Source organism: Saccharicrinis carchari, assembly GCF_900182605.1.
Lineage (GTDB): Bacteria > Bacteroidota > Bacteroidia > Bacteroidales > Marinilabiliaceae > Saccharicrinis > Saccharicrinis carchari.
The window spans coordinates 1-115,343 of record NZ_FXTB01000009.1; the positions used below are offsets into that span (position 1 = coordinate 1).

At 41.9% G+C, this 115,343-nt stretch carries 86 protein-coding genes, 1 tRNA gene and 1 pseudogene (1 of these 88 running past the window's edge); 52 read left to right on the top strand and 36 right to left on the bottom strand.

The genetic code is table 11. The features are described 5' to 3' along the window. Positions 1 to 351 precede the first annotated feature (351 nt). The 6 genes from FN809_RS14240 (at position 352) to pheS (ending at position 5,631) form a co-directional block, all read left to right on the top strand. Positions 352 to 948, top strand: coding sequence for a class I SAM-dependent methyltransferase (locus tag FN809_RS14240; protein ID WP_142534208.1), 597 nt, complete (start codon positions 352 to 354; stop codon positions 946 to 948). 48 nt (positions 949 to 996) lie between these two features. Next, positions 997 to 1,329 (top strand): hypothetical protein, encoded by a 333-nt coding sequence (locus tag FN809_RS14245; RefSeq protein WP_142534209.1) that lies wholly within the window; start codon positions 997 to 999, stop codon positions 1,327 to 1,329. Between the two features lie 71 nt (positions 1,330 to 1,400). Next, positions 1,401 to 2,270, top strand: coding sequence for a peptidylprolyl isomerase (locus tag FN809_RS14250; protein WP_142534210.1), 870 nt, complete (start codon positions 1,401 to 1,403; stop codon positions 2,268 to 2,270). A 13-nt stretch (positions 2,271 to 2,283) separates the two neighbouring features. Further along, complete coding sequence (locus tag FN809_RS14255) at positions 2,284 to 3,078, top strand: peptidylprolyl isomerase (protein WP_142534211.1); 795 nt, start codon at positions 2,284 to 2,286, stop codon at positions 3,076 to 3,078. Positions 3,079 to 3,087: 9 nt separating this feature from the next. Continuing rightward, positions 3,088 to 4,386 carry a peptidylprolyl isomerase gene (locus FN809_RS14260; RefSeq protein WP_142534212.1) on the top strand — a complete coding sequence of 433 codons (1,299 nt, stop codon included), beginning with the start codon at positions 3,088 to 3,090 and terminating at the stop codon, positions 4,384 to 4,386. Between the two features lie 225 nt (positions 4,387 to 4,611). Next, entirely contained in the window at positions 4,612 to 5,631 is a 1,020-nt protein-coding gene (pheS, locus tag FN809_RS14265) for a phenylalanine--tRNA ligase subunit alpha (RefSeq protein ID WP_142534213.1), read from the top strand. A 50-nt stretch (positions 5,632 to 5,681) separates the two neighbouring features. On the opposite strand, the gene pdxH is transcribed toward pheS, so the two are convergent. The 4 genes from pdxH to FN809_RS14285 all read right to left on the bottom strand — a co-directional run bounded on the left by pdxH (position 5,682) and on the right by FN809_RS14285 (position 10,376). Beyond that, positions 5,682 to 6,314, bottom strand: a complete 633-nt coding sequence (pdxH, locus tag FN809_RS14270; RefSeq protein ID WP_142534214.1) for a pyridoxamine 5'-phosphate oxidase — start codon at positions 6,312 to 6,314, stop codon at positions 5,682 to 5,684. Positions 6,315 to 6,463: 149 nt separating this feature from the next. Then, complete coding sequence (locus tag FN809_RS14275; RefSeq protein WP_142534215.1) at positions 6,464 to 8,737, bottom strand: patatin-like phospholipase family protein; 2,274 nt, start codon at positions 8,735 to 8,737, stop codon at positions 6,464 to 6,466. A 9-nt stretch (positions 8,738 to 8,746) separates the two neighbouring features. Further along, positions 8,747 to 9,484, bottom strand: a complete 738-nt coding sequence (locus tag FN809_RS14280; protein WP_142534216.1) for a TylF/MycF/NovP-related O-methyltransferase — start codon at positions 9,482 to 9,484, stop codon at positions 8,747 to 8,749. Between the two features lie 79 nt (positions 9,485 to 9,563). Then, positions 9,564 to 10,376 (bottom strand): hypothetical protein, encoded by an 813-nt coding sequence (locus FN809_RS14285; protein WP_142534217.1) that lies wholly within the window; start codon positions 10,374 to 10,376, stop codon positions 9,564 to 9,566. 37 nt (positions 10,377 to 10,413) lie between these two features. Between FN809_RS14285 and FN809_RS17900 the strand changes: the two genes are divergently transcribed. Further along, positions 10,414 to 11,484 carry a cupin domain-containing protein gene (locus tag FN809_RS17900; protein ID WP_221929441.1) on the top strand — a complete coding sequence of 357 codons (1,071 nt, stop codon included), beginning with the start codon at positions 10,414 to 10,416 and terminating at the stop codon, positions 11,482 to 11,484. A gap of 580 nt (positions 11,485 to 12,064) precedes the next feature. Then, positions 12,065 to 14,575 carry a YfhO family protein gene (locus tag FN809_RS14295; RefSeq protein ID WP_142534218.1) on the top strand — a complete coding sequence of 837 codons (2,511 nt, stop codon included), beginning with the start codon at positions 12,065 to 12,067 and terminating at the stop codon, positions 14,573 to 14,575. Between the two features lie 54 nt (positions 14,576 to 14,629). On the opposite strand, the gene FN809_RS14300 is transcribed toward FN809_RS14295, so the two are convergent. Beyond that, a complete protein-coding gene (locus FN809_RS14300; protein ID WP_246095610.1) occupies positions 14,630 to 15,814 on the bottom strand; it encodes a SpoIIE family protein phosphatase in 1,185 nt (394 codons plus the stop codon). A gap of 253 nt (positions 15,815 to 16,067) precedes the next feature. Further along, complete coding sequence (gene efp / locus FN809_RS14305) at positions 16,068 to 16,637, bottom strand: elongation factor P (protein WP_142534220.1); 570 nt, start codon at positions 16,635 to 16,637, stop codon at positions 16,068 to 16,070. 231 nt (positions 16,638 to 16,868) lie between these two features. On the opposite strand from efp, the gene FN809_RS14310 reads away from it, so the two are divergent. From FN809_RS14310 to FN809_RS14335, 6 genes and pseudogenes are all read left to right on the top strand, one after another. After that, positions 16,869 to 17,420 carry a helix-turn-helix domain-containing protein gene (locus tag FN809_RS14310; RefSeq protein WP_142534221.1) on the top strand — a complete coding sequence of 184 codons (552 nt, stop codon included), beginning with the start codon at positions 16,869 to 16,871 and terminating at the stop codon, positions 17,418 to 17,420. Between the two features lie 128 nt (positions 17,421 to 17,548). Further along, the gene (locus tag FN809_RS14315; protein WP_142534222.1) at positions 17,549 to 19,510 is read left to right on the top strand and encodes a DUF4914 family protein; all 1,962 of its coding nucleotides are present in this window, start codon (positions 17,549 to 17,551) and stop codon (positions 19,508 to 19,510) included. Then, positions 19,494 to 19,939 (top strand): annotated as a pseudogene (locus tag FN809_RS18140) (AIR carboxylase family protein). Before FN809_RS14315 ends, FN809_RS18140 begins: the two are co-directional and overlap by 17 nt. 7 nt (positions 19,940 to 19,946) lie before the next feature. Then, entirely contained in the window at positions 19,947 to 20,261 is a 315-nt protein-coding gene (locus tag FN809_RS14325; RefSeq protein ID WP_142534223.1) for an MFS transporter, read from the top strand. Positions 20,262 to 20,656: 395 nt separating this feature from the next. Further along, complete coding sequence (gene ltrA / locus FN809_RS14330) at positions 20,657 to 22,063, top strand: group II intron reverse transcriptase/maturase (protein ID WP_221929444.1); 1,407 nt, start codon at positions 20,657 to 20,659, stop codon at positions 22,061 to 22,063. Between the two features lie 42 nt (positions 22,064 to 22,105). Then, positions 22,106 to 23,041: an MFS transporter gene (locus FN809_RS14335; RefSeq protein WP_394348170.1), complete on the top strand. Its 936-nt coding sequence runs from the start codon at positions 22,106 to 22,108 to the stop codon at positions 23,039 to 23,041. Positions 23,042 to 23,091: 50 nt separating this feature from the next. On the opposite strand, the gene tsaB is transcribed toward FN809_RS14335, so the two are convergent. From tsaB to FN809_RS14380, 9 genes are all read right to left on the bottom strand, one after another. Further along, on the bottom strand, positions 23,092 to 23,799 hold the full coding sequence (gene tsaB, locus FN809_RS14340; RefSeq protein WP_142534225.1) for a tRNA (adenosine(37)-N6)-threonylcarbamoyltransferase complex dimerization subunit type 1 TsaB: 708 nt from the start codon (positions 23,797 to 23,799) through the stop codon (positions 23,092 to 23,094). A 193-nt stretch (positions 23,800 to 23,992) separates the two neighbouring features. Next, positions 23,993 to 25,195, bottom strand: a complete 1,203-nt coding sequence (locus FN809_RS14345) for a thioredoxin family protein (protein WP_142534226.1) — start codon at positions 25,193 to 25,195, stop codon at positions 23,993 to 23,995. Between the two features lie 234 nt (positions 25,196 to 25,429). Beyond that, complete coding sequence (locus FN809_RS14350) at positions 25,430 to 26,740, bottom strand: thioredoxin family protein (protein WP_142534227.1); 1,311 nt, start codon at positions 26,738 to 26,740, stop codon at positions 25,430 to 25,432. A 212-nt stretch (positions 26,741 to 26,952) separates the two neighbouring features. Then, the gene (locus tag FN809_RS14355) at positions 26,953 to 28,095 is read right to left on the bottom strand and encodes a TlpA disulfide reductase family protein (protein WP_142534228.1); all 1,143 of its coding nucleotides are present in this window, start codon (positions 28,093 to 28,095) and stop codon (positions 26,953 to 26,955) included. Positions 28,096 to 28,131: 36 nt separating this feature from the next. Then, positions 28,132 to 29,562, bottom strand: coding sequence for a RagB/SusD family nutrient uptake outer membrane protein (locus FN809_RS14360; RefSeq protein WP_142534229.1), 1,431 nt, complete (start codon positions 29,560 to 29,562; stop codon positions 28,132 to 28,134). Positions 29,563 to 29,585: 23 nt separating this feature from the next. After that, complete coding sequence (locus FN809_RS14365; protein ID WP_185957569.1) at positions 29,586 to 32,774, bottom strand: SusC/RagA family TonB-linked outer membrane protein; 3,189 nt, start codon at positions 32,772 to 32,774, stop codon at positions 29,586 to 29,588. A gap of 130 nt (positions 32,775 to 32,904) precedes the next feature. Beyond that, the gene (locus FN809_RS14370; protein ID WP_142534231.1) at positions 32,905 to 34,374 is read right to left on the bottom strand and encodes a DUF6242 domain-containing protein; all 1,470 of its coding nucleotides are present in this window, start codon (positions 34,372 to 34,374) and stop codon (positions 32,905 to 32,907) included. Between the two features lie 145 nt (positions 34,375 to 34,519). Beyond that, on the bottom strand, positions 34,520 to 35,578 hold the full coding sequence (locus FN809_RS14375) for a FecR family protein (RefSeq protein WP_142534232.1): 1,059 nt from the start codon (positions 35,576 to 35,578) through the stop codon (positions 34,520 to 34,522). A gap of 114 nt (positions 35,579 to 35,692) precedes the next feature. After that, a complete protein-coding gene (locus tag FN809_RS14380) occupies positions 35,693 to 36,277 on the bottom strand; it encodes an RNA polymerase sigma factor (RefSeq protein WP_142534233.1) in 585 nt (194 codons plus the stop codon). Between the two features lie 327 nt (positions 36,278 to 36,604). On the opposite strand from FN809_RS14380, the gene FN809_RS14385 reads away from it, so the two are divergent. Together FN809_RS14385 and FN809_RS14390 are read left to right on the top strand one after the other, a co-directional pair. Beyond that, complete coding sequence (locus tag FN809_RS14385) at positions 36,605 to 36,898, top strand: LysO family transporter (protein WP_142534234.1); 294 nt, start codon at positions 36,605 to 36,607, stop codon at positions 36,896 to 36,898. Next, complete coding sequence (locus tag FN809_RS14390; RefSeq protein WP_142534235.1) at positions 36,895 to 37,500, top strand: lysine exporter LysO family protein; 606 nt, start codon at positions 36,895 to 36,897, stop codon at positions 37,498 to 37,500. The genes FN809_RS14385 and FN809_RS14390 overlap by 4 nt, the downstream gene beginning before the upstream one ends. A 52-nt stretch (positions 37,501 to 37,552) precedes the next feature. Here FN809_RS14390 and arsC read toward each other — a convergent pair whose 3' ends face one another. The 4 genes from arsC to FN809_RS14410 form a co-directional block, all read right to left on the bottom strand. Next, positions 37,553 to 37,894, bottom strand: coding sequence for an arsenate reductase (glutaredoxin) (gene arsC / locus FN809_RS14395; RefSeq protein ID WP_142534236.1), 342 nt, complete (start codon positions 37,892 to 37,894; stop codon positions 37,553 to 37,555). Positions 37,895 to 37,969: 75 nt separating this feature from the next. Further along, positions 37,970 to 39,065 (bottom strand): peptide chain release factor 2 gene (prfB, locus tag FN809_RS14400; protein ID WP_142534237.1). Its coding sequence is split into 2 segments (ribosomal slippage): positions 37,970 to 39,001 and positions 39,003 to 39,065, totalling 1,095 coding nucleotides; the frame shifts between segments, so codons are not numbered across the junction. 50 nt (positions 39,066 to 39,115) lie between these two features. Next, the gene (locus FN809_RS14405) at positions 39,116 to 40,585 is read right to left on the bottom strand and encodes a trypsin-like peptidase domain-containing protein (RefSeq protein WP_142534238.1); all 1,470 of its coding nucleotides are present in this window, start codon (positions 40,583 to 40,585) and stop codon (positions 39,116 to 39,118) included. 146 nt (positions 40,586 to 40,731) lie between these two features. Continuing rightward, positions 40,732 to 40,807, bottom strand: a tRNA-His gene (locus FN809_RS14410). 134 nt (positions 40,808 to 40,941) lie between these two features. Between FN809_RS14410 and FN809_RS14415 the strand changes: the two genes are divergently transcribed. The 20 genes from FN809_RS14415 (at position 40,942) to FN809_RS14510 (ending at position 74,962) form a co-directional block, all read left to right on the top strand. Beyond that, positions 40,942 to 41,628: a DNA alkylation repair protein gene (locus tag FN809_RS14415; RefSeq protein ID WP_142534239.1), complete on the top strand. Its 687-nt coding sequence runs from the start codon at positions 40,942 to 40,944 to the stop codon at positions 41,626 to 41,628. A 71-nt stretch (positions 41,629 to 41,699) separates the two neighbouring features. Then, positions 41,700 to 43,169, top strand: a complete 1,470-nt coding sequence (locus FN809_RS14420) for an aminotransferase class V-fold PLP-dependent enzyme (RefSeq protein ID WP_142534240.1) — start codon at positions 41,700 to 41,702, stop codon at positions 43,167 to 43,169. A 196-nt stretch (positions 43,170 to 43,365) separates the two neighbouring features. Then, positions 43,366 to 44,595, top strand: coding sequence for a GNAT family N-acetyltransferase (locus FN809_RS14425; RefSeq protein WP_142534241.1), 1,230 nt, complete (start codon positions 43,366 to 43,368; stop codon positions 44,593 to 44,595). Positions 44,596 to 44,732: 137 nt separating this feature from the next. Beyond that, complete coding sequence (locus tag FN809_RS14430; RefSeq protein WP_142534242.1) at positions 44,733 to 44,996, top strand: type B 50S ribosomal protein L31; 264 nt, start codon at positions 44,733 to 44,735, stop codon at positions 44,994 to 44,996. 169 nt (positions 44,997 to 45,165) lie between these two features. After that, on the top strand, positions 45,166 to 47,586 hold the full coding sequence (gene lon, locus FN809_RS14435) for an endopeptidase La (RefSeq protein ID WP_142534243.1): 2,421 nt from the start codon (positions 45,166 to 45,168) through the stop codon (positions 47,584 to 47,586). A 214-nt stretch (positions 47,587 to 47,800) separates the two neighbouring features. After that, positions 47,801 to 48,919, top strand: a complete 1,119-nt coding sequence (locus tag FN809_RS14440) for an AI-2E family transporter (RefSeq protein WP_142534244.1) — start codon at positions 47,801 to 47,803, stop codon at positions 48,917 to 48,919. Positions 48,920 to 49,211: 292 nt separating this feature from the next. Then, positions 49,212 to 51,908, top strand: coding sequence for a LuxR C-terminal-related transcriptional regulator (locus tag FN809_RS14445; protein WP_185957570.1), 2,697 nt, complete (start codon positions 49,212 to 49,214; stop codon positions 51,906 to 51,908). A gap of 187 nt (positions 51,909 to 52,095) precedes the next feature. Then, positions 52,096 to 55,230: a SusC/RagA family TonB-linked outer membrane protein gene (locus FN809_RS14450; RefSeq protein ID WP_142534246.1), complete on the top strand. Its 3,135-nt coding sequence runs from the start codon at positions 52,096 to 52,098 to the stop codon at positions 55,228 to 55,230. 11 nt (positions 55,231 to 55,241) lie between these two features. After that, a complete protein-coding gene (locus tag FN809_RS14455) occupies positions 55,242 to 57,167 on the top strand; it encodes a RagB/SusD family nutrient uptake outer membrane protein (protein WP_142534247.1) in 1,926 nt (641 codons plus the stop codon). Between the two features lie 243 nt (positions 57,168 to 57,410). Further along, positions 57,411 to 58,598: a DUF4959 domain-containing protein gene (locus FN809_RS14460; RefSeq protein WP_142534248.1), complete on the top strand. Its 1,188-nt coding sequence runs from the start codon at positions 57,411 to 57,413 to the stop codon at positions 58,596 to 58,598. Positions 58,599 to 58,610: 12 nt separating this feature from the next. Beyond that, on the top strand, positions 58,611 to 58,982 hold the full coding sequence (locus tag FN809_RS14465; RefSeq protein WP_142534249.1) for a DUF4998 domain-containing protein: 372 nt from the start codon (positions 58,611 to 58,613) through the stop codon (positions 58,980 to 58,982). A 25-nt stretch (positions 58,983 to 59,007) separates the two neighbouring features. Next, positions 59,008 to 61,044, top strand: coding sequence for a cellulase family glycosylhydrolase (locus FN809_RS14470; protein WP_142534250.1), 2,037 nt, complete (start codon positions 59,008 to 59,010; stop codon positions 61,042 to 61,044). A 16-nt stretch (positions 61,045 to 61,060) separates the two neighbouring features. Continuing rightward, a complete protein-coding gene (locus FN809_RS14475) occupies positions 61,061 to 63,364 on the top strand; it encodes a glycoside hydrolase family 3 N-terminal domain-containing protein (protein WP_142534251.1) in 2,304 nt (767 codons plus the stop codon). Between the two features lie 26 nt (positions 63,365 to 63,390). Further along, a complete protein-coding gene (locus tag FN809_RS14480; protein ID WP_142534252.1) occupies positions 63,391 to 66,612 on the top strand; it encodes a T9SS type A sorting domain-containing protein in 3,222 nt (1,073 codons plus the stop codon). A 399-nt stretch (positions 66,613 to 67,011) separates the two neighbouring features. Beyond that, positions 67,012 to 68,151 carry a cytochrome c3 family protein gene (locus FN809_RS14485; protein WP_142534253.1) on the top strand — a complete coding sequence of 380 codons (1,140 nt, stop codon included), beginning with the start codon at positions 67,012 to 67,014 and terminating at the stop codon, positions 68,149 to 68,151. A 157-nt stretch (positions 68,152 to 68,308) separates the two neighbouring features. After that, positions 68,309 to 71,293: a Fe-S-cluster-containing hydrogenase gene (locus FN809_RS14490; protein ID WP_142534254.1), complete on the top strand. Its 2,985-nt coding sequence runs from the start codon at positions 68,309 to 68,311 to the stop codon at positions 71,291 to 71,293. A gap of 3 nt (positions 71,294 to 71,296) precedes the next feature. Next, on the top strand, positions 71,297 to 72,679 hold the full coding sequence (nrfD, locus tag FN809_RS14495; RefSeq protein WP_142534255.1) for an NrfD/PsrC family molybdoenzyme membrane anchor subunit: 1,383 nt from the start codon (positions 71,297 to 71,299) through the stop codon (positions 72,677 to 72,679). Continuing rightward, complete coding sequence (locus FN809_RS14500) at positions 72,666 to 73,205, top strand: DUF3341 domain-containing protein (protein WP_142534256.1); 540 nt, start codon at positions 72,666 to 72,668, stop codon at positions 73,203 to 73,205. The genes nrfD and FN809_RS14500 overlap by 14 nt, the downstream gene beginning before the upstream one ends. Then, entirely contained in the window at positions 73,171 to 74,394 is a 1,224-nt protein-coding gene (locus tag FN809_RS14505; protein WP_142534257.1) for a quinol:cytochrome C oxidoreductase, read from the top strand. The genes FN809_RS14500 and FN809_RS14505 overlap by 35 nt, the downstream gene beginning before the upstream one ends. Then, positions 74,378 to 74,962, top strand: coding sequence for a c-type cytochrome (locus FN809_RS14510; protein ID WP_185957571.1), 585 nt, complete (start codon positions 74,378 to 74,380; stop codon positions 74,960 to 74,962). The genes FN809_RS14505 and FN809_RS14510 overlap by 17 nt, the downstream gene beginning before the upstream one ends. Before the next feature lie 45 nt (positions 74,963 to 75,007). Here FN809_RS14510 and FN809_RS14515 read toward each other — a convergent pair whose 3' ends face one another. Continuing rightward, a complete protein-coding gene (locus FN809_RS14515) occupies positions 75,008 to 77,428 on the bottom strand; it encodes an alpha-ketoacid dehydrogenase subunit alpha/beta (protein ID WP_142534259.1) in 2,421 nt (806 codons plus the stop codon). Between the two features lie 289 nt (positions 77,429 to 77,717). Here FN809_RS14515 and FN809_RS14520 point away from each other — a divergent pair, with 289 nt between their 5' ends. Beyond that, on the top strand, positions 77,718 to 77,963 hold the full coding sequence (locus FN809_RS14520; RefSeq protein WP_221929445.1) for a hypothetical protein: 246 nt from the start codon (positions 77,718 to 77,720) through the stop codon (positions 77,961 to 77,963). A 204-nt stretch (positions 77,964 to 78,167) separates the two neighbouring features. On the opposite strand, the gene FN809_RS14525 is transcribed toward FN809_RS14520, so the two are convergent. Then, positions 78,168 to 79,172: an FAD:protein FMN transferase gene (locus FN809_RS14525; protein WP_142534260.1), complete on the bottom strand. Its 1,005-nt coding sequence runs from the start codon at positions 79,170 to 79,172 to the stop codon at positions 78,168 to 78,170. A gap of 14 nt (positions 79,173 to 79,186) precedes the next feature. Further along, complete coding sequence (pyrH, locus tag FN809_RS14530) at positions 79,187 to 79,891, bottom strand: UMP kinase (RefSeq protein ID WP_142534261.1); 705 nt, start codon at positions 79,889 to 79,891, stop codon at positions 79,187 to 79,189. Positions 79,892 to 80,168: 277 nt separating this feature from the next. On the opposite strand from pyrH, the gene FN809_RS14535 reads away from it, so the two are divergent. From FN809_RS14535 to FN809_RS14550, 4 genes are all read left to right on the top strand, one after another. Beyond that, positions 80,169 to 82,304, top strand: a complete 2,136-nt coding sequence (locus tag FN809_RS14535; protein ID WP_142534262.1) for a TonB-dependent receptor — start codon at positions 80,169 to 80,171, stop codon at positions 82,302 to 82,304. Positions 82,305 to 82,493: 189 nt separating this feature from the next. Beyond that, positions 82,494 to 83,138, top strand: coding sequence for a hypothetical protein (locus tag FN809_RS14540; protein WP_142534263.1), 645 nt, complete (start codon positions 82,494 to 82,496; stop codon positions 83,136 to 83,138). Positions 83,139 to 83,143: 5 nt separating this feature from the next. Beyond that, positions 83,144 to 84,202 carry a sensor histidine kinase gene (locus tag FN809_RS14545; protein WP_142534264.1) on the top strand — a complete coding sequence of 353 codons (1,059 nt, stop codon included), beginning with the start codon at positions 83,144 to 83,146 and terminating at the stop codon, positions 84,200 to 84,202. Continuing rightward, positions 84,199 to 84,981 (top strand): LytR/AlgR family response regulator transcription factor, encoded by a 783-nt coding sequence (locus FN809_RS14550; RefSeq protein WP_142534265.1) that lies wholly within the window; start codon positions 84,199 to 84,201, stop codon positions 84,979 to 84,981. Before FN809_RS14545 ends, FN809_RS14550 begins: the two co-directional genes overlap by 4 nt. A 65-nt stretch (positions 84,982 to 85,046) precedes the next feature. Here FN809_RS14550 and FN809_RS14555 read toward each other — a convergent pair whose 3' ends face one another. Beyond that, positions 85,047 to 86,444 carry a NupC/NupG family nucleoside CNT transporter gene (locus FN809_RS14555; RefSeq protein WP_142534266.1) on the bottom strand — a complete coding sequence of 466 codons (1,398 nt, stop codon included), beginning with the start codon at positions 86,442 to 86,444 and terminating at the stop codon, positions 85,047 to 85,049. Positions 86,445 to 86,578: 134 nt separating this feature from the next. Then, positions 86,579 to 87,175, bottom strand: a complete 597-nt coding sequence (locus FN809_RS14560; protein WP_142534267.1) for a bifunctional nuclease family protein — start codon at positions 87,173 to 87,175, stop codon at positions 86,579 to 86,581. 327 nt (positions 87,176 to 87,502) lie between these two features. Here FN809_RS14560 and rplU point away from each other — a divergent pair, with 327 nt between their 5' ends. The 6 genes from rplU (at position 87,503) to ruvC (ending at position 90,906) form a co-directional block, all read left to right on the top strand. Next, positions 87,503 to 87,817, top strand: coding sequence for a 50S ribosomal protein L21 (gene rplU, locus FN809_RS14565; protein WP_142534268.1), 315 nt, complete (start codon positions 87,503 to 87,505; stop codon positions 87,815 to 87,817). 17 nt (positions 87,818 to 87,834) lie between these two features. Next, positions 87,835 to 88,098: a 50S ribosomal protein L27 gene (gene rpmA / locus FN809_RS14570; protein ID WP_142534269.1), complete on the top strand. Its 264-nt coding sequence runs from the start codon at positions 87,835 to 87,837 to the stop codon at positions 88,096 to 88,098. A gap of 135 nt (positions 88,099 to 88,233) precedes the next feature. Beyond that, entirely contained in the window at positions 88,234 to 89,508 is a 1,275-nt protein-coding gene (gene serS, locus FN809_RS14575; protein WP_142534270.1) for a serine--tRNA ligase, read from the top strand. A gap of 73 nt (positions 89,509 to 89,581) precedes the next feature. Then, positions 89,582 to 89,848, top strand: a complete 267-nt coding sequence (locus FN809_RS14580; protein ID WP_142534271.1) for a hypothetical protein — start codon at positions 89,582 to 89,584, stop codon at positions 89,846 to 89,848. A gap of 198 nt (positions 89,849 to 90,046) precedes the next feature. After that, positions 90,047 to 90,346: a DUF4286 family protein gene (locus FN809_RS14585; protein WP_142534272.1), complete on the top strand. Its 300-nt coding sequence runs from the start codon at positions 90,047 to 90,049 to the stop codon at positions 90,344 to 90,346. Between the two features lie 8 nt (positions 90,347 to 90,354). After that, the gene (gene ruvC / locus FN809_RS14590) at positions 90,355 to 90,906 is read left to right on the top strand and encodes a crossover junction endodeoxyribonuclease RuvC (protein WP_142534273.1); all 552 of its coding nucleotides are present in this window, start codon (positions 90,355 to 90,357) and stop codon (positions 90,904 to 90,906) included. A 9-nt stretch (positions 90,907 to 90,915) separates the two neighbouring features. On the opposite strand, the gene FN809_RS14595 is transcribed toward ruvC, so the two are convergent. From FN809_RS14595 to FN809_RS14605, 3 genes are all read right to left on the bottom strand, one after another. After that, on the bottom strand, positions 90,916 to 91,344 hold the full coding sequence (locus FN809_RS14595) for an acyl-CoA thioesterase (protein ID WP_142534274.1): 429 nt from the start codon (positions 91,342 to 91,344) through the stop codon (positions 90,916 to 90,918). 2 nt (positions 91,345 to 91,346) lie between these two features. Then, positions 91,347 to 91,910 carry an L-threonylcarbamoyladenylate synthase gene (locus FN809_RS14600; RefSeq protein ID WP_142534275.1) on the bottom strand — a complete coding sequence of 188 codons (564 nt, stop codon included), beginning with the start codon at positions 91,908 to 91,910 and terminating at the stop codon, positions 91,347 to 91,349. Positions 91,911 to 92,073: 163 nt separating this feature from the next. Continuing rightward, positions 92,074 to 92,892, bottom strand: coding sequence for a 2,3,4,5-tetrahydropyridine-2,6-dicarboxylate N-succinyltransferase (locus tag FN809_RS14605; RefSeq protein ID WP_142534276.1), 819 nt, complete (start codon positions 92,890 to 92,892; stop codon positions 92,074 to 92,076). 229 nt (positions 92,893 to 93,121) lie between these two features. On the opposite strand from FN809_RS14605, the gene FN809_RS14610 reads away from it, so the two are divergent. The 3 genes from FN809_RS14610 (at position 93,122) to FN809_RS14620 (ending at position 97,240) form a co-directional block, all read left to right on the top strand. Then, the gene (locus FN809_RS14610; protein WP_142534277.1) at positions 93,122 to 93,946 is read left to right on the top strand and encodes a hypothetical protein; all 825 of its coding nucleotides are present in this window, start codon (positions 93,122 to 93,124) and stop codon (positions 93,944 to 93,946) included. A gap of 107 nt (positions 93,947 to 94,053) precedes the next feature. After that, the gene (locus FN809_RS14615; RefSeq protein WP_185957572.1) at positions 94,054 to 96,282 is read left to right on the top strand and encodes a helix-turn-helix domain-containing protein; all 2,229 of its coding nucleotides are present in this window, start codon (positions 94,054 to 94,056) and stop codon (positions 96,280 to 96,282) included. A gap of 64 nt (positions 96,283 to 96,346) precedes the next feature. Next, positions 96,347 to 97,240, top strand: a complete 894-nt coding sequence (locus tag FN809_RS14620) for a helix-turn-helix transcriptional regulator (protein WP_142534279.1) — start codon at positions 96,347 to 96,349, stop codon at positions 97,238 to 97,240. 118 nt (positions 97,241 to 97,358) lie between these two features. Here the strand turns inward: FN809_RS14620 and FN809_RS14625 are convergent, their stop codons facing one another. Beyond that, entirely contained in the window at positions 97,359 to 100,331 is a 2,973-nt protein-coding gene (locus FN809_RS14625) for a PEP/pyruvate-binding domain-containing protein (protein WP_142534280.1), read from the bottom strand. Between the two features lie 222 nt (positions 100,332 to 100,553). Further along, positions 100,554 to 101,948: an aminopeptidase P family protein gene (locus tag FN809_RS14630; RefSeq protein WP_142534281.1), complete on the bottom strand. Its 1,395-nt coding sequence runs from the start codon at positions 101,946 to 101,948 to the stop codon at positions 100,554 to 100,556. 134 nt (positions 101,949 to 102,082) lie between these two features. Between FN809_RS14630 and FN809_RS14635 the strand changes: the two genes are divergently transcribed. Continuing rightward, positions 102,083 to 102,868 carry a carboxylesterase family protein gene (locus FN809_RS14635; protein ID WP_142534282.1) on the top strand — a complete coding sequence of 262 codons (786 nt, stop codon included), beginning with the start codon at positions 102,083 to 102,085 and terminating at the stop codon, positions 102,866 to 102,868. Between the two features lie 175 nt (positions 102,869 to 103,043). Here the strand turns inward: FN809_RS14635 and FN809_RS14640 are convergent, their stop codons facing one another. Together FN809_RS14640 and fabD are read right to left on the bottom strand one after the other, a co-directional pair. Further along, positions 103,044 to 105,365 (bottom strand): tetratricopeptide repeat protein, encoded by a 2,322-nt coding sequence (locus tag FN809_RS14640; protein ID WP_185957573.1) that lies wholly within the window; start codon positions 105,363 to 105,365, stop codon positions 103,044 to 103,046. Positions 105,366 to 106,041: 676 nt separating this feature from the next. Then, on the bottom strand, positions 106,042 to 106,929 hold the full coding sequence (fabD, locus tag FN809_RS14645; protein ID WP_142534284.1) for an ACP S-malonyltransferase: 888 nt from the start codon (positions 106,927 to 106,929) through the stop codon (positions 106,042 to 106,044). A gap of 507 nt (positions 106,930 to 107,436) precedes the next feature. Between fabD and FN809_RS14650 the strand changes: the two genes are divergently transcribed. Beyond that, the gene (locus tag FN809_RS14650) at positions 107,437 to 108,990 is read left to right on the top strand and encodes a M81 family metallopeptidase (RefSeq protein ID WP_142534285.1); all 1,554 of its coding nucleotides are present in this window, start codon (positions 107,437 to 107,439) and stop codon (positions 108,988 to 108,990) included. An 11-nt stretch (positions 108,991 to 109,001) separates the two neighbouring features. Here the strand turns inward: FN809_RS14650 and FN809_RS14655 are convergent, their stop codons facing one another. From FN809_RS14655 to FN809_RS14675, 5 genes are all read right to left on the bottom strand, one after another. Continuing rightward, positions 109,002 to 109,457 carry an SPOR domain-containing protein gene (locus FN809_RS14655; RefSeq protein WP_142534286.1) on the bottom strand — a complete coding sequence of 152 codons (456 nt, stop codon included), beginning with the start codon at positions 109,455 to 109,457 and terminating at the stop codon, positions 109,002 to 109,004. Between the two features lie 8 nt (positions 109,458 to 109,465). Next, positions 109,466 to 110,326 (bottom strand): universal stress protein, encoded by an 861-nt coding sequence (locus tag FN809_RS14660; protein ID WP_142534287.1) that lies wholly within the window; start codon positions 110,324 to 110,326, stop codon positions 109,466 to 109,468. A 95-nt stretch (positions 110,327 to 110,421) separates the two neighbouring features. Further along, entirely contained in the window at positions 110,422 to 113,118 is a 2,697-nt protein-coding gene (locus FN809_RS14665; protein ID WP_142534288.1) for an MGH1-like glycoside hydrolase domain-containing protein, read from the bottom strand. 153 nt (positions 113,119 to 113,271) lie between these two features. Further along, positions 113,272 to 114,603, bottom strand: a complete 1,332-nt coding sequence (locus FN809_RS14670; RefSeq protein ID WP_142534289.1) for a DEAD/DEAH box helicase — start codon at positions 114,601 to 114,603, stop codon at positions 113,272 to 113,274. A gap of 378 nt (positions 114,604 to 114,981) precedes the next feature. Next, on the bottom strand, positions 114,982 to 115,343 hold the 3' portion of the coding sequence (locus tag FN809_RS14675) for a nucleoside deaminase (RefSeq protein WP_142534290.1). It continues 85 nt past the right edge of the window; only the last 362 of its 447 coding nucleotides appear in the window; the start codon falls outside the window, past its right edge; it ends in the stop codon at positions 114,982 to 114,984.

Below are 115,343 nucleotides of genomic sequence, written 5' to 3' on the forward strand. Positions count from 1 at the left end.
CCGTGATTTTTCATCACGGGAGGTTCCCAGGTTCAAGTCCTGGAAGAGGAGCCATAAAAAAGAGATTGGATTTTTGTCCGGTCTCTTTTTTTGTGGTAAAGATCAAAAAACAGCATGTTGTAACCCGAAGGTGGCAACTAAAATGTTAAAACTTTGTTAAAAATAAAAAAATAAATCCTATATTAGCGCCGGAAAAAAAATAAATCCTTTTCCCTTAAATCTGAAAAAAATCCTTCATAAGAAAGACCCGATAACCCTGGGTCTTTTTTGTGTTTATTACTATCGCTTTATTACCGAATGAACCATTTAAGTAGCCTACTGGTTTATCTGCCTAACTAATTATCCAGTTTTATGAAATCATTTTGGAACGAGCGCTATGCCTCAGAAGAGTATATATATGGCACACAGCCCAATCCTCAGGTTAAATCATTTATAGATAGTATCCCTGCCGGAAGAATTCTGTTTCCGGGCGAGGGTGAGGGTCGAAATGCAATTTATGCCGCTATGCGAAATTGGGATGTGGTGGCCTTGGATCAAAGCAGCGTAGCTAAAAATAAAGCAAAAAAATTGGCCGCTAAGTATGGCGTAAGCTTTGAATATCTTTTAGGAGATATAACTGAAACCAACCTTCAGCCCCAATCTTTTGATGCTGTTGCACTCTCATTTTTTCATCTTCCCCCCCAGCTTAGAAAAGAAATACATACTTTTTTGGCCTCACTTGTAAAAGCCGGAGGGAGGTTGTTTGTTGTAGGTTTTTCAAAAGAACAAATACACTACAACAGTGGCGGACCGGGTAATATCGACATGCTTTATTCAACAAGTATGTTGGCTAATGATTTTGTTGATTTTAAAATTATACGTAATGTTGAGTTTATTTCACAATTAAATGAAGGAGATGGACATTATGGACCGGCATCGTTAATTGAATTTGAAGCGATAAAAATATAGGGCTTGGCAGAAAATGAAATATTAGTAATTTTGAATTAAATTATAATAATGGAATATAAAGACGAGAGTTGGGAAGAAATGCTTTTAAAGGTAAGCAAAAAGTTTAAGGTGTTGGCCGATTTTGATTTTCTGCTTTTCCTGATTGGGATACAGGAGAGAGGTACAGGATATATAAAATACTCGAAAGAGGAAAAAATGGATCTGATAAATCTGGGGCGCTGTGTTTTATTTCGGCACAAAGGGTTTTATGCCTCAAATGGTACTGACGAGGAAGGGTGGCCTACTTTTACCGTGCTTAAGCAATTAGAAGAATTAGCCCCTTCGGAAAGGGAAAGAATACTTAAACAGGCGATGATCGAATATTTCGACGATAAATTATAAGTATCCTTTAAGTTTAGTGTCGTCTCGTTTCTTAATCTTGATATACATAATCTTGACTTTAGTTTATACTTATGAAAAAAACCACCTCGTTCATATGGGCTTTTCTTTTTATGGCCATTGTTGCCTGTTCGTCTAAGTCGGGCGAGCCCATTGTGCGTATAAAAACCAATTACGGAAACCTGAAGCTAAAGCTTTACAACGAAACCCCTGTACATCGTGATAATTTTTTAAAGCTGGCGAAAGAAGGTTATTTTAACGGAACGCTGTTTCACCGAGTCATCAAAAATTTTATGATTCAGGGAGGCGACCCGGATTCTAAAAATGCGCAAGGTGGTGTGGCACTCGGTCAAGGCGGACCCGGCTATACTTTACCTGCAGAAATAGATTACCCAAAGTTTTTTCATAAGAAAGGGGCGCTGGCTGCAGCCCGCGAAGGAGATAGGCAAAATCCGGAAAGACGATCTTCGGGCTCGCAGTTTTACATTGTGCAGGGCGAGATAAGTAACGATTCCAAGTTAACCAAACTTGAGAACAAATTTAGGGAGGATAAAAAACGAGAAATATTTAACCAAGTGCTTGCACAATACGAAGATTCATTAAATACGCTTCAACAATTAGGCGACCAGGATAGCATGATGGATATGCAAAAGTTTGTGATGGGCGAGGTGCAGAAACAATACGCCGCACAGCCCGAATTTACTATGCCCGAAAGGGTAAAAGAAATATATAAAACGCGCGGTGGCACGCCGCATTTGGATGGTGGTTATACCGTTTTTGGTGAGGTAATAGAGGATAAAACCTTATTTGAACAAATAGCTTCATTGTTTGGCCGCCGTTATGGCCTGGAGGTGATAGAGCGGATTGCACAGGAACAAACTGATGGCCGCAACAGACCGTTGAAAGATGTGGTGATATTGGATGTAAAGGTAATCAGGGAGTAAAGTAGATTAGAGAATGAAAAAGTGCTTTGTTACAGCGATATTTGTATTTTGGACTTGCCTTGGCTATGCACAAAGTAAAAACGTAATTTTATCTACCACCTTGGGCGATATTAAAATTATGCTTTACGATGATACGCCTAAGCATAGAGATAGCTTTTTAAAGTTGGCCAAGGAAGGTCATTACGATGGTACCTTATTTTATCGGGTGGTAAAAGACTTTGTGATTCAGGGTGGATCGTCCGATTCTAAAAATGCAGCCCCCGGTAAACACATCGGTTACGGCAGTTCAAAATTAACCATCGATTCGGAGTTTCGCGAAAATAGGTTTCATAAAAAAGGAGCCATTTGTGCTCCACGCCAGCCCGAGGATATCAATCATTTTTTAATGTCGGACATTAGCCAGTTCTATATTGTGCAAGGCAGGGTTTATACCAATAAAGAGCTGGATTTGCTGGAGAAGGCTACCAATAATCCTATTATGATTAAATTAAAAAAAGAGTTTTACCTGCCGCATAAAGAAAAACTTAAAAAGCTAAAAGCGGACGACCCACACGAGTTTAACCGGCTACTGCGTGAGATAAAGGAAAAGATTGCCTTTGAGTACGCCTTATCTAACAAGTTGGAGTTTAGCCCGGAGCAACGTGAGGTTTATACTTCAATTGGTGGACTGCCCGAGCTCGACGGCGAGTACACTGTTTTTGGCGAGGTGATAAGCGGATTTAATGTAATGGAACAAATAGCAGCTTTAAAAACCGATAAAAACAACCGTCCTTTAAAAGATGTTAAGCTGGTGCTTAGGTTGCTGTAGCTTTGCCATATGAATAAATTAGGAATAATATTGTTAGTGAGCCTTATATTGGTTGGATGTAAATCCGGCCAGGAAAGAAAGGGTAGTACCAAGCCGGAGAATATCCGACCCAAAGGATCGTATCAGCGCAATATCAAAGGCATTGTACGCATTCAAACCTACGATCACTACAACCGCACGCTAAAAAAGGGATATGGATTTTACATTACCGCTAACCTACTGGTTACCCATCTCGATTTAATAAAAGGTGCTTTTAAAGCCAAAGCGGCCATTATCGGATCCGATAATTATAACGATGTGGCAGGCTATACCGCGTACAGTATTGATCAAAACTTAGTGATATTAAAAACGTGGAAGAAAAATCTAAATTATCTGGATATTGATAAGGCTATTAGAAGTATCCCCGACACAGTGGCAGGACTCTACCGCAAGCAAAAAAAAATGTATGCTCCAAAGGCAGCGGTAAAAAGGCTGGAGCAGGACTCTATTACCCATTACCTCCTGAGTCGGGAAATTTATAACGGTTTGCCTGCTTTTAATTATCTGCACCATCTGGTTGGTCTGGTACAAAGCATGGATACCGACACAGGTCGTGTTTCCGTTTTGATTCCTTCAGCTAACATTGCCGCACTGGCAAAAAATCAATTGGAGCAGCCGGCATCTATCTACGAACTTCGTAATAAATCCAATAAAGTTTATCCATCCTACAAAAGTATTGAGGCATTTAGGATAGTGACCAGCATGGGCAACATCACCATAAAACTGGATAATCGAACCCCCGTTTTCCGTGATAACTTTATAAAATTGGTGAGCGATCAGTTTTACGATAGCCTGCTGGTGCACAGGGTTATACACAATTTTTTGATTCAAACCGGTGCGGCCGACAGTAAATATGCGGATAAAGATGACATAGTTGGCTGGCAGGGGCCCGGTTACGATTTAAAAACAAATGTGGTGCCCGGATTATATCATAAGCGAGGTGCTGTAGCCGCATCAAAAATGCCGGCAGAGCGCAACCCCAGGAACCGATCCGATGGTTCGCAGTTTTATATTGTTTCCGGAAGACTTTTCACCTTGGACGAATTAAAAGATCTTGAAAAAGATAAAGGAATAAAGTTTACCCAACAACAAATAAACACTTATACCACGCTTGGGGGTGCACCACATCTCGACGGAGATTATACCGTATTTGGAGAGGTGATCGGAGGAATGGATGTGGTAGATAAAATTGCCGCCGCTAAAACCTATGCTGTTGATAGGCCGGTTGATGATATCAGAATATTAAAAATTGAGATGTTAAGAAAATAGGTTTTTAAAATTTTGGGCGGTCAATAGGGTATGCTTAAAAACCCCAAAGGAGTTGGCTGTGCATAAGCCCTGTATTTATCCGGGGCTTATGTAAAGGTTATCTCGTAGGGATCAAAGATTCTTACTCTGCACGGAAAAACTTATTTCATAAGTTAAATCCTACCAATCTTTTGATCCTTTTGATTAAATTTGCAGATTCTGGATAACGATAAAAAAAAGCTGATTATGCTCGATAAAATAAAAGCACTGCGCGAAGAGATACAACAATTGACCGCCCAAACAGCGGATGAGGCCGAACATCTGCGGATAAAATACCTCAGTAAAAAAGGCATCATACCCCAATTGTTTAACGATTTTAAAACAGTGCCCAACGAGCAGAAACGGGAAGTGGGTCAATTAATTAACGTGCTTAAAACGGAAGCCCACGATTTTATTGGGGCATTAAAGGAGCAGTTCGCCCATACCGATGTACGAGGTGCAGGATCCGACCTAACCCTTCCCGGAACCCTCATGAAGCTGGGCAGTCGTCATCCTTTATCGCTAGTGCGTAACGAGATAGTGGATATTTTTGCACGCTTGGGTTTCAATATTGCCGAAGGCCCCGAAATAGAGGATGATTTTCATGTTTTTACGGCACTCAACTTTCCCGAGGAACACCCGGCACGTGATATGCAAGACACCTTTTTTATCGAAAAAGATCCTGATGTGCTGTTACGAACGCATACCTCGTCGGTTCAGGTGCGGGTGATGGAAAATACACAACCCCCCATCCGCTCTATTTTTCCGGGTCGTGTGTTCCGCAACGAGGCTATATCCGCGCGTGCTCATTGTATATTTCATCAGGTAGAAGGTTTGTATATCGATGAAAATGTATCTTTTGCTGACCTAAGGCAGACCTTGCTTTATTTTGCTAAAGAAATGTTTGGTGAAAAAACGCAGATACGATTACGACCATCTTATTTCCCTTTTACCGAGCCATCCGCCGAAATGGATATTTCGTGCAGCTTATGCGGGGGTAAGGGTTGTAACGTTTGTAAATACACGGGATGGGTCGAGATTTTGGGTTGCGGCATGGTAGATCCACATGTTTTGGACTACTCCAATATAGACAGTGAAAAATATACCGGCTTTGCATTTGGCATGGGCATTGAACGGATTACCATGCTTAAATATCAGATAAAGGACATTAGATTATTTTTTGAAAACGATGTGCGTTTTCTGGAACAGTTTAAAGCAAATATTTAATTTAAGACTACCGAGGGTTATACTGCAAGCGAAACCCTCGGCTTTGGAATTTAAGGTGCCAATCGTTCCCGTACCCAATCTTTCCCGCTTAATCTGTACCTGATTCTATCGTGCAAGCGGCTGGCTCGTCCTTGCCAAAACTCTATTTCGTTGGGCAACAATGCATATCCACCCCAATGTTTAGGTCGTTGGATAAGCCCTTTTTTGGCTTCCTCCAACAGTTCCTTTAATTCATCCCTACTTTCAATTACCTGGCTTTGTGGCGAAGCGATGGCCCCGATACGGCTATCCAGCGGACGCGAATCAAAATAGGCGTTGCTATCGGAGATGGATACTTTAGATACCGTGCCCGTTATACGTACCTGCCGCTCTAATAAAGGCCAAAAAAAATTGAGCGTAGCATGATGATTATGCGCCAAGTCCTTTCCTTTATGGCTGTCGTAATTGGTGTAAAACCAAAAGCCGGTGTTATCGTCCAGTTTTTTTAGTAGTACGATTCGTGCAGAGGGTATGGCATCGGGCGAAACTGTGCAGAGAGTCATGGCGGTTGGTTCGGGCTGTTCGCTTTCGATGGCCTCATTGAGCCATAGCCTAAACTGATGCACGGGATTCTCAACAACTGTGTCCTCGCTTAGTTCCTTTTGGGTAAAATCTTTTCTGATATTTGATAAGTCTTTATTCATTTTAAAAAATAGTGAGACAGTTTTATAATAGAGCTTTTAATACAGTGCCGGGTAGACGCAATCAAGCCTCCACATTTTATGATGTTTTGCTATAGCTATTTTTCAATAACGGTTTGCATACGTAATGAACATGGAATCCATCCAAAAGTTTAAAACGGAAAGCCTGCCGTAAAAAACCATCGGCCTTTGTGATGTAAGTTCGATCTGCCATATCCGAATTCGATAGGGCCTACAATAGAATTGTGCGTAAGCAACAGGTTACCTCCAAAAACCACTTGGTTGGCAGCAATTCCTCTTCCGGGAGCAAAACTCAGGTGTTCAAATTTAGTTTCGTAGTCCATGGCGCCACCCGAGAGATGAATAAATAGTTTGTTGAATACCTGATAACGTAAATGCAACTGTGCCATCACAAACTGTTGAGCACTTACTTCTTTGGGTATCATTCCTGGGAAAGGGATGTCTAATGTACGGGCTGTAGATTTTAAACCCCCAATGTTAAAATACTGGGCGTTGCCCAGGTTTTCCGTTGCACCACCAGCCGAAAGAAAGTAGGATAAACTAATTTTTGAATGAGCCGGTAGATAATGCTCCCACGTGAGTTTGGCTTTTAAATATTTTTCGCGTGGTATGTTTACAAGGTCGTTTAACAATACCAAGGCACTATCCGATCCGGTATAAATGGTGCCAAAGCCCAAGGGGTATGCCAGGTCAATGTCGAGCTCGCTACCGCTGTTAATAAAAAACGGTTTGTCGAAGGAATTTTTATTGTAATTAAAGTTAAGTCCCCACCAATGGTTGCCAATCCGGCTGACATCGTCGGTTAATAAATCCAATAGGCCACGGCCCGAATTACCTATCTGCCGTTTATAAAACACACCTCCTTGCACAATCTGTTTGGTATTGGGCGTGTAGAGTATACCTGCTTCCGAAATTAAGTTATTTTGATTAAAACCACCCAGGCTGCTGCCGTCGTTGCCAAAAAGAGGAATTGAATTAAATTCCCAGGTTGTTTTAAGGTAATTACCCACCAGCTGATTATTGCCCCGGTAATCGATAAACTCACCCTTAAAAATGGGGTACTCTGATAGGTTAAGACTCAGGGATAAGTTGGATCCTTTGATAATTGTATTTCGGAAGGCTACATTAAAAATGGCAGCTACTTTATAGCTGTTATCGTAATGAACCGCAAAATTATATTTACTTCTGTATGATTCTGTGGGTAATAGCGTAAGCACATATCCGCGTTCGCCCTGGCTGAGCAAATAACTGACATTCTGGAAGTATCGCGTACCCACTAAACGGTGCAGTGCCTCGTTTATTTGTGCTTTAGTATATAGCTTTCCGGCTTCCAATCCCGATTTACCCAATACAAAACTTTTATCTAAGTGTTTTAACTCCCCCACATGAATATCTTCAATGTAAACTTCTTTTAAAAACTTGGTTTCAACTTTCTTTTTTTGAGGATAGAGCGATAGGAATTCTGATAGGGAGGCCAGTTCATCGTATCTTTCGCGTGCGGCTATTTCGCCTTGATCTATGATAGCAGCACCATCGTAAAAGCTGGCCGAACTGTACTTGCTTAGGTCGGGCGCAATAAGTATATCTGTGTCGTCTAACGCTTTCTGCGATTCGTAGTTGCTCCTAATCATGGCCGAACCCATTAAAATATCACTTATTGACTGAAAGTCGTCGATGCTGGGTTTATGTCGAAAGCCCACATTAACTGTAATAACAATATCGGCACCCATGTCGCGACAGGCCTGCACGGGTATATTATTTAACACTCCGCCATCTACCAAAAGCATGGAATTGAACCTAACAGGCGAAAAGATGGTTGGTATGGCCATGCTGGCCCTCATGGCGGTTACTAAGCTACCGGAGGAAAACACGTAGGGTTGGCCGGTAACTAAGTCAGAAGCTACACAACGGAACGGTATTTCAAAATCGTCGAAATTATCTTTCCCCACTACATGCCAGGTGAGCCAATTCATTTCCTCCATAATCCCTTGTCCTACCACCATGGCCTCGGGAAGTAAGGGGCCGTTTTTCGTTAGATCGAACTGAAAGAGGAAGCGGTTATATTTGTGCTTCTCCTCGGGTACTACTTTCGATAGCGGTATCCTGTCGCTCAGCATGCTGCTCCAATCCATCTGGCGTAATATCGAATCTAATTGAGCCGCAGAATACCCCACGGCATATAATCCGCCCATAATACTTCCCATGCTGGTACCCGCAATGTAATCGGGTCTGATGTTTAATTCTTCCAACACTTTAAGAACACCAATGTGTGCCATGCCTTTGGCACCCCCGCCACTAAGTACTAAACCAATTTTCGGACGGTGTTCGTTGCTGCTTGGTGATTGTGCCACACCTTTAGTATAGGCAAACAGCAGTAGTAGAACAAAAGCATAAGTTTTAATCATGGTGTTGTGTTATGTTTTATTTTTAGTTAACAGCACCGATCCATACATGTCGATGAGCTCTACAAACTGCTCAGGTACCGTTAATTCAAATTCGTTTACAGCCTTACGCACGCCTTCCCAGTTGTGGTTGTAATCGTGCACCAAAATGGAACCACCGGGTGCCAGACGAGGATAAAAAAACTGCAGGCCATCCAGCGTTGATTGATACAAGTCGGCATCCAGGTGCACAAAGGCAAATTTTTCGTTCCCGATACCTTTTGCCGTTTCGGGAAAAATACCTTTAAAAATTTTAACCTTGTGGTTACCTTTTATATAGTTCTCTACCTGCTTTTGGCTTGTGTGCTCAAAATTAACCGTATGCGGACGCACAGTGCCGTCGCAGTCTTCGCGTATGACCTGTGCAGGTAGCCCTGAAAAACTGTCAAATAGGTAAAGCACTCGTTCGGGCAGCATATGATGCACAAGTTTGGCAGTATGACCTTTATATACGCCCACCTCGGCCAACTGTCCGGGAATGTTTTTGTTAATAATGCCCTGTAATACAAACCAGATACTATAAAAACGGTTCCGGTCTTTAAATTTTCGTTCCATCCGCTTTATTGTGGTAGGCACCTTTTTCTTTTTGCACATCTCTAACCATTGGTATGGTTTAAAAACCTTAAATGTCCAGAAGCTCCAGAAATAGCTGATAGCCAGCCATGCCACAATATTAACAAGGAGGAGGTTGATATATAGAATAATATTCATGAAGCGGTATTATTAAAGGATGAATTTACAATATTAAGACGCAATGGTCAATAGAGAAATAATTTTGGAATCAATATTATTAAAACAATTTATCCGATTTACCCTGGTACTTTTCGAGAATAGTTTGGTTTTCCTTTTTCCGCATTTTGTTTGCTTTTTGTTCCGGCGTATGCTTTAGTCCAAATTCGAGGGCTACCCCTAAAAGCAGCGTGCCGGAAGTATAGTTGTTGTTTCTAACTTTACTTAACCGTTGATGGGTATGGGCCGACAAAAAGTAAGGGACTGTATTTGCGCCAACAAAAACTCTGGCTCCTGTATTGTCCCCCAAAAAATCTCCATAAAAATTAAAACCCAACTTCCACTCCACATACATCTTACCATCGCTAAGTGTTTGCGAAGTGATGCGCTCATTCGCATTGCTGTATTGGTTCAAATCGCTTGTGTTACGGGCATAGCCTGCTTCAAATGAGGTATACATAGCGGTGTGACTGTTAACTTTATTGAGGGCCAAGGAACTATTAATGGCCAGAAAAACCTGAGCCCCCGAAAACCTGCTGTATTTGTAACTTATGTCGTTCATCTCAAAATTAAAATCATCATTGTCTAATGAAGCCAAGTAATACTTAAATCCGGCATCTATGTCGAAACGGTAAAATGGTTTATACTTTACATAGGCTCCTAATGTAAAGTTTTTATCGTTGGACATTTCGCCCATAAGCCCCTGGATATTAAGTCCCCAACGTATATCAGGCATTGTCATTTCGTAAGTTTCAAAATCGTTCTGTTTTGGCTCAAGTGTTTTTTTTATGGATTCAACATTGGCCTCCTGCGCATACATGGTAAGTGAGATAAGCATGCCGGCCAAAAGGAGTCGTAATTTGTATAGGTTCATCTGTTTTTATCGCTATTTTTGTTCAAAAATAATAAATATGCTCAATGTTTTAATTGTTTACGCAGTTCAGGAAGAAAGGGTGCAGCTTACCATGCCCCGATGTAAATTTCATTATTGCCGTACGGGAGTAGGTAAGGTGGCGGCAGCTATCGCTGTAGAGCAGGCCATTGCCACTCATCAGCCCGATGTGGTTATTAATATTGGCACGGCCGGGGCTATTCATTACAAAATAGGTTCGGTGCATTTATGTCAGAAATTTGTGGATAGGGACATGGAGAAACTGAATAATTTTGGGGTTCCGTTTGAAGAGGATTTTACCGATGAAGTGCGTAAGTGTGGTTTTTTTAAAAATTGGGTGTTCGAGAGCGTTTGCAATACCGGCGACACCTTTTTAACCACTGCCGATGGTACCGGCGATGTATTCGACATGGAATCTTTTGCGGTGGCAAGAGTGTGCCGTATGAACAATGTACCGTTTGTGGGTGTAAAATGCGTTACCGATATCATAGGGCAAAATTCCATTCAGCATTGGGAAGAAAAACTGGCCGAAGCACAAGCCATTCTGCAACAGTTTGTAAATGATAATCCGCTTCTGGTGCCCGACGATCATATTACCCGGGAGGCCAGACAAATCATCCATCAGCTAAAAATGAACAAACATCCTGAAGGAGGATGGTTTAAAGAAGTATATAAATCGGATATCGTTTTAAAAAAGGAAGGCTTACCCGGGACTTTCGATTCGGATAGAAGTGCCTTAACTTCTATCTATTATCTCCTGGCAGGGGAAAGGTTCTCGGCCTTTCATAAAATTAAATCACCCGAAGTATGGTATTTTCACCGCGGTATGCCTTTGATTATTCATATGATTGATCCTAAAGGGTGTTATAGCCATGTGGAACTCTCGGAGCGTATTAACGGCCATTTGCAATATACTGTTGAACCCCATACCTGGTTTGCTGCCGAGGTTAAAGAAGGCTTGGGTTATTCGTTGGTAAGCTGTGCTGTGGCGCCCGGCTTCGATTTTGCCGACTTTGAACTGGGGCAGACCAAGAAGCTGCTTGCGCTATTCCCTATGCACAAAGAACTTATTTCAAGGTTTAGTATTTAAATTCCTAAGATTTTAAAAGTGAATGATTGGGGTGTATTGGCAGATGTGTTTTAAATTAAAGCATGGTAGTGTGCTTTGATAATCCTTTAAAATGGGGAATAAATTGTACGTTCAAAGATAATATTGGGATGGCTTTAATGTTATCTTATTAGATGTAGTGTTTAAGGACTGTATATTTGTTAGGAGCAAGTCCATTTCTCATCGTTTTTTTTCTTCTACTTTACTTACACTAAAAAAGGAGCGCCCCCATTGGAAACACTCCTTTAAACTTAACTCTAATCTATGAAAAAAAACTCAAAACCTTTCTTTTTTTTTAGGTTAAAATAATCGGAGTACCAGATGATACCCCGATTATTCAACTTAAACCCTAACCTAATCTATGAAAAAAAAACTTAAACGTTCTTTGGCAAAAGAAATGCAATGTCTGTGCCATAAAATCCTATTGCCAGTGGATTAACAAAGATTAACACCCAATACCTTTTTATCTATTCGGATTAGCCGCTACGTTCATCTTGTATTTTACTCTTTTGCAAGGTATCCCCTTTTTGTCTATTTTTAGCCCGCAAAAAAACGTAACACCATGATTGACAAAATAAAATCATCCTTGCCCTATATCGGAACCGTTTTATTATTTGTTGTATTGAGTTTCGCCTATTTTAGCCCTGTGCTAAAAAACAAAACACTGCTTCAAATGGACAACAGTCATGCCATTGGCATGGCACAGGAGCTGGAATCTTTTGAGAAAGAAACAGGCGAAACCTCGCAATGGACCAATAGTGCCTTTAGTGGCATGCCTGCGTACCAGATAAAAGGCGACAGTTCAAAAAATATTTTTTCGTATATCAATAGAGTGATGCGTCTGGCCTTGCCTTATCATACCGTGGCCATTCTGTTTTTGTATTTGCTGGGTTTCTATATCTTTTTACTGAGCCTTAAGATGGACTGGCGTTTTGCCCTTATTGGTGCCCTGGCCTTTGGCTTTGGCTCCTATAATTTGATAATTATTGTGGCCGGCCACATTACCAAAGCCTATACCATAGCATTGATGGCACCTGTTATTGGCGGCATACTTTATACCTACAACCGTAATGTGTGGATGGGAGGGATATTTACAACCGTAGCGGTGGGTTTACAGATTGCCTATAATCACGTTCAGGTTACCTATTATTTAGCCTTGTTGATATTGGTGCTGATAACTTCCAGATTTGTTTACGCCATTCTACACAAAACCATACAGCACTTCATTAAGGCTTCGTTGGTGCTTCTGGGGGCAGCATTGTTGGCCGTTCTACCAAATATAACCAACCTATGGACAACCTACGAATACGGTAAATACAGTATTCGCGGTAAATCAGAATTAAGCAATTACGAAGGTGCAGCCGAACACAGTGGTTTAGATAAAGATTATGCCCTTGCCTGGAGCCTGGAGCCACAAGGTTCCTGGACCTTGTTGATTCCCAATGCAGTTGGCGGCGCATCCGAGGCAATTGCCAACAATCCTTCAGCATTAGCCGAAGTTGAGGACAGGTTTAAAGAAACGGTGGGTGGACAAAGCCAATACTGGGGAGGACGCCCGTTTACCTCAGGGCCCGTTTATGCTGGGGCAGTGGTCTGTTTTTTATTTATGCTGGGCATGTTTTTTTATGGTGGACCGGATAAATGGTGGCTTGTGGCTGGAACGGTATTATCGCTATTGCTGTCTTGGGGAAAGCATTTTATGCCGTTCACCGATTTTATGTTTTACAATTTCCCGCTCTACAACAAGTTTCGTACGGTTGAAATGGCCATGCTAATCGCATCCTTTACTATCCCAACCCTGGGTTTATTGGGGCTTCGAGAAGTGTACAAAAAACCGCAGCTGATACGTGAAGCCAGCTGGAAATTTTTTGCGGCCTTTGGGCTGACAGGTGGCATAAGTTTACTATTTTACCTTTTCCCTGCTGTTTTCTTTAACTTTATTAGCGACATGGAACTGAGTTCCATTTTGCAGCAAAAACAGCAAGCCATGCAAGAGAACGCTGCCCAGGCAGGGCAAATTTCCTCCTATTTTGATGGGATTGTATACAACTTAAAAGTAGCCAGAGCTACTTTGTTTAAAATGGATGCTTTCAGATCTTTTGCATTTATACTCATCGCATCGGCATCGGTTTGGTTTTTCGCTACTAACAAACTCTCAGGCAAGTACCTTATTTGGGGATTGGGTTTGTTAATATTGGTTGACCATTGGGGGGTGGATAAAAGATATTTAAATAACGAACATTTCGAAAGTAAAAGAAATGTGGGTCGTGAATTTGCATTAAGTGAGTCGGATAAGGCGATCAATTCATTAAAGCAGGATGGCGACCGCGTATTTACTATTTATCGCGATCCGTTTAAGGAAGTAAGCACATCCTACCATCACGAATCTATTGGTGGATACCATGGTGCCAAGCTGCGCCGTTACCAGGATTTGATTGATAAATATTTAATGAATGATTTGCAAATCCTGATCGGGACATTACAAAGCCAGAGCAGCGAGCAGGAACTGCAAAACAGCTTAGCAAACATGAGCGTGTTAAATATGCTTAACGCCCGCTTTGTAGTATACAGCCCCAAGGCTGCACCTATAATAAACCATAGTGCTTTTGGCGACGCGTGGTTTGTAAAAGGCATATACCCTGTTGATGCACCTGATGGTGCCATCGATGCATTGAGCTATGTGCCTTTAAAGGATAAAGCAGTAGTTAATATTTCCGAATTTGACCAGTTAAAAGATTACAAGTTAGATGATGTATCCGGATCGTTAGAGCTAAAAAGTTATAAGCCAAATCAACTATTATATGATTACTCAATAGAGCAGGAGCAACTGGCTGTGTTTTCGCAAATATATTATCCCAAAGGATGGAATGCCTATGTGGATGGCGAAAAGGTAGCTATTTATCGCACCAACTATATTTTACGTGCAGTAATGCTACCGCAGGGTGAACACACCCTGGAGTTTAGGTTTGAGCCTTCATCGTACAGGGTGGGTCAATTAATTTCACTTATTAGTTCCTTGTTAATATTGGCATTGATAGGATGGGCAGCTTTAAAACTGTTAAAAAAGAAGTAAGTAGAAATGGATAGATAAAAAAAGAAAGGGAGTCAATTTTATGGCTCTCTTTTTTTATTTAAACCCAATACCGGTAACCGAAATATCATCGAAAACAGATCCCTTTGCAAGCTGTTGTGAAATCAGTTTTTTTAAATCATTCATATTGCTTTCGATATCTTCGTTGTTTGAAATGATATCTTCGATGGGTTTCATACTCGATTCTATCTGGCTGTCGTTCTCTAATTCTACCAGTCCATCGGTAAAAGCAAGAAATTTGGCATTTCGGGGAACACGTATCTTCCCAACCTCTATGCTGGGTATTTCGTCGAGCATACCCAAACCAATACATCCTTTGTCGAGACTGACAAGTTGCTCACGCTTGGGATCAAACAACATAGGCGGAAGATGGCCGGCATTGATGTAGGTAAGTGTTCGGGTAAGGGTGTTGTACTTGCCCAGAAACATGGTAATAAACTTTTCGTTATTGGCACTCATATTTACTTTGCTGTTGAGCAGATGAGCCAGTTTTTTAAGCCGTATACTGGGCGTATAGAGTGCACGAAAAACGGCTTGAAAGTTAGACATGAGCATGGCTGCCGATATTCCTTTTCCGGATACATCGGCAATACAAAACCCTAATACGTTTTTTGATAAGCGGATAAAATCGTAGTAATCGCCACCTACTTCGTACTGGGGATGATAAAAAGTATGGATGGCGTACTTAGTACTGATGGGCAAATGGTCGTCGGAGGGTACCAGTTTGGTTTGGATGCGCGATGCCAGCTCCATTTCCTTTCTCATGGCCTCCTGCTCAATAACCTGTCCTTGCATCCTTTTGTTTTCGATAAAAACAATGATAAGGTTGGAGATAATTTGGATAAGCTTTAGGTGTTTTATAGTAGGACTGATACCGGTTTGCTCCTCCTCTACATCGCCTATTAACACAAAACCTATGGCATTATAACGATGAAAAAGTGGTATTACCGCATCAAAACCCTTTAGCTGGGGAGGGTGCGAAATAGTTACGTTTTCAATATTTTTATATTGTATCAGGTCGCGCTGTACATCAATGTTGGCTACCTCTTCTTTGGTAACTCCCGAATTTAACAGATTATCCCATTTGCCGTCGGCAAAGGTAAAAACCAATATTTTACCTACTTCCAGCTCTTCTGTTAAAAGCACCTCAAACTCCGACAATAAATCGTCTATACTGTGATCTTCGTTTATTGTTTGCGCAATATCGAGTAGTATATTCAATCTGTCTTTAAATAAACGAAGCCTCTTTTTTTGAAGGTGGGTAACCATAACTTATCTAAACTATTCTTTACAGCAGGGTAAGGTATTAAATTTTTTTTCTTAAAGAAAATCAAATTTATTGATGAGTGATAAAAAATGTAGGATAAACTTACCTACCGTAATATTCAAACGGACAAAAGTACCAATGTATCAAATTGTTGCATAAAAAAAGCCCTGTAACAATATAGGGCTTCATTTACTGGCATATATAAACCTATTTTTTTACACGTTCTACATAACTGCGGTCGCGTGTATCCACTTTTATCCAATCGCCCGTATTAACAAACAGGGGCACCATTATTTGCGAACCGGTATCAATGGTAGCGGCTTTCAACGAGTTGGTAGAAGATGTGTCGCCCCTCACGCCTGGCTCGGTGTAGGTAACTTCAAATTCAATGTTTATGGGCAGGTCAACTAAAAGAGGTGTTTCGGTATCGGCATGATACACTACTTCGCAGTTTAAGCCATCTTTTAAAAAATCGTGATTATCTATCAGTTTTTCCTCAATAATTACTTGTTCATAGGTTTCATTGTTCATAAAAACATATCCCAAATCCTCCTTGTATAAAAACTGGTAGCTACGACGCTCTACGCGTTGCTCATTCAATTTTACCCCTACCGAAAAGGTGTTTTCGAGTACCTTACCGGTTGAAACATTCTTTAGTTTGGTACGCACAAAGGCCGGGCCTTTACCCGGTTTAACATGTTGAAACTGCACTACAGAATACAAGTCGTTCTTGAATTCAATACACATCCCATTTCTAATATCAGCAGTAGTTGCCATAGTATTGTCAATTAATTCGTTGTATAAATTTTTTTTTGCAAAATTAAATCAAATCCTTAAAATAGCTAACAAAACCGCCTATATTTCAGTACCTATTTTTATTATACGCAGTAATATTTCGGATGAAAATACGCTCGAAAGTTAATTATAGCTTAATAATTTTACCTGCACTTAATTGTAAAGCTTTTTTTTCTATATTTGCGCCATGAATAATTATTGATTTTTGGGATTATGAAACTCTTAGGAGAACGAATAAGGAGGAGAAGAGAAAGTTTGCACATGCAACTAAATGAGCTTGCTAAAAAAGTGGGTGTTAGTTCCAGTGCTTTGTCGCAAATAGAGAAGGCGAAGGCATCGCCCTCAATTGTAACACTTAAGGCTATTGCAGATAGCCTCCGTACTACGGTTGGTGCATTAATAGGCGAAAATGAAGTTTTAACGAAAAACCCATTGGTACGATTTGAGGAGAAGAGTTTTGTTGAAAAGAATGCATCGGGAACCTCATTATACCTGTTATCGAACCATGGTAATAATAAAGAAATGGAAACATTTCTTGTTCATTTTGAGGAGAATTCTGATGCGGATACACTAATGAAGGTGCATCCGGGACAGGAGTTCTGTTTTGTTTTAAAAGGTGAAATTGAGATACAATTAGAAGATAGAATTTTTATTCTGCAAGAAAAAGATAGTTTTTATTTCAACTCGAACAGGATGCATTCGGCGCGAAACAGAGCAAAAGGTATCTCACAAGTATTATGGGTGGTAACACCTCCCGAAGAATAAAAAAATTTTAAAACAGAGGTTAAGCTCTGCTTAAATATATAACCACATCTTAATTTGAGCTGTAATTGAAAATAATGCATTAAGTAAGCAAAACGCAAACATTAATATAGTAGAATAATAAATTACCTATGAAAGATTTATTTAAGGTTGTTAAAGAAAAAAACATAAGCTTGCCCGAAAATATTGCAAGTTTATTAAAGGAATGCAAAAGCTTAACGGTATTTAATACCACGGATGAACTGGCAACGGCAGCTACAAATGGGAAAGAAAATGTTGAATATGAGGTAAAGTATGATGTGCCCGGCAAAGGTGAATATGTAGAGGCCACTGTGCAACAGGTAAAGAATGGGATATCGGCTAATTATACAGAGGCTTATATGCGCAGACGCGACCCTGCCACCATGGTAATAGCTGACGACAAGCCAACCGATAAAAAAACATTTAAAGAGAAGTATGGCTATGATTTCCCTAAGTTACAAGAGGAAACTTTTGCTTGGATGAAGGAACAGGACTTAGCCTTATTTTTTTATTTTGCCGGAAGAGTAAACATTGGTTCGCTTGGCATAGCTATTGCTCCCGCCAATGCGGCCTTTTTTGCTATGGGTTTATCTATGTTGCAGGAAATGGTTTCTCTGGAAGAATTAAAGGAAGATGCAGAAATTAAATCGGTAATTTTTGTTGCGCCTGTATTTCGCCATACACATTTCGATGGTAAGCAGGTAGTGGTGCATAATCGTACCGAAAAAATACATGAGTTATATTCATATAATTTATATCCGGGACCGAGCGCAAAAAAAGGACTATATGGGGTGTTACTAACACAAGGAGAAGAAGAAAACTGGGTAACGGCGCATTGTTCAGCAGTGCAGTCAATAAGCCCTTACGACAACATCACCACCTTTATGCACGAGGGCGCCAGTGGAGGAGGCAAGAGCGAATTGCACCAGCATATTGTGCGCGAGCCCGGAGGCAGAGTACTGATAGGACAAAATTCTATAACAGGGGAAGAAAGATTTATTACTATTCCCCGATTTTGCTCTTTCAACCCGGTGGCGGATGATATGGCCTTCTGTCATCCTTCGTTACAGAGGCAAAACGGAAAGCTACGAATCATTGATGCTGAAAACGCCTGGTTTGTGCGGGTAGATAGCGTTAATCAGTATGGTGACGATCCAACCTTAGAAAAAACGACCATCGCACCTGCCGAACCTTTACTGTTTCTTAATATCGACACGCAACCCCGATCTACCGCCTTAATTTGGGATCACATTGAGGATGAGCCGGGCAAACCCTGTCCGAATCCCCGAGTTATAATCCCACGTAAAATTGTCCCCAATGTGGTAGATAAGCCGGTTTCTGTTGATATCCGTAGCTTTGGCTTAAGGGCACCTCAATGTACCAAAGAAGCTCCTTCGTATGGTATTGCCGGCATGTTTCATGTTTTACCACCTGCTTTAGCTTGGTTGTGGCGTTTGGTTGCCCCACGTGGCCATAACAACCCGAGCATTGTTAGTTCGGGAGGCATGGAGAGCGAAGGCGTTGGCTCCTACTGGCCATTTGCCACCGGAAAACGCATCCCCCATGCCAATATGCTGCTCAAACAAATTATCAATACCCCGCGAACTACATTTACGTTGGTACCTAACCAAAATATTGGCGCCTGGAAGGTGGGTTTTAAACCTCAACTGTTAATGCGCGAATACCTAACCCGCAGGGGGGCAGCCAAGTTGAGAACAGACCAGTACCAAGCTTCGCGATGCCCACTTTTAGGCTACGAATTAAACTATCTAACCCTGGAAGGCTCTAAAATACCTTCGCGTTTTCTGAAAGTATACAACCAACCCGAAGTTGGCCTGGAGGGTTACGATGCCGGTGCCGAAATGTTACAAAAGTTCTTTAAAACAGAATTACAGAAATACCTGCAAAGCGATTTGCTTCAAACGGGTAAACGAATTATTGATGCTTGTTTATCTAATGCAAGTATTGAGGAATATAATGAAATAGTTCCAATGAGTTTCCAATATGATTATTCATTTAACAATATAGAAGACTATGAGCAAAGTAGTGATTTTAATGGGGTCAAAGGCTGATCTTGCATGGGCTACAAGGGTTGTAGATAGTTTGCAGCTATTTAGTATTAGTGCTGAATGCCATATAGCATCTGCCCATAAGGTGCCTTTATTTTGTTATGACATCATTAAAGAAAAAGAAAAAATAACATCGTATTTATAACAATTGCAGGAATGAGCAACGCCTTAAGCGGTTTTAGCGATGCGCAAACACATTGTCCGGTTATTGCATGTCCTCCTGTAGGTGATTCTTACGGTGGTAATGATGTATTCTCAAGCCTTAGAATGCCTTCCGGAGTTGCTCCAATGGTGATTTTAAATCCCGAAAATGCAGCCCTTGCAGCAGCCAAAATACTAGGGCTTTCCGATTCAGGTATCCAAGTAAAGGTAAAGGAATTTCAGGAAGCACAAAGACAAAAACTTATTGACGACGATAAAAGTATAAAGTAATTAATGCATGGAGAAGAGATATAATATTATCGCGGCCTTTTTTATTATGCTCTGTTTAGGCAGCATATATGCATGGAGCATATTTGTACCTGAACTGATAGACACTTATGGTCTAACAACAGCACAAACGCAATTGATATTCGGAACGGTTATTAGTGTTTTTACCCTAACAATGATAGGGGCAACCGCACTAATGCAGAAATTGGGCCCTCGTATTTTGGCCACCATTTCCGGACTTCTCTATTTTATCGGATATTTTATTGCCTTCCTTTCGGAAGGCAATTTTTTGTATGACGGGCATGGTAACGTGCTATCAAGATGAAAGTTCTTGAGTTCGCCTAGTTGACAGGAAGGACTAGCAATTGGCAAGGGTGTTGGGGGTGACCCCAAATCTGAAGGAAGCCATCAGCAAAGTCATAGTTCTAACGTACAGAAATTTGATATAAGGCTCAATAGTGTTGGGCAACCGAGCAATGGATTGGGAAAGCCCCAAAGTCAACCGTAAACACTTAGGGTAAATCAAGTAGGACGTGATGAAAGTATGTTACCTTATCCCGTGAGATCTCAAAACTTGTTGTGGCAAACAACAAACTGAACGGCGACAATCAGCGAAAAGTTTTGAGAAGTCAGCAGAAGACATAGTATCTCTGGTTTTTTTTTTCAGAGAGAAGGTCTGAATCAGTTAATTAAAGAAGCAGTCGGACAAGACTTTTATCTATGGAGCACCAGCAACAAATAGCTTACCAGCGTGATATGTTCATAGAACATACACAGGAGGCTATTGGTCAATCTGGAAATCGTAAAGACGTAAACGGCGCGAAAACACGATTGACGGAGCAATTAGATAAAGAGACGAGTCAAGGACGAGTCTTTGCAGAAGGATTAATCGGCATTGTATGCTCATCAGAAAATATCAACCGAGCATACAAACAAGTGAAAAAGAACAAGGGCGTAGCGGGAGTAGACAATGTTCCCGTAGGAAATTTCGCTGAATGGTTTGCAAAAGAAGGAGATGAGTTAGTCAACCAAATACTTCGGGGCGAATACCTTCCCTCGGTAGTGAAATTAGTAGAAATACCCAAGCCCAATGGCGGTGTACGTCAGTTAGGGATTCCAACCGTACAGGACCGGATTCTCCAACAGGCAATTTCACAGGTGTTAACCCCCATTTACGAGCAAGTATTTTCAGATCACAGTTACGGTTTTCGTCCAAAACGCAGCGCAAAGCACGCCATAGAGCGAGCAAGCAGCTATGTTAAGGACGGCAGAAATATAGTTGTTGATATGGATATGAAGAGTTTCTTTGATGAAGTTAACCATGATAGACTGATGTATCGTCTATCACAGCTTATTCAAGACAAACCTCTTCTAAAGCTTATACGCAAATACTTACAAAGTGGAGTTATGACAGGTGGACTAGTCCATCAACGTTTGAAAGGCACCCCCCAAGGAAGCCCACTTTCCCCACTCTTATCTAATATTGTTTTAGACGAACTAGATAAGGAACTCGAAAAGCGAGGGCATTACTTTGTTCGGTATGCAGACGATTTCAGCATATTTGTTCGCAGCCAAAGAGCAGGCGAGAGGGTGAAGGAATCAGTCTGTTCATACCTCACAGGCAAACTTAAATTGAAAGTTAATGAACAGAAAAGTCAGGTTTGTAAAAGTAGCGAGACAAAATTCTTAGGGTTTACCATACTTGATCCGGGTATTATTACAATATCCGTCCAAAGTGTAAGCCGCTTTAAGAAGAAGGTACGAGAACTAACGAAGAGAAATCGGGGTATTGCTTTGGAGCAAGTAGTATCAGAACTCGAACCGATACTCCGAGGATGGTTAAATTACTTTAGAGTTGCGAAATGCAAAAGACTTTTACGGAATCTTGATGCTTGGATTAGGCGTAAACTCAGATGTTATCGCCTGAAACAATGCAAACGAACCATAACACTTAAACGCTTTCTTAAAAGTTTGGGCGTTCCTAACTGGCAAAGTTGGATTTTAGCCCTTTCAGGTAGAGGGTGGTGGCGTAAATCGGGATGTCCACAAGTTCATCAAGCCATGAACCTTAAATGGTTCAATGATTTAGGATTGTTTAATTTGTCGATTAAATACAGTTTGTTATAAAATTAACTTGAAACCGCCGTATACGAGAGTACGTACGGTGGTGTGAGAGGGCGAGGGAGTAATCCCTCTACCTACTCGATTATCCTATGGATGGGTATAGGCTTATTAGGAGGCATAGGAACAGGAATGGGTTATCTGGTTTCGTTAACTGTACCGGTAAAATCGTTTCCACAAAAAAAAGGGCTTATAACAGGTGTTGTTGTCGCAGGTTTTGGGGCAGGAGCTATCTTATTAACCTACCTGGCCGATTTTCTTTTTAAAAATAGCGTAGGTGTATTACATGTTTTCCTGTATTGGGGCACCTTGTATGGTTTGATAATCATACTTGCTGCTCAACAACTTAAAACATCCGGCTTAAAAGCCTCTCAAATTAGTTATTCGTCCGTAACCCCAATGAATGGCGTTGTTTTATTTAAACTGATCTTGGGTATTTTTGCGGGTACTTTTACCGGATTATTAATCATAGGGAATCTAAAGCCTATTGCTCAAATGCAAGAGGTATCAATGTATGCAATACCCCTGGCTATCTCGCTATTTGCTTTATCCAACTTCACCGGAAGAATAGTCTGGGGTTGGATGAGTGATCGTATCGGTAATACTCTTCTTATCCCTACTGCCTTACTTGTTCAAGGGGCTGTGTCGATGAGTCTATTTTCAGTGCCCGTTTCCGACATACAGTTTATTAGTCTCATTATTTTAATTGGCTTTTGTTTTGGGGCACATTTTGTGCTTTTTGCCAAAGATACCATCCAGATGTTCGGAATCGATAACTACGCAAAAATATATCCATTTATTTTTCTGGGATATGGGTTTGCCGGTATTGCAGGCCCCTTTATTGGGGGATGGGTAGTTGATCTAACCGGCGAATACATGTATGCAATACTTTTGGCATTTACTTTATCTATTGTTGCAACGTTTATATATGTTTTTATTGATAAAAAAGTACACGTTACAAACAGGGCTTTCCAAATAAGATAATAGCATATTAATTATACAATTAGTAAGCTTAGCACCTTTGCGTTATTAGGTCAAAAGATTTTATTTTTAGATACGGTAGCCACAAAGTTTTTTAAGTAAAAGGGTTCAAAGTAGGCCAAATCTTCAAACTGCTTGTTTTGGTATTTTTTATATGCCAAACCCGCCATATTAGATGCCAGGGGTGCCAGGTCTTTAATAAAAACCGCATTACTGTGCTCAATAGTTCCCCGACATTTATCTGAACCATCTCCAAAAAATACGATGGTATGTTTGTTCAGACGGTTCAAGTAACTGCTGCTGTCGATTATCCGGGCGCTAACTTTTTCTTTTAGATTCATAGCGCTATCAAAAAGAGCAGTATATACTTCCATCCTGCGCGCATCTATCATGGGGCAATAAAGCATTTCCGTATCAACTATATTTTGTAAATCGGGATGTGCTATTGCTGCCTGTGCCAGACATTCAAGCGAGGAAATAGCAATAAGTGGTTTGGCTAAGGCATAGCATATCCCCTTAGCCACCGAAACACCTATACGCAGCCCGGTATAGGAACCAGGCCCGCTGCTCACCGCTACTGCATCTATATCTTTCATGGATAAATCGGGTAGCTCATTAAACAAATTCTGAATAAACAGCGTAAGGTGGGTAGCATGCGAATTGGCCTCAAACAATTGCTTTTTGGCCACAATAGTTTGCTTATCTGATAAACAAACGGAACATACCTTGGTGGAGGTCTCCAACGAAAGAATCAATGCCATAGTATTACTTTTAGTTTGGCAAAAATAATACTTTTTGCGGTTTAGTTTTATTCCTATCAGGGATAAAGCAAAAAAAGAGCCGTCCCCATTGGAACGGCTCTTTCAAGTTAACCTAAACCTTAATCTATGAAAAAAAATTACTCTTTAGAACATGATACGCAACGGGCCGAATAAGGTTACGTAATTTTGTATTTTAATTTTTTTTAGCATTCTCATCTGCCACCTTTTGCTTAAGTGTTTCAATGCGTTCCTTCTCCGAATCAAGGATACTTTGATCTGCTTTTGCCAGTTCAAGTAACTTTACTTTTTCGTTGAGATAAACAATGTTATTCTTTAGCGGCCACTGGCTGGCGGTAAAAGCATCTTCCATCCACTGAACCGCTTGCTGGTAATGCCGTATTTTGGCATCTGTGCCCTTTTCAATGGCTTTGGCCCAATTGTAATATAAAAATGCATTGGGCTGGCCATGATACCCTGCTTCGATGTTGGACTTTACTTTGGCTATATAAGCATCCCAATTATTATTTGCCCGGCAAATACTCTCCTCCACAAAAGCCACTATTTTTTCGCGTCCTTCCACTCTGCGCTCGTTCAACAGGAGTTTATATTTTCTAAATCCTGCAGAATCAACCATCGTTTGCCCATCTTTTTTAGATACAAAGGAGTGTCCATAGCCCAGGTAAGATTGATAAAGCTTACGTTCGACTTTTTCCTTGCCATACCGGTTGGCAAACTCTTCCTTGTGTTCATCAAACCATAAAAATGCGGGCAGCGCTACATCGCTCAGGTAGTTATGTATTAAATTATAATTGTACTCATCGAGTAATTCAGTACCCTTAACCTTTTTAAAATATTCCGCCAATACCCCTTGAATCTTATCTTTTTCGTAGGCATTGGCCAATGCTTTTAAGTAGGTATTCATGGTGGTCGTATCCTCTTTGTTGAGGAGATACTTGCGTTCCAGATCTGCCAAGCCTTTACCATCCACAACCAGCTGGGCAATATCAATTAAGGCTTGAGCTTTGGGCGCCCCTACCGATTTATGCAACTCATTGCCATCGGCATCCACCCAAACCAAGGTAGGAAAGGCCCTTACATTAAACTTCTCTTTTAACATAATGCCCTCGCCTTTTTCCATATCTACCTTATAGTTGATAAAGTGGGCATTGAACAGGTCGCCTACTTCTTTTTGGGGAAAAACTTTTTTAGATAGCATTTTGCAGGGACCGCACCACTCCGTATAGCAGTCGATAAAAATACTTTTGTCCTCGGCCTTTGCCAATGCTTTTATTTGTTCCCACGAACCATGGGCGAACACTATGCCAACGGTGTCGTTTTGCGCCTGCATATTAACAATAATAAGACAAGCGACGAGAAAGGAGATGAATTGTTTCATGAATTTATAGTATGATCAAGGATTAAGTAATGGGCGATAGGGCTGATGTATTACTAAAGCACTATTACCCGACGCCTTAGTATGTAAATACGTTTGTTGTAAGCTAATCAAAGGCCGAAAGCCCGTTCTGTGCCATAAATTCACCTCAGAACCAATTCACAAATCGGATTTTCAGCCCTTATCCAGATGGATTTTATGTTCGCTCACTCCTGCATTAGAATAGCGCTATTGCTATTAAAAACCACCCATTTTCATGGCCGGTACAGAGCGACCACCTTTTTTGCCTTCTTCTTTATCTTTTTGTGCTTCTTTATGGGTTTTATCGAGCAGCGCATTGTGCTTGGGCACTATGTTAACAAATAAATCGTTCATAGCTTTTGCTACCGCCAAGCGCTCCCCTTCAATACCGGCCTTTTGCACAAAGTCATAAGCATCGCGATAGGCAATAGATAACCTAAACATATTCAGCTCCGGGTTGTCCAATTCTAATTGAATGGCATCGTCCATTAGTTTAACTGCTCTTTTAAAAACTTCCTTATCCTCGCAGTCCTTTAATCTGTTTAAAAGGTTAAAGCCCGATTCGGAGTAATAGCGGGGATTTTTGCTTAGGCCTTCGGCAAACTTTTCCTCTACCACATCCATGTAACCGGCATAGTCGCCCACATTCACCAACAAGGCACGATTGGTATAATCTTTTATAAGCTCAATCCTGTCGAAACCATTGTTTTGCATCAACTGTATCAGCTCATCGAATTTGGACTGGTCAAAATCCTCTTTTTTACTTACATCGGCCAGCTTTCCGGCATAGCTGTAGTACATCCCCGACTCAAGATACTGCCCTTTAAATCCATTTTCCTTTACAAAAACTTCTTTGTTTTTAAAGTAATAGGCGGCCTCGTCGCTAAAGGGATCTTTTACGTAGCGGCTCAGAATCCAAAAATAATCTTTTTTATGCCAATCCGACTGAGGCACCATGTTAAGATAATGGATGGCTACTTCCTGTGCCTTGGGATCGCTTATTTTAACCAGGTAGCTCAAATAATCTTCGGTGGTTTTAATATCCTTTTTATTTTTTTTAAATGCCTTAGCCAGCGCATTACCTTTTTCTGATTGTGCCGGCGCACTTTTGGCTTCTGCAATTAATTTTTCGGCGGGTACAAAACCTATCACGCGGTGCAGCACTTCCTCGTTTTTGGGGTCGATGAACAACATGGTAGGGAATGCCGACACACCGAACTTGTCTTTTAAAGTGATGCCTTCACCCTTTTCGCAATCTATTTTAACGTTTACAAAATTGGCATTAAAGTAATCGCCAACTTCTTTTTGTGGAAAAACTTTTTTCGACAGCATCTTGCAAGGGCCACACCAGGTGGTGTAACAATCTACAAAAATCAGTTTTTTTTGTTTCTTGGCATGTTTCAGCGCATCGACCCACTTGCCTTGAAAAAACCGGATACCCTCGTTGTTTTCGTTACCGGCCTGTGCCGGGGCAAATACAAGCAGTGCCATGGCCAAAATAAGTACTGCGGATTTTAAATTCTTCATTGTTCTTTTATTTTGTTTTATTAATGATTCATTTCTTACTATTGCTTTGGGTCAGCTGAAAAACTCCAGAGGACTTTGCAGTGCATAACCCCCAGATTTATCTGGGGGTTATGTTGCACTTTGGATTCATTTTAGATTAACAATCTACTTATTATCTAATATGTAGTTGTTTTTCAGCAAGTCCCACCTATACATCCCATTACCGAAATTTATTATTCAGATAACAACTCGTCTAACTTTTCATCAATTTTTTCACCGCGCAGATTCTTTGCCACAATTTTGCCTTGTTTATCCAGTATGATGATGAAGGGGATACCGCTAAACTGATAGTCCTTCATGGTTTGTTTACCCGCATTAGGAGCCAATACCTGTGCCCACGCCATGTTTTCCTCACCCAAAGCCTTGCGCCAGTCCTTCTCTTTTTTATCTATAGAAACACTCAGCATTTCAACACCTTTGCTGCGATATTTTTCGTAAACCTCTTTCAGGTGCGGTATTTCGGTACGGCACGGGCCACACCACGATGCCCAGAAATCGATAATCAGAAGCTTCCCTTCAAAGTCCTTTGGCGATACCATATCTCCGTCGGGTGTAGGGTAGGCAAAATGGGGCGCTTTGCTTCCAAGGGCTACCTTTTGGGCTGCGGCGCGAGCCTCTTCCTTATCTTTGATGTACTTTACCAATGGAGGATATTCCGGGTTGGCTTTTTTTAGGGTGGCCAATGTATGGTCAATCAGCTCCTTGTCGGTTTTGTCGCGAAGGCGTTTAACAACGGCCAGCACACTGTTTTGATCTGCATAATGTTCGGCCAGATAACGATATCGGGCACGGTCGTCATCACTTAACACGCCATATAATTGGCCCGAAATATCACCATACTTTTCAGGGACATCCCTTGTAGCCTGATAAACCCCTTGCGAAAAGCCTATCATTAATTGGTACGAACGGTAATTAATGAAGTTAAGGTGATTAATCAGTTCGTTCTTGGGGCCACCGTTAATATACACATAAGGGGGGTTTTTAATTTTAATTTTGGCCGTGTCGCGTCCGCGGAAATCAATTTCCAGATTCTCGTCCTCGGCCCAAAAACGGACCGACTGCCATTTTTGACAATCGAGGATGTATTCGCCGGGAAAATCCGTTTTCATGGTGTAGGCATAACTGCCATCCTGATTAATATCGAAAGAATCGGTTACTACCTTTTCCCTGTCGCGGTATTGATATATGTACATCTTAGAACCTTCGGCCGGGAATTTTACTTTTCCACTAATATTGATGCTCGCATCCTTTGTAGGGGCGTTGCATGAGCCCAGAGCGATAATAAGGGCTAAGACAAATGTTAATTGTATTTTCATTATTTAATTGGTTTAATGTGATGTGTTTAATTTTGTTTAATTATTAACATATCCTTCGTTTTGCTGTACCACGCCGTTGCTTATATTGATTTCGCGCAGCGGGATGGGGAGCACCTTTTTGTTGTCGGGCAGTTCGGGGTTGTAAAGTGGTCTGTCCGTGCGTAACTGGTCGAATCGTTGCAGTCCTTCAAAAGCCAGTTCTTTACTTCGCTCGGTAAGTACACTTAATATAAAATCCGCAGGGTTCGCAAAATCACTTGTTTGATAAGGTGTTGCGTCGGGGTTTGCGCGCAGATGTACCTGATTTAGCAGATTTACCATTTCTTGCGTCACGGTGCCGCTATTGCGTGCCAATGCTTCAGCTCTTGTCAGCATTATTTCGGGCAGGCGCATAATTGTTACATTGTCGCGGCCACTGGAATTGGGGTATTTATTCGTTACAAAAATCTGTTCGTCCTCTGTATTTATTGCTTCCCGCATCAGTTTAACCCGCCGTTGGTCTGTTTCCTGGTATTGTGCCAGCAGTGCATCGCTGAACCAATAACTATTATAGACATAGTAAATACCATTGCCACCAAACTGCCAGTTGCCACCATTGGAACTTACCGGAAAACCAAACATGTGTTCCGAGGAAAAAGGTATTACTGTTCCATTTTGATTTGGTGGGAAAACTTTTAAAACATCGCTTTCTAAATTATAAGCGGTCCTTGCCAGTACCTTTTCCGCCCATAAAGCAGCATTAACGTAATCGCGTTTGTACATATAAACCCGGGCCAGTAGTGCTTCGCACGTGGCCATGTTTGCACGGCTCACCCGCGTTTCAACATCATCTTGTTGTGCCGGGTCGGGCAGGTGCGGAATAGCTTCTTCCAAATCCTGAATTATCTGCGCATACACTTGTTCGTTGGTGCTTCGGGGCCGTATATCTTTGTTGATGTCGAAGCCATCATAATGTTCCAGATACAATACCAGTCCATTATTTTGCGGCTTATTCATTAAAGCGCCATCGCCAAACCAGGCCAACAACCGATGGTATGCATAAGCCCGGATAAACTTGGCTTCTGCAATGTGTTGCTCCATCTGCTCTTGTTTGTATTTGCCCAAAACCGGAATCTTAAAAATCAACAGGTTGGCCTGATTTAATGCTGCGTAATACGGTTCATATATATTTTGGGGCAAACCATCTTCAGGTAAAATCGAACCATTGTTAATGGGGTCGAAGGTGCGTGCAGCACCGGTACTATATTCGCAGGTTGGCGCGGTGGCCTCCGCGGTAATATAATCTTTTATAGCTGCGTTAAAAAGCAAGTGGTAGGTTCCGGCCACCGCAGATTCGGCAGTAGTGAACTTTTCAAAAACTTTGTCTTCCACAATAGTATCTTCAGGTGCTAAATTCAAATGACTGTCGCAAGCTGAAAATATTACAGTCAGCGTTAAAATTATAAGTAAACTATTTTTTATCGTCATAACTAAAAATCTTAGCGATTATTTTAAAAAGTTACCTCTATTCCAAACTTGAGTGATTTAGCCTGTGGCATGGTAATCTCATCATATCCGCCGAGCACGGCACTCGAACCGTAAGCATTTACTTCGGGATCTACCCCGCTGTATCCTGTCCAGGTAAATAAGTTAGTAGCTTGAGCATACACCTTTATCCGTTCCATAAACATTTTTTTCACCCAGTTCTGGCGAAAGGAATAGGCCAGGCTGATATTACGCAAGCGCAGGTAGGAGCCGTCTTCGAGGAAGCGATCGTTTAAGCGGCTCACATCGTAACCACTAAGGCCCGAGCTGGCCCAACGTGGATCCTTATATACTGTTGTTGCATTATTCAGCTGGGGGATATCCGTGTGGTGACCCGGTATTTTCCAATAATCGAGTATGTCGGTGGATAAGTTATTCGATTCCCGAAGAATATAGGTCATTAAAGTGGCCTGTGTTCCGTTGTACATCATTTGTCCGTACGAAAAAGATAGAGCAAAATCCAGTTCCAGATTTTTATACCTTAAGTTACTGCTTAACCCACCATAAAAATCGGGCATGCTGCTACCGGCGCTGTATCTATTATTTAAAGGCGCGTCGGAATCATATACGGCCTGAGGTGGAATTTCGTTCACCGTTCCGTTGCTATAGCTCCATTGCGGATTGCCTGTCAAGGGGTTTACGCCAAGCCAATGATATAAATAAAATTGATTCAAGCTCTCACCTACCACAAACACCTTTCGTTCCATGCCTTGTGTTTGCACCATCTGGTACCCGGCCTCGTTTAGTCTCAGTAACTTGTCCTTGATGTGGGATACATTAAGTGAACCTTTCCATGACCAGTCTCTTGTACGAATGATAGTTCCGTCGATAAGGACTTCTATGCCTTCATTTTTCATGTCGCCTATATTCTGTTGCTGTGAACTCCAGCCCATATATAGCGGCACAATATCGCTTGCCAACAGGTTATTGGTTCGTTTATAGAAATAATCCACGGTAAGGTTCAGGTCGCCACGGAAAAAGGAAGCATCCAAACCTATATCCAGTGAGGTGGTGGTTTCCCACTCTAAATTAGGATTAACTGTTTGGGAGTTAAAGAGCAATGGTACGCCATTATACGATAAGGTACCTCCGCTTACGGTGCGGTTATCTCTTTTCCACTGTCCCTGATTACCATAATAACCGCCAAAGGAACCATCCAAACCGGTCAGTCCGTAACTACTGCGTATTTTCAGTTCGCTTAACCATCTTCCGGTATTTTCAAGGAAAGGCTCTTCGGTCAATATCCAACCTGCCGATACAGACGGGAAACCACGATATCGTTGGTTCCGGCTAAAGCGTGAGGAGCCATCCACGCGATAGGTAAGTCCGGCCAGGTACTTATTTTTGAGTCTGTAGTTGAGCCGCCCAAAATAGGAAACCACTGCCCATTCCTGGGTAATAGCTCCCAGTACGCGTTTTGAAGTTGCCGATTGAATACTTTTTTCGTTGTCGTCGAAAAACCCGGTTCCCGTAACGCGCATTTTATTTTCTTCCGACGATTCAAAACTTTGACCCAGGATGCCATGTACCAGGTGTTGCCCAAAATGCTTCCGTAGGGTTAAAACGTTGTTGACCACATATTTAATATTCTGATTGGATGCAGCAGAACCGGTTCCGTCGGTGTTTTGTGGTGTGGATAGAATGCGATTGTACGACTTGGTGTTGTACATGTCGATACCAAACTCCGATTTGAGTCGCAACCATGAGGTAGGTTTTAACTCGGCATAAAAATTTGAAATCACGCGTGAATCTTTCACCGTATTATCTTCATGGGCTTTGGCCACCGGATTACCCAAATGACCCGAAATGTTATTGATGTTACTTTGAAGGCCTGATCCCGCAGGGGTGTGGTAAAAATAACTGCCGTCGGGGTGATAAACAGGGATGTTTGGCGACATCAGCACAGCTTCGCGATAAACACTTTGGCTATTGAGGGCAGCATTTTCGATAAGTGAATAGGAGGAGTTAGTACCAAAACTAATCCAATCGGCGGGGCTAAAATCAAAGTTGGTGCGGATACTGTTCCGTTTAAAATCCTGATTAATAATATAGCCTTGCTGATCGAACTGGTTAAAGCTGATAAAATAGGAAGTATTTTCTGTACCGCCTGATACAGATGCGTTACTTTGTTGGGTTATCCCTGTTCTGAGAACTTTGTCCAACCAGTCGGTATTGTGCGTACTAGGAAAAGTAGCCGCCGAACCAATGGCCTTATTAAATCGGTTATAAATATCGCTAAACTCATTGGCATCCAGTAGATCGGGCGTGCCGATGGGCTGGCTCAGTTCAACTGAGTGTGCAATAGTAATTTGGGGCTTTCCCTTTTTCCCTTTTTTGGTGGTTACTAAAATTACACCTGCAGCACCACGCGAGCCATAGATTGCTGTTGAAAAAGCATCTTTGAGTATCTCAATGGATTCAATGTCTTCGGGGTTAAGCGCCGATAAGGGATTTCGTTCAAATTCGGTACGCTGCGAATATCCGTTGCTCACCGAGTTTCCACCAATCGTGGCTCCGGCAACCGTTCCGTTACCAAAATCGAGGTTGTTTACCGTTTTACCGGTACCATAAACCGGAACTCCATCAATAACAATTAAGGGATTGCTGTCGGCATTAATTGACGACAAGCCACGTATAGTAATAGAAGTAGCGCTGCCCGGCGATCCGCTGCTCAGGTTAACGTTAACACCAGCCACTTTGCCCACCAAGGCGTTATCGAAACTGGGTGCGATGCCCGAGATGTCTTCGGCCCTTACTTTTGATACGGCTCCGGTCAAATCGCGCCTTTCCTGTACACCGTACCCTACCGTTACAATCTCCTGCAAAGCTACCATATCCTCCTTTAGCTCGGCTTTGATAAAATCCTGTCCGTCATAAACAATATACATATCTTTGGATCCGATAAAAGAGATGCCTATTGTTTGCCCTTTGATTACATTTTTTATGGTAAACTCTCCTTCTATGTCTGAGATACCACCGCGCATGGTTTCTTTAATGTATACGTTGGCTCCCGGCACGGGTTCCCCGGTTTTGGAATCGATAACAACACCTTTAACCGTTGCCGGCTCCAATTCTGTAGCTTTTATAACTTCCTGTGCTACAAGTTGTAATGAAATAAATAAAAAAATACAGGTGATAGATAGCGCTTTAAACATGGTACTATTATTATCCCCTAAAAACATTTGTTGATAGGTATGTTGTTAGACTTAAGAATATCAGGAATAAAAAGGGATAGTAAAAAAAATCTGTTGCCATTACATACTAATGGCAACAGATTCATATTAATTATTCTGTGAGCTTGTTTAGTTTACCGCTCCACACATCACTTAAGGAAGTTAACTCTTCGCTGTAGGTAATTTCTTGCGTTTCCGGATCGGTTTCGCTTGTTTTTTCGGCACTGTACCCACCCACGATCCATACTTTATCGTTAGCGTCAAGGTAAACAGCATGTCCGGCGCGGGGTGTAAATTCCTCGGGCAACAAGGCATCTTCTTCGGGAGCCATCCAGGTTAATCCTTCGTCTTCCGAAATTAAAATCTCAGCACTACACTCGCCCAGTCCTGTCTGTCCGCCGATGAGCCACAGCTTGTTGTCGTAGGATATAACACCCGCCTTCATGCGGGCAGTAATAGCACCGGTAGAAACCAGCGTCCATGTTTTACCGTCGGCACTGCTCCATACATCACTGGATAAGTAACCGCCTTTCAACTGTCCGCCTATCATAAACATTTTATCGTTGTGAACCACGTTGGCAGAATAACGTCGGGGTGCACCTTCGGGTAGCAGGTCCGTTTCGCCTTCTTCCCATGCAGACAGATCCATCGTATTGTGAATTTGATCAGATAGTCCGGCGGGACCATAGAAATCAGCATCTATAGCTTTTGTTCCGTCAGGATTTCCAAAACCTGTGGTGTTACCACCAACTACCCATAGTTTGCCGGCTGTTGAGTACATGGCTGTATTCAATTTTCCACCCCAGGGTACGGCGTAACCGTTGGCCAATTTGGTAAATGTTATACCGTCGGTGCTCTCCCAAATATCATTTGACACGCCGGGCAATGCGTACGTGGGGCCATAAGGGAAGGTAATGGTAAAGTGGGCAAGTACATACAATTTGTCGTTATGAACAATTAAATCGTGCCGTGACCCCATGGGGAAATTATCTTCATCGATGGTTTCCTGTGTCCAGGCTACGCCATCTGTTGATGTGTAATATACGCTCGAAGCTACACCGTCAGAAACCGAACCATAAATAGTTCTGTACTTATCTTTAAAATATACACTAACCACCGTTTGGTACGGATTAGCGGTAACCGCACTTTGCTCTTTAACCCAGCTAACACCTTCAGGATTAATTTGCGACACGTTAACAGTTACTGTGTAGGTAACTGTTGTTATTCCATCTTCAGCCGTTACAACAATTTGCTTTGGCGATGAAAAATCAATAACACTTTGACCGCTAACAAGCTCAGTACCATCTACCATGACAGTAGTTTTAGCAATGGCCTCAAACTCGGGGGTCAACGCCGATACATCGGTCATGTAGGGTAATTCATTTTCGTTGGTAATGGTATTGTTGATTTGATCCACGGTAAAAATAACATTTTCTAAGCCGGAGATGTTAGCATGGGATGCAAATCCAAATGCGGTCAATCCTGCTAAATTTGATTTAACCTCGTCGTCCTTACATGAGGTAAATACAACTGTAACGGCCAATAACAGACCTATTGCAAATTTTAAATAATTAGTTTTCATACAATCAAGTTTTAAATAAATATAAAGGGTTTAATAAACGACATTAGGATGCTAATATCTACATAAAAAAAGTTCTTCGGGCGCTTGAGTTAATGTTCAAATTTTAATGTCATGCGAAATATTGGAGTATGAGGATCTCTTGGTTTTAAGAGAATATAATTGTTATTTTATGCTTGCTTTCCTTTACGCTTGCTACCTTATTGCCAAATACCTGTTGAATAAAATCCCGCACCGAGGGATCGTCAAAGCTTCCCGAGTAATTGGTATAAGGATCCATCTGGCCTTTAAACTCCACGTGCTTACCATACCAGTCGGCCATTTTATAAGCCAGCTCGTGTTGTTTCAAATTCTTGAAACAAAAAATCCGGTCTTTCCAACTAAATGTTTCGCATTGATCCAAGTCCTCGCTTTTGTTCCTGTTGCCCGATGCTGTATAACTGACGAACTGCCCCTGCCGCACTTTGCTGTTTTCCAACAAGCTGATTGTAACTTTGTTCTGGTTAGTTTTACTGGCAGGTATAAGTTTAAATGCAGGTATAACCACCTTTTTATATGCCGTGTCTACAACTGTAGCTTCACCTTCTTTTACGGCAACATCCAAGCCATCGGCTTTTCCGTTGATTGTAATTTTTCCGCTACGTAAAATGGTACATCGACTGCCCGATGTGACCACCATCGGGTACTTGCTCTCATTTTCGTTAATCTCTATATATGCTTTCCCCTCCAGCAACAGTTCGCGGTTGCTCTCGGCGTATTGGTCGTTATAGCTTATGCTGCTGCCCCTCGACAAAATAATTACACTGTTATCCGGTAAATATAACGAGGTAGTTATGTCGTTCCCTCTTACGGTGTGCACAAAGCCGTTCCCCATGTCATCCTCCCCTAACTCGCCCAAAGCCAAAGGAAACAGTGCAATAATTGCCAGCATAGCGGCAATGCGCCATATTTTTTTGCGTAGTACTTTGCTAATAAGAGGTTTTTTATGCAGCGTAAGGATTGTTTTATCTTCTATCTTGCTCCACACTATATTTTTGTGCCCTCCCATAAAAGTATTGCCTAAGGTGTGCATTGTATTTTTATACAATTGTGCATTATCTCCCGATTGGGCAATCCAGTTAAATAATTCTTCCGTTTCAAATGCGGTAATATCACCGGACAATTTGCGGGCTATAAGTTTTTCGATATGTGGTTTGTTTGAGTTCATTTTAATCGGTATTCAATAGTAAAGACGCAAGTGAAGTCTAAATCCGTTATCCGGAATGATGTTTTTTTATTTTTTTCTTTAAAACCGTTTACAGCACAATCAAAGCAGAAGGTGTTAAATTGGATGCATAAGCAACATTATCAGCACTTTTGAATATTTTTTAACCACTTCCAATACCAACTTGGTAGCTTTTTTCAAATGTACGTCCAATGTATTTTCCGAAATAGACATTGCTTTGGCGGCATCTTTGTATTTAAGACCGTCTTCGCGTACAAGTTTAAATGCCTGTTTACATTTGGGCGGCAAATTTCCGATTACCTCTTCAACTTTTTCGGAAAGTTCCTTTAGCTCCATTTGATGGTGCGGATTGCTTTCCTGAAGGAAGGGATGGTCAAAAACGTTTTCGATGTCTGTTGTATTAATGTTTTTTTTGCGTAGATAATTCAGGCTCTGGTTTTTAATGGACATAAACAGATAACCCTTAAAGCTCGAAACCTCTTTCAACCTTTCCTTATTGTTCCATATTTTGGCAAATACATCACTTACCACCTCTTGTGCATCATGGAACGAACAGTATAAGCATGAGCGTTCAAATGCAAAGTGATAATACGCATCAAACAGCGCTCTGAAGGCGTTACGATCGCCATGGGCAATTTGTATCAATAGCTGCTTGTCGGTATTTTCCCTTGATTTTTTCATATCCAGGGACGCAATATAGCAATTTTCGTTTTTATTGATTCGTAGAGTTTTAATTTGCAAGAAAAAGGGTGGTTGTAAATATAAATTGATAAGGAATCCGGTGGAGGCTACATATGTTATCGAAAAAAATGTCGCTATTATTGCCCAACGTATACCTTTTTCCAGATCTCCAATCCATTAATTTTATTACATTCGCTTTGGTTTTTTACGAATAATGAATTAAAAAGTAAAGTGCTTCTTGCTGCAATTATTTTAAACTGCTTTTAAGGATGGACCTAAAAGCAAAAGGGTTCCATTTGTTTTTTAACGAATCGTTATTTTTTATTTATGACATCATATATAGTTATTGCCATTTTCGCCCTTGGCATTGGTTTGGGCTGGTTCTTCCGGAAAAAAGACCACGCCCGCAAAAAAATTGATGTGGCCATTGCATGGGCGGTTTACTTGCTCTTGTTTTTGCTGGGCATATCCGTGGGCACCAACCAGGAGATCATCAGCAACTTTTCGCGCATCGGCTACAAAGCCTTTTGGCTGACCTTGGGTGCGGTGCTGGGCAGCGTGTTGGTGGCCAAAGTGGTGTATCAGGTTTATTTTAATTCGGACAAAACCGAGGAGCAATGAAGGGAAGCTTGATCATCTTATCATTTTTTGCAGTAGGGCTTATCGGGGGCATTTATAATATATTTCCCCAATGGATGTTAAACGACGACCTTACAACCTACGCCCTGTTTGGGCTCATGTTTTTGGTGGGCATAAGCATCGGGAGCGATAAGGCCGCCTTTTACATACTGCGCAAAATGAACTTTAAAATATTTTTGGTGCCCACAACGGTCATCGTGGGTAGTTTGCTCGGAACGGCGCTCATATCGCTTATGCTTTCCGACATCAACGTAAAAGAGGGCATGGCCGTGGGAGCGGGATTTGGCTATTATTCCCTGTCGAGCATTTTTATTAGCGAGATAAGCGGAAAAGAGCTGGGCGTGGTGGCCTTGCTGTCCAATATTTTTAGGGAGATAATCACCCTGTTGGCCGTGCCGATATTGGTGAAATACTTTGGCAAATTGGCAGGCATCGCATCGGGCGGGGCAACCGCCATGGACACCACACTGCCCATCATCGTTAAGTTCACCGGCAAAGAGTACGGAATCATTGCCATATTTAGCGGTATCGTGCTAACCATACTGGTGCCAATGTTAATAATCTTGATACTGGAAGTGCTTTAAGGTTAATGCTTCCATACCAAAAAACTACCGACGATTTTAACGATTTTACTTTCTATAATACCTCATCAATTTTTTCGGTGGGGCGACCCACTACCGCCCTGGAGCCATTGATAACGATAGGGCGTTCTATCAATTTTGGATTGTTTTCCATGGCACCAATCAACTCTTCTTCAGAAAAATCTTTATTCTTGATTTCTTTCTTGTAAAAATCTTCGTTTTTACGGATTAAATCCAATGGCCGCATGCCCAGTTTCTGTATCAGTTGCCTCAGCTCCTGGCGATTTAAGGGGGTGTTTAAGTATTTAACAATGATGGGTGTTATGCCCTTCTCTTCCAGATAGGCCAATCCTGCTCTACTCTTGGAACATCTTGGGTTGTGAAGTATTGTTATCATAGCAATCAGTTTTTATTTTTTTAAGATAAGCATAGTAAATCAGCCATGTAAATCTAAAAACGTATTTTAGTATTTCTACTCTTGTTTTCCGCCAAACTCCATTAAGTATGCTTTAATAAATAAATCGATATCGCCGTCGAGTACGCCTTGTACGTTAGATGTTTCGGCGTTGGTGCGTAAATCTTTCACCATTTTATAAGGCTGTAAAACGTAGGATCGAATCTGGGAGCCCCACTCAATTTTCATTTTGTTATTCTCTACCTTATTTTGCTCTTCCATCCGTTTGCGCAACTCCATTTCGTATAGCTGCGATTTTAAAAGACGCAGCGCATTTTCTTTGTTATCTAGTTGCGAACGCGATTCGGTGTTTTCGATAATAATTCCGGTTGGTGCATGTTTTAAGCGTACACCGGTCTCCACTTTGTTTACGTTTTGCCCTCCGGCACCTCCCGATCGGAATGTATCCCACGAAATATCGGAGGGATTAATTTCTATATGTATGCTCTCGTCGATAAGCGGGGTTACAAATACTGATGTAAAAGAGGTCATCCGCTTGTTGGCAGCGTTAAACGGCGATAGGCGCACCAGGCGGTGTACCCCGTTTTCGCTTTTCATGTATCCGTAGGCATAGTCGCCCTCTAATTGCAGGGTAACTGTTTTTATGCCGGCATCGTCACCCGCTTGGTAGTTTACTTCTTTAACTTTGTACTTGTGTTTTTCGGCCCAGCGTAAATACATACGCATAAGCATTTCGGCCCAATCCTGGCTTTCGGTTCCACCGGCACCTGCATTAATTTTTAACACAGCTCCCAGTTTATCTTCCTGACGGCGCAGCATATTTTTCAGCTCCAGTTTTTCGATGTTAGCCTCTGTTTCCTCAAAAAGCTGGTCTATATCTGCTTGTTCTGCCTCACCTTCTTTTAAAAACTCAAGCATCACATTAAGCTCTTCCACCTGCGTATTAATTGCTTCATAATCGTTTACCCACGATTTCATCTCCTGAAGCATCTTCATGTGGCTTTCGGCAGCTTTGGGGTCGTCCCAAAAATCAGGTGCCTGGGAGCGCAATTCCTGTTCTTCTATTTCAATTTTCTTCTGGTCGACGTCAAAGATACCTCCTTAACGCCAGCTGGCGCTCCGCTAAATCTTTTAGCTGTTCAATAGTTGTCATTGTTTATATTTTTGCGTCAAAAATAGTGTTTTTTATTAACCCTCACATGTTTATCGCTGACGAGTTGGCGATATGGGTGTTTTGTTGCAATAGCGAGATAAGTATTTAATTGATTTGTAATGCCCCAGTTGGCCTGCCATATCCCAATCTCTGCAACATTTTTCTTTCATCCCCAAATTATAAAAGGCCAGGCCGCGGTTAAATAGAGCATGCGTGTCGGATGTGTCAATTGTTATGGCCTTGTCCAGATCACTAATGGCTTCCAAATAATTTTCGGATTGTATGCGTAAAGTGCCGCGTATAGAATAGACACCGGGAAGTTTTTCGTTTAGTGAAATGGCTTTATTAAGATTTTCCATGGCAGAGGCTTTCTCGCGAAAATACTGCATATTAAGTCGGGCTAACTCGTAATAGCCATTGGCATAAATAGGGCTTGATTTTATGGCTTTCTCGAAACTTTTTTTGGCTGTAAGTATGTCCTTGTGCAATTTTATGGCCAGCAAACCAAATTCTATCAAGGCAGGCGAAAAATAAGGATGCTGGTCTAAACACGTAATCAAATGCTTAAAAGCCGCTCTATCGTCTCTCGATCTTAAAAAAGCCATGGCTTCAAAATAATGAATCAGAAAATGTTTTGGATCCATTTTTTTGGCATGGGCGTAATCCGCTTCCATGCCTATGCTGTTGTGGTAATTCCTGCGCGCTTCGCCTCTAAATATATACGGAATTACAGCGGTGGAATCACGGCTTATTTCGCGTGTAAAATTCCTTGCGGCCTCCACCCAATCGCCGTTCATCAAATAGCTTATCCCCCTAAACATATGCGGATGGGGTAGTATTTTTTGGCGGTACAGTGTGGTATCTTTAGCAAGGCTATTGTTGGCTGAATGTTCCCATAGTGTATCGTTGATGACATGGGTGCTGATAAACTGGCAGGTGTTCGTTTTTTCGAGGTAGCTGGCTATGCCTATTAAATCGCCCTCGCTGTTCATTACAGGGGCTCCCGTGGAGTGCGGACCAAAATCGGAATCTACCTTTACCAATCTATCTAAATAAGGTGCTTGAAATACGGTAGAAACCGTACCGAGACTAAGACCTCCCTGTGCTTCCTGTGGGTGGCTAAAGATAAGCACTTCCTGGTTGCCTTTATCCGTTTCTTGCGATGGAATAATATAACTCAAGCTTCTGTCTCTATTGCCACTTGCCTTAAACAGTACTAAATCGGCCATTTTATGAATGGAGATGAGATGCGAAACTTCGTAGCTACGCCCATTCCTAAGGGTAAGTGAGATGGAGTCGGCATCTAAAAACAGGCTTGCCGGCGCAATAGCAATGCCATCCCCACTTATAAAAAAACCTGTACGTGTAGCTGTCACATTTTCTTTTGCATCGTAAGCCGATATAGAAAACACAGCCTTCTCCAGTTTAGCTATTTTCTCCATAACGCTTTGTGCCTCTACCGTAGTTCCGTATAGCAATATCAGCACAAAAATGGTAAGTTGATATGGAATTGCCTTCATAGGTATAATATGCTTAAAAGGAAATTGAAGATTGTCGCCTAAGCGCACGAAAATAAGGAATGTAGTGCTTAATTCAAATAGATAGCAGCAATAATGCTTTTAAACAAAAAACGCAATCCTCATAATGAGCATTGCGTTTTTGTATTGGGTGAAAGACCGGGTTCGAACCGGCGACCTCTGGAACCACAATCCAGCGCTCTAACCAGCTGAGCTACAATCACCATTTTTGCTAAAGCGATGCAAAGATAATAATAAAATAGTTAGCTTTGCAAACGTTTTTGTGGCAATCGTTAAATTAAAAATAAATCGTCGTTATTTGTTGTTGAAACATAGCGAATTATATAAAAATAAAGTACATGAAATTTTTTTTACAAGATGATATTTCCGATAAAGTTGACCAGATAATAAAGCATTTAAATAAACTCATGGATGGCAATGTGTCGGCTCAAATGAAAGATTTCGGACTGGAGTATAAGCTGAATTATGGTGCCAGTTTGATGTGGCTTCGTGAGCTTTCGGAAAAATATGGGCATAACAATCAACTGGCCAATCGGCTCTGGCATCGTCAAATCAGAGAAACCATGCTTATGGCTACCTTTATTGCCGATGCGCCAGGCATTTCCGAAGAACGTGTGGAGGAGTGGGGGGAGAGCTTGCAACATAATGAAATAGCCGAGCAGATGGGTGTTAACTTACTGTGGCAGCTGAGCTTTTTGGAGGCGCTGGCCTTAAATTGGCTCAGTAGCGATAGTAAGTACAAGCAATCGGCCATTTGGGCGGCATTGGCGGTGTTTGTGCAGCAAGGTGGCATCATAGAGGATGCAGTTCTGAACAAATATCTGCAAGCCATGGAAGATAGTTTTCAATCTACAGGCGCATTCGCATTAAGGGTGCAAGGGCGTTTTTTACGATCGTTGTGCCGTAAGTCATCAAATTATGTAAGTAAAATAGAGCAATTTATAGATAAGATATCGGAACGGCCAAATGCCGCCTGGTTAGTAGAAGATGTTAAAACAGAAATTGAGTTCTTGAAAACAAGATGAGGTGAATTGCTGTTAATGGATATACCATTGAATTTACTGACTCATAATTATCCTAAAAAAACACATTTCGCATGATCAAGCACGAATTGCATTTTAAAAAGTTCAGAGAGAATACCATTGGTTACGATGCCAAATTGGAAACGCCATTTGGCAATAAGCCGCTCGTATATGCCGATTGGATTGCCAGTGGAAGGTTGTATGAACCAATAGAGAATATCCTTAAAAATAAAATAGGCCCCATTGTGGCCAACACCCATTCCGAATCGAGCGACACAGGGCTTATAATGACTAACATTTACAAGCAGTCGCACAACATCATAAAAGAGCATGTAAACGCGGGTAGCGACGATATAATAATTACTGCAGGTTCCGGCATGACATCAGTGGTAAATAAATTACAACGCATTTTGGGCATTAGAGTGCCCGAACAAACGCGTCCTTATTGCCATATCCCACCGGAGCATCGTCCAGTAGTTTTTATTACCCATATGGAGCACCATTCTAATCATACTTCCTGGTTAGAGTCTAATGTAGATGTTGTGGTGCTTGAGCCTTCGTCCGATTTATTGGTAGATCCGGAATCGTTGAGAAAGGAAATTGTTAAATACGAAAAAAGAACCTTGAAGATAGGTGCCTTTTCGGCATGTTCTAACGTAACCGGTATTGAAGTGCCCTATTTTGAGCTGGCAAAAATCATGCACCAACATGGTGGATTTTGTTTTGTTGATTTTGCTGCCTCTGCGCCCTATACCGCTATTAATATGCACCCTGAAGATCCGGAAGAAAGACTGGATGCCATATATTTCTCACCACATAAATTTTTGGGAGGACCCGGAAGTTGTGGTGTGCTGGTTTTCAATATCTCTATCTACCATAACCATACGCCCGACAATTCCGGCGGTGGTACCGTAGATTGGACCAACCGCTGGGGTAAATACAGATACGTAGATGATATTGAAGCACGTGAAGATGGAGGCACACCCGGATTTATGCAGTCCATTAAAGCAGCACTTAGCATAAGGCTGAAGGAACAAATGGATCAGAAAAAAATGATGGAGCGGGAACAGGAGCAGGTGGCAAAAATATTAAAAGCCTTTAGGCAGATACCCGGCATGAATATACTGGCCAATAATGTGGATAATCGAATTGCTGCCATCTCATTTTACCTCGACGATATTCATTTTAACCTTATTGTACGTTTGCTTAACGACCGTTATGGCATTCAGGTGAGGGGTGGATGTTCGTGCGCAGGCACCTACGGGCATTACCTGCTGCACGTTGATTACTACACTTCAAATAATATTACCAGCAAAATAAACATGGGCGATCTTTCCGAAAAACCGGGCTGGGTGCGTTTGTCGGTTCACCCCACAACTTCTAGCGAAGAGATCGATTACATAATAGCTGCTGTTGAGCAGGTGGCCACTCATGCCCACGAATGGGGGAAAGAGTACGAATATGTAATTAGTAAAAATGAATATTTTTACAAAGGCACAGAAATGAAGAAACCGCAGGATTATGATTCCTGGTTTAGTTTATAGAACCTTTGTCATGCACTTATTTCATTATAACATAAGGACTTAACGTAAACCGGCTTTGTTCTGCTATAGTCGGGAGAAAAAACTATTAAAAATAGACTTAACAAGCAACTTTTAAATGTTTTTTTTGGCACAACAATTTTTATAGCTTTAGCCACTCATAAAGAAAAGCCAGGTTTTTAGCATTAATTTTTTCAGTATGCAGATAGTAACAGTAGATAATAAAGCAACCCGTCGGCACTTTTTGGATGTGGTTGCAAAAATATACCACAACGACAAGCATTTTGTTAGACCCTTAGATATAGATATCGAAAATATATTCAATCCTGATACGAATCCTTTTTATAGCCACGGTAAAGCCATACGGTATATATTAAAAAATGACGATGGTGAGGTGATAGGCAGGATAGCCGCCTTTGTGAACGACAAAAAGGCATACGGCTTTGAACAAGCTACAGGTGGGCTGGGCTTTTTTGAATGTATAAATAATAAAGCAGCCGCGTTTATGCTATTCGATGCGGGTGTAAACTGGCTTAAAGACCAGGGCATGGAAGCGGCCGACGGGCCGATTAACTTTGGGGAAAACGATAATTTCTGGGGCTTATTGGTCGAAGGCTTTACCGACCCTACCTACGGAATGCAGTACAACCCTCCTTATTATAAAGCGTTTTACGAGAGCTATGGCTTTCAAAATTATTTTGAGCAAGTTACCAATCGTTTGGATCTGAAAAAACCGTTCCCGGAGCGTTTCTGGAAAATTGCCGAATGGGTGGGTAAAAAGCCCAATTATCAGTTTAAACATTTTAAATGGAAGCAGAAGGATAAATTTATAGATGACGTGATAGAGATATATAACGATGCCTGGAGGTTTCACGAAAATTTCACTCCGCTTGACAGAGGTAAACTGGCCATGGCATTCGAAAAATCTAAACCCATTGTAATAGAAGAGGTGTTGTGGTTTGCGTATCATAAAAACGAACCCATAGGTTTTATTTTGATGTATCCCGATGTTAACCAGATATTTAAACGCCTGAACGGCAAGTTTAACATTATAAACAAACTAAGATTTTTGTGGTTAAAACGCAAAAAAACCATGACCCGCTTACGTGTAGTTATTCTGGGTGTAAAAACCAAGTTCCAAAAATCGGGTATCGAATCGGGGCTGTTTCATCATCTGCGTAACCCTGTTTTTTCCCGGCCCTGGTTCAACGAGATGGAGCTTTCGTGGGTAGGCGATTTTAATCCAAAAATGCGGGCGCTGCAAGAATCGATGGGTGCCGAGTTTTCAAAAAAACACATTACCTATCGTTTCATCTTCGACCCGGCTAAACGCAAGCAGGTAAGGGCAGCGGCCATCCCCCGCGATTCAAAGGAACGTACCCGGCAATCCGTTCCGGAAACACAGGATAAGGACAAGCTATCAAAATAGAAGATTCTTAGCTGTTTAAGTACAATATAAATAGCTGGTCAATTGCCAATAAATAAATACTTTTTCTTTTGCAGGTTATTTATTTATCCTTACCTTTGCGCACCGTTAAGTTTTTTGAATATTAAAGAGATAGGAAAATGAAAAAGGAAATTCATCCGGATAATTATCGCTTGGTTGCTTTCAAAGATATGTCAAACGACGAGGTTTTTATCACTCGTTCTACAGCAAATGCCAAAGATACAATTGAAATTGACGGAGTACAGTATCCATTGTTGAAACTTGAGATCTCCAACACATCTCACCCTTTTTACACAGGTAAGATGAAACTTGTTGATACCGCAGGACGTGTTGATAAGTTTAGAAACAGATATCAAAAACATATGGACAGCAAAAAAAAATAAGCTAATCATAGCTTTACTTGCAAAAGCTTCGGTTATACCGGAGCTTTTTTTTTAATACCTCGTTAAGGCAGTATCTTCTTTGGCATGCCAATTGCCAATACCACTTGCCGTGCTCGTGTTGTTGTAAGAAATGACAATATGGCACTAAAACGCTACATATATAATTATTATGAAAGATATTAAAATCTCAATTGATAACTTTGGTTTAAATGAGGAGTACGCTTCAGAAACAGAATTTATTCCCATTGTTTCTGATGAGAGTGCGGATGAGGTAGATTTTGATATGCCGGATACACTACCCATTTTGCCATTGCGTAACACCGTATTATTTCCGGGGGTAATCGTACCCATTTCGCTGGGTCGCGATAAGTCTTTAAAACTGGTACGTGAAGTACAGCGGGGGAACGGTATTTTTGGTGCCGTAGCCCAAAAACAGGTGGAAACTGAGGAGCCCGGGATAGACGATATATACAAGGTAGGTACGGTGGCCAAGGTGATTAAGATGCTGGAAATGCCGGATGGCTCTACGTCGGCCATCATACAGGGTAAGGTGCGTTTTAAAATGGAAGAACTGTTGGAATCAGATCCTTTTTTTAAAGCACGTGTAAGCCAACTGCAAGACATTATACCCTTAGATGACAAAACCCGCGATTACGAGGCTTTGGTAAGCTCCCTGAAGGACCTTTCGCTACGTATTATTAAATACTCAAGCAATATACCGCCCGAAGCATCTTTTGCCGTAAAAAACATTGAGAATGCCACTTTCCTTATCAACTTCATCTGCTCAAATGCCGAAATTTCTGTTAAAGAAAAGCAGGACTTATTGCAGATGGACGAATTGAAAGAAAAGGGTATGAAATTACTTGAGCACCTTACCCGTGAGGTACAACTACTCGAGTTAAAAAGCGACATTCAAAGCAAAGTTAAGCTCGATATCGACCAGCAACAGCGCGAATACATGCTGCACCAGCAAATGAAAACTATTCAGGATGAGCTGGGATCGAGCCCCTTAGAACAAGAAGTACGCGACTTAAAAGCCCTGGGCGAGAAGAAAAAATGGGGCAAAGAAATTTCAGAATTGTTTTACAAGGAAGTAGACAAGCTGGAGCGGCTCAACCCTGCTTCGGGTGAATACTCGGTACAGCACAATTACTTACAGACCTTGCTCGATATCCCCTGGAACGAATATACCGAGGACAGATTTGATATGGAATCGGCAGAAAAAGTGCTGGATAGAGACCACTTTGGTTTAGACGGTGTTAAGGAACGCATATTGGAACATTTGGCTGTGCTAAAACTAAAGGGCGACTTAAAATCGCCTATTATCTGTTTATACGGCCCTCCCGGTGTGGGTAAAACATCGCTGGGTAAATCGGTGGCCGATGCCTTGGGACGGAAATATGCCAGAATGTCACTCGGGGGTGTACACGATGAATCGGAAATTCGGGGGCACAGAAAAACCTATATTGGCGCCATGCCCGGAAGAATTATTCACAACATAAAAAAAGCCGGCAGTGCCAACCCTGTTTTTATCCTCGACGAGATTGATAAAATAGGAAGCAGTGGCCATGGCGATCCGGCTTCAGCGTTGTTAGAAGTGTTGGATCCGGAACAAAACGAAAAATTCCACGACAATTTTCTAGAAGTGGATTTTGACTTATCAAAGGTAATTTTTATCGCTACAGCCAACACCTTGGGTAACATCTCGCAACCACTGCTGGACAGGATGGAACTGATAGAGGTGACAGGTTATATATTAGACGAGAAATGCGAGATTGCCAAACGCCACTTATGGCCCAAGCAGCTCGAAAATCATGGTATCCCTAAAAGCAAGCTGACGGTTTCAAAAAAAACCATGAGCTTTATTATCGAAAATTACACCCGGGAGTCTGGTGTTAGGGAGTTGAATAAAACACTGGCAAAGCTGGCCCGCAAGTATGCCTTAAAAATAGCCACAGGAAAAAAGGTAGCTAAAGCCATCTCCATAGATAATGTAAAGGAAAATTTAGGGGTGGAACGCTTTACCAAGGAAAAATGGCAGGACAGCCACGTGCCCGGCGTTGTTACCGGCTTAGCCTGGACCGCTGTGGGCGGCGAAATACTTTATGTGGAAAGCAGCCTAAGCAAAGGTATCGGCAAACTCACCCTCACCGGTAATTTGGGCGATGTGATGAAAGAGTCGGCCGTACTGGCACTGGAATACATCAAAAGCAATTGCAAGGAATTTGGTATAAACGAAAAAGTATTCGACCAAAAAAATATCCATGTCCATGTTCCGGAAGGTGCCATTCCTAAGGACGGCCCATCGGCAGGAATAACCATGGCAACCGCGCTTATGTCGGCATTTACCGGACGTAAAGTTAAAAAGCGCATTGCCATGACCGGCGAAATAACACTTCGTGGAAAAGTATTGCCGGTAGGAGGCATCAAAGAAAAAATACTGGCTGCAAAAAGAGCAGGTATTAAAGAAATTATCCTGTCGAACAGTAACTTAAAAGATGTGGCCGAAATAAAGGATATGTACATTGAGGGCTTAGAATTCCATTATGTAAATACCATTAAAGAAACGCTGGATCATGTTCTTGTTTAAGGTTACAGGAGGATGGATTATAAAATTATAATTTTTAACAGGCCCCGGAGCAAATGTGTGTTCCGGGGTTTTTTATACTTCCATATCACCATTCGGAGTACATTTGTAGTGATTGGATCAAAATGATGGCCTACAGATGTTGATGTTAAAATGTTTTTCATATATTTATTAACGTAGATATTATAAATATTTGTGCTGATAAAAAAAGCAAGCGATGAAAGACAACTTAAAATACACACTTGGTTTTATAGCCGTTGCGGCAGGCATATTTTTGCTCTGGTATTTTAAGGCAATCGTTTTTTTTATTTTTATATCGGCCATTTTATCCTTGGTCACCCGTCCGTTGTACGACTTTTTTAGGGGAAAAAAAAGAGGAAAAAAAGAACAACGAAAACTACATATGTCAAAAGGCATGAGTGCTTTTGCAACTTTGCTTGTTATGTGGGCTATACTGTTGGGATTTGTAAGTTATGTGTTCCCGTTTTTGATTGCTGAACTGCAATATCTCTCAACCGTGGATTTTAACCTGATACTCGAAAAGCTCGAAGAATTTACCCAGCCTATTTTTGCCCCGTTGCATAATTCCTCTTTTGGCCAGGAAAGCTTTCCCTTAATCAGCGATCAGATCAACGATTTTTTAGTGGCTACATTCGATTTTGGTAAGTTGCAGATAATGCTGGCATCGGTGGCCGATTTTGTGGGAAGTACCTTTATCGCCTTGTTTTCTATTTCGTTTATTACTTTTTTTTTAATAAAAGACGAATGGTTGTTGCTCGAAGGCATTAAGTTGTTTGTCCCTGAATCCTATTATGTAGGCGTCGATCACATGCTTTGGTCTATCAACCGGCTGTTGCGGAGGTACTTTATTGGCATCATCATTCAAATATCACTTATCTCCACCCTTTTGGTATTGGGTCTTTTGGTTATAGGTCTGGAGTTCAGGCATGCGTTAATTATAGGCCTGTTTTCGGGTTTTGTAAATATTATACCCTACCTGGGACCACTGATTGGTGGCTTGTTTGGCACTTTAGTATCCTTAGTAGTGTATCTGCAACTGGCCTTACCACCTCCTTTTTTACTGTACCTGGGAGGTATAGCTATGCTCTATGTTATAGTTCAATTGTTAGACAATCTGGTATTTCAGCCGGTTATTTTCTCTACAAGCGTAAAGGCGCATCCCCTCGAAATTTTTTTGGTAATTATTATGGCCGGATACATGGCGGGCATGTTAGGTATGTTCCTGGCCATTCCCGTTTATACCATTGTAAGGGTGGTGGCTAAGGAATTTTTCTCGAAATATAATCTGGTGCGTAAACTCACAGGGAAGTTATAATTTTAGCCCATCAATTTTTTTATTCACTTAAGCGATATGGCGTTTGTGCCAGCGAAACAAACCTACGGTGTTTCTGGGCATGAGGCAAGTAGAGATTGAGCATTAACGCTTGTGTTGCAACGGTGCTACCCAAGAGCTTTTGCCACCGAAGGAAACTTATTGCCTTCTCTCGGATATTCGGATGGCAGGATTATAGAGGAAAGGGAAGTTCCCGCATGGGTTTTATGAAGCATTTTTACCAATGCTTGTTTCTATGATTATAAATGTTTTATTTCATTGTCAAAATTATACTATGGTACAAAATGTTCGTAGATGCCTGTTAACTAAGATGCTGTTGGCGTTTTTATTTATTGCCCTAACAGGCGAAGAAGCATTTTCTGCAAGAATAATACCAACGGTGAAATCTTTTGAAAAGACAGATTATAAAGCAGGAAGGCAGAATTGGGATATTGCAAAAGATAAAGATGGTATTATTTACTTTGCAAATACGGATGGTTTGCTATGTAATATCTTTGGAGAATGGACTCTTCATCAACTTGAAAAAGGGGGCAATGTTAGAGCTATTCATGCAGAAAATGATACTGTTTGGGTAGGGGGTATTGAGGAGTTCGGTTACTTTTTTAAACGCGATAATGGTGCTTTAGTGTATAGTAAACTTGGTGACCTGGACGGTGAAATTGTTTGGAAAGTAATAGCGTATGAAAATCAAATTATTTATCAAACCTATTTAGGTTTAATTATTTACGATAAAGCGACCAAAAAAGTAAAACGGAATACGTATACCGAAGAGTTTTGGACAATTACTGAATGGGAAGGAGAGCTATGGGCAATTGCAACCGGAGGCATTATTGGTGTTATCAGAGATAACAGGTTCTATCACAGGGAAGCATTTACAGAACAAGTAGCTGAAGTACGCCAAGTTTTTATACATGATAAGCGCTTGTTTATTGTAACGTTTAATGATGTTTTTGTTTATGATAAAAACACATTGACGAAATTAAAATTAGATGCTAAATTTAAAAATGTACAGTTTTTTACAGGATGCTCCCTTAACAAGAGTACTTTATTATTGGGCACCGTAACATCAGGTTTGATAAGCATTGATTATAAAACAGGGGACTATACATCCATAAGCACGGCAGAAGGCTTGCTTGATAATACAGTGCTGAGTTTAAAAACTGTTGAAGATAAAGGTGTTTGGTTAGGGTTGGATTATGGCATTGCAAAAGTTGAGTTTAAAAAAACCATCTATCCTATATTTGCCAAAGGAGCTACCTATCATATCAAAGATATTGGAAATAAGACTTACTTATCTACAAATAAAGGTGCATTTATATCTGAAAACGACCAAGCATTCCAGTTTATCGAAGGTAGTGCAGGGCAGGTGTGGAGAATTAGGGCTGTTAACAAGGTGCTTTATATGTGCCACAACGAAGGAGCCTATAAAATAATTAATCGGAAGTTACAGCCTGTCTTCGAGGAAACGGGTGTAATGGATATAGCCAGGTTCGGACAATCAGATTACTATTTGTTATCCGCCTACCATGGTGTTTTGCTGGTTAAATATACACAGGGCAAGTTCCAGTTTATTTCTAATCTTAACGTATGGGGAAATCCAAAACTACACTACGACGCGCAAGCAGATTGTATTTGGGGCGATACCAAAAAGAAACCTCTGGTGCAGTTTCAATTGAAGAATGATAAGGTTAACATTAGGCTTCATGAAAATATGGAGCGCTTTTTTGAAACCCGGGCAGGCTTAGTATTTTACAATGGGATGATTTTGATGGCCTACGAACCGGATGCCAATGTGTTTAGCAAGATACAACAAGCGCCATTTAGCCATGTGGCCGAAAAGGGGATTGCAGCTTTAGATATTGCAGAGAACAATGGGGCGGTGGCCTATATTGCCAACGATGAAATTAAATTATTTGTAACATTGCCGGATGGAACGGTTCACTCCTATGAGAAATTTATAAGCTCCGTAAAATATGATTTAATTAAAGCAGATCCATTTTTAAACTTATACAATAATGAACTTAGAATAGCTACCGACAGGGGTGTGGTGGTATTTAATTTGGAATACCAATCATCGGCAATTCAAGAAAAACCTGTAATTACATCGGTAAATATCGGTTCAAAGGGCATGCATAAAAAACTCTTTTTCCCCTTTAAGGACAGTACGATTAACCTGATGAAAGGAAGATATGATCTGCAGTTGCAATTTGCTTCGCCCTATTCTGATTATGAATTTACAGAGTTTAGGTATAAGCTTGAACCCTATGATAAAGAATGGACGGAATGGAAAAGTAAAATCAACAAAAAAGAGTATACAGGGATAAGTGGCGGTGAGTATCAATTTTTACTTCAAACCAGGGTTAATCAATCCATCATTAAACAAACCTCACTAAATATTAACGTAAGCCGGCATTGGTTTCAAAACAAGTGGATTCTTATTCCAGGAATTATTACCATATTCCTAATATTCGCTTATGTTGCCTTTTTAATTATAAGGGCGATAAAGGAAAAAGCGCATTTAAGCAAGCTGGCCTATGAAAAACGCTTGAAACAAGAGGCTGTTGAGTCAAAGAATGAGCAGTTGATCCAATTCCTTGAGATAATATCCCACAAAAACAGTTTTTTACAAGATATTAAAACTATTCTGGCCGGGATGCGAAATTCAGAGGCCTGCCGATGTGTAAAAAAAATAGATGCAGAACTCAATAATGAAAAGAAGAAATTTCTCTATCATAAACTTTTTTCCGAAAACAGTAGGGAATTAGTTATTCGTGTTTCAAAAGATTATCCTGCTTTAACGGATAATGATATACGAATACTTACATTGATCAGAACCAATATGAGTTCCAGGGAAATTGCAGCTATTCTCAATATCTCCAACCGAAGTTTCGATACGAGCAGGTACCGCATACGAAAAAAATTAGGGTTAAACCACGATGAAGATTTAAATTCTTTTATCCGCAACCTGTAAATTATTGAATTTGTAACCCCTATAAATTCAGTTACATAAGAGCCTGTGTCTATATGGTGCTAAAATTTATTTTAGCCTGTTTAGAGTTAATCTATGGGGCAGATTTGACTTACCGCTTTTGACCTTATAACATTGTTTAACAATTAAAATCAACAGCAAATAGCGGAAAATTATCAATCTGAATCAAATGGATTTAAAAAAAATATCTACGGTAGTGTTGTTACTAATGCTCAGCACAACAAGTTTTACCCAGTCTAAGCTCGTTAAGGGGCTGGTAGTAGAATCCAACGGGAATCCTTTAATTGGAGTTACCGTTTTTAAAAAAAACACCACCCATGGGGTCATCACCGATTTAGACGGCCGTTACATCATTCAGGATTTAACGGTAGGCGACACCCTGGCATTTTCTTTTATAGGTTTTCAAACTCAGGAGCGGGTGGTGGGCGAATCCAGCCAAATAGACGTGGTGATGGCCGAAGATGTAGCCGAACTGGGAGAGGTGCAAATTGTGGCTTTCTCAAAGCAAAAAAAGGAGAGTGTGATTGGCTCTATCAATACCATAAGGCCGGCTGAATTAAAACAACCGGCTTCTAACCTAACAGGGGCATTGGCCGGTAGAATGGCCGGAATTATATCGTATCAACGCTCCGGTGAACCCGGACGCGACAATGCCGAATTTTTTATCCGGGGAGTAACATCTTTTGGTTATGCCAATAGTCCCTTAATTTTATTAGATGGCTTTGAAATATCGTCGGAAGATTTAGCCCGGGTTGAACCGGATAACATTGCCAGCTTCTCCATTATGAAGGATGCCACCGCAACCGCATTATATGGAGCAAGGGGTGCTAATGGTGTTATTCTGGTTAATACAAAGGAAGGGAAGAAGGGGAAAGCTAAGATAACCGCGCGCATGGAAACATCCATTGCCAGCCCAACTAAGCTGAATTCTTTTCTTAATGGGGTGGATTACATGGAGCAATACAATAAAGCACTGCGAACCAGGGTACCTGAAGAACAACTATTTTATTCAAAAGATAAAATAGAAAATACCCGGAACAATGTTAATTCCTACATCTATCCGAATGTAAATTGGTATGATGAGCTGTTTAAAAATCAAACGTATAATTCACGTGCCAACCTTAATGTAACCGGAGGTGGCAATGTGGCTCAATACTATATTTCAGCTTCTTTCAATAACGAAACCGGCTTGCTCAAAGTCGATAATCAAAATAATTTTAATAACAACATCGACATCAAGCGTTACAACCTACGAGCCAATATCAATATTAGCCTCACAAAAACTACGCAGATTTCAACTAAGTTTTATTCGTTGTTTTCGCAGTATAACGGGCCATCAGAAAACGCTTCGGATATTTTTGGAAGGGTAATGAACGCCAATCCCGTTACATTTCCAAAATATTTCCCCAGAAATCCGAATGTCCTAATCGGTTCAGGTTCCGCTGAGTTTGTTAATCATACGATGTTCGGCAATAAAAGTCGTGGAGGTGGTGCATTCTATCCCAACCCTTATGCCGACATGGTTAAGGGCTACAAAGATGAGTTTTCGTCCACCATTTTGTCGCAGTTTAAAATTGAACAGGATTTAAGTGGCCTTACCCAAGGATTATCGGCAAGGGGGATGGCATCTATTAAAAATTATAGTACTTATGGAAGTAGCAGAAGCTTTGAACCATTTTATTATGATGGCTTATCTTATCTCGCTCCTACTCCCGAGATCCCTGAAGGGCAGATAAATATCTACCAATTGAACGAAGGTACAGACTATTTAAACGACCCTAGCACATGGACTAATGCAAATAGCCGGGTTTATTTTGAATTGGCTGCCATGTATAACCGTGACTTTGGACAACATAGCGTTGGGGGATTATTTGTTTACACCCGCGAAGAGCGATTAAACACTATTCAAGGTAGCAACAATGTATATACTTCGTTACCTGCCCGTAATATGGGTTTAGCCGGCCGTGCCACTTATGGCTTTAATAAAAAATACTTTGTGGAGTTAAATTTTGGCTATAATGGTTCAGAGCGTTTTGCCAAAGATAATCGCTTTGGATTTTTCCCGTCGGCGGGGGTGGGTTATACCATTTCAGAAGAAAAGTTTTGGGCTCGGCTAAAACCAAGTATCAACCAGCTAAAATTTAGAGCCACCTATGGCCTAGTGGGTAATGATGCTATATCAGCCGAGAGTGATCGTTTCTTTTACATGTCGGATGTAAACATAAATGATGGAGGAAAAGCATATGCCTGGGGGCAGGATTTTTCGACCCGTTATAATGGCTATCATATTAACCGATACGCCAATGAGTCCGTAACGTGGGAGGTGGCCGAAAAATTGAATGTTGGGCTTGAAATGTCGTTGTTCAAAAAACTCACCTTACAAGGTGATTATTTCAAGGAGATGCGCTCCAATATTTATATGCCGTATCAGTATATTCCGGCTACAAGTGGTTTGGCCTCCGAGATAAAAAGCAATATTGGAGAAGCGAAGTCTTATGGTTTTGATGGGTCTGCCGATTATAACCATTCCTTTTCAAATGGATTATATTTGATAGGACGTGCTAACTTTACTTATGCAAAAAATGAAGTTATTGCCAATGGAGAGCCTCAGTATCAGTACCCTTATATGAGCCGCGTTGGGCATCCCATAGATCAAATGTGGGGTTTGGTGGCCGAGCGATTATTTATTGATGAGGCCGATATTTATAACTCACCGGTACAAACATTTGGTAACAATTATTTACCCGGCGATATTAAATATGTAGATGTGAATAGTGATGGCAAGATCGATGAAAACGATCGGGTACCCATTGGTTTTCCTACTGTTCCGGAAATAATTTATGGTTTTGGATTAACCGCCGGATATAAAGGTTTCGATGCCTCTTTTTTCTTTCAAGGTTCAGCACGCTCTTCGTTTATGATTGCACCGGATAAGATAGCACCATTTGTTGGTGAGCGAAATGCCTTGAATATAATTGCCGATAATCACTGGTCGGAGTTTAATCCTGATCCTTATGCTTTTTGGCCCCGATTGAGTACCACAGCAATTGCGAATAACGAACAGGCCTCAACCTGGTGGTTAAGAGACGGAAGTTTCCTGCGCCTTAAAAGTTTTGAAGTGGGCTATACTTTAAACCGAACAGTGTTGCAAAAAATAAAGTTTGAAAATTTAAGGTTGTATGTAAGTGGAAATAATCTGCTTTACTTCAGTAAGTTCAAATTGTGGGATCCGGAAATGGGTGATAATGGTTTGGGTTACCCTACCCAACGTATATTTAATATTGGTATGAACGTAACTTTTTAATTGATCAGGAAATGAAAAAATATACAAATATACTTCTGGTACTGCTGGCAGCACTAATGCTAGCAAGTTGCGAATATCTTGATATTGTGCCTGAAAAAACGCAGGAGCTGTCACTGGTTTTTGAACGCAAAGAGCAAGCCTATAAAGCCTTGGCTACTTGCTATTCTTACTTGCCTAAGAGCGATGATTTATATGGTACCCATACCGTAATGACCGATGAGCTAACCTCGCCCATTCGTCAATCGGTTAATGGCATTGAAATTATGCGGGGAAAGCAATCCGTTGGTAATCCTATGTTATCCTTTTGGCAAGGTTATAACGGTGGGGCTGGTGTATGGCAACATTCATTGTACAATGCTATTAACGATTGTAATATTTTTTTGGAAAACATAGGTAAAGTGCCCGATATGTCCGACTCGGAAAAACGGGAGTGGAGTGCGGAGGTGAGGTTTTTAAAGGCCTATTATCACTTTTTGTTAGTTATGCGTTATGGCCCCATCCCAATTATGGATAAAAATTTCCCTATTTCGGCCTCGCCCGAAGAAGTGAGGGTATTTAGAAATTCAACAGATAAATGTTTTGATTATATCGAGACACAAATAAGCCTGGCTATTACCGATTTGCCGGCAAGGGTTACAAATACCAACTTTCTGGGGCGCGTTGACCGAACTATAGCGGCCGCGATTAAATCCAGAGTGCTGCTGTATGCAGCCAGTCCACTGTTTAATGGCAATGCTCAGTTTTATGCGGGTTATACCGATAAAAATGGGAAAGAGTTATTTAATACCACTTTCGATAAGCAAAAGTGGGCTAAAGCACTGGAAGCGGCCGAATATGCGATTCAACTGGCGGAAGGAAACGGGGTAAGAATGTATCGTTTTGATGGCGAGTATCGGGCCTACGATAATGCCAATGTGATTTACGATGCTGAGTTTACCGAAAGTATTTACAACTACAAATTCATGTTTGTTGATCGTTGGAACAGTGAATTAATTTGGGGGCTATCGAGGGTCACTACGGATTATTACCAAATTCAGGCATCCACCTTAATAAAAAGTACGGCAGCATCCAGCAACGAGGCGGCATGGCAATGGCTGTCGCCTACTTACCGGATGGCCGAATTATATTACACCAAAAATGGCTTACCAATTGACCAGGATTTAAGCTTCGATTACGATAATAAATATGTGCTGCGAAGAGGAACAGCTGCAGATTTTAGTGTGTTTGTTGTACAAATAGGGCAGGAGACCGTACAGCTTCATTTCGACAGAGAACCCAGATTTTATGCAACTATTGCATTCGATAGGGGCTATAATCGCGCCCATGGTATAAAGCAGTTTTTAAAAATGCGTAATGGTGAAGTACCGGGTGGCAAAAAGGGTAGCTCAAATGATTATCTGATTTCTGGATATGGATTAAAAAAATATGTGCATCCCGACTCGCAGGGTAATGGTTATGATAAGCTGGTTAATTATCCCTGGCCTTTAATTCGTATGTCGGAGCTTTACTTAAATTATGCCGAGGCGTATAACGAATACAACGGACCTAATGCCAGCGTTTATGAAGCCTTAAATCAGGTGCGTCAAAGGGTAGGACTGCCAAATGTTGAAGATGTTTGGTCAGATGCTTCCTTAGCCAAAACGGTAGGTAAGCACGCATCGCAGGAGGGCTTACGCGATATTATCCAACAAGAGCGCTTGATTGAGCTGGCATTTGAAGGCCACCGCTATGACGATATACGACGTTGGAAGCAAGCCGAAACGTACTTTAGCACTCCGGTTAAAGGATGGAGCGTTACGGAGAGCCAGATCGATCGGTTTTATACGCTTATTAATGTAGGAGAGCGTTCGTTTATTACACCACGCGATTATTTCCAACCAATTAAAACGGAAGAACTTTCAAGAAACCCTAACCTGATTCAAAATCTGGGCTGGTAAGGGTATGTTGATTTTATATTAAGTACAACCATGAAAAGTTAAATCGAGATGAAACGAGTTCCCCCGATGAAAAATCGGGGCGGGCTATCCCGCTATGGCGGACAAGTTAGTGGCAAAGGAAATCAATTATAAACAGATCACCCATGATTATTGGGATTAACACACAGGGGAATGATTGAAATCAGCTAAGCGACAGCCGTCCCTTATCTCTTATCTATCAGTCTCATATATAATTTTAAGCAGATGAAAGCAAAAATATTATTTCCAATACTTGTATTCCTACTGGCCTCGGTAGGGTGTGAGCAAGAAGAAAATGGCATAGCTCCCGGTCAGGTTTCGGGGATTGAGGTTTTCCCAACAAATGGAGGGGCAAAAATAGTTTGTCAATTGCCTGACGATCCGGATGTGCTTTTTGCCAAGGCATATTATACCAATACACTTGGTCAGGAATTATTTACCGTAAGCAGTCTGTATAACGATACCTTATACATTAAGGGCTATAATGATACGGAAGAGCATACGGTACAGGTAGTTGCGGTGAACAGTAGCAAAAGGGAGTCGGCAGCAACAGCAGTTACTATTACACCCCTTATTTCTAATATCGAAATGGTTAAGGAAAGCATTGAAATTTCACCGGATTTTGGAGGCGTAAGAATAAGTTGGACCAACCCTGCCGCTGACATCGTTTATACCTGGTTAACATTTAAAGAAGAGGGCGCAGAAGAATCAGATCCTATATACCTGTCTTCGTCCCGGGTCAATGAATCCATTATTGTAAGGGGGATGAATACCAATCGCAAGGAGTTTTTTGTGATGGTGGAAGACTTTTACAATAACAAAACGGATAAAGTAACCAAGGGTGAACATACACCAAAATTTGAGGAGGAAATAGATAAATCGCTTTGGACATTAGTGGAGAACCTAAGCGTGGATGGAAATGCTTATGAAGGAAAAACCGTAAATATTTGGGATGGTCAGATTGACTACCTGGGCTCCAACGGACAAGGCAGCTATGCCATGATTTCGCGCGACAATAACGGAGGCCAGCTAAATTTCCCCCTCGATATAGTTATTGATTTGGGCCAGGACGATGCGGTAGTTAATCGTTTTGCTTTATGGCAGCGAGCCTACTGGTATGGTAACGAAAAAGAGTATTACTATTACCAGGGCGAGAATTTTAAAGCCTTTCGCTTATATACCAGCGATGATAAAGTAAACTGGACACTTATTGCAGAGCATTCGCTGGACGATCCCAGAGACTCTGAAGGACGTGTACCCGAAGAGTATATCCAGGCCGCCATAAATGGGCATAGCTTTAACTTACCTTCGCCGGTTAATCTCTCCCGATATTTAAAATTATCGATAACCGAAAATTTTGGAAGCGAAATATATGTGAACATATCAGAACTAACGCTTTACGGAAGCAATTAACATGATATCAATATGAAGGATAAAAGGAAATATTGGATAATACCCCTGTTGATGATATGGATATTGGGGTGCGAAGAAATGGAGGATAATTACCAACAATACTTGAGTAATCGGATTTATTCGCCTAAAGTAATAGATCTTACAGCTGAAGTAGGCTATAAAACCGCCTTGTTAAAGTGGACCAACCCGGCTGGGAATATTGCAAAAACCATCGAAATTAAATATGACGATGTGGTCATCAATACGTCCGAACTGCTTAGCCGGTATCAATTAAACGAATTGGAATTAAAAGGCTACAACATAGCTGTTTTTACCATCGACCAACACGGTAACCGTTCGGTGCCCGCCCATATATATGTATTTCCAAGTGGCGAAGAAAATTAGTAAGTAAAATATTAAAGTAAAATATATGTACAGAATTTTATTGCTCCTTGCGCTAATGTCCTTATTTAATGGCATAAAGGCCGTTAATGTAAACGGATATTTAAAAGCCGAAGGCACACAAATTGTTAATAACGATGGTAATTTCATCATCCGCGGACTTGGACCGGGTGGCTGGATGCTACAGGAAGGTTATATGTTTGGAACAGCGAATATGGCTGGTACGCAACACCAAATACGCGCCATGTTGGAGGACTTAACGGATAAGGCAACAACCGATCTGTTTTATGAGCAGTGGCTGGCTAACTTTTTTAAACTGGAGGATGTTCAATTGGTTGCCCATTGGGGTTTTAATTCCATCAGGGTTCCTTTGCATTACAATCTGTTCACCCCCCCAGTCGAGGATGAGCCCGTACAGGGACAAATAACCTGGCTAAGCAAAGGTTTTGAAATGCTTGACGGCTTATTAAGCTGGTGCGAGGCTAACGATTTGTATCTTATACTGGATTTACACGCAGCACCCGGTGGGCAGGGAAAGAATGCCGATATTAGCGACTACGACCCATCAAAACCATCCCTTTGGGAAAGTGAGCTGAACAAGCAAAAAATGGTGGCATTATGGGGCAAGCTGGCGCAGAGGTATCACAACAAAACACATATCGGTGGCTACGATCTCCTGAACGAAACCAATTGGGATTTAGACAATACCGGTAACGACAGTGGTTGTACGTGTAATGAAAACGCTCCCTTACTGGCTTTGTACCAGGACGTAATCGATGAAATCCGTCTATACGACAGCAATCATATCATTTTTATCGAAGGGAACTGTTGGGCCAATAACTTCAATGGTCTGCATTCACTTGCGGACTATGACAATAACATTGCTTTTAGTTTTCATAAATACTGGAACTATAATAGTCAAACCGAAATACAAGGCATACTGGATTTGAGACACCACCTGAATATTCCGCTATACCTGGGCGAAACAGGAGAAAATTCAAATACCTGGTTAACGGATATGGTTAAGCTATGCGAAAACTTAAATATTGGCTGGTCCACCTGGGCCTATAAACAAATGGATATTGACGATCCCTTTACCATGGTTAGTGATAAATGGCAAGCTATTGTTGACTATACCAATGGCGGTGCTAAGCCTGATAAAGCAACAGCTGCGGCTGCCATGGCCGAAATGACAACTAATTTGCTCATCGAAAATTGTGTGTATAACGAGGATGTTGTTTATGCCATTACCCAATTGCCTTATGGAGCGGCATCAAAACCATTTAAGGAACACAATATACCCGGTATAATATTCTGCACAGATTACGACATCGGTTTGCTCAATGATGCCTGGAACGATAAAGGGTATCAAAACTTGCATGGTTCAACCGGTATCTATACCGCCCCAAATCAGGGTTATGCCTACCGTAATGATGGTGTGGACATAGAAGCTTGCCTCGACTTTACAAGTAATGGTTACAATATAGGCTGGACAGAAAATGGAGAATGGCTTAAATACACGCTAAATAACATAACCGAAGGATATTACGATATAACCTTCAGGGTGGCTTCCCCGCAAAAAGGTCAGCTCAACCTACTCATTGGTTCAAAAGCCATTAGCCCTTCGCAACATATCGAAGTGCCTAATACGAATGGGTACCAGGCATGGTCGGATGTTAAGTATAGCAATGTTTTCATCGGTAAAAACGAAAAGGAAATAAAACTTTACATTATTCAGGGTGGTTTCAACCTTAATTATATCCACTTTGACTTAGTTACACCAACAGCGCTTCCTAAGGAGATGAGTGCTTCCGGGCTGCAAATAAAACAAGTATCCTCAACGAACCACTTAAGTGTTTCAATCAATAGCAGTTTCAATAATAAATACCATATCAATCAAATTCAGTTGTTTGATATGCACGGGCGTATCGTGGAATCAAAGCCGGACTTTTTATTCTCCGGTTCTTCCTCAATATCCTTTAATAAAGCCGATGAAAAAGGGATATATATCCTTCAGCTTTATGCTGATAAAAACAAAATAACGCAAAAACTTATTCAACGATAACAGATTTTTTAACATTATGAATCTAATTAAAGCACTATATCTGCTCCTGCTCATCGTAATTGTTGGTGGATGCAGCCCTTCGCCTTCCGATACGGTTGAACGCATACCATTTGTTGAGCAGCTGATTGGGCAAATGACCATTGAAGAAAAGGTGGGGCAAACAGCTCAAATAACATTGGATGTAATTACTAAAGGAGATGACCCGTATTCAAGTTACGAACCCTTACAGATGGACAACGAGCGGATTGAGGATGCAGTTGCCAATTACCATGTGGGCGCTGTGTTAAATACAGCCAACAATAGAGCCAGGGACATACATACCTGGCATCAAGTCGTGTCTTCCATACAAAATGTGGCCACTGAAAACACACGATTAAAAATACCGGTCTTGTACGGTATCGATGCCATTCATGGTGGCACCTACACCGCCGAAGCAACCATGTTTCCTCAACAAATTGCTCAAGCGGCCACATGGAACCGCGATTTAGTTTATCAGGCAGCCAAAGTAACAGCTGCCGAAACACGCGCCAGCAATATCCCCTGGAACTTTTCGCCTGTGTTAGACTTAGGGGGCGATGCCCGATGGCCACGTATATGGGAAACCTTTGGCGAAGACCCTTATCTGATTTCGGAGATGGGTGTTCAGATGATAAAGGGTTATCAGGGAAAACAGCTTAGTTCCGCAACAAGTGTAGCGGCTTGCGTAAAGCATTTTATTGGGTACTCTACCCTGGCATCTTCCGGAAAGGACCGCACTCCCTCCGAAATATCTGATATTTCATTACGCGAATATCACCTGCCGGCATTTCAAAAAGCGGTGGAGGTGGGTGCTGCATCAGTTATGATAAACTCGGGCTTAGTGAATGGAGTTTCCGTACATGGGAGTCATAATTTAATTACCGGATTACTGAAAAAGGAGTTGGGATTTAATGGTTTGGTTGTTACAGATTGGGCGGATGTTGAGAATCTCCATAATAGGGATAAAGTGGCCTCCTCACATAAAGAAGCGATTAAGCTGGCTTTTAATGCCGGCATTGATATGTCTATGATTCCTTATAACTATGTGCAGTATTGTGATTTACTCGTTGAGCTAGTGAATGAAAAAGAGATTAGTATGGAGCGATTAAATGATGCCGTAAGACGTATTTTAAACCTCAAATATAAATTGGGTCTTTTTGATACCCCCGTAGTAAAACCTAATCCGGATATCTTTAGTAAAACGCACAATAAAATAGCCTATACAGCGGCATCGGAAGCAATTACCTTGTTGAAAAATAAATCGGAGTTGTTGCCTCTTTCCAAAAGCAAAAGGATATTAGTAGCCGGCCCCAATGCCAATAGTATGCGAACGGTAAATGGTGGGTGGAGCTACTCGTGGCAAGGAGAAAAAGCAGAGGAGTATGCGATGGAATATAATACCATATTAGAAGCCATTGAAAATAAATTTGGAAAAACAAATGTTGTTCATGTGCCTGGTGTAGAGTATAATATGCATGGCCGAACCTATATGGATGAGCATAAGGTAGATTTTAATGCGGCCGTTAAAGCTGCAAAAAATGTGGATGTCATTATTTTATGCCTTGGCGAAAATTCCTACACAGAAAAGCCTGGCGACCTGAATGATTTAACGATTTCTGAGAATCAGGAAAAATTGGCGCTTGAGCTCGCTAATACCGGCAAGCCAATCGTGTTGGTACTTAATGCGGGTCGGCCTCGCATTATAAGTGGGTTTGCAGATAATATGACCGCCATTATTCAAACCTATTTGTGTGGCAACCATACAGGTGATGCCCTGGCCGATATACTAAGCGGCGATGTAAACCCTTCCGGAAAATTGCCTTATACCTATCCAATGTTCAATAATTCCCTGGGCACTTATTATCATAAGCACAGCGAAGAAAGTAAAACACCAGAAGGCATGTATAATTACGAGGGTGGTTTTTATCAACAGTTTAAATTTGGGCACGGTTTAAGTTATACTTCTTTTAGCTACACTAATCTCCAGGTTTCACAAAATGAGTTGAATAATAATACGGAGTTATCTATTAGTGTTGATGTTAAAAATACCGGAGAGCGAGCCGGAAAAGAGGTGGTAATGCTCTATTCAGCCGACTTGTATGCTTCGCTTGCTCCTGATGTGAAACGCCTGCGCCGTTTTAATAAGATTCTTTTAAATCCCGGAGAAACAAAAACGGTCACTTTTTCTATTACAGCCAACGATTTATCGTTTATCAATGCACTGGGCCAACGAGTTACAGAACCCGGTGATTTTGAACTCACGGTTGCCAATCTATCCAAAACGATCACCCTCATTAAATAATTTATTAATCACTTAAATCAAATACAATGGCACATGTAAAACATCTACTTTTATTAGCCTTGTTAATAGGCTTTAATCTCTCTGCCTATGCGCAGGATGTAACATTATTGGATTTTGAATCCGATAATCTGAATATGGGAGCCTGGAATGGCGTTGCCGTACAGCGAGTTTCCAGTTCAGATATCCCGGCAGGCAATTTATCTGCCTACGCTATAGAGTATACCCACCCCGGAAATAATTGGTGGGGGGGTGCTTATTTTAATGACCTTGCCCAAAAGGTTGATGTAACCGTAACCCCTTACGTAAAGTTCAAGGTTTATTCAAGTAGCCCCGTCTATATCCAGGCTAAACTCGAAGGAGGCGATAACGGGAATAATTATGAACGTGGTTATCAACTAAGCCATGATCAACTCAACAAATGGACCGAAGTGGTTTTTAACTTTGGAACCGTTACCGACGATAATAACTATGGTACACTCGTTGTGTGGTTTGACGCCCCCAATAATTATGCAATGGCGGGCTCTAAATTTTACCTGGATGATATTGTAAAAACGAGTACAGCACCTGCCGGAAAAATTAGTTTCCTGCCATCGGATAACTCCATAGTATATGCTGCCCCTTCAAAATTGCATCTTGGCTCATATACTTACAAGCTTCAAAAAAATGGCGCAGACATTACAAATTCTAGTTTAGATGGTGTTTTATACTTAAAAAACAGCGCAAATACCGACATCCCCTTCACAGCAGAGCTGAACGAGGGCGACCAAAGTAATAAGTTCTTTTCCAATATTTCAATTACACCTTCAATGGCATTGATGGACGGGACGTATACCTTTGGTATAGTTGACAACACCTTAACCTATGCCGATGGTTCATCCACCGCTGTTAACGGTAGCCACAGTTCATTTACCATTGATTCTAATGGTTATGGTGTATTGAGCATGTATGAAGATTTTGACACCAATTCTAATACCCTTGTTGTTGATGCGGTGGAGGGTACCGTTTCGGAAGTAGCCAACCCGAGTGGTGCCGGCAAGGTAGCCATGTTTAACAAAGGCGAAAATGAATGGGGCCGAATCCACTATGAACTGAACAGACCTGTGGATCTGTCTGCCGGAAAAGTATTTTCCTTTGACGTTTACCATAGCGCAACGGCCGATTTTAGGTTTAAACTGTCAGAAATAAAAGGGGACGGTGGCGTAGCCAAAGAAATAGATTTGGCCTATACCACACCGGGAGCCTGGCAAACACTCACCGTTGATTTTTCCGATGTGTCTTTTGCTGATGTTGACTTCAACCATATCCTTATTTATCCGCTTGGGGCCGACACTAAAAATGCCAATATTTATTTCGACAACTTGCAAGGAGCAGCATTGCAGTCAGCAACTATAAGTTTTTTACCGGCAGAGGGCGCTACAGAAATAAATGGCTTTACAGATAAATTAACCATTAAATCAAATGTTAAATTGCTGAATGCCGATGGATCGGAAATTACAGATTTGTCAGCACGAGCTTACATGAAAAAAGGCATCGATGATTTTACAGATTTTGAGGTAGCCATTAATGAGGATAAAACCCTTATCACCTTTACCTTAACTAAGTTGCCGATGAATATTTCAACACAATATACATTTGGCATTAACGATAACGCCATTAAATTCCACGATGAGGCCGGTACTTTAACTGGTTTGGAAAGTACATTTACATCCAATGCAATCAATCCGTCAAGTACAGTTGTTTACTCGGATTACGAAACAGTTGAACTTATTAATTTCGGGAGCTGGAATAACTCTTCAAAGTTTGAGAAGGTGGCCAATCCGGCCAAAGATGCAGTAAATGGATCCGATAATGTAGGAGCTTACATACATGGTGGTGGCGATGCCGGTATTGGTGATGATTTGCCCGGTAATGTAAATTTTGTGGCCACTCCCTATTTCCGAATAAAAGTATGGTCGGCACACCCGGCGCTGGTAAGGCTCAAGCTTGAGAATAATCCGGACTGGGGAACAAACAGGGAGATAGGTGTTCAATTAAAACCTGAGCAAACCGGAAAGTGGACCGAACTGTTTTTTGACTTCTCGGGAACAGCGTTTACCAACTTAAATAAGATAGTACTTACCATCGATCCGTCAAGCACTTTTTATACAGCCGGAGATAAAATTTATTTCGATGATATTGTGGCAAGTAATACGGCACCACAAATTGAAATGACTTCTTACCCGACCGATAACGCGGTAGGGGCGCCACTTATAGGTACTTATTATATTAAAACAAACCTAAGCTTTGATTTGCCCGGAAGCGCAGCGTTAACGAATGCTAATTTAGGCGACTACTGGAAATTAAGAAAGGACAATAGCGCTGGTGCTGAAGTTGCGGCTGCCATTAATTTCGATGCAGCGCAGAATATGCTGCAATTAACGCCTTTGTCCTTATTGGATGCCAACACTAGCTATTGGTTGGGTGTACCCGATGGCGACTTGAGTTACTCTTCGGGTGATGTAGTAAATGGTTTAAACATCACTTTTACTACGGGTGAGGCACCTGTATTTACAATGTACAACGACTTTGATGGTACCGATGTAACAACGGTTGTTGAAGGAATGGGAGATCCCGCAGGAGCATTGAACCCGGGGCAGCTGAACCCGGATGGATCATTCTCGTTTGTGGCTCAGTGGGATAAAGGAACCAGCTGGGGCGGTTGGGAACGCATTCATGTTGAGTTGAATAAAGCCATTGACTTTACAGAAGATAATGTAATCTCATTAAAAGTCTATTCGCCCAAAGCAACTTTTGTGCGACTCAAAGTGGGCACCGAAAAAGATAATGAAGGAGGTATTTATAAAGAAACGGATGCACAAGTAACCACGATAGATGGATGGCAAACACTATATTTTGGCCTCGGTGAAATGCCTTCAAATGATTATTCGCATTTGTTTATATATATTGATGGAGGCGTTGAAGATGCACAAACTTACTACATCGATGATATTAAAGGACCCGCCCTGAGAGAAGCCACAGCAATAGATAACACAGATAGTTTGGAGAATTTATCCATCAGCCCCAATCCGGCAACATCTTACATTAAAATTCAAAATATAACCAATGAGATGGTTCAAATATTCAACGTGTCAGGTGTACTGGTTAAGCAGATTCGTAATTCCAATACCGCCATTAACATCGATGATTTAAATACAGGTATCTACTTTGTTAAGGTTGGCGATAGGCTCAGTAAATTCATAAGAAAATAATTAAAATATAATTTTCACGAATGATTTAGAGGGTGTTTACTTTGGTAAATGCCCTCTTTTTTTTTGTGACAGAGAATTTAATCAAGGGGCTAGCCAATAATTTTCTTAATCTTCAAATAACTATTCTTTAATTATCCAACTTTCCTCTCTTCACTTGATGTTTTTCCCAAAAGTAGTATTGACGGCAACAAGCGTGTATTAATTAATGCTATTTATATTACCATTGGTTTTTATCCTACCATAACCACATATCTAATTTTTGTTAATATTTGTTGAACAATATTTAAGCTTAAGCCTTGTTTATTGTGACAACAAAATTTTATGGTTCATTTTTTTTTGTAAATTGTGGGTGATTATTTAACGCATGTTAACAGATTATCTTTAAAACCTTGATTCAACATGAAGATATTTTCTTGTATTACACCTGTAAATATCAGGTTTGTTCTATTAGCCTCCCTGTTGTGTTCTTTCTCCATACATGCCTTTTCATCCCAAAACGGAAAGCCCTACGCCGAGTCCGACGAGTTTAATTTGATGATGGGCGAACGTCTTTTCGAGGGATTAATTACTACAGGCGAAAACACCCCTTCATGTATCTCGTGCCATGCCAAGTTCACCGGCGACAGCATCAACTGGAATCCCACGGCCATGGAGATTGCAATGGCTACTCAGGGACTTGATTTTGAAGACTTCAAAAGTATTGTTAATAGCCCTGCAGACGGATTTATAGCCAAGGTGCACAAAGGGTATGATTTAAGTGACGAGCAAGTAGCACAAATAAGGTTTTACCTAAAAACATTGGGAACCGAAGGGCCTGGCGAAAAACCCGCAAACTACCCTCAACTTTTGTTATTCGTGTTCTTGGGTCTCCTTATGGCACTGGCGCTTATTGATTTGCTATTCACCAAAATAGTGCGCTATAAAATGGTGCATATCCTCATTATAGTTATTGGCGTAACCGTACATTTAAAAATGGCTTATGCAGGGGCTGCCGGTTTAAGCCGGAGTGAAGGTTACATGCCCGACCAGCCCATCAAATTTTCGCACAAGGTACATGCCGGCGATAATAAGATTGATTGTATGTACTGCCATTTTAGTGCCGAAACAAGTAAATCGGCAGGTATTCCCGGTCCGGGCTTGTGTATGAACTGCCACGTAATTGTGCGTGAAGGAAGCCTTTCGGGAAAATCTGAAATTGCCAAGCTGATTAAACATTACGAAGAAGGAACGGACATTGAGTGGGTGCGGGTGCACAACCTGCCCGACCATGTATTTTTTAGCCATGCCCAGCATGTTAAAGCCGGAAAAATAGATTGCAACCAGTGCCATGGCCCGGTAGAGGAAATGCATATACTGAAACAGCAAAACGACCTTTCCATGAGCTGGTGTTTGGATTGCCATAAAACTACCAATGTGCAGTTTAATAACGATTATTATTCCATTTACGATAAATATCATAGCGAGCTGGCGCAAGGGGCACGTGATTCCATAAAGGCAGTTGACATAGGTGCTAATGATTGCATGAAGTGCCATTACTAACTTGTTATAGTTAAATGTATAATTAATAGGATTATCTATTGGAACGATTGGTAAATCCATTTTAATGCTGGAATGAAACGAACCCTCAAAGGTTTGGGTCAGGCTATGTAGTAAAAAATCATATATAAAAGCATGTAATACCATACACATTGTAGGAATGAAAAAATACTGGAAAAGCTTAGAAGAATATAAAGAAGGGGTAAAAGACGACCATGTCCACTTGCCCAATAAAATTCAAGCTAGCGAGGCGTTGAAAGCATCGCGGAGGGATTTTTTAAAGTATTTTGGATTTAGCGTGGCCTCGGCTGCGGTGCTGGCCAGCTGTGAGCGTCCCGTAAAAAAGGCCATCCCCCTGCTCATTCAACCCGAAGAGGTTCGTCCCGGCGTTGCCAGCTTTTATGCCTCTACCTTTTATGTGGGCAGCGAGGCGGTTCCCATCCTGGTAAAAGTGCGCGATGGCCGTCCCATTAAAATTGAGGGCAACGAGCTAAGCAAACTGACCCATGGAGGAACTTCAGCCCAGGTACAGGCTTCGCTTTTAGGATTGTATGATGAATCGCGACCCAAAAATCCTACCTTTAATAAAGAGGAAATAACCTGGGAAAAAGCCAATGCCGGTATTAAAACAACGCTGGATAATTTATCAGCCGATAAAGATATCGTGCTTTTAACGGCTACTATTATCAGCCCTTCGCAAAAAGCTTTGATCGAAAAATTTAAAGCTAAATACCCCAACTTAAAACAAATTAGTTTAGATACATATTCCTATTCGGGACTGCGGGAAGCTTATGAGGCTTTGGTTGGTGAAGCTATCATTCCAAGCTACAGGTTCGACAAGGCAAAGGTTATCGTTTCGTTCGGTGCCGACTTTTTAGGTACCTGGCTCATGCCAACGGTTTTTACTCATCAATATGTACAAAACAGAAAACTCGACGACGGACAAAAAAACTTATCCAAACATATTCATTTCGAGGGCTTAATGTCCTTGACCGGCTCTAATGCCGACGAGCGATATGTAATTAAGCCATCACAGGAAGGAAAATATGTGTTGTCGCTCTATAACGAGGTGGCCAAAACCATGGGTTTAACTACCCTGAACAAGGGAGGCTTCGAGAAAGAGGTGAAAGCTGTGGCCACACAATTGCTTGCCAACAAGTCAGCATCCCTGGTGCTGTCCGGCTCCAACGATAAAAATATCCAGTTGCTTGTTGGCGGCATAAATGCAATGTTGGGCAGCTACGGCAGTACCATCGATATAAATCAGGAGATTAACCTCTACCAGGGGAATGACCGGGCGCTGGATCAAGTGATGCAGAGTTGTAAACAGGGCGAAGTAGGTGCGCTGATTTGTTTGGAATCGAACCCGGCCTACAATATGCACCATGCCGGATCTTTTAAAGAAGCCATTAAAAATGTTGGCTTTAGCGTTAACATCACCTCTCAAAACGACGAAACAAGTGCCTTGTGCAACTATGTGTTGCCGGCCAGTCATTTCTTGGAATCGTGGGGCGATGCGGAAGCTGTGTCAGGGATGCTTAGCTTAACGCAACCTGTTATCCGCCCCATTTATAACACCAAAGATATAAATCAGATTTTACTAAACTTATTGGGCGAGGACATCAACTCCTACGATTATCTCTATCAATATTGGCAAGATAATGTCATCCCCCAATCCCCTGACGAAAACCCATTTATCTCCACCTGGAAAAAGACCTTGAGTGCGGGGCTACTTTCTGTAGAACGCGACAAGCCTGCCAAATCAATTGTAAATCCGGATCTTTCGTCGGCTGCATCAAAGGTGAGCTCCAATAAATATGCGGATGGATTGGAACTCATCGCTTATCAATCGGTTCCGGTGGGCGATGGCAAAATGGCCAATAACCCCTGGTTACAAGAGTTGCCCGATCCTGTATCGCGCGTTTGTTGGGACAATTATTTTTCAGTTTCGCCAAGGTTGGCAGAAGAAAAAGGATGGAAACAGGGCGATGTTATTTCTGTTTCGGGCATCCAGCTGCCTGTTTTTGTGCAACCCGGAAATCACAATCAGGTTATCAGTGTGGCCTTGGGATATGGACGAACCATGGAAGGCCCCAAACCGGAGGTAATAGGCAAAGATGTTAAACATCTGTTTGTATCAAAAGATAAAAGCGTTATATACCATACGGCTATCGCCGATGCAAAAAACACAGGCCGATTGTACGAACTGGCTACCACCCAAAGCCACCATTCCATGGAAGGCAGGGCCATCGTCCGCGAGACCTCACTGAGCCAATATCTAAAAGATCCCGCTTCGGGCAACGAGATGCACGCTGAAATAGAAAAGCTGCATACTACCTTATATAATAAACACGAGTACAAAGGTCATCACTGGGCTATGTTTATCGACCTGAATTCGTGTACGGGTTGTAACGCTTGTGTGGTGGCATGTAATGTCGAAAACAATGTGCCCGTGGTGGGTAGGGATGAGGTACGCCGCTCGCACGAAATGCATTGGATACGAATAGATCGCTATTACACGCAAGCCCCCGACGATCCGGCCAGCCTTCGTGTAGTGCGCCAGCCTGTTATGTGCCAGCATTGCGATAATGCGCCTTGCGAAAATGTTTGTCCGGTAGCCGCCACCAACCATAGCTCAGAGGGCATTAACCAGATGGCCTATAACCGATGCATAGGCACGCGTTATTGTAATAACAACTGCCCTTACAAGGTACGACGCTTCAACTGGTACGATTATAACGGAGCAGATGCCATCCCCTATAACCGAAAAGATCCGGCGGGCATGTCCACCGATCTGAAACGACTGGTGCTCAATCCCGACGTAACGGTACGTGCCAAAGGGGTTATCGAAAAATGCTCCTTTTGCATTCAGCGTATCCAGGAAAAGAAGTTGGATGCAAAAAAAGCCGGTGAACCTCTGCGCGACGGAGCTATACAGACCGCCTGTCAGCAAGGCTGCCCGGCCAAGGCCATTACTTTTGGCGATATGAACGACGAAAAAAGTGCGGTAAGCAAAATGATGAAAGACCCGCGCAGGTATCATCTTTTAGAGGAATTGCATACCCTGCCCAGCGTGGCCTATCTTACCAAAGTACGAAATATGGAAGAAGAATTAAATTCAGTACCCGAACATAAAAACGCATAACTAATGTACGTATCACCATTAAGGGAGCCTTTAGTTACCGGGGCAAAGAGTTACAAACAGGTAACCGATGATATCATAAGGCCTATGGAGGGCAAGCCCGGCAAGCTTTGGTATGCCGGTTTGACCTTGGCCTTGTTGGCATTGGCGGTGGGGGGTTTTGCCATTTACCTTACGGTATGGGATGGAATTGGCACCTGGGGCCTCAACAAAACAGTAGGCTGGGGCTGGGGCATCACCAACTTTGTATGGTGGGTGGGTATCGGCCATGCCGGTACGTTTATCTCGGCTATTTTGCTGCTGTTCCGTCAGAAATGGCGCACCAGCATCAACCGCAGCGCCGAGGCCATGACTATATTTGCGGTGATGTGCGCAGGACTGTTTCCCTTGATACACATGGGACGACTGCCACTGGCCTTTTTTGTTTTTCCTTATCCCAACACCCGCGATCTGTGGGTCAACTTTAATTCCCCTCTTCTGTGGGACGTATTCGCTATCTCTACCTATTTCCTGGTTTCAGTATTGTTTTGGTATATGGGCCTAATACCCGATATCGCTTCCATTCGCGATAGGATGAAAAAAGGTATTGGTAAAAAGATTTATGGGCTATTGAGCTTTGGCTGGACAGGTTCGGCCCGTCACTGGTCGCGCCACGAATCCATGAGTTTGATATTGGCCGGATTGGCCGCCCCTCTGGTACTTTCGGTACATACCATTGTGAGTATGGACTTTGCCACATCGGTTATCCCGGGCTGGCATACCACTATCTTTCCGCCCTATTTTGTGTCGGGTGCCGTGTTCTCGGGCTTTGCCATGGTGCTCAGCCTTATGATTATCACCCGTAAGGCACTCAATCTGGAAAATTACATTACGGTTGGGCACGTAGAATCAATGAACAAGGTAATTATTGCCACGGGATCCATTGTGGGTATCGCCTATGTAACCGAGTTTTTTATGGCCTGGTACTCGGGAGTGGTGTACGAGCAATATGCCTTTATAAACCGTGCCTTTGGACCCTACTGGTGGGCCTACTGGATTATGATGGCTTGTAATGTAATTACGCCTCAACTTTTTTGGTTTAAAAAGATACGGCGCAATCTGGCAGCTACCTTTGTGATATCCATTTTTATCAATATCGGAATGTGGTTCGAGCGTTTTGTCATTATCGTAACCTCACTACACCGCGATTTTTTACCTTCGAGCTGGGTGATGTACTATCCAACCTGGGTTGAGGTAGGGGTGTTTTTGGGTACCTTCGGATTGTTCTTCACCATGTTCTTTTTATTTATCCGGTTCTTCCCGGTGGTGGCCATCGCCGAAGTAAAAAGTGTGCTGAAGAGTTCGGGCGAAAAATTTATCAAGAAAGGAGGTCGCGATGAGAAGCAATAAATATATAACGGGTCTTTTTTGGGATGATAAAGAGCTGATTAAGGCCATCAAAGAAATACAGGATAAGGATGTTGCCATATTTGATGTGCGCACCCCCTTCCCCGTACATGGCTTAGATGATGTGCTAAAATTAAAGCGGTCGCGTTTACCACGATTGGGCTTTGTGGCGGGGGCTTTGGGTGGCATTTTGGCATTTTGGTTTCAAGCCTGGGTTTTTACAACAAGCTGGCCGCTTAATTTTGGAGGTAAACCATTTTTCTCTGTGCCTTCCTTTATTCCGGTAACCTTTGAAATGGCCGTACTTTTTGCCGCCATATCACTGGTAGTAGGTTTTCTAATAAAATCAGGCTTAGGGCCTGGTGCAGAAACCATTATTTTTGACGAGAGAACAACGGATGATGCCTTTTTGATAGTGGTTGAAGTAAATGAAAAAAATAAATCGGAGATGATTTCTGAAATGTTGACTAGTGCAGGAGCTCAGGAAGTAAAGTATGTTGAACCTACTAAAACCGATAGCCATGCATGAGGAGTCTGTAAAGGAATTTAAAATGGATTTTATCTTCCCTAAAAAGGGAACAACAGTGCTTGCCGCAGCTGCAATAGTTGGCCTTGTGCTGACCCTGTTAGGTTTTTTTGCGGGCGGGATAGATGGCCACCGCTTTTGGGCCAACATTCTGCTTAACGGTTTTATGATCATCGGCCTCTGCCTCGGTGCCGGTTTTTTTGTAGCGGTACATTTGATTTCTGAATCGGGCTGGCAAACCGCTGTGCAGCGTATCGGGGAAGCCATCGCCAGCCGCATTTGGTTGGGCGCACTGATGATGATACTTATTATTTTTGGGGCACATTCTCTGTACCACTGGACACATACCGAAGATTTGGACGCTTTGCTACAGATGAAACAACCTTATTTAAACCTGCCCTTTTTTATCGCCCGCATGTTATTTTACCTGGCGGGATGGATTTTTCTTCTGGGCAAGATAAGGCAGGTTTCGCTGATGAGCGACACCAACCCCGACATGAAATTATTTTACCGCCTGCGCACCTATTCCGCGGTTTTTGTGGTGTTTTTTGCTATCACCAGTTCTACCGCTTCGTGGGATTGGCTCATGAGTATCGATGCCCACTGGTTTAGCACCCTGTATGGCTGGTACACTTTTTCGGGTTTGTTTGTAAATGCCATTGCCGTTATCATCATATTTTTGGTGGTGCTGCAAAAAATGGGTTACATGCAGCACGTGAACGAGGAGCATATGCACGATATGGGGAAATACCTTTTTGGCTTCAGTATTTTTTGGGCTTACCTTTGGATATCGCAGTACCTGCTAATCTGGTATGCAAATATTCCCGAAGAAACCACCTATTTTGTTACCCGGATCAAAGGCTTCGAAACACTGTTTTATTTAAACTTAATCATCTGCTTTGTGGCACCATTTTTTGCGCTCATGTCGCGTGGAAGTAAACGGAAGTCTGATTGGTTATTGTACGTTTCCATTATCGTTTTTATGGGCCATTGGGTCGATTTGTATCTTGCCATCATGCCCGGTGCAGTTGGCGCAGAACATGCGCATATCGGTTTATTCGAGATTGGGATGACCCTTGTTTATGTTTCCGTGTTTGCATGGTTTGTGTTTAAAGCCCTCACAAAAGCGAAGCTCGTTCCCGAGAACCACCCTTTTTATAAAGAAAGTTTCGACTATGAAAATATCAAGTAAATACTATCTGAGCTTGCCCATTGCATTGGCATTTACCCTGTTTTCCGTTTCATGTGATAAGGACCGAAACAAGCCGGGTTACAGTTATTTCCCGGATATGGAAGAGAGCAGAAGCTACGAAACCTATAGCGAGAATCCGGTGTTGGAGGGTGGCAACACCAATTTGCTGCCCGTGGAAAATACCATACCTCGTGGCATCATTCCCTACCAGTTCGAAAAGACCGAGGAAGACCGTAAACTGGCCGGTCAAAACCTCCTGAATCCTTATCTGGGGAAACCCAATGAGGCACAGATATTAAAAGAAGGAAAACGCCTGTACAACATTTATTGTTTGCATTGCCATGGCGACAAAGGTGATGGTAAAGGTTTTTTGTTTACCAGTGGCAAATACCCCTACCCACCGGCCAGCCTGCTCACCGATAAGGTAGTTACCAAGCCCGATGGCGAAATGTTTCATGCCATATCCATCGGCTTTGGCGTTATGGGCGCCCACCAGGGCCAAATCCAACCCGACGACAGATGGAAAATTGTGAGCTATATCAGAAGGGAGTTGATAGAGCGGCAATAAGGGTTAAATGAGCAACAACAAAATATTGTGTAATTTAGGTGGATTTTAGTAAATAGGGGGGTACTTATCGGGATTAAACTCACTTAGGATTCCATAAATGGCTTCGTATAAATCTTCAGCATTGGGGTTGGAGAAGTAATCGCCGTCGGTACCAAAGGCCGGACGGTGATCCTTGCCCGTCACCGTCTGTGGTTCAGAGTCGAGGTATTTAAATCCTCCTTGTTTTTCAAGCACCTGCTGCATCATGTAAGCCGTGGTACCTCCCGGCACGTCTTCATCGAAAAACACCACCCGGTTGGTCTTTTTTATGGAGTGCAGAATCACCCCGTGAATATCAAAAGGTAACAGTGTTTGTACATCAATTAATTCAACTGAGATTCCTACCTCATTTAATTGCTGAACGGCTTCTTGAGCAATCCTGACGCAGGAACCATAAGTTACTACGGTAACATGAGTGCCCTGCTGCAGCACTTCCGGTATACCTAAAGGCACAGTAAATTCTCCTATATTGTCAGGACGGGGCTCACGTACCCTGTATGCATTCAAGGGTTCTATCACCAAGCCGGGGTCATCGCCTTGCAATAGGGTGTTGTACATGCCGGCAGCTCGTGTCATATCACGAGGTACGCAAACGTAAACGCCCCTGATGGAATTGATAACCATACTAGTGGGGGAGCCGGAGTGCCAAATACCTTCGAGGCGATGGCCACGGGTGCGCACTATCATGGGAGCTTTTTGTCCACCTTTGGTCCGGTATCGTAGCGTGGCCAGATCATCACTTATGGTTTGCAGTCCATACATTAAATAATCGAAATATTGTATTTCGGCTATGGGTCTGAACCCACGCAGGGCTAATCCCAGGCCGGTGCCTATGATGCTTGTTTCCCGTATTCCTTCGTCCCATATACGTCGTGTGCCGTACTTTTTTTGTAATCCTTCCATCGACTGGTTTACCCCTCCCAGTGTACCGGTGTCTTCGCCAAAACTAACCAGTTGGGGTATTTTGGCAAAGAGCGCATCAAAATTGTCGCGTAATATTTCTCTTCCGGGCACTTTAACCGTGTCATCGGCGTAGTGAGGTGGAACCACCGATACTTTTAGCGTTGAAAACTCATCCTCGGCATAGAGCCGATTGTTGTACATTATATGTGCTTTGTTTTTGTAGGCAATAATCCATTGTTGCAATCTTTGTTTTAAGCTGTTCTCTTTTGCGCAGGTAGTGCATAGGTGGCGCGCTATTTTTCGGGCGGTGGATAGAATTTCCTTTCTGTTTAGTACATAAACACCTTTCAGGCTGCTTATTAATTCTTTTAGCGCTTCATCCTGACTTGCGGAACAGACGCACGACTTAGTTTCAATAAGATGAATTAAATCGTCACGTTCCTTGTTTAATGGATTACTATACATTTCCCATGCATTTTTTTGCGCTTCCTGCGCCTCACCTAAGGCAGCTTCTTCTATTTGTTCACATTCCGTTGCGCTGGCAATGGAGCGTTCTATCATCCACTCTTTCATCTTAAGCAGGCAGTCGAATTCTTTTTCCCACTGTAAACGTTCTGCCGATTTGTAGCGCTCGTGCGATCCGGAAGTAGAATGACCAATGGGCTGTGTTAACTCTTCTATATGAAACAGCACGGGTACATGTTCCTTTCGGCAGCGTGCTATTCCGTCCTGATAGACCTGGCACAAACCCGCATAATCCCATCCTTTTAATTTATAAATGAGGATACCCGTAGTATCCTTTACCCCTTTTTCGAATCCTTTAAGAAGATCAGAAATGCTATTTTTGGCGGTTTGTAAGTGTTTAGGAACGGAAATGCCGTATCCATCGTCCCAAACCGACACGGCCATAGGTATCTGATGCACCGCGGCCGCATTCATGGTTTCAAAAAAATGCCCCTCGGAGGTGCTGGAATCGCCAATGGTACCAAAGGCCACCTCGTTGCCATTGCGGCTAAATTTAAGATGATTTTTTATAGCCGGGTTGTTACGATATAATTTAGATGCTAAAGCCAAACCTAACAATCGTGGCATCTGACCTCCGGTAGGCGAAATATCTGATGAGGTACATTTTATATCAACGATATTTTTCCATTGACCCGACTCCTTTATGATGCGCGTTCCAAAATGGTTGTTAAAGGAGCGTCCACCGTTATCCGGATTCAGGTCGGTATCTGTTTGGCCATATAGTGCGGCAAAAAATTGCATCGGGGTGGTCATGCCGGCTGCCAGCATAAAGGTTTGGTCGCGATAATAACCCGAACGCCAATCGCCTTTTTTAAACTGTTTGGCCATGGCTATTTGTGCCAGCTCCTTCCCATCGCCAAAAATACCAAATTTGGCTTTTCCTCCCAACACCTCTTTGCGTCCCAACAAACTTAAATTGCGACTAAGATGGGCGATACGGTAATCTTCCAGAACCTCTTTTTTAAACTCGTGAAAACTGATTCCTGATTGTGATGTCATAACTTTTTAATAGAAGGTTATACTAAAATTGGACAACTCAATAAAGTATCAAGTCGATCGTATCGTGTAGCAAAGTTGAGCCGTTTTTTTATACGGGATTTCTTTGCTTTTGTAACTAGAATTGCAATGATTCGATACTCTAATGCAAAGCTATTAAGAATTATTAAAATTAATACTTAATTATATCATATCGAATTTATCTGTAACTGCAAACATATCGTATGCTACGTTGTTTACCGATAAATTACGTAGTTTTGTAAATTCAAAAACTATATAAATTATTAAAGCTATGTTTTTAAAAGTACTGTTGTTGAGTATTGTGCTGGTGGGTGTGGTGTTTGTGCTTATGGCGATTGGGGTGTTAATTAAAAAAAACGGTAAATTCCCTAACTTGCATATCGGGAGTAATAAAGAAATGCAGAAAAGAGGTATTTCATGTGCCACTACGCAAGATAAAATGGAAAGAAAAGGGAGTATCAAAATTAAACCTTTGCATTTAGGCGAAGATGGCGATAGCCATAGTTTGAGCTGTTAGGGTAAGGGGCAAAGTGCTTGGGGCTTGGTGCTTGGAGCAAAAAAAAGCGAAAAGTAGTGAGTGAAAAGCATTTAGCGTAGAGATTGATTGGCAGCTTTGTTTGGTGATTTTTTCTACTGCCTCAAACGGGTATTCAATAACCCCATAGGTCTGTACAGTATTTGCTTTCAGCCTATTGACTTCTCGCCATAGCATAATCTCACTTCACTCAGCGGCAATCAAACTTTCAAAGCCGGGTGTGTATTTCACTTGATTATTGCCATTGTGGTCAACATAAATAAAGTAGCCTTCTACGTTCGGTAGATTTTTTATGAGTTGGTAACTTTTTTTTACCCCCATTACCATGCAGGCCGTTGCATAAGCGTCGGCACTCATGCAGTCGGGTGCGATAATGGTAGCACTTAGTAGCGAATGCTGTACCGGATAGCCTGTTGTAGGGTCGATAGTATGAGCATATTTTTTCCCCTTGCGGATATAAAAATTACGGTAATTGCCTGATGTAGCCAAAGCAGCGTCGCTTAAAGAGAGTATAGCTTGTAGTTCTCTGCTAAGTAGCGTTTTATCGTCTGTAGGCTGGTCAATTCCCACCCGCCAGGGAATACCTTTGCTATTGAGCCCGGCAGCCCGTATCTCGCCACCTATCTCCACCATATAGTTTTTTATGCCTTGGGCTAATAGATAATTGGCTGCCTCATCCACCCCAAAGCCTTTGGCTATGGCGCTGGCATCAAGCATAATACCCGGCCTGTCTTTCTCTAAAAAAGCATCTTTCAAGCGCAGCTTATCCATACCTACAAAAAGCAAGAGCGAATCAATCAACTCAGTGGTGATACTGTCCTTTTTTTTAAATCCAAAGCCCCATGCGTTCACCAATGGAGCCACTGTCATATCAAAAGCCCCATCGCTGTTATCGTAAATCTCTTGTCCTTTTAAAAACACCTTTTCCAGCATGGCATCTGTTCTGGCACCTAGCTCGCTAAAATTAAATTTGCTGATAGTAGAGGTGTCTTTATAGGTAGATAGCGACCAATCTACCTTATTCAATACCTTCAGCAGCCCTTTATCCAGGCTATCAGTTTGTTGTATAGGTTGATAAATAACATGGTAATAGGTGCCAAAAATCTGCCCTTCCATTTTCACATAATCGTGCGATGTTTGCACGCACGAAAAGAAAAGCAGCGCAATTAACGGGATGAGAATATTTTTCATTGTATTTGTTGAAATTAATTTTTCACCAGCGTACCTATCTTTTCGCCTTTAACCACTTTAAGCAGGTTTCCGGGGGTATCCATGTCGAAAACAATAATAGGCAGGTTATTTTCCTTACACATGGTGGAGGCTGTTAAATCCATCACTTTGAGCTCGCGTTGATAAATCTCGTCAAAGCTTATTTCGTCGAACTTGGTGGCCGTAGGGTCTTTTTCGGGGTCGGCGGTATAAACACCATCTACCCTTGTACCTTTGAGCATCACGTCTGCTTTAATTTCGATACCCCGTAGCGACGAACCGGTATCGGTGGTAAAATAAGGATTGCCTGTTCCTGCCGAAAGAATAAGCACTTCGCCGTTTTCTAATGCTTCTATGGCTTTGGGCTGAGAATAAAATTCACCAACCGGTTCCATGCTTATGGCGGTGAGTACCCGTGCTTTTATACCGGCATTGTTAAGTGACGATTTTAAGGCCAGGCTGTTAATTACCGTGGCTAACATTCCCATCTGGTCGCCCTGGTATCGGTCGAAACCTTTAGCAGCACCACTTAAACCCCGGAATATATTGCCGCCACCAATAACAATAGCTACTTGAACACCCAGCTCACAGACTGCTTTTATCTGCCGGGCATACGCCTCAAGCTTGTTATTGTCGATACCGTAATTTTGCTCGCCCATGAGCGATTCTCCGCTCAACTTCAATAATACTCTCTTGTACATAGGATGTTATTATTAGTTTTTAAAATCAACTGTGTAAAGCTAAAAGGTTTTTTTCAATAGAAAAAAGTGCAGTTTAAAATTTCTTGCATATCGCTTAAATTATCGTGGTGAGTCCTTAACCGTAAAAACTCTGGGGAATTCTTTTTTTAGCTAAAGGGCAAAAAAACCATCAGCCCTTTCCCATTCATCCTAAAAAAACGACCGCTCGGTAATTTCTATTTCACCCTTTGTGGGTTTGGTGGCAATTTGCCTATATCAATTATAAATACACCGAGCGATGAGAGCACTTATTCTTCCCTTTATATTTTTAATAGCCCTTAATGCCGTTGCACAAACAACAGTTACAGGCAAAGTGACCGATAAAAAAGGAGAACCCTTGGTGGGAGTAAATATTTATTTTAAAGATACCTACGACGGAGGCGTATCGGATAGCAATGGTAATTTTAAAGTATCGACCCGCAAAAAAGGAAATTTAACTTTGCTGGCACGCTTTATTGGCTACAAAACGTTTGTTCAAGTGCTTGCGGAAGGCAAGCAGCAAATAGCCATCCTGTTAAAAGAAGATACGCAAAGCATTGACGCCGTTACGGTAACGGCAGGAACTTTTGCTGCGGGCGACAAACACAAGGCATCGCTTTTAAAAACACTGGATATATACACTACGGCGGGTTCGCTGGGCGACATTACCAATGCACTGAACACCTTGCCGGGAACGCAGCAAGCCAATGACGACGGACGTTTGTTGGTAAGGGGAGGCGATGCCTACGAAACCAGGACGCTTATTGATGGTGTGCTGGCCGGAAAGCCCTATTACTCAAAAGTGCCCGATGTGAAGGCGCGGGGGCGGTTTTCGCCTTCGTTATTTTCGGGCGTGCTATTTAACACAGGCGGCTATTCGGCGGAATACGGTCAAGCGCTATCCTCGGTGTTGGTGTTGGAAAGTAACGATTTGTTTACCGAGGATAGGTTGTCGCTTTCACTTATGAGCGTGGGGGCAGAACTCAATTACACTGAGGCATGGAAAAATAATTCAATTTCGATATTGGGAAGCTACACCAATTTGGCACCCTATTTTGGCATGGCTAACACCCGCCTAAACTGGGAAAAGCCCACCGAAGCACTGCAGGGAAGCGTCATCTATCGCCATAAAACAAAGAAGAACGGCATGTTAAAAGCTTATTTTACTGGCGATGGCGGCACATCCCGCTTTAATAGCGATACGGGTATCGACGATGGTCAATACAGCACAGAATCCACCGGGCGAAGTTATTATGGAAATGTAACCTATCGGCAGCCATTAGGGCAATCTACGGCTTTAAAAGCTGGCACATCAGTAACTCTTGATAATCCGGACATTCGCTATGCTACGCAGCGTATAAAAAATAAGGAAGTCAATCTGGAGACCAAATTAATGTTGATAAGCGAAGTATCCGATGGTGTAGTTTTAAAATATGGTGTAAGTAATACCGCAAGCGACTATCATCAACAATACAGGGCCCATCCCGACTCGGTGGAGTACAATCCCTATTTCCGGGATTACCTGACTGCAGCGTTTGCTGAGGCGCACATTCAAGTGTCTAAAAACCTGGCTTTATCATCGGGGCTTAGGTGGGAATACTCCTCGTTGCTCAAAAGGAACAATGTTGCACCCCGCATAGGATTAGCGGCTGCAACGGGTAGGCAAAGTCAGGTTTCGGCATCCTACGGACATTTTTACCAGAACCCGCATCCCGATGAGCTCAAGTTTTCATCCGACCTTAACTTTGAGCGGGCCGACCATTATATACTTGGATTTCAATCCGGTGCTACGAATAAACGATTTCTTCGCCTGGAATCGTATTATAAAAAATACACACAATTAGTTAAATATGAGGGCAGAGCCTTTTATAGTTCCGATTATTACAGCAACAAAGGGAATGGTTATGCGCTGGGTATTGATTTGTTTTGGCGGGATAACGAATCGGTGAGGTTTTTAGAATATTGGTTGTCGTATGCGTATGTGGATACCCGTCGGAAATACAAAAGCTTTGATTTTAGGGCTCAGCCTGATTTTGTGTCCAGGCATAATTTTTCCGTAGTGGGCAAGTATTGGATGTCGGCCATTCATTGTCAGTTGGGGGCTACGTACTGGATGGCCAGCGGACGAAACTGGTACGAGCGAACTGCCCATGCTACCCTTAGCCATCAGGCTGATTTAACGCACGAGCTTAATCTAAGTTTAAGCTACATCACCCAATTTTTTAGTAAACCTGCCATTGTTCATGTGTCGTTGTCCAATGCATTGGGCACCAATAATGTTTATGGCTATCGTGAGGGCCCCATCCGTAATGTAAACGGAAGCACTGTTTATTTGCCTATCACAAACTATATTAATCAGTTTGCGTTTATAGGTATTTTTATAACTTTAATCTGAACCACTCATAAACGAAAAAAATAAATGTAGTTCAGGTTAACCCCGACTTTGTTGAAGTTGTACTTTTGCAAAAAAAAGTTTTTTGCGGCATTGAAAGTCAACGAAATCAAACTTAGTCGCTGTCAGAGACAGAAATAATTTTTATTATTTGGGCTTAATTAACCGCCAAATGGCACAAATATGATTATCATGAATTATAAAGCAATTGCGATTATCACCCTATTTATTATTCCTTCGCTATTTTGCGTAAAAGCATCGGCGGGTAATTACACGGAAGTGATGCAGCAGCATATCGAGAAAATGTACAAGGCTAAAACAGCCCGGGAATTAAGTGCTATTTCGGGTGTGTTTTACCGGGTGGCAGAAAAGGAAAGCGATGCATGGTTACCTTTGTATTATTCTGCTTATTCCTTGGTAAGAATAGCTTTTTTTACGAAGGATAGAGAGGAGATTGATAAGTATTTGGATATGGCTCAGGCTTATGTAACTAAGCTAAAAGAGGCCAGACCGGAGGAATCGGAAGTATATGTACTGCAAGCCTTGTTGTACTCCATGCGCATCAGTGGTGCAATGAGCGGGATGAAATACTCCACATTGTCGAATGAAGAACTCGACCAGGCCGAAAAATTGAACAAAAACAATCCGCGAATTTATTATTGCAGGGGCAACAATGTTTTTCATACACCCAGCCTGTTTGGAGGGGGGAAAGGGAAGGCAAAACCCCTATTCGAAAAAGCAATAAATCTTTTTGAAAGTGAGCAGTACGAAACGCCTTTTTGGCCAAGCTGGGGCCATTGGCATACGAAGCAGATGCTGGAACAATGTAATAATTAGAAACAATGAAAAGAATAAAAAATAAAAAACTTCGCATCTCAAGATATGTTGTACTTGGACTTGTTTCAATATTGATTGGAATTCTGTGTGTACTCCTCCTGGGTGGCGAAGTCCGTATGAGTGTAAAGTCATGGGCTTTTAATATCGGTTACTCTTTAACCTTAGGGTATGGTTTGTTTGCCAATGGTTTTATCGCTTCTCTAATTGGAAAACGATGGATACATTGGATTAAATATCCTAAAAGAAGCATCGTCATTTCATTTGTAGTAACTACACTCTATTCTACATTTGTAATATTTTTTGCCAATTGGCTTTGGTTTATTGTTTTGTTAGATTATTCATGGAGCAAGTTTTTAACCTTCGGCACTAATATCCTTCTTATTGAATATATTGTACTCTATATTATTACCATGTTTTTTTACGCCAAAGCATTTTTTAATGAGTGGCGCGAAACATTAATTGCAGAGGAGGCTTTAAAAAAGGAGGCGGTATCCCTACAATACAAGGTGCTGAGCAATCAGGTGAACCCGCATTTTCTGTTCAACAGTTTAAATGTGCTGGGCTCTTTAATCAGGTTAGATGCGGACAGGGCCGGGATATTCGTAAATAAATTATCCGATTTTTATCGCAATCTACTGGCTGCCAGGGGAAAAGAAATTGTACCACTGAACGAGGAAGTGGATTTTGTGAACCAATATCTCGTTTTGCAAAAAGAACGCTTTGGCGATAACATAGTAGTAGATATTGAAACGGATAAGCTAAACCATCACCAGGTTATTCCCATGACTTTGCAAATGTTGGTAGAAAATGCCATTAAGCACAATCAGGTAAACAAAGAAAATAAATTGCAGATAAAAATATACGTTCAAGACAACTATCTGATAGTAAAAAATAGTGTTACACCTTATTTGAACCCCATAGGTGGTGAAAAATTGGGCTTGAAGAACCTGAGCGAGCGATATCAATTTTTGACCGACCGGCCCTTTGTGATTGAAAGAAAACAAGATGAGTTTATAGTGAAAGTACCGCTGCTGCAATTAGAAGATAATGTAAAACGAGCATGAAAGTTTTAATCATAGAAGATGAGCCTTTGGCAGCATCGCATCTGAAAGCGTTGATTAATGAGTGCGACACGGAGATGGAGGTAGTTGACGTGCTCGATTCGGTAAAAAGTGCCGAAGCCTGGTTAAACGCCAACGCGCATCCGGCATTAATTTTTATGGATGTGCATTTGGGGGATGGACTCTGTTTCGAGATATTTAAGCGGGTAAATATTGCTTCCTTCATCATTTTTACCACAGCCTACGATCAGTATGCCTTGCAAGCTTTTAAAGTAAACAGCATCGATTACCTCTTGAAACCACTGTCCAGACAGCCCTTATGCAACGCCTTGCAGAAATATAAAACCTTTGCGGCCAAAGAGCATGCCGACAAGATGCTGCCGGATATGTCGATGTTGCTTGAAGCCATTCAAAACAAAACACCCCAATACAAAGAGCGCTTTGTAGTAAAGGTAGGCGCGCATATCCGCCTGGTAAAAACAGATGAGATTGCTTGTTTTTACAGTTCCGAAAAGGCCACTTATCTGCTTACTCAAAGCGGCAACAACTATTTGGTTGACTACCCCCTGGAAAAGCTGACAGGCATGCTGGATCCGGCAAAGTTCTTCCGCATAAGCCGACAATATATCGCAGCCATTGATGCCATCGACGATGTAGTTTCGCTGGGCCCCTTACGCTTAAAAGTAAAAATGGCAGCTTGCAAACGAAATGATATGTTGGTGTCGCGCGATAAGGTAAAGTCATTTAAAAAGTGGCTGGAAGGCAACAACGTGCACGGTTAAGTAGGGCCGGGCTATTGATGCTTAAATAATCCTTGCTTTGTGGAATAAAGCCATTCGGGTTCTGCTTAACCCAATATCATACCTACAATAGTGGCCGATAGTAGCGAGGCCAATGTGCCGGCAAGCAATGCCCGAACGCCCAATTGGGTTAGCGTAATTCTTTGCGAAGGAGCTATGGCACCGATACCTCCTATCTGGATGCCTATAGATGCAAAGTTGGCAAAGCCACAGAGAACGTAGGTAGCAATGTAAATTGATTTTTGGTTGGCAAAGGCACCAGCTTCTTTAAGTTCGCCCAGGCTAATATAACCGATAAACTCGGTAAGGATAAGTTTTTCGCCCAGTACACGTCCTACTAATTCAATATCTTCGGTGGCAACACCGATGAGCCACATCAGTGGCGAAAAAAGATAGCCCAATAAAAATTGCAGGTTCAGCTCCGTGTATTCGCCATTGGTAATACCGGCTATTGTTTCGTTTAGCCCGGTGTAATAGCCCAACTTTAAAAAAAAATAATTGGCCATGGCAATAAAGGAAATAAAAACCAGTAGCATGGCTCCCACATTTATAGCCAGCTTAAGGCCTTCTGTAGTTCCATTAGATACCGCATCCAATACGTTTTTACCTATCCTTGCCTTGCTTACCTGTACTGTGTTGTCTATTTCCTGTGTTTGTGGCAACAAAATCTTTGAAATAACCACTACACCCGGCGCTGCCATAATAGAGGCTGCTAACAGGTGCTTGGCGTACATTACCTCTTGAACGGGGTCGCCACCACCTAATATTTTTATATATACCGCCAACACTCCGCCGGCCAGCGTAGCCATGCCACCCGACATGACCAACAACATCTCTGAGCGGTTCATTTTATCGAGGTAAGCCTTAATCAGCAAAGGAGATTCGGTCTGTCCCAAAAATATATTGCCCGCCACCGAAAGACTCTCGGCACCGGACAAGCCCATCAGCTTGGTCATGAGCCAGGCCAAAACATATACTACTTTTTGAATGATGCCATAATAAAACAGCAGGCTGGTGAGCGCAGAAAAAAAGATGATGGTGGGCAGAATAATAACGGCAAAATTGAGCATGGGCGATTCAATAACCCCTGAACCAAAGCTTTTAAACAAAAAGGAAGTGCCTGCCTGGGTAAAATTTAATATCTGAACAAATCCACGGCTTACAAACTCAAAAAAACTTTGAATAAAAGGCACGTTTAATATCGATACGGCCAACACAAGTTGAATGGAGAGGCCGATACCTACCACTTTCCAATTAACCGCTTTTCGGTTAGTGCTAAAAAGCAAAGCAATACCTATCAACACTAACATACCAATTACACCACGAAATATTCCGGTAAATGAAAGGCCGGTGCTCCCGGCAACATCAACAGCCTGACTTGCCCAGGCAGGCTGCGTTATAGCCAGTAACAACAAAGCAGTGGCCGCAAGTAGTTTTTTGATCATTTATTTGTGTATGAGGTTTTGTTGATAGCTTGCGAAAAAAAATAATGAAGTCCGCAAATTTGGTTCAACAGCTTAATTAACAGTGGTCTAAATTACCCCTTTTTTAAGCATCAAAGTGCGCTTACAAAGCTTATTTAGGAAGCACTCCTGCGCTGTATTTCGTCCCTGATTTCCGAGGCCTTTTCATAATCCTCGTTTCCTATCGCCTCGTTTAACAGCTTGTTGAGTTCGTCCAGCGACTTGCGCGAGTATTTCGATTCGCTTCCTCGCGAGGCTTGTTCGTCCACATCCACATGCAAGCCCTTATCCTTGCCCATATCCAAAACAATACCCGCTGATTGCATAATTGTTTCGTAGGTATATAGGGGACAATTAAATCGTAATGAGAGGGCTACCGCATCCGAAGTGCGGGAATCTATTCTGAGTTGTTTGCCGTCTTTAGTACAAACAAGTTCGGAGTAAAAAATTCCTTCTTCCAGCTTATAAATAATCACTTCGTTAATTTCGATGCCAAAAGCACGCGAAAAATTTAAAAACAAATCATGGGTGAGCGGACGTGGCGGTTCCAATCCTTCTAACTTAATGGCTATGGATTGTGCCTCCACACCACCAATAATTATAGGAATCCTCCTTTCTCCATCCTCTTCGGCAAGAACCAAAGCGTACGCTCCCGATTGAGTTTGACTGTAGGACAAGCCCAGTATATTCAGTTTAATTTTCTTTTGGCTCATAGGCTAACTTCTCAATAGCAAATACAAATAAAGTATTTTAAAAGTATATTCTTAAAATATAAGAACAAATATAACAAAATGTTTTTAACAATTTCTAAATATTAAAAGCAGTTCTGTTTCCCTTGTTTTTATAGGGGTTGTGCCCGCGTATTATCTCGGTGGGTAAAGGATTAATGTTACTGTTATTCATGCTTTTAAATAAAAGGGTTTTGCAGAAATAAAATTTATAACTACTTTTGCACTCCGATGTTTCTTGCGGGGCTTGATAAAGTGGCTGATTATTAGAGAAGAAGCCCGCCTCCTGGATTAAATTTTAAACAATTTGTGATGTACGCGATTGTAGATATTGCAGGACAGCAATTTAAAGTAGAAAAAGACAGCAAAATTTATGTACACCGTTTAGCGCTGGACGAAGGAGCCGCTGTTGAGTTTGAAAAAGTGATGCTTATTGATAACGATGGAACGGTTCAGGTTGGAGCGCCAATTGTAGAAGGAGCTAAAGTTACCGCTAAGGTACTTACACATGTTAAAGGTGACAAGGTGATTGTTTTTAAAAAGAAAAGAAGAAAAACATACAGAAAAAAGAACGGTCACCGTCAACAATTTTCTCAAATTCAAATTGAAGACATTTTAGTTGGATAATAAAAAATTAAAATAAAATGGCACATAAAAAAGGAGTCGGTAGTTCAAAAAACGGTAGAGAGTCTGAAAGTAAACGTTTGGGTGTTAAAATTTTTGGCGGTCAATCAGCTAAAGCAGGTAACATCATCGTTCGCCAAAGAGGAACTCAGCATCATCCGGGTGATAACGTAGGTATGGGTAAAGATCATACTTTATTTGCGCTTGTCGAAGGAACGGTAACATTCCGTAGGAAAAAAAACGACAGATCTTTTGTTTCAGTTGAGCCGTTGGCCGCTGAGTAATTAAAAGTATTTGCACTGATTAAAAGAGTCTCCTGATTTGCTTACATTAGAAGCTGATTCAGGAGATTTTTTTTTATACATTGCCTATCTAACCCAAACCACTACGCGTATCTAAAATAATAATAACACCCCACAATGCTAACGCTAAAGTTTATACAAGAAAATAAAGATGAAGTTATTGAGCGCCTTAAGGTTAAACGCTTTGATGCTGCACAAATAGTCCGGGATATTATTGAACTCGACGATAAGCGCAAAGCTACGCAAAGTGCTGCTGATGCAAAGCAGGCCGAAATGAACTCCCTCTCTAAAGAGATAGGGATGTTGTTTAAACAAGGTAAAATTCAAGAGGCCAACCAGGCCAAAGCGCAAACCGCGGAGCTAAAAGAAACCATCAGGGAGTTAAACGATGTGCTCAATAAAACTACCCTGGCATTGGATGGCGAGTTGGTAAAACTCCCTAATATTCCGCACTCATCGGTAACACCCGGCAATAGCGATGCCGATAATGTAATGGTAAAAGAGGGGGGGGCGCTTAAGCCAATACAAGGCGCAAAACTGCCCCACTGGGAGCTGGTAAAAAAATATGATATCATAGACTTTGAGCTGGGTACAAAAATTACCGGTGCAGGTTTTCCGGTTTATAAAGGTAAAGGTGCTAAATTACAGCGTGCTTTAATCAGCTTTTTTTTAGATGAAGGCGAAAAAGCTGGCTACAACGAAGTGTTACCGCCCATAGTGGTGAACGAAGATTCGGGCTTTGGTACCGGTCAGTTGCCCGATAAGGAGGGAATGATGTACCATGCCGCCGCCGATAATCTGTACCTGATTCCTACTGCCGAAGTACCTGTTACCAATATGTATCGTAACGAAGTACTGAAGGAGGAAGAACTACCCATAAAAAATATGGCTTACACGCCCTGTTTCCGTCGCGAAGCCGGATCGTGGGGCGCCCATGTGCGTGGACTCAACCGCCTGCACCAATTCGATAAGGTAGAGATTGTACATATATCGCATCCCGATACATCGTATCAGGCGCTGGACGATATGGTGGCTCATGTGGAAGGCTTGATTAACAAGCTGGGTTTACCTTATCGCATCATGCGTTTGTGTGGTGGCGATATTAGCTTTACCTCAGCACTTACCTTCGATTTTGAAGTATATTCGGCCGCCCAGGATCGGTGGTTAGAAGTAAGCTCTGTTTCCAATTTCGAGGCTTACCAGGCCAATCGTTTGAAGTGTCGTTATAAAGGCAAGGATATGAAAAAGGCCGAACTGGTGCATACCCTAAACGGCAGTGCCTTGGCATTACCGCGTATTGTGGCCGCTCTGTTGGAGAATAACCAAACAGCCGAGGGTATTAAAATACCCGAAGTTTTGGTGCCGTATTGTAATTTCGACACGATTAATTAGTATTTACAGGACAGTTTTCTGACGAAGAATATGTTGAAAACTGGTCCTTATTGTTAAACTTAAATAATATATTTTGGTACAAGGAGAAACGAAAAGAGAAAAGAAAAATAAAAAAAACAAAACCATAGCCGGACTTTTAATGGGAATTGGTTTAATGTTGGTTGTTCAGGTAATAATAGCCGAACCATCCATCAACAAGATAATCAAAGAAGATGCTGTGGAAAAAAATAAAGCGCGCCCCATGATGGAAAACGACAAGAAATGGTACGACAGCAATGCAGTGGCCATGGTCGGAAATACAGTGCAGTATAGCTACGCAACCGCAAAAATTAAAAAGTAAACAGCAACATAGACTTACTAGCAGAGCTTCTGTAAGGGGATTAGGATAACAACATCAAAACAAATCCCGAATGACAACTATATGGCACTAACTATAGTACGGAGGTTTGTAATTACAGAGATAAGAATGGTAATCCACGAACTGCTATATCTGTAACACCCAACAAATACGAAGAATAGCTATTTAAATACCATCAACATGTTTATATATAATACCACTTTTGTGGTAAATATCAGTAGCTTCGATACTTGGCAAAAGTGGTTGTACACCACGTGTAAGCCCTTAATAAAAAACCTGGTTCCTGCTTCGGAAGTAGCCGTATACGAGGTTATGAGTATTGAAAACGAAGAAGAGAGAACCGTGTCGGTACAATGGAAAGTGGCTTCCCCGGACGATTTGGATGCCATTAATAAACAATCGCCCCTTATGCTAAAACAAATGAGCTCGGATTTTGGTGAAAAGGTGTTGTTTTTTAGTACTATTTTACGATCGTTATAATTTATGGAGTGGTAAAAGAACGCATCATATTGGGTATCGACCCCGGAACAACCGTAATGGGCTACGGCGTAATCAGGGTATTGGGAAACCAGCCTTCGCTGGTGTCGATGGGTGTGCTGGAACTACAAAAGTACCAAAACCATTACATCAAACTAAAAAAAATATACGAAACCATTACCCGTTTGTGCGATAACTACACACCCGATGAGCTGGCTATCGAAGCACCTTTCTTTGGGAAAAACGTGCAGTCGATGTTAAAGCTGGGTCGTGCACAAGGAGTGGCTATGGCTGCTGCCCTGGCACGCGACCTGCCCGTTTTTGAATATGCCCCTTTAAAAATAAAACAGTCTATCACCGGTAACGGACGGGCAAGCAAAGAGCAGGTAGCCCATTTTCTAACAAGATATTTAAAAATAGAAACCGATCCTAAATACTTAGATGCCACCGATGGTGTGGCGGCAGCACTATGCCATTTCTTCCAGAATCAGGGTATTAAAAAAGAAAATACGGTGAAGAGTTGGAAAGAATTTATGAGTAAAAACCCGGGTAGGGTTAAATAAAAATTCAGTTTATAAATCACTTTGCTCAAGGTCCGAAATCTTACGTCGCCATTCATCCGGAATGAGAAGTGATGACTGTGTTTTAGGATCAAAACCTACCATTACCGAGCTACACGTGGCCTTTAAAATGTTTTTATCGTCCACTATATGCTGTATCAGCTTCATGCTTTTGTCGCCGATATATAAAACTTTGGTTTTAACCCTAAGCTTATCGCTAAGGAAAACGGGAGCGAGAAAGTCCGTTTTAATGGAAGCCACGATAGCACCAAACTCCTTCCAGTTCACTTCGTTTTTAAATACTTTATTAAAATAACCCAATCGGCCCAAATCAAAATATTCCTGAATGGTGGAGTTGTTGGCATGTCCCAACCCATCCATATCGTTAAAGCGTATTTGTATGTTATCGGAATGGTTGAAATGGATATTTTCTGTTTTCATAATTATTCCCTGATTATTTTAATTTGCCCGTCAACCTCCAGTTTTAGAATGCTCGAAGGGGCAGGGTTTGCTGTTTCCTCCTGGCGAAATTGCACAATATAATCAACGCCATTTTTAACTTCGTCCGATATTTCGCCAAAATGTTGGGGCGAAGCTTGTCCGCTTATATTGGCCGATGTAGAAACAATGGGTTTTTTAAATCTCGCGCAAAGCTTTTTCGAAAACTCCTCTTTTGTAATGCGTATGCCCACGCTGTTATCTTCGGCCAGAAGGTTTTGGGCCAGGTTTTTAGCTTTGGGATAAATGATGGTAAGTGGCTTTGCACTCAGGTCTATCAAATCCCAGGCCATCTCCGGCACTTTAGCTACATAGGCACTCAGCTTGGCATCATTGTCCAGCAACACCAATGCACTTTTACTATCGTGGCGTTGCTTTAGCGCATACACTTTTTTTACTGCTTCCTGGTTAGTGGCATCGCACCCGATACCCCAAATAGTATCGGTGGGGTACAAAATCAAACCACCTTTTTGCAATACCTCTACCGCTTTTTTTATATCGTCATTCATTTTTTCAGACTACTGGATAATAGACCCTATTGATAATAGATTATTAGACATTACAGTAGTAGAAAAGAGACAGGAAGAGAACGACTTTTTATTTACAAGATTCTTATCCCTGATCTCTTATCTCCTAGTTATCCTCGTATTACAACATCCTATCTTCCCATCATTACACTGCTACATCATTCTCGCGTAATGCATCGTTCAACGAAGTTTTTTTATCTGTCGATTCTTTTCGCTGGCCAATGATGAGTGCCGCGGGCACTTGAAAATCTCCGGCGGGGAATTTCTTGGTGTAGCTTCCCGGAATCACCACGGAACGTGGCGGAACGTAACCTTTGTATTCAACGGGACTGTCACCGGTAACATCGATAATTTTTGTAGAACCGGTGAGCACCACGTTGGCTCCCAACACGGCTTCTTTACCCACGCGACAACCTTCTACAACTATACATCGCGAACCGATAAAGGCATCATCTTCAATAATTACAGGGGCGGCCTGAATGGGTTCTAACACCCCTCCAATACCCACACCACCGCTAAGATGAACATTTTTACCTATTTGTGCACAGCTACCTACTGTGGCCCAGGTATCCACCATTGTGCCACTCTCAATGTAAGCGCCAATATTAACATACGAGGGCATCAAAACAACACCACTTGATATGTAAGCACCATAGCGAGCCACAGCATGGGGAACGACCCGTATACCCAACTCGGCATAATTTTTTTTGAGCGCCATCTTATCATGAAATTCCATCGGCCCTGCTTCTAAAGTCTCCATCTTTTGAATGGGAAAATACAGGATAACGGCTTTCTTTACCCACTCATTCACCTTCCATTCATCGCCATTTGGTTCTGCTACCCTTATCTTGCCTTTGTCCAGCATCTCCATTAAAGTACGAATAACATCTTGCGTATCCGTTGTTTTTAAAAGTTCCCGGTTGTCCCAGGCTTGCTCAATAACTTTTTTGTATTGCTCTAACATGATAGTTCTCTTTATTGTTTATTGCAAAAATAGGACGAAAGCATACGAATAGCAAATCATCTACCTGTATAATGTGATAATTTGAAAGTATGTGTAGAAATGATATTTATAACCAAACAATTTGATGTTGTGGAAGTTAAAGTTTGGTTAATAGGATAGCAACTTTATTTATTCCATTATTTTGTTTTGTAAGTTTACCTTCGTAACAGCTTTTGAAGCGCTTTAATATATGAAACATTTATACATCACATCTGCCATTCTTCTTATCCTGACACCAAAATTTTCCTTTTCGCAACCGCTTCAAAGCAAACGATTTGGTATTTATATTCTACAAAACTCCATAGAGGAGGCGGTGCAGTTTGGGGCCGTTAAAAATATAAAAACCGGTGAAGTCAGCCTTACGGATGAGGAAGGATTCTTTGCTATTTCCGGTTTAGTGGGCGATACATTAAAGTTTCATAGTTTGGGATATCGCGATACCTCATGGGTAATCCCCGGCATATGGTTTGCCATGGACCAAAAGATAGAACTAAAAGTGGAACCTAATGTTTATGATCTCCCGGAGGTTGACGTGGTACGCTATTATTCGTATGCACATTTTAAACAAGCCTTTAAAGATTTAAGGATACCAAAAACCGAGAAGGATATCGCCAGGGAGGTTTTCAGTTCTTGGGATCCGCTTTTTAAAGAGGCAGCAGCACAAGGAAGAATAGATGCTATGGCTCAAGGTGGTTCGGTAGGCCTAGGAATAGGCATTGGGGGCAAGGATAAATTGCGTTTGCAGCGCGAAGCAGTAGATAAGCTGGAGGAAGTTCAGGATAAAAGTCAGCGTTTTAACTATCTGGTATCGCGTGCAAACATTAAGCACCTAACCGAGTACAAAGGTACCTGTTTAGATTCTTTTATGGTATTTCTGAATACAGGTTACAATTTGCATTATCAAATGGAGGAGTACGATCTATTATCTGCTATAATAAACGCATCAGCACATTTTAAAGCGTTAAAAGGCAACGAAGAATGGTTTTTGAATAGGCAGGATAGCGATAAGTTTTAAAAAAAGTCCCTGCGTTTATTGATGTGCCCAATTATATTCCAATAGAAAAGATAGGACTGTTGTGGATGGATTTTGTTATTTTGCAAATTATTCAAATAAATAGCAACATGAGCCAGCAACCGGATAGCTTGCCACAATTAGTGGCCAGGTTTATCAACAACACCAATCAAAATATTTTTCTCACGGGTAAAGCCGGCACGGGAAAAACTACTTTTTTACGCAGCATAAGGCAACATACCCACAAAAGTGTTATTGTGGCGGCTCCCACCGGTATTGCTGCCATCAATGCAGGAGGCGTTACGCTTCACTCTCTGTTTCAACTCCCTTTTGGCGCTTTTATTCCCGACAACAACGGACTTAACATGCCATACGCAAGCACGCAGGTAAATACGCCGCGCACGCTGCTGTCTTCGTTTCAAATGCACAAAACCAAACGCAACATGCTCAAAAAAATGGAGCTGTTAATTATTGATGAGGTGAGTATGCTAAGAGCCGACCTGCTGGATGCCATCGACCTGATATTGCGTAGTGTGCGCCGTCAAAGGGATTTGCCTTTTGGAGGTGTTCAGATCCTCTTTATCGGCGATTTATTGCAACTGCCTCCTGTGGTAAAGGACGACGAGTGGAGCTGTATCGGAGCCTACTATCCCAGTGTTTTCTTTTTTAGTGCGCAAGTGCTACGCCAAACTCCCCCCTTATATATTGAGTTGGAAAAAATATACCGCCAAAGCGACAATACTTTTATCAACTTGTTGAATAACCTGCGCAACAATAAAATGACGGAGGCAGATGCTCAGTTGCTTAATAAATATTACCGACCGGATTATGAGCAGAAAAGTGATGAGGGCGTTATCCTGCTCACCACGCACAACCGTATCGCTAATGATAAAAACAGGAAAGCCCTGCAAAACATCAAAGGAAAATCGCATTTTTTTAAAGCCGAAATTTCGGGTGATTTCAAGGAGTTCAGTTATCCTACCGAAGACAGGCTGGAGTTTAAGATAGGTGCGCAGGTGATGTTTACCAAAAATGATTATTCGGGCGAACAGAAATACTTTAATGGCAAAATAGGCAGCATCACTAAGCTAAATAAAGATCAAATAGAGGTTAGCTTTGCCGATGGTTCGGCACCGGCTAATGCCGAGCCATACTTGTGGGAAAATAAAAAATATACGGTGAATAAGGATTCTAACGAAATAGACGAAAGCACAGTGGGTACTTTTAAGCAGTACCCCCTAAAGTTGGCCTGGGCCATTACGGTGCACAAAAGCCAGGGATTAACTTTCGACAAGGCCATCATCGATGTTCAGAATGCCTTTGCACCGGGGCAGATTTATGTGGCATTGTCGCGATTACGCAGTTTAGATGGCCTTATTCTTACTTCACCTATTCCATCAGAAGGCATTAAAGTGGATTCTTCACTAGCATCCTTCGCCGAGATAAAGAAAAAACCCGAGGAGCTGAACCCCATTTTGCAGAAGGAATCAAAGAAATATTTTAACAACTTTGTAATGGAGGCCTTTGATTTTTCGGGATTAATGCAAGACCTGAGCTATCATATCTCGACCTATAATAAAAATGCCAAAAAATCGGTCAAACAACAATATAAATCTGTTGCCCTGGAATGGTTAAAAGAAACCGAGCCATTGCGTACCGTAGCTGATAATTTTAAAGCGGAGGTAAACCGGATTGTAAATTCGGGACAGCCAAATTACCTCGCTCATTTGTTGGAACGGATAAACAAGGCAACGGCTTATTTTGAGCCTCGGATAAAAGAAATACACGATAATATTAGGGAGCATTGCAACGAGTTGAAGGGCATTAAAGGTGCCAAAACCTATCATACCGAACTCATCGACCTGTCCAATCTGTACTACGGTTGTTTGCAGATGATTTATAAAGCCCAGGGCTTAATCAAATCATCGCTTCAAGGAAAGCCTTTTGACAAAAGTACCATTAAAAAACCAGCCTTTCCCGAATCCCGCGAAAAGCCTACTCCATCGCGAAAACGGAAGAGTTCTGCAGAGATTAAACCCAAGGAAGATACCAAGCTGCTTACTTTTAAAATGTACAAGGCGGGCAAAGACGTAAAAACCATTGCCCAGCAAAGGTCGCTCACCGTAGGCACCGTAGAAGGACACCTGGCACATTACGTGCAGCTGGGGCAATTGGACGTGCTCAATTTTATTGGTAAAGGGAAGCTGGCCATCATAGAAAAGACCATCCATAAATTAGATAGCTTTGCCCTTACACCGCTAAAAAATGAACTGGGCAAAGATTATTCCTACGGCGAACTGAGGCTTGCTGTGGCCTATATGTTATCGCAGAAAGCTTGAAGCATGGAGGAATTTGATAAGTAGAATAACAAATCGTTATGAATAGAATAGAGTAAAAACAGACGTGAAAGCTTCAAAACAAAACATACCTACCTACGGACTGCAATCCTTCAGCCATCCGCAATATGCCGACAGGCAGTTTCATGTGGAGCTTTTTGATGCTAAGCGGCATTTTAAGGTGAGCTATCCGCATCGGCACGATTTTTTTGAAGTGCTCTTCCTGACCAAAGGCTCCGGCTTGCATGTAATTGATACCCGCGAATATACCATTGAGCCACCGTGTGTGTTTTTTATGTCGCCGGGGCAGGCACATAAAATTGAACTGTCGGGCGATATTGAGGGGTACATTTTTATTTTTGCCCCTGAGTTTTATCTCTTCGACAAGAACAACCAGAACCGCTTGCTGGAGTTTCCCTTCTTTTTTACCATCCATCAGGATAATCCGCCATTGGAATTGACTAGGGCTTCGGATGGCAAATTTTTGGAGCAGTTATTTCTGAAAGCCATTGCAGAGCTGGCCAAAGATAAGAGTCACATCGGGTTGTTGCGCTCTGTTTTAGATACCATCTTACATTACACCTCTATGCTTTACCCAAGCCAGGAGCAGGAGCCCAAATTTGGCAAGGGACATTTGTTGGTAAAACGTTTTTATCAATTGGTTGAGGATAATTATCAGAAGAATATAGGTGTAAATCAATATGCAGATCTATTGGCCGTTACCCCTCATCATCTTACCCAAACGCTCAAGCAGCTAACCGGTCGAACATCTAACGAGGTAATCCGCAGCAAGCAGATATTGGAGGTAAAGCGTTTATTGGTACATTCGGCTCTTTCGGCAACACAAATAGCCGATCGTCTTAATTTTGCCGACCAATCCTATTTTACCCGTTTTTTTAGAAAAGCCACAGGCCTTACCCCACTGCAGTTTCGTGAGCATATGCGCAATAGGGTGTTGTAGGTTAAGTAAGGATTGGGATAGGGTGTTGGATTTTTGCCGGCTTTCCGAATTAGCTTTGCTCTACCTTGTATCGTGGAATACAAGAAGTGCTCAGGAGGCGGAAGTAATGCCTGTTAAGCTATAGCCAACTCACCATTGCCTTTTGTTTTTCGCCGTCCATAAGTATTTGTAAGGGTTCTTCAAACTCTACATGCGTAAAGTGGGCAGTTTGCCCCACGATACGTTGCTTTTTGAGCACCTCAAAGTTTACGTATTCGTCGGTTTGGTTGTGGTGGATCGAAAAGTAGCCCACATTCATTGAAGTTACATTATGAAAAAAGTGCGATCCCAGGGAGGCCTCCAGCGGAAAATCCTGCAATCCCATTTCAACAATCACCTTAGCATACGAAATTTGTGACCATAACACGGGTATCCCGGTATATTTGTCGCGTGTTCCCCATCTGCCGGGACCAATAAGTAAATACTCCTTACTATCCTGTTCCATTTTTTTGTTTAGGAGCGCTATTTCCGAAGCCATCTCATTGGTTTGTATTCGGTTAAACTTTTCAGGAGCCATAAAAATAACATCCTTGATGTGTTCTATCCGGCCGTTACCCATACCTTTTTCCGATGCCAATATAACTTTAGCTGTATCTACCTTAGTGAAGTCAATTTTTGCATTGTTTTCTAATCTTATCAGGGGTTTAATCTGGAGTAGATACAATGTAGGTAGATGATTTTCGGGGTTTAAGTCTACGGCAAATTCAATTTCAACGGGGGCACCCATGGCTTCTTTAAAAAACTTTAGCAGCAGTTCCAGGCTTTTGGATAAAGGGATATAGTCGTATTTTAATATATTGGCAAAATTGACGATGCGTGGTCCCTTGGCATCCAGGTTGTTGGTGATGCGATCGTAATTATAATCGTAAACAGAGGCGCAGTAACGCAGGTTGCCGTCCTCTTCTGCTTCTTTCATGGGTAGTTTGCGTATAAAAGAATCTTCGTTCAGCTTTTTTATATCGTATTCGTTTACTTCCAGGTCGAGGGCATAGAAGTAGGACTGGGAATCTTTTACCTGATCTTGTATGGAGTTGAGCTCAAGGTTAGGAAATTTAGGACAGAAACGCCATGCCTTTTCGCCACCTACCACATATTTACCGAGTCCCACGCCCAAAACGGCAAAACCATCTTCGGGTTTCATGTACGAAAAAGGATAGTAGTTATAGCTTTGCGCAATACCGCTTATGTGTGGATAAAACCGGTTATGCGCTGTCTCGCCCACAATTTTTTGGATGATAACCGCCATTTTTTCTTCTTCTATTTTGTAGTTAACGGCCTCAAAATAAGCCCTTGCCGATGGTCTGAAGATAGAGGCGTAAACAAGTTTTATAGCTGTAATAAGGTGTTCCAGACGAACCTCAATATCGGGGTGGTTGTTCGGAAGCATAAAGGTTTCGTATACCCCTGCAAAAGGTTGGAGCAGGGAGTCCTCGAAGAGACCGGAGGAACGCACGGCCAATGGCTCGTTGATGACCGAAACATATTTGCGGAGTTTGTTTTTAAGTTTATCGGTAAAGGTAGCCCTAATAAAAAGCTCTCGCACGCTGTCGTACTTTTGCTCTACATAAATTTGGCGGTATAAGTTGTTTCGTTCAATAAATTCGCTGAATTCATCGGCACCTACGATGGCGGTGGTGGGTATGCGTATGGCCAGGTCAGGTAATATTTTTTTAAAGTCGATGTTCTCCACAAAATGGCATAAAAAGGCGAGTCCCCGGCCTTTGCCACCAAAGCTGCCTTCGCCAATGCGGGTAATATAACGATTACTGTTGATCAAGGAAGATTCAAATAATACCACGCGTCCGCGCAGCCTTTTTAATTTCACTTGCTCAAATACGCGCAGAATAGCCTGCCGTAATTTATTGGAACTGTCAAAATCTTCAATCTTATAAGGGCGTAGCCGTTTAGCCATGTTTATTTCGCCACGAGCCATCAGCCAGGTGCTTATGCCGTTTCGTTTGGCATGGTATAATAGCGACTCCGCTGATACGGTTTTTATGCACTCGTTAAATTCTTTTAGGTTGCGAGCTACCGAAACGGTCATCCCCCTGGAGTTTTTAAATACAAAGTTGCCAAAGCCCAATTTAACATGAATAAAGTCGTAGATGTCCTGCGATAAGGATTCAGAATTTTTGTCGATAAAATCGGCACCAATAGCTTTGGCTCTCTCGGCATTGCAAGGATCCGAAGATTGTAACAGCGCGGGCAGGCTGGTTTTAGATTTTACATAGCGTATAAGATCCACACCGGCATCTTCATCGGGGACTCCATTGCGGTTGTATTTAACATCTGAGATAACACATATCAGATATTCGCGGTATTTTTCTACTATTTCTATGGCATCCTCATAGTTGCTTACCAGTAACACCTTAGGGCGAGCCCGCATTTTAAGAATTTTGTGCAGCTGGTCGTATCCTTCCTCGGCTAATACTGCCTGGGTCTGTTTCATTATGATGGAGTACAGCAAGGGCAGATAACGGGTGTAATATTTTTGCGAATCTTCAACTAAAAGTATAATTCTTACATCACCTATTTTGGTGTCCTTGTCGGCGTTCATTTTATCTTCAACGTATTTTATCATCGCTAAAAACACCTTGGAATCGCCGTTCCACACAAATACTTTGTCTATATATTTTACGTTGGGCCCTGACTCGTCGAAAAACCGAAGATCGCTGTTGTTGTTTACCATAGCGAGCAAGGGCATCTTAGGCACTTTTTGTTTTATTTTTTTGCTAATGGCCACGGGTGTTTTTTTATCCAGCCCCGCCATCAGAATTACCATGTCAAAATGCCTTTTTTCCATGAGCTCCATAGCTTCATCGCCATTTGATGCCGAAGTGATGCGTGGTGCCGTAAATAGGTTAAGTTGCAAAAATTCGCCATAAATACGGTCGAAAAACCGGCCTTCGCGTACGATGGAATAAGCATCGTAATGGTTGGCAATCAGCAACACCTCTTTTGCTTTATACTCCATCAGCTCCGGGAAAATATCCTGGTCGCTTTTCTTCCGCTTATAAACCTGACTTAATGTTTGCTCTTTTTCGTTTCCCATTTTAAACTGCGTTTTATGGTGGCCAAGGTAGCAAATTAGGCAAATTTATGGGAATAGCTTAGGAAAAATAAACACAAAAGTGAGGGATGACCTTTTTTACCTGAAAAATTCATCCATTTTTCACTGACAGAAGCGCAGCACCGCTTATGATTGCAGACACTTTTTTGAGGCTTAAACTTATGCTGCCCTACTCATAAATTTTATAAATAGGGCAGTTTAAACTCAAGCTCCTGATTTTACCATATGCTCTACATCTTCGGGATTAATGGGAATACGCTCACCCAGAATTCTGTTTCCCGTTTCGGTAATTAAGATGTCATCTTCTAACCTTATCCCTCCAAATGTTTTATACGATTCCAGTTTATCGTAGTTGATATAGGCGGTATGTTTTCCTTTGGCTTTCCATTGATCAATTAAAGCCGGTATAAAATAAATACCCGGTTCGTTGGTCACTACAAAGTTAGGTTCTAGCCTGCGCCCCAGGCGTAAAGCTGCCAGGCCAAACTGCGTACTGCGCGGCGTTTCCTCGTCGTAGCCCACCAGCGTGTCGCCATAATCTTCCATGTCGTGTACGTCCAGGCCAATCATATGACCTAGGCCATGCGGCATAAATAAGGCATGTGCACCGGCAGCAACCGCTTCGTCCACATCGCCCCTCATCAAGCCCAGGTCTTTAAGTCCGGATGCAATGGTACGCGCTGCCAACAAATGCACCTCTTTATACGTAATGCCGGGTCGACTCGCTGCCAGTGCCTTGTTGTTGGCATCGAATACGATCTGATAAATTTCTTTTTGTTTTTGCGTAAACATTCCCCCCACGGGTGAGGTGCGGGTATGGTCCGTGGCATAATGGAGCGGCGATTCGCTGCCTGCATCCAGTAATAACAGGTCGCCTAGCTTTAGGGTATTACCATGATAATGGTTATGCAGGGTTTCGCCACGCACCGAACAGATAACAGGGAAGGAAACCATCCCACCTCCCGACATGGATATGCCTTCAACTATACCGGTTATTTCCTGCTCTGTAATTCCGGGTTGTGCCATTTTCATCGCAGTGGTATGCATGCGGTAGGCCGTTTGCATGTGGCGTTCCATTTCTTCTATTTCGCAGGGTTCCTTTATGGATCGCAAGGCAATACAGGCATTTATCAATGGGAGCGAGGCTTGATTTTTTACCTGTGCCGGCAGAATATTTAAGAGCTCACTGAGTACAATGATATTTTTTCCTCTGTAGGGCGGGGTGAAATGAATTTTACGCCCTTGCAACAGCGCCTTACCGATGATATCTTTCAGCTTGGCAAAAGGGTGGGTTTGCGAAATGCCTGCCTTGGCCGCATTTTGTTTTAAGGTAGGCTGAGGACCCATCCATATAATATCATCTATGGTAAAGTCGTCCCCAAACAATATTTCTTCGCCACTTTCAAAGTCGATAAGTCCGGCCAGGCCCGGATAATCCAATCCGAAGAAATACAAAAAAGTACTGTCCTGTCTAAAATGGTAGGTGTTGTTTGTATAATTCATACTGGCATCTACATTGCCCATAAAAAGGGCGATGCCGGTATTTAATTTAGATTTTAAACGATGGCGGCGTTTGGTATAAGTATTTATTGAAAACATAGTATAAAATTTTAGCACAAGATAAAAAAGGAATGTCAAAAAATACATGTGATACATCAGTATTGCTTATATTTAAGCAGTCGATTTAAACCGAGATGTAATTGTATCGAGTAATTTTTAATCAAATAATTATAATGAGAACACTGACCATAATCCTAAGTTCAATCATGTTTACGATGATGGGCGTTTTAAATGCACAAAATTCAGATGCCTTTATAAAAAAGGAATTTGTTAAGGATGGAGCTACATTAAAGTATAATATTCTCTATCCTCAAAAGATGAAATCCGGGAAAAAATATCCCCTGGTATTGTTTCTTCATGGATCCGGTGAGCGAGGTACCGATAATCAAAAGCAGCTCACCCATGGATCAGCACTATTTTTGAAAGAGGAGCTTAGAAAAAAGTATCCTGCCGTTGTACTTTTTCCACAATGTCCGCCAAAGGTGATGTGGACGCACCGGAAAAAGGAAAAGTCACCCACAGGGGATTGGGAATTCGAATTCCCCCTTGGACAGCAACCCACCCTGCCTGCCTTTTTGGTGAATGAGTTGGTAGATGAATGGTTAGCTTCGGGTAAGATAGATACGCGCAGGGTTTATATTATGGGCTTATCTATGGGAGGGATTGGTGCACTGGACTTTTTGTATCGATGGCCTGAGAAATATGCTGCTGCCAATGTTATATGTGGTGGCCATGATCCCCAATTGGTTTCTGCCTATCAGCATGTTCCCATTTGGTTTTTTCATGGTGCTAAAGATGATGTGGTGCCGCCCTTGTATTCGCGCCAAATATACGAAGAACACAAAAAATGGAATGCGAAAACAAAATATACCCTTTATCCGGAGGCTAATCACAATAGCTGGGATCCGGCTTTTGCTGAACCCCATTTTTTAAAGTGGTTGTTTAAGCAGAAAAAGTAAGGTAGCTAATAGAGGATGCTTTAAAAGAACAGTTTCGCAAAGGGGGCTGTATTGGCTTATAGTTGGTATAAGATTATACCAAAGTGCCCCAATGAGTCAGGGATTTGCTTGAACATATAAATCACACGGAAAGTCAGCGACGTTTTAAAGATAACTGCGTATTAGCTTTAAATTCTTATTGGGGAAAAGCAGGGATCGTAAAATAAAAAGTACTGCCCTTTCCGGGTTCCGACTCTAACCAAATATTACCGTTTAACATTTCAACAAAAGCTTTTGAAATGGCCAGACCCAGTCCGGTGCCCTCTTGGGGGAATGCCTGTTCGGCCTGTACAAATCGTTCGAAGATGTAGGGTTGTCTGTCTTTTTTTATCCCCAATCCGCTGTCCTCAACAAAAAACCTGATATTATCGCCTTTTGTTTCAAAGCCAAATTTCACATGTCCTGAATGGGTAAATTTAATGGCGTTTTTTACCAAATTGGTTAGTATGGCCTGTATTTTTTCCTGATCGGTATAGCATTCTGTTTCTTGGTCGATACTTATTTCGAACCGCAAATTTTTTTTGTATGCCTCGTGCTGTAATAGTTTGTGGGTCAACCGTACCTGCTGGCTTAGGTTAACCATTGTATTGCGCACCGTCATCTGCCCTGACTCAATTTTTGAGATATCAATAATGTCGTTGATAATGCTTAGCAAGAGTTGTCCGCCGTGGTCGATAATGTTAATGTATGCTTCCCTTTCCTTCTCATTGGGTTGCGATTGCTTCAGTAAATCGGTAAAGCCCAGGATGGCGTTCATGGGTGTACGTATCTCGTGGCTCATATTGGCCAGGAATGCTGTTTTTAAACGGTCGCTTTCTTCGGCCTTTTTCTTGGCTTTACTAAGGGCTTCTTCTTGCAGCTTTCGTTCTGTTATATCCTCCAGAAAGCTAAGACTTGCCGGCTTACCTTCCCAAATAAACCGTACCGTATTTATTTCTATCCATTTAAACTCAAGCGCTTTGTTAAGCGCCCTAAAAGTGAGTACTACAGGGGCTTTTTCATTTTTTGAAATATGCTTAAGACTTGCTTTCAATAATGGCTTATCTTCGGGGTGTACAATTTTGTATATAGATGTGCCGGTCAATTGATCCGGCTGATAACCCAAAGTAGCTGTAATGCGCTTGTTCACATATTTACAAAGCCCACCCTGTTCCACGAGTATAACCTCACCCGCATTTTCTACCAGTTGCCTATATCGCAACTGGCTCTCTTTTAACGCAGTTTTTTGCTGCTCTAATTCGCTGTTTTTATGTTTTAATAATAGATTATTTTTATTTTTTAACCGGTATGCAATATAAATAACAATTGAAGTCATAAAAACTGCCAGCAAAATTAATAAGGCAGTCATCTTAATAGCAAAAATCCTTTGCTCCTCCAAATATTTCAGTTCCTCTTCCTTTTTACTGAAATTGTATTGGGCTTCAATATGTTTTACGTTCTGTTTATTTTGCAAACTTTGCATGCTGTCCTTCAATAGCGAAAGGAGCATGTAATCGCGATATGCTTTTTCGTAATTTCTTTCGAGTGTGTAAAGTTCTGAGGAGTGCTGATAATTTTCCGTAATGAGTTCTATGTTATTCAGTTCTTTGGCTATGTCCCTCGCCCAATCAAGGTGCAAGCGGGCTTTGGCATAGTTACCCAACTGAATGAGCGTGCCTCCGATGTTATTGTACAACAGAGCAATATCTTTTGGATGGCATGATTTTTTTCTAAGGCTCAAGGATTTTTGGTAATACTCCAGTGCCTTCGTGTGTTGCTCCAGGCTACCATAAACAGAACCTATGTTGTTATAAGTTACGGCTATTCCAATCGTATTGTTAAGTTCTTCTTTAAATTGTAGCGACTGCAATAAATAATCAAGGGCTTTTTGGTGCTGGTTTAAATCTTTATAAACAATACCAATGTTGTTCAACGTTTTTGCTGTGCTAATCGTGTCGTTATATTCTTCCTTTAATTTTAATGACTGTTCAAGGTACTGTAGCGATTTGTTATGGTCTCCTAATTTTCGAAACAAGATGCCTATGTTGTTCAATGTTTTGGAGAGTCCGGATTTATCGCCTATTTCGTTTTTTAATTGCACCGCTTGCAGGTAATAATCCAGCGCTTTGTCGTATTGTTTTAAGTGCCGATAAGCGATACCGATATTGTTTAAATTTTTTACACACCCTTGTTTGTTTTTTGATTCTTCGTTTAAGTTTCTGGCCTGTTGGTAGTACTGCAAAGCCTGGTCGTATTTATTCAGTTGTCGCTGAAGGATGCCGATGTAGTTAAGCGATTCTGCAATTTTGGGCTTATCATTGGTTTTTTCAATCTCGGCCAGCGCTTCAAAGCCATATTCGAGCGCCTTGTTGTATTCGCATGATGCTCGGTACGCCTTACTGGTATTAAGAAGTGCGTAGGCTCTTTGAATGTGTGTTTGTTTGTTCGAAAGCTTTGTTTGTACAGTTTCGTTTTTCACTTGCGCCCTTATATCGCTAAAATGGAGTGCACAACAAAGTAAGCTTAAACAAAAAAAGCTTTGTAGTTTAACGGTTCGTATATTGGATAATTTGGATGAGATTAATAGGGAAAAATACAGAAATATCTTGGCAGGCATTAAAATTCTTACATATTTTTTATTGTACAAACAAATACCAAAACCTTTTTTTAAAATCTCAGAATTGGAAGCACTAATAACAATAATGCGGCCATACGCAGTTACTTTCATATTGTAGTTTTGCCTGTTTGATTCCTAAGAACAGTTTAATGAATAATTGCGAATTCGTAGAAATAATTACGAATTTGAAACAATTGACTATACGGTACGGTGGGTTTGGTGTTCGAGGATTTTGTCCAAAGCGAAAATATAATATAGCAAGACGCTTTTTTTAGGGATAAACATACTTAAGGATGGGTAAAAAAAAATCCGAAGACGCTAGTGCATCTTCGGATTATTTCAGATTTATTCGTTTTTAAATAAACAGGTGTCAGTATGTCTGCCAACACGTTCTAAGTCCCTAATAGCAGTACCTAAAAGCCCTTAATGGTGATAAGCCTCCACCAGGGAATGCGGGGTAATTGTGTTGCGATTTAAAAATAGAAGTCTTCTGGCATACATTTTTTAAATAACAGTGAGTATGCTCATATTTCAATTTCTATTGCAGAGCACTCACACCCGCTACCTGCATGCTTCGGTCTACTTTTTTCACCAGTCCCTGCAAAACTTTTCCGGGGCCTACTTCGGTAAATGAGGTAGCGCCATCGGCTATCATGTTTTGTACGGTTTGTGTCCAACGGACGGGCGCCGTTAACTGTGCCACCAGGTTTTCTTTAATTTGAGCAGGCTCGGTAAAGGGTTGGGCACTCACGTTTTGATATACGGGGCAAACGGGGTTGCTGATTTCGGTGGCTTGAATTGCTGCGGCCAGCTCTTCGCGGGCAGGCTCCATCAGTGGCGAGTGGAAAGCGCCGCCCACGGGGAGTTTGATGGCTCGCTTCGCTCCTTTTTCGGTGAGCAGTTCGCAGGCCTTGTCTATACCGGCAAAAGAGCCTGAGATAACCAACTGTCCGGGACAGTTGTAATTAGCGGCAACTACTACCTCGTCAATACTTTCGCAAACCTCTTCTACAATGGCATCCTCCAGTCCAACGATGGCGGCCATGGTTGACGGCTCTGCTTCGCATGCTTTTTGCATAGCCAGGGCGCGTTGCGAAACCAGTTTTAATCCGTCCTCAAACGACATGGCTCCCGCAGCCACCAAGGCGCTAAACTCCCCTAAGGAGTGCCCGGCCACCATTTCGGGTTTAAAGGCATCTCCCATAGTTTTAGCCAATAAAACGGAGTGTAGAAAAATGGCGGGTTGGGTAACTTTGGTTTGTTTTAGGTCTTCATCGCTACCTTCAAACATAAGGTCGGTAATCCGGAAGCCTAAAATTTCGTTTGCTTTTTCAAATAGCGCTTTAGCTTCTTCTGATTTTTCGTACAGATCCTTGCCCATACCAACAAATTGGGCACCTTGACCCGGAAATACAAATGCTTTCATATGATTTTATTTTCTTTTATGGATTATATGGAACTCTCGGGAAATTTAATCATTTCTCTTTAGGTGTATTAAATGATCGAATTTGCATGTTCGTTTCATATAATTATCGTTAGATGTTTAATAACGTTTACTCTCAATTACTATTCTTCATTCGTGTTGCACCTTGCTTTAATAAGCCTGATTTTTTCCTGTCTTACTCATCAAATTCATCAATAGAACAGCGAGGGATTTACCATACAACCGTTGGTTTTTACCTATAAATATAACTGCAAATATAATAAAAAGCTTCAGGAGTAAATAATAGCAGAAGAAGACAATACCGGTTGAAATGCAATATTCTGATTGGAATAGAATGGATTTTGCTTAATTTTAACGAATTTAAACAACAGGAAAGCGTAAAGAATGTGGCAGCTAAAAAATTGTGTTGTTTACATCCGTGTATTTTATACCGCTCCGTGTTTTTGTTTTATAGTTATACCTGCATCAATTACAATAAATTACAGCACTATGAAAAAATATTTGTTAAGTCTTGTTGCTATGGTGGTTTTACTTTGGGCCTGTACAAATAAAAAGCAGCGCGAACTTCCCAAAGTAGCCATAGCCGGAATTGCTATTGAGTCGAGTACTTTTTCGCCGGCTCAAACCCACGAGGAAGATTTTCATACGGACATTCAAGAGGAGGTCTTTTCCTTTTATCCGTTTTTTGCTGCTGATTCTCTAAACCGAAACCGAGCCGATTGGGTTCCTACGCTTCGTGCCAAGGCCATTCCCGGCGGAATAGTAACCCGCGAAACCTATGAGTCATTGGTAAGCAAAACCCTGAATTTGCTTAAAGCGGATTTACCTTACGATGGATTGTTTTTAGATATTCACGGTGCGATGAGCGTGGTGGGATTGGACGATCCCGAAGGAGATTTTATAGTGCGAATAAGAGAAGTGGTGGGTTATGAAACAGTTATTTCTACCTGTATGGATTTGCATGGCAACGTATCCAAACGATTGGCTCAAAACACAGATTTAATGACTTGTTACAGGCTGGCTCCGCACGAGGATGCTATGGAATCGAAAAAAAGAGCGGTGGATAATTTATTGTACCGCTTAGAGAACGGATTAGGAAAACCGGCCTATAAAGCCTGGATTCCCGTGCCTATTTTATTACCCGGTGAAAAAACCAGTACACGCATAGAGCCGGGGAAAAGCCTTTATGCCAAAGTGGAACCCCTGGCCAATCAAAAAGGTGTGGTGGATGCTGCCATATGGGTGGGGTATGCCTGGGCCGATGAGCCACGGAACCATGCGGTAGTTATGGCCGTGGGCGACGATAAGGGAAAAGTAGAAGAGGCAGCCGAAGAATTGGCTCATACCTTTTGGAACGTGAGAAAAGAGTTTGATTTTGTAGCGCCGGTGGCCGACTTAGACGAGTGTCTCGACAGAGCCATTGCAAGTGCTAAAAAACCTTTTGTAATCAGCGATATGGGCGATAACCCTACAGCAGGCGGAGCAGGTGATGTTACCTGGACACTAAACGAAATTTTAAAGCGTAAAGAGTTTAAAAGAGCAGACGGACCCACCTTGATATATGCCTCCATTCCAGGTCCCGAATTGATTGAGCAAGCGGTAAAGCTGGGGGTAGGCGCAAAGGTTAAAGCCAATGTGGGTGCTATGGTAGACGATCGTTTTTCGCCACCCATAGAATTATCGGGTGTGGTAACTGCCATAAAACAGGGCGATAGAAATGCCATAACCGAAGTGGTGGTAAAAACCGGGAGCTTACATGTTATTGTTACTCAAAAGCGGAAGCCCTACCATCGTTTGGTCGATTTTACCGATTTGGATCTCGATCCCGAAAATTCAGCTATTGTTATGGTTAAAATAGGCTACCTGGTGCCTGAGCTGTATAATATGCGTGGCGATTGGCTCATGGCCTCAACACCGGGAGGTGTGGATCAGGATTTGGAACGACTGGGGTATGAGCGCATTAACAGACCCATGTTTCCGCTCGATAAAGATATGGAAGAACCGGATTTGTCAGCTCGTTTTATCCCGCTATCGGGTTCGTGAGTGCCGTTATTTCACTTTAAATTGGACAAAGGAATATTGTTGACGGGTACGGGGTAGCAGGCCGGGAACTCACTTTTTAGCTTTTTGTAGAGCGGGAATGCTTCGTTCTTGCTTCTAAAATCGCCTACTTGCACCCTCCAAAAAGGCGCTTCGTAAACAACATAAGGCCTTTCGTCGGGAAACAAGCTTAGCAGGTGGGCTTTTACTTGCGTGGCTTCTTTTTTGGCATTGTTATTAGATCCTAAATAGAGTTGTATCCGGAAACCGTCTATTAACTTGCTTCTGTTGTTGGCGTTGATATGCATACCTACCAGGTTGGCAATGCCCGTATCCTGAACAATGGTAAGGTTTCCACCACCGGGGCTTTGACTTTGCAGATCGTTAAAAAAAGTAAGACCTGCATTTTCCTGCGACGTGGCCACCCCAAAGAATAAACATAGTACAACGGTAAAAACGATTTTAAACATATCTTTAGCTAATAATTAGTGCTCAAAGATAGCATTTCTTTTGTTGGTATGGCAAGTACAGGGCAGTCTGATTGGTTAATGATCTGATTGGCAAAGGGTTTAATCAAATTATCGAAAGGATTGCCGGAGTGATGTATTCCGGTTGCTAAAACATCTGCATCTATACTGCTGGCAAAGTTTAATAGTACCATGGCCCTGTCTCCCTGTTTCAATATCTTCGACTCTACGCTCAGCTTTGTGTTTTTTTCGATAAACTTAACCGTTTGTCGTACATACACATTTACGCGACTATTCAACAGGTTATACCCTTTTTCCTTAACGCCAACGACAAATATTTTTGCATCAAACAGTTTAGCCAATCCCACAACTGCAGGAACTTTTTGCCGACTCGCTTTCCGGTTGCTTATGGGCAATACTATTTTATTTATCCCTCTCCATACCCGCTCGGGTCGTATTGCTAGCACGGGTGCGGGCGATGCACTTACCAAACGGTAAGCATTGCTGCCGATATATTTATCCTCGAAGCCCGAAGCGCCGTGTGTTCCCATTACAATTAAGGTGGTGTCGTCGTACTTGGCCTGATTGCTAATTTCCTTGAATACGTTCCCTTCTCTCACTTTATAGTCTATGGTTCCACCCGGCACCCTGTAGTCCTTTTTGCAATTGTATACAATATCACTCAGCCATTCTTCTGCATTTTCCGAAACCAATAAACCGGCATTTTTTTGCAAGTACACTTGCGCCGACATTTTGGTATTGACATGTATGATACGTAAATCGCTATCCAATTTATTTGCTATGGCTATACCATGCTTTAAGGCATTCATAGCACTTTCGGAAAAATCAATAGGAACCAATATTCGCTTCATCTGATTATATTTGTTTTGTACAATATATCAATTTACGTATTTTATACGTAAAAAAAATAAAATAGTTATATCCTGATGCTTAGCTCCATCCGGGGTCAGGTGTTTTCTTCACTTTCCGGTTTAATGGTTACTTCATGATCCCAATGGGGTTTTTCCAATAATTTATCAAAATCGGTAGTCCTAAACATTACCATTAAATAGGCAATCATTCCGGTCCATCCGGTTTGGTGGCTTGCACCTATGCCGGCACCATTGTCGCCATGGAAATACTCGTAAAACAACAAGTTGTTTTCCCAATGCTCATCTTTCTGAAACTCCTTGTACCATCCATAAACAGGGCGATAACCGTCTTCGTCTTCTAAAAATATATTCTCCAGACGCTTTATTATTTCCTGTGCCACTTCAATTAAGTTCATCATATTGCCAGAGCCTGTTGGGCATTCTACCTTTAAATCGTCGCCATAAAAGGCATATTGTTGATAAAGTGCTCTAATAATAATGCTGTTGGCCGGGAACCAGATGGGGCCGCGCCAGTTAGAGTTGCCACCAAACATGGTATTGTCAGACTCGCCAGGTACATATTTAACCGTGAACTCTTCCTTATTCCAGGTAAAAACATAGGGGTTTTTTTCGTGGTATTTTGAGAGCGAGCGGATGCCGTAATCACTTAGAAATTCCTCTTCGTCGAGCATTACTTTAAGTATGCTTCTTAGCTTGCTCTCATTGACCACCCCTAAAAGTCTGCGCCCATTTTTTCCCTTGCGCTGCGGATCGGCAATATTTTTGGATAGTCTTTTAGTACGTGTTACCATGTATTTGTGATGAGCCGCTAAGGTAGGTATCATCTCCTGGCGTTCGGGCTCCAGCACCGTAACGGCACACATAGGTAATAAGCCTACCAGCGAGCGCACCTTGAGCCGCTGGGCACTTCCATCAGGGAATCGCAGCACATCGTAAAAAAACTGGTCTTCCTCATCCCACATTTCGTCTTCGCTATCGCCAATTTTGTCCATGGCAGAGGCAATCTCCAGAAAATGATTGTAGTATTGAACCGATTTGTCTTCATACTCTTCATAGCCCAGATGCACCAACTCAAGGCATATCTCCAGCATATTTTGAGCATAAAGGGCCATCCATGCATTACCGTCGGACTGCTCTATGTGTCCGCCTGTTGGCAAGGTATGGCTGCGGTCGAAAACACCAATGTTGTCGAGACCCAAAAAACCACCCTGAAAAGCACTTTTAAAACGAGGATCTTTGTGGTTTACCCACCATTTAAAATTACGGTCGAGTCCATCAAAACAGGTTTTCAAAAATTCCTTATCGATAAGCCCTTTGGCTTGTTTCATATTTTTGTACAAGGTAATTACGCCAAAAGCATGTACCGGAGGGTTTACATCGTTAAAACTCCACTCGTAAGCGGGGATCTGACCATTAGGATGCTGATAGTTATCTTGTAAAAACAGGGTAAGCTGGTTTTTAGCAAAGTCGGGATCTACCATGGTAAGTGGCAGGGTATGAAAAGCCAGATCCCAAACGGCATACCACGGATATTCCCATTTATCGGGCATACTAATGATATCATTATTTTTAAGGTGCTCCCAATCGTTGTTGCGAAGTATTCGACGCGGGCCGCCCTGGTATTCGTCGAGCCATTCCGAAACATCAAACTCGTAATACTGTTTGTTCCAGAGCATGCCTGCCAGCGCTTGTCGCAGAACCCTTTTTTCGTCTATGGAGCTGTCGGACGGATAGATGTTCTGATAAAATGCTTCGGTTTCATTTATTCGGGTCTCCACTATTTGATCGAATTTATCGAACACATGTTTTGGATTTTTACCCGATTTGAGCACCATTTTAATTTCGATGCTCTCGCCGGCCGGGATATTTACATCGTACATGGCTCCAGCCTTGGTGCCTCTGTTTTCAGGGTTTACGGCTTCGTTGTTATTATTGACAATAAAATCGTTAAGGCCATCTTTTACATAAGGTGTTTTGTTTGGGCTGTTGTAAATACGCTCGTTATTGGTTTCGTTATTGGTAAAAAGCCACAGGGGCGATAGTTCCGAGCTAAGCACATAGCTACCTATACCATCGCTGGTTGCAATTATTGCGTTATCGTCCAATAATTTAATGATTGGCTCGGTGCTTTTATAATTCCACCAGGTATTACGGAACCATAGGGTAGGCAGTAAAACCACGTTGGCGTCCTCGGTACTCCGATTAAATGCCGTAATTTTTATTAATATATTATTACACGATTTTTTGGCATACTCTATATATACATCCAAATAGTGGCTATTTTCAAATACGCCGGTATCTAAAAGTTCATATTCAAAATCCTTAACGGTTCTGGCTGCATTGGTATCAACCAAATCATCGTATGGGAATTCGTTTAAAGGATATTTGTACAAATATTTCATGTAAGAGTGCGTCGGCGATGAATCCAAATAAAAATAGTATTCTTTTACATCCTCCCCATGATTCCCCTTTGGGCTTGAAAGGCCAAAAAGACGCTCCTTCAGTATTTTATCCTTTTTATTCCATAGCGACAAGGCAAAGCATAGCTGTTGTTTATCGTCGCTGATACCGGCAATGCCATCTTCGCCATATCTGTATACCCGCGAACGAGCCTGGTCGTGAGTAAAAGACAACCAGGGACTATCCATTCTCCCATCATCTTCGCGCACGGTGCCCCATTGGCGTTCGCTCAAATAAGGGCCCCATTTTTTCCATTCCGATATTCCCTCTGAACATGCGTTCAGACGTTCTTTTTCACTTTGTAATTTCATTGTATTGTTTCTGTTACTTTATGGCGGAAAGTGCAACAAGTATTTATTTATGAAAGTGTTGCTGCATGTATGTAAAAGCAATGTTGCTATTAAATTAAACCACTTGCCGTCCATATGGTGCAAGAGCTTATTACGATAAAAAAGGCAAAAGGTTTATTTTCTTTTCTGCCCTTTTGTTTTTGGTTTCTTGTATTTTGCAGCTACTGTTCTGTGGTATGAACCACCCAGGTTTACCTTTTTATTTTTTTCTTTCTTCTCATGAAAGGCCGAACCCTTTGTAGCATCTATCTTAGGGGCTTTAATTAATGTTTTGCCCGGCATCTCAGTCGTTTCACTCTCCAGTTGCAAATCCGATACTTCTACTTCCGGAGGTAAAGGATCCAGGGCGATCTTTGTTCCCATCATGTTTAAAATATCGTGCCACATTTCCATGTCACTTTCTTCTACAAAGGATAAGGCATTCCCCTCGGCTTCGGCTCTACCGGTGCGTCCTATGCGGTGCATATAGGCTTCGGCTTCGGTGGGCATATCAAAGTTAATTACATGGCTAACATTCAGAATGTCTAATCCACGCGAAATAAGATCTGTGGCTATTAGTAAGCGCAGGCTGCCTTGTGCAAATTCCTCCACCATTCTAAACCTAAAGTTCTGCGATTTGTTGGAGTGTATTACGCCTACCTCATCACCCACAACATTCTGTAGCTGCTTATAAACTATATCGGCCAACGCCCTGCTTTTAACAAACACCAGTACTTTATCCATGTTTTTTTGGATATTTAAGAGATAAAGTAACAGGTTTATTTTGGTATAAAAATTAGGCACCCGGTAGGCCGATTGAAAGATAAGATCAAGGGGTGTACCCGAAGCGGCCACTTCAATTTTAACCGGATTATAAAAATAATCTTTGATTACCTCTTCTACATCATAGGTTAAAGTAGCCGAAAACATCAGGTTTTGCCTTTTTTGGGGCAGCATATCCACAATACGCCGGAGCTGTGGCTTAAAGCCCAGGTTTAGCATCTCATCCACCTCGTCCACTACCAGTTTCTGAATGGATTTGAGTCGTAATACTCCTGTTAAAGTTAAGTCTATCAGTCTGCCCGGGGTAGACACCAGTACATCTAAACCTTCATACACCATTTGTTTTTGGGTGTTAATGTTGGTTCCGCCATATATGCCCACAATGCGCACGTTCATATATTCCGTCAGCTTTTTAAACTCGTTGGCCACCTGTTCCACCAATTCACGGGTAGGTACCAATACCAAAATACGGGGATGTTTTTGTGTGCTGAACTTTAAATTCCGCAATAAAGGCAATGCATACGATAAGGTTTTTCCGGTACCCGTTTGTGCAATGCCCACCACATCGCGACCCGACATGGCAACGGGAAAAACTTGTTCCTGAATGGGAGTGGCTTGTGTGAGCCCCATTTCGTTCAAGGCATTAAGAAGGACGGTATTTAAGTTTAAATCGGAAAAATTCAAAGTAGGTGTGTTTTTAAAATATTGCGCAAAGATACAGAAAAAAAGAATTACATCAGGTGCTTGCCTGCTGTGGTAGTAAAAAGATGTATTTTAATCGGTAGCAAAGGGCTTGGGTAATGCAGCTAAGAGCAGAGGAGGTTGGAGCCCGGGGCAGGTAGGCAGCTAAAGATTGCGAACTTAACTGCGTTAGGGATAGCAGCAGAAAGCCCGCAGCGGCCAGGAACGTTATATGCTTTACAAAGAAATTGGCCTTAGGGTGTTGCGGGTTTTTTATTTTTTGGGAACATTTAGCGAGGACTTGCAGCGAAAAGCCCGGCCCGACAGCAGTAGTAGTAATTTAGGATAAATGCCGCAGGGAGGGCAACGCCCTAATAAGTATTATCGTTTATCTTTAAAAAAGCTTTTTACTATTTGGGCACATTCTTCTTGTAAAATACCCGAGGTAATTTTGGTTTTGGGGTGAGCAATGGGCGGTGTGTGTTTTGAAAAGCCACGATGCGGATCATTGGCGCCAAAAACTACACGATTTATCTGCGACCAAGCCAGGGCGCCCGCACACATGGCACAGGGCTCCAGGGTTACATAGAGGGTGCAATGGTTCAGATATTTACCTCCAAGTGCTTCGGCCGCCGCCGTTATAGCCAGCATTTCGGCATGCGCCGTAACATCGTTTAACGTTTCGGTGAGATTATGTGCTCGCGCAATTATTTGTTTGTTGCAAACGATTACGGCTCCAACGG

What these genes read in the sequence shown, in the direction of transcription:
- FN809_RS14240 (WP_142534208.1), top strand. Translation starts at nt 352, where the DNA reads ATGAAATCATTTTGGAACGAGCGCTATGCCTCAGAAGAGTATATATAT.
- FN809_RS14245 (WP_142534209.1), top strand. Translation starts at nt 997, where the DNA reads ATGGAATATAAAGACGAGAGTTGGGAAGAAATGCTTTTAAAGGTAAGC.
- FN809_RS14250 (WP_142534210.1), top strand. Translation starts at nt 1,401, where the DNA reads ATGAAAAAAACCACCTCGTTCATATGGGCTTTTCTTTTTATGGCCATT.
- FN809_RS14255 (WP_142534211.1), top strand. Translation starts at nt 2,284, where the DNA reads ATGAAAAAGTGCTTTGTTACAGCGATATTTGTATTTTGGACTTGCCTT.
- FN809_RS14260 (WP_142534212.1), top strand. Translation starts at nt 3,088, where the DNA reads ATGAATAAATTAGGAATAATATTGTTAGTGAGCCTTATATTGGTTGGA.
- pheS (WP_142534213.1), top strand. Translation starts at nt 4,612, where the DNA reads ATGCTCGATAAAATAAAAGCACTGCGCGAAGAGATACAACAATTGACC.
- pdxH (WP_142534214.1), bottom strand. Translation starts at nt 6,314, where the DNA reads ATGAATAAAGACTTATCAAATATCAGAAAAGATTTTACCCAAAAGGAA.
- FN809_RS14275 (WP_142534215.1), bottom strand. Translation starts at nt 8,737, where the DNA reads ATGATTAAAACTTATGCTTTTGTTCTACTACTGCTGTTTGCCTATACT.
- FN809_RS14280 (WP_142534216.1), bottom strand. Translation starts at nt 9,484, where the DNA reads ATGAATATTATTCTATATATCAACCTCCTCCTTGTTAATATTGTGGCA.
- FN809_RS14285 (WP_142534217.1), bottom strand. Translation starts at nt 10,376, where the DNA reads ATGAACCTATACAAATTACGACTCCTTTTGGCCGGCATGCTTATCTCA.
- FN809_RS17900 (WP_221929441.1), top strand. Translation starts at nt 10,414, where the DNA reads ATGCTCAATGTTTTAATTGTTTACGCAGTTCAGGAAGAAAGGGTGCAG.
- FN809_RS14295 (WP_142534218.1), top strand. Translation starts at nt 12,065, where the DNA reads ATGATTGACAAAATAAAATCATCCTTGCCCTATATCGGAACCGTTTTA.
- efp (WP_142534220.1), bottom strand. Translation starts at nt 16,637, where the DNA reads ATGGCAACTACTGCTGATATTAGAAATGGGATGTGTATTGAATTCAAG.
- FN809_RS14310 (WP_142534221.1), top strand. Translation starts at nt 16,869, where the DNA reads ATGAAACTCTTAGGAGAACGAATAAGGAGGAGAAGAGAAAGTTTGCAC.
- FN809_RS14315 (WP_142534222.1), top strand. Translation starts at nt 17,549, where the DNA reads ATGAAAGATTTATTTAAGGTTGTTAAAGAAAAAAACATAAGCTTGCCC.
- FN809_RS14325 (WP_142534223.1), top strand. Translation starts at nt 19,947, where the DNA reads ATGGAGAAGAGATATAATATTATCGCGGCCTTTTTTATTATGCTCTGT.
- ltrA (WP_221929444.1), top strand. Translation starts at nt 20,657, where the DNA reads ATGGAGCACCAGCAACAAATAGCTTACCAGCGTGATATGTTCATAGAA.
- tsaB (WP_142534225.1), bottom strand. Translation starts at nt 23,799, where the DNA reads ATGGCATTGATTCTTTCGTTGGAGACCTCCACCAAGGTATGTTCCGTT.
- FN809_RS14345 (WP_142534226.1), bottom strand. Translation starts at nt 25,195, where the DNA reads ATGAAACAATTCATCTCCTTTCTCGTCGCTTGTCTTATTATTGTTAAT.
- FN809_RS14350 (WP_142534227.1), bottom strand. Translation starts at nt 26,740, where the DNA reads ATGAAGAATTTAAAATCCGCAGTACTTATTTTGGCCATGGCACTGCTT.
- FN809_RS14355 (WP_142534228.1), bottom strand. Translation starts at nt 28,095, where the DNA reads ATGAAAATACAATTAACATTTGTCTTAGCCCTTATTATCGCTCTGGGC.
- FN809_RS14360 (WP_142534229.1), bottom strand. Translation starts at nt 29,562, where the DNA reads ATGACGATAAAAAATAGTTTACTTATAATTTTAACGCTGACTGTAATA.
- FN809_RS14365 (WP_185957569.1), bottom strand. Translation starts at nt 32,774, where the DNA reads ATGTTTAAAGCGCTATCTATCACCTGTATTTTTTTATTTATTTCATTA.
- FN809_RS14370 (WP_142534231.1), bottom strand. Translation starts at nt 34,374, where the DNA reads ATGAAAACTAATTATTTAAAATTTGCAATAGGTCTGTTATTGGCCGTT.
- FN809_RS14375 (WP_142534232.1), bottom strand. Translation starts at nt 35,578, where the DNA reads ATGAACTCAAACAAACCACATATCGAAAAACTTATAGCCCGCAAATTG.
- FN809_RS14380 (WP_142534233.1), bottom strand. Translation starts at nt 36,277, where the DNA reads ATGAAAAAATCAAGGGAAAATACCGACAAGCAGCTATTGATACAAATT.
- FN809_RS14385 (WP_142534234.1), top strand. Translation starts at nt 36,605, where the DNA reads ATGACATCATATATAGTTATTGCCATTTTCGCCCTTGGCATTGGTTTG.
- FN809_RS14390 (WP_142534235.1), top strand. Translation starts at nt 36,895, where the DNA reads ATGAAGGGAAGCTTGATCATCTTATCATTTTTTGCAGTAGGGCTTATC.
- arsC (WP_142534236.1), bottom strand. Translation starts at nt 37,894, where the DNA reads ATGATAACAATACTTCACAACCCAAGATGTTCCAAGAGTAGAGCAGGA.
- FN809_RS14405 (WP_142534238.1), bottom strand. Translation starts at nt 40,585, where the DNA reads ATGAAGGCAATTCCATATCAACTTACCATTTTTGTGCTGATATTGCTA.
- FN809_RS14415 (WP_142534239.1), top strand. Translation starts at nt 40,942, where the DNA reads ATGAAATTTTTTTTACAAGATGATATTTCCGATAAAGTTGACCAGATA.
- FN809_RS14420 (WP_142534240.1), top strand. Translation starts at nt 41,700, where the DNA reads ATGATCAAGCACGAATTGCATTTTAAAAAGTTCAGAGAGAATACCATT.
- FN809_RS14425 (WP_142534241.1), top strand. Translation starts at nt 43,366, where the DNA reads ATGCAGATAGTAACAGTAGATAATAAAGCAACCCGTCGGCACTTTTTG.
- FN809_RS14430 (WP_142534242.1), top strand. Translation starts at nt 44,733, where the DNA reads ATGAAAAAGGAAATTCATCCGGATAATTATCGCTTGGTTGCTTTCAAA.
- lon (WP_142534243.1), top strand. Translation starts at nt 45,166, where the DNA reads ATGAAAGATATTAAAATCTCAATTGATAACTTTGGTTTAAATGAGGAG.
- FN809_RS14440 (WP_142534244.1), top strand. Translation starts at nt 47,801, where the DNA reads ATGAAAGACAACTTAAAATACACACTTGGTTTTATAGCCGTTGCGGCA.
- FN809_RS14445 (WP_185957570.1), top strand. Translation starts at nt 49,212, where the DNA reads ATGGTACAAAATGTTCGTAGATGCCTGTTAACTAAGATGCTGTTGGCG.
- FN809_RS14450 (WP_142534246.1), top strand. Translation starts at nt 52,096, where the DNA reads ATGGATTTAAAAAAAATATCTACGGTAGTGTTGTTACTAATGCTCAGC.
- FN809_RS14455 (WP_142534247.1), top strand. Translation starts at nt 55,242, where the DNA reads ATGAAAAAATATACAAATATACTTCTGGTACTGCTGGCAGCACTAATG.
- FN809_RS14460 (WP_142534248.1), top strand. Translation starts at nt 57,411, where the DNA reads ATGAAAGCAAAAATATTATTTCCAATACTTGTATTCCTACTGGCCTCG.
- FN809_RS14465 (WP_142534249.1), top strand. Translation starts at nt 58,611, where the DNA reads ATGAAGGATAAAAGGAAATATTGGATAATACCCCTGTTGATGATATGG.
- FN809_RS14470 (WP_142534250.1), top strand. Translation starts at nt 59,008, where the DNA reads ATGTACAGAATTTTATTGCTCCTTGCGCTAATGTCCTTATTTAATGGC.
- FN809_RS14475 (WP_142534251.1), top strand. Translation starts at nt 61,061, where the DNA reads ATGAATCTAATTAAAGCACTATATCTGCTCCTGCTCATCGTAATTGTT.
- FN809_RS14480 (WP_142534252.1), top strand. Translation starts at nt 63,391, where the DNA reads ATGGCACATGTAAAACATCTACTTTTATTAGCCTTGTTAATAGGCTTT.
- FN809_RS14485 (WP_142534253.1), top strand. Translation starts at nt 67,012, where the DNA reads ATGAAGATATTTTCTTGTATTACACCTGTAAATATCAGGTTTGTTCTA.
- FN809_RS14490 (WP_142534254.1), top strand. Translation starts at nt 68,309, where the DNA reads ATGAAAAAATACTGGAAAAGCTTAGAAGAATATAAAGAAGGGGTAAAA.
- nrfD (WP_142534255.1), top strand. Translation starts at nt 71,297, where the DNA reads ATGTACGTATCACCATTAAGGGAGCCTTTAGTTACCGGGGCAAAGAGT.
- FN809_RS14500 (WP_142534256.1), top strand. Translation starts at nt 72,666, where the DNA reads ATGAGAAGCAATAAATATATAACGGGTCTTTTTTGGGATGATAAAGAG.
- FN809_RS14505 (WP_142534257.1), top strand. Translation starts at nt 73,171, where the DNA reads ATGTTGAACCTACTAAAACCGATAGCCATGCATGAGGAGTCTGTAAAG.
- FN809_RS14510 (WP_185957571.1), top strand. Translation starts at nt 74,378, where the DNA reads ATGAAAATATCAAGTAAATACTATCTGAGCTTGCCCATTGCATTGGCA.
- FN809_RS14515 (WP_142534259.1), bottom strand. Translation starts at nt 77,428, where the DNA reads ATGACATCACAATCAGGAATCAGTTTTCACGAGTTTAAAAAAGAGGTT.
- FN809_RS14520 (WP_221929445.1), top strand. Translation starts at nt 77,718, where the DNA reads ATGTTTTTAAAAGTACTGTTGTTGAGTATTGTGCTGGTGGGTGTGGTG.
- FN809_RS14525 (WP_142534260.1), bottom strand. Translation starts at nt 79,172, where the DNA reads ATGAAAAATATTCTCATCCCGTTAATTGCGCTGCTTTTCTTTTCGTGC.
- pyrH (WP_142534261.1), bottom strand. Translation starts at nt 79,891, where the DNA reads ATGTACAAGAGAGTATTATTGAAGTTGAGCGGAGAATCGCTCATGGGC.
- FN809_RS14535 (WP_142534262.1), top strand. Translation starts at nt 80,169, where the DNA reads ATGAGAGCACTTATTCTTCCCTTTATATTTTTAATAGCCCTTAATGCC.
- FN809_RS14540 (WP_142534263.1), top strand. Translation starts at nt 82,494, where the DNA reads ATGAATTATAAAGCAATTGCGATTATCACCCTATTTATTATTCCTTCG.
- FN809_RS14545 (WP_142534264.1), top strand. Translation starts at nt 83,144, where the DNA reads ATGAAAAGAATAAAAAATAAAAAACTTCGCATCTCAAGATATGTTGTA.
- FN809_RS14550 (WP_142534265.1), top strand. Translation starts at nt 84,199, where the DNA reads ATGAAAGTTTTAATCATAGAAGATGAGCCTTTGGCAGCATCGCATCTG.
- FN809_RS14555 (WP_142534266.1), bottom strand. Translation starts at nt 86,444, where the DNA reads ATGATCAAAAAACTACTTGCGGCCACTGCTTTGTTGTTACTGGCTATA.
- FN809_RS14560 (WP_142534267.1), bottom strand. Translation starts at nt 87,175, where the DNA reads ATGAGCCAAAAGAAAATTAAACTGAATATACTGGGCTTGTCCTACAGT.
- rplU (WP_142534268.1), top strand. Translation starts at nt 87,503, where the DNA reads ATGTACGCGATTGTAGATATTGCAGGACAGCAATTTAAAGTAGAAAAA.
- rpmA (WP_142534269.1), top strand. Translation starts at nt 87,835, where the DNA reads ATGGCACATAAAAAAGGAGTCGGTAGTTCAAAAAACGGTAGAGAGTCT.
- serS (WP_142534270.1), top strand. Translation starts at nt 88,234, where the DNA reads ATGCTAACGCTAAAGTTTATACAAGAAAATAAAGATGAAGTTATTGAG.
- FN809_RS14585 (WP_142534272.1), top strand. Translation starts at nt 90,047, where the DNA reads ATGTTTATATATAATACCACTTTTGTGGTAAATATCAGTAGCTTCGAT.
- FN809_RS14595 (WP_142534274.1), bottom strand. Translation starts at nt 91,344, where the DNA reads ATGAAAACAGAAAATATCCATTTCAACCATTCCGATAACATACAAATA.
- FN809_RS14600 (WP_142534275.1), bottom strand. Translation starts at nt 91,910, where the DNA reads ATGAATGACGATATAAAAAAAGCGGTAGAGGTATTGCAAAAAGGTGGT.
- FN809_RS14605 (WP_142534276.1), bottom strand. Translation starts at nt 92,892, where the DNA reads ATGTTAGAGCAATACAAAAAAGTTATTGAGCAAGCCTGGGACAACCGG.
- FN809_RS14610 (WP_142534277.1), top strand. Translation starts at nt 93,122, where the DNA reads ATGAAACATTTATACATCACATCTGCCATTCTTCTTATCCTGACACCA.
- FN809_RS14615 (WP_185957572.1), top strand. Translation starts at nt 94,054, where the DNA reads ATGAGCCAGCAACCGGATAGCTTGCCACAATTAGTGGCCAGGTTTATC.
- FN809_RS14625 (WP_142534280.1), bottom strand. Translation starts at nt 100,331, where the DNA reads ATGGGAAACGAAAAAGAGCAAACATTAAGTCAGGTTTATAAGCGGAAG.
- FN809_RS14630 (WP_142534281.1), bottom strand. Translation starts at nt 101,948, where the DNA reads ATGTTTTCAATAAATACTTATACCAAACGCCGCCATCGTTTAAAATCT.
- FN809_RS14635 (WP_142534282.1), top strand. Translation starts at nt 102,083, where the DNA reads ATGAGAACACTGACCATAATCCTAAGTTCAATCATGTTTACGATGATG.
- fabD (WP_142534284.1), bottom strand. Translation starts at nt 106,929, where the DNA reads ATGAAAGCATTTGTATTTCCGGGTCAAGGTGCCCAATTTGTTGGTATG.
- FN809_RS14650 (WP_142534285.1), top strand. Translation starts at nt 107,437, where the DNA reads ATGAAAAAATATTTGTTAAGTCTTGTTGCTATGGTGGTTTTACTTTGG.
- FN809_RS14655 (WP_142534286.1), bottom strand. Translation starts at nt 109,457, where the DNA reads ATGTTTAAAATCGTTTTTACCGTTGTACTATGTTTATTCTTTGGGGTG.
- FN809_RS14660 (WP_142534287.1), bottom strand. Translation starts at nt 110,326, where the DNA reads ATGAAGCGAATATTGGTTCCTATTGATTTTTCCGAAAGTGCTATGAAT.
- FN809_RS14665 (WP_142534288.1), bottom strand. Translation starts at nt 113,118, where the DNA reads ATGAAATTACAAAGTGAAAAAGAACGTCTGAACGCATGTTCAGAGGGA.